Annotated in this window: 95 protein-coding genes and 1 pseudogene (1 of these 96 running past the window's edge); 60 read left to right on the top strand and 36 right to left on the bottom strand. The window is 57.5% G+C overall.

Annotation, left to right across the window (positions count from 1 at the left end; translation table 11 throughout):
- The 3 genes from INF61_RS18255 to paaZ all read right to left on the bottom strand — a co-directional run.
- Window positions 1–568: the start of an alkyl/aryl-sulfatase gene (locus INF61_RS18255; protein WP_023296555.1), read on the bottom strand. It extends 1,406 nt beyond the left edge of the window; 568 of the gene's 1,974 nt are visible here — the first part of the coding sequence; it begins with the start codon at window positions 566–568; its stop codon lies off the left edge, out of view.
- Window positions 569–787: 219 nt separating this feature from the next.
- Window positions 788–3,010, bottom strand: a complete 2,223-nt coding sequence (tynA, locus tag INF61_RS18250) for a primary-amine oxidase (protein WP_193547981.1) — start codon at window positions 3,008–3,010, stop codon at window positions 788–790.
- Between the two features lie 196 nt (window positions 3,011–3,206).
- On the bottom strand, window positions 3,207–5,246 hold the full coding sequence (paaZ, locus tag INF61_RS18245; RefSeq protein ID WP_063659949.1) for a phenylacetic acid degradation bifunctional protein PaaZ: 2,040 nt from the start codon (window positions 5,244–5,246) through the stop codon (window positions 3,207–3,209).
- A 285-nt stretch (window positions 5,247–5,531) separates the two neighbouring features.
- Between paaZ and paaA the strand changes: the two genes are divergently transcribed.
- The 13 genes from paaA to paaY all read left to right on the top strand — a co-directional run bounded on the left by paaA (window position 5,532) and on the right by paaY (window position 16,725).
- Complete coding sequence (paaA, locus tag INF61_RS18240; protein ID WP_193547980.1) at window positions 5,532–6,461, top strand: 1,2-phenylacetyl-CoA epoxidase subunit PaaA; 930 nt, start codon at window positions 5,532–5,534, stop codon at window positions 6,459–6,461.
- A 12-nt stretch (window positions 6,462–6,473) separates the two neighbouring features.
- A complete protein-coding gene (paaB, locus tag INF61_RS18235; RefSeq protein ID WP_003857353.1) occupies window positions 6,474–6,761 on the top strand; it encodes a 1,2-phenylacetyl-CoA epoxidase subunit PaaB in 288 nt (95 codons plus the stop codon).
- An 8-nt stretch (window positions 6,762–6,769) separates the two neighbouring features.
- Window positions 6,770–7,516, top strand: a complete 747-nt coding sequence (paaC, locus tag INF61_RS18230) for a 1,2-phenylacetyl-CoA epoxidase subunit PaaC (RefSeq protein ID WP_193547979.1) — start codon at window positions 6,770–6,772, stop codon at window positions 7,514–7,516.
- A gap of 11 nt (window positions 7,517–7,527) precedes the next feature.
- Window positions 7,528–8,025, top strand: a complete 498-nt coding sequence (paaD, locus tag INF61_RS18225; protein ID WP_003857347.1) for a 1,2-phenylacetyl-CoA epoxidase subunit PaaD — start codon at window positions 7,528–7,530, stop codon at window positions 8,023–8,025.
- Window positions 8,026–8,032: 7 nt separating this feature from the next.
- The gene (gene paaE / locus INF61_RS18220) at window positions 8,033–9,103 is read left to right on the top strand and encodes a 1,2-phenylacetyl-CoA epoxidase subunit PaaE (RefSeq protein WP_033486769.1); all 1,071 of its coding nucleotides are present in this window, start codon (window positions 8,033–8,035) and stop codon (window positions 9,101–9,103) included.
- Window positions 9,100–9,867: a 2,3-dehydroadipyl-CoA hydratase PaaF gene (gene paaF / locus INF61_RS18215; protein ID WP_033486770.1), complete on the top strand. Its 768-nt coding sequence runs from the start codon at window positions 9,100–9,102 to the stop codon at window positions 9,865–9,867. Before paaE ends, paaF begins: the two co-directional genes overlap by 4 nt.
- Window positions 9,867–10,655: a 2-(1,2-epoxy-1,2-dihydrophenyl)acetyl-CoA isomerase PaaG gene (gene paaG / locus INF61_RS18210; protein WP_094058368.1), complete on the top strand. Its 789-nt coding sequence runs from the start codon at window positions 9,867–9,869 to the stop codon at window positions 10,653–10,655. The genes paaF and paaG overlap by 1 nt, the downstream gene beginning before the upstream one ends.
- 1 nt (window position 10,656) lies before the next feature.
- Complete coding sequence (paaH, locus tag INF61_RS18205; protein WP_033486772.1) at window positions 10,657–12,081, top strand: 3-hydroxyacyl-CoA dehydrogenase PaaH; 1,425 nt, start codon at window positions 10,657–10,659, stop codon at window positions 12,079–12,081.
- Window positions 12,071–12,493 (top strand): hydroxyphenylacetyl-CoA thioesterase PaaI, encoded by a 423-nt coding sequence (gene paaI, locus INF61_RS18200; protein WP_033486773.1) that lies wholly within the window; start codon window positions 12,071–12,073, stop codon window positions 12,491–12,493. Before paaH ends, paaI begins: the two co-directional genes overlap by 11 nt.
- A complete protein-coding gene (gene pcaF, locus INF61_RS18195; protein ID WP_033486775.1) occupies window positions 12,493–13,698 on the top strand; it encodes a 3-oxoadipyl-CoA thiolase in 1,206 nt (401 codons plus the stop codon). The genes paaI and pcaF overlap by 1 nt, the downstream gene beginning before the upstream one ends.
- Window positions 13,699–13,724: 26 nt before the next feature.
- On the top strand, window positions 13,725–15,041 hold the full coding sequence (paaK, locus tag INF61_RS18190; RefSeq protein WP_017384511.1) for a phenylacetate--CoA ligase PaaK: 1,317 nt from the start codon (window positions 13,725–13,727) through the stop codon (window positions 15,039–15,041).
- 133 nt (window positions 15,042–15,174) lie between these two features.
- Window positions 15,175–16,110 carry a phenylacetic acid degradation operon negative regulatory protein PaaX gene (gene paaX / locus INF61_RS18185; RefSeq protein WP_032103751.1) on the top strand — a complete coding sequence of 312 codons (936 nt, stop codon included), beginning with the start codon at window positions 15,175–15,177 and terminating at the stop codon, window positions 16,108–16,110.
- A 9-nt stretch (window positions 16,111–16,119) separates the two neighbouring features.
- Window positions 16,120–16,725 (top strand): phenylacetic acid degradation protein PaaY, encoded by a 606-nt coding sequence (gene paaY, locus INF61_RS18180; RefSeq protein WP_006810541.1) that lies wholly within the window; start codon window positions 16,120–16,122, stop codon window positions 16,723–16,725.
- A gap of 42 nt (window positions 16,726–16,767) precedes the next feature.
- Here the strand turns inward: paaY and INF61_RS18175 are convergent, their stop codons facing one another.
- Window positions 16,768–17,403 (bottom strand): helix-turn-helix domain-containing protein, encoded by a 636-nt coding sequence (locus INF61_RS18175; protein WP_023296565.1) that lies wholly within the window; start codon window positions 17,401–17,403, stop codon window positions 16,768–16,770.
- A gap of 202 nt (window positions 17,404–17,605) precedes the next feature.
- On the opposite strand from INF61_RS18175, the gene INF61_RS18170 reads away from it, so the two are divergent.
- Window positions 17,606–19,582, top strand: a complete 1,977-nt coding sequence (locus INF61_RS18170; RefSeq protein WP_193547978.1) for an alkyl sulfatase dimerization domain-containing protein — start codon at window positions 17,606–17,608, stop codon at window positions 19,580–19,582.
- A 57-nt stretch (window positions 19,583–19,639) separates the two neighbouring features.
- On the opposite strand, the gene INF61_RS18165 is transcribed toward INF61_RS18170, so the two are convergent.
- Both INF61_RS18165 and INF61_RS18160 read right to left on the bottom strand, forming a co-directional pair.
- Complete coding sequence (locus INF61_RS18165; RefSeq protein WP_017384508.1) at window positions 19,640–20,392, bottom strand: hypothetical protein; 753 nt, start codon at window positions 20,390–20,392, stop codon at window positions 19,640–19,642.
- Between the two features lies 1 nt (window position 20,393).
- Window positions 20,394–20,591 carry a hypothetical protein gene (locus INF61_RS18160; protein WP_003857318.1) on the bottom strand — a complete coding sequence of 66 codons (198 nt, stop codon included), beginning with the start codon at window positions 20,589–20,591 and terminating at the stop codon, window positions 20,394–20,396.
- Window positions 20,592–20,849: 258 nt separating this feature from the next.
- Between INF61_RS18160 and INF61_RS18155 the strand changes: the two genes are divergently transcribed.
- The 8 genes and pseudogenes from INF61_RS18155 (at window position 20,850) to INF61_RS18125 (ending at window position 26,213) form a co-directional block, all read left to right on the top strand.
- Window positions 20,850–21,284, top strand: a complete 435-nt coding sequence (locus INF61_RS18155) for a nuclear transport factor 2 family protein (RefSeq protein WP_017384507.1) — start codon at window positions 20,850–20,852, stop codon at window positions 21,282–21,284.
- The gene (locus INF61_RS18150; protein ID WP_045348300.1) at window positions 21,281–22,000 is read left to right on the top strand and encodes an SDR family NAD(P)-dependent oxidoreductase; all 720 of its coding nucleotides are present in this window, start codon (window positions 21,281–21,283) and stop codon (window positions 21,998–22,000) included. The genes INF61_RS18155 and INF61_RS18150 overlap by 4 nt, the downstream gene beginning before the upstream one ends.
- Complete coding sequence (locus INF61_RS18145) at window positions 21,997–23,256, top strand: NAD(P)/FAD-dependent oxidoreductase (protein ID WP_017693469.1); 1,260 nt, start codon at window positions 21,997–21,999, stop codon at window positions 23,254–23,256. Before INF61_RS18150 ends, INF61_RS18145 begins: the two co-directional genes overlap by 4 nt.
- Window position 23,257: 1 nt before the next feature.
- Window positions 23,258–23,980, top strand: coding sequence for a DUF1365 domain-containing protein (locus tag INF61_RS18140; RefSeq protein ID WP_023296566.1), 723 nt, complete (start codon window positions 23,258–23,260; stop codon window positions 23,978–23,980).
- Window positions 23,977–25,197, top strand: a complete 1,221-nt coding sequence (locus tag INF61_RS18135) for a cyclopropane-fatty-acyl-phospholipid synthase family protein (RefSeq protein ID WP_045141532.1) — start codon at window positions 23,977–23,979, stop codon at window positions 25,195–25,197. Before INF61_RS18140 ends, INF61_RS18135 begins: the two co-directional genes overlap by 4 nt.
- On the top strand, window positions 25,194–25,502 hold the full coding sequence (locus INF61_RS18130) for a DUF2878 family protein (RefSeq protein WP_032103746.1): 309 nt from the start codon (window positions 25,194–25,196) through the stop codon (window positions 25,500–25,502). Before INF61_RS18135 ends, INF61_RS18130 begins: the two co-directional genes overlap by 4 nt.
- A pseudogene (locus tag INF61_RS23135) lies at window positions 25,429–25,641 on the top strand (hypothetical protein); the annotation flags it as partial. The gene INF61_RS18130 and the pseudogene INF61_RS23135, both read left to right, overlap by 74 nt.
- Before the next feature lie 23 nt (window positions 25,642–25,664).
- Window positions 25,665–26,213 (top strand): DUF3833 domain-containing protein, encoded by a 549-nt coding sequence (locus INF61_RS18125; protein ID WP_017384502.1) that lies wholly within the window; start codon window positions 25,665–25,667, stop codon window positions 26,211–26,213.
- Here the strand turns inward: INF61_RS18125 and INF61_RS18120 are convergent.
- Complete coding sequence (locus INF61_RS18120) at window positions 26,195–26,653, bottom strand: DMT family transporter (protein ID WP_003857305.1); 459 nt, start codon at window positions 26,651–26,653, stop codon at window positions 26,195–26,197. The two genes, INF61_RS18125 and INF61_RS18120, sit on opposite strands and share 19 nt — an antisense overlap.
- 4 nt (window positions 26,654–26,657) lie before the next feature.
- Complete coding sequence (locus INF61_RS18115) at window positions 26,658–27,092, bottom strand: DMT family transporter (protein ID WP_003857304.1); 435 nt, start codon at window positions 27,090–27,092, stop codon at window positions 26,658–26,660.
- Between the two features lie 98 nt (window positions 27,093–27,190).
- Between INF61_RS18115 and INF61_RS18110 the strand changes: the two genes are divergently transcribed.
- Window positions 27,191–28,123 carry a LysR family transcriptional regulator gene (locus INF61_RS18110; protein WP_023303693.1) on the top strand — a complete coding sequence of 311 codons (933 nt, stop codon included), beginning with the start codon at window positions 27,191–27,193 and terminating at the stop codon, window positions 28,121–28,123.
- A gap of 3 nt (window positions 28,124–28,126) precedes the next feature.
- Here INF61_RS18110 and INF61_RS18105 read toward each other — a convergent pair whose 3' ends face one another.
- Both INF61_RS18105 and INF61_RS18100 read right to left on the bottom strand, forming a co-directional pair.
- Window positions 28,127–29,155, bottom strand: a complete 1,029-nt coding sequence (locus INF61_RS18105; RefSeq protein WP_003857302.1) for a methionine synthase — start codon at window positions 29,153–29,155, stop codon at window positions 28,127–28,129.
- Between the two features lie 25 nt (window positions 29,156–29,180).
- Window positions 29,181–30,155 (bottom strand): DUF1852 domain-containing protein, encoded by a 975-nt coding sequence (locus INF61_RS18100; protein ID WP_023296571.1) that lies wholly within the window; start codon window positions 30,153–30,155, stop codon window positions 29,181–29,183.
- A 168-nt stretch (window positions 30,156–30,323) separates the two neighbouring features.
- Between INF61_RS18100 and INF61_RS18095 the strand changes: the two genes are divergently transcribed.
- Entirely contained in the window at window positions 30,324–30,863 is a 540-nt protein-coding gene (locus INF61_RS18095; RefSeq protein WP_017384500.1) for a DUF2058 domain-containing protein, read from the top strand.
- A 7-nt stretch (window positions 30,864–30,870) separates the two neighbouring features.
- Here INF61_RS18095 and INF61_RS18090 read toward each other — a convergent pair whose 3' ends face one another.
- A complete protein-coding gene (locus INF61_RS18090) occupies window positions 30,871–31,557 on the bottom strand; it encodes an RluA family pseudouridine synthase (protein ID WP_163297087.1) in 687 nt (228 codons plus the stop codon).
- 90 nt (window positions 31,558–31,647) lie between these two features.
- Window positions 31,648–32,253, bottom strand: a complete 606-nt coding sequence (azoR, locus tag INF61_RS18085; RefSeq protein ID WP_015570577.1) for an FMN-dependent NADH-azoreductase — start codon at window positions 32,251–32,253, stop codon at window positions 31,648–31,650.
- A 203-nt stretch (window positions 32,254–32,456) separates the two neighbouring features.
- On the opposite strand from azoR, the gene hrpA reads away from it, so the two are divergent.
- A complete protein-coding gene (gene hrpA, locus INF61_RS18080; RefSeq protein ID WP_193547977.1) occupies window positions 32,457–36,359 on the top strand; it encodes an ATP-dependent RNA helicase HrpA in 3,903 nt (1,300 codons plus the stop codon).
- A 424-nt stretch (window positions 36,360–36,783) separates the two neighbouring features.
- On the opposite strand, the gene INF61_RS18075 is transcribed toward hrpA, so the two are convergent.
- From INF61_RS18075 to INF61_RS18065, 3 genes are read right to left on the bottom strand one after another with little or no spacing between them, the layout of a single operon-like run.
- Window positions 36,784–38,163 carry an efflux transporter outer membrane subunit gene (locus INF61_RS18075; RefSeq protein WP_032103742.1) on the bottom strand — a complete coding sequence of 460 codons (1,380 nt, stop codon included), beginning with the start codon at window positions 38,161–38,163 and terminating at the stop codon, window positions 36,784–36,786.
- Window positions 38,160–39,242 (bottom strand): HlyD family secretion protein, encoded by a 1,083-nt coding sequence (locus INF61_RS18070; protein ID WP_017693458.1) that lies wholly within the window; start codon window positions 39,240–39,242, stop codon window positions 38,160–38,162. Before INF61_RS18070 ends, INF61_RS18075 begins: the two co-directional genes overlap by 4 nt.
- A gap of 22 nt (window positions 39,243–39,264) precedes the next feature.
- Entirely contained in the window at window positions 39,265–40,917 is a 1,653-nt protein-coding gene (locus INF61_RS18065; RefSeq protein WP_045141529.1) for an MFS transporter, read from the bottom strand.
- Between the two features lie 215 nt (window positions 40,918–41,132).
- On the opposite strand from INF61_RS18065, the gene INF61_RS18060 reads away from it, so the two are divergent.
- The 3 genes from INF61_RS18060 to cybB all read left to right on the top strand — a co-directional run bounded on the left by INF61_RS18060 (window position 41,133) and on the right by cybB (window position 44,183).
- Window positions 41,133–41,927 carry a YdcF family protein gene (locus INF61_RS18060; protein WP_017384495.1) on the top strand — a complete coding sequence of 265 codons (795 nt, stop codon included), beginning with the start codon at window positions 41,133–41,135 and terminating at the stop codon, window positions 41,925–41,927.
- Between the two features lie 198 nt (window positions 41,928–42,125).
- Complete coding sequence (gene aldA / locus INF61_RS18055; protein WP_193547976.1) at window positions 42,126–43,565, top strand: aldehyde dehydrogenase; 1,440 nt, start codon at window positions 42,126–42,128, stop codon at window positions 43,563–43,565.
- Window positions 43,566–43,652: 87 nt separating this feature from the next.
- The gene (gene cybB / locus INF61_RS18050; RefSeq protein ID WP_015570570.1) at window positions 43,653–44,183 is read left to right on the top strand and encodes a cytochrome b561; all 531 of its coding nucleotides are present in this window, start codon (window positions 43,653–43,655) and stop codon (window positions 44,181–44,183) included.
- A gap of 41 nt (window positions 44,184–44,224) precedes the next feature.
- Here the strand turns inward: cybB and INF61_RS18045 are convergent, their stop codons facing one another.
- Together INF61_RS18045 and INF61_RS18040 are read right to left on the bottom strand one after the other, a co-directional pair.
- Window positions 44,225–45,292 carry an oxidoreductase gene (locus INF61_RS18045; RefSeq protein ID WP_032669925.1) on the bottom strand — a complete coding sequence of 356 codons (1,068 nt, stop codon included), beginning with the start codon at window positions 45,290–45,292 and terminating at the stop codon, window positions 44,225–44,227.
- Window positions 45,293–45,305: 13 nt separating this feature from the next.
- Window positions 45,306–46,049 (bottom strand): DeoR/GlpR family DNA-binding transcription regulator, encoded by a 744-nt coding sequence (locus INF61_RS18040; protein WP_015570569.1) that lies wholly within the window; start codon window positions 46,047–46,049, stop codon window positions 45,306–45,308.
- A 732-nt stretch (window positions 46,050–46,781) separates the two neighbouring features.
- Between INF61_RS18040 and INF61_RS18035 the strand changes: the two genes are divergently transcribed.
- The 4 genes from INF61_RS18035 to INF61_RS18020 all read left to right on the top strand — a co-directional run bounded on the left by INF61_RS18035 (window position 46,782) and on the right by INF61_RS18020 (window position 69,760).
- The gene (locus INF61_RS18035; RefSeq protein ID WP_023303703.1) at window positions 46,782–48,119 is read left to right on the top strand and encodes a TolC family outer membrane protein; all 1,338 of its coding nucleotides are present in this window, start codon (window positions 46,782–46,784) and stop codon (window positions 48,117–48,119) included.
- Window positions 48,120–48,240: 121 nt separating this feature from the next.
- Window positions 48,241–66,246 carry an Ig-like domain-containing protein gene (locus INF61_RS18030; protein WP_193547975.1) on the top strand — a complete coding sequence of 6,002 codons (18,006 nt, stop codon included), beginning with the start codon at window positions 48,241–48,243 and terminating at the stop codon, window positions 66,244–66,246.
- 176 nt (window positions 66,247–66,422) lie between these two features.
- Window positions 66,423–68,588 (top strand): type I secretion system permease/ATPase, encoded by a 2,166-nt coding sequence (locus INF61_RS18025; protein ID WP_193547974.1) that lies wholly within the window; start codon window positions 66,423–66,425, stop codon window positions 68,586–68,588.
- The gene (locus tag INF61_RS18020) at window positions 68,585–69,760 is read left to right on the top strand and encodes an HlyD family type I secretion periplasmic adaptor subunit (RefSeq protein ID WP_032104109.1); all 1,176 of its coding nucleotides are present in this window, start codon (window positions 68,585–68,587) and stop codon (window positions 69,758–69,760) included. Before INF61_RS18025 ends, INF61_RS18020 begins: the two co-directional genes overlap by 4 nt.
- Before the next feature lie 33 nt (window positions 69,761–69,793).
- Here INF61_RS18020 and INF61_RS18015 read toward each other — a convergent pair whose 3' ends face one another.
- A complete protein-coding gene (locus INF61_RS18015; RefSeq protein ID WP_193547986.1) occupies window positions 69,794–70,678 on the bottom strand; it encodes a MarR family transcriptional regulator in 885 nt (294 codons plus the stop codon).
- A 285-nt stretch (window positions 70,679–70,963) separates the two neighbouring features.
- Here INF61_RS18015 and INF61_RS18010 point away from each other — a divergent pair, with 285 nt between their 5' ends.
- Window positions 70,964–72,421: an EAL domain-containing protein gene (locus INF61_RS18010; protein WP_032671122.1), complete on the top strand. Its 1,458-nt coding sequence runs from the start codon at window positions 70,964–70,966 to the stop codon at window positions 72,419–72,421.
- Between the two features lie 84 nt (window positions 72,422–72,505).
- Here the strand turns inward: INF61_RS18010 and INF61_RS18005 are convergent, their stop codons facing one another.
- The 6 genes from INF61_RS18005 to INF61_RS17980 all read right to left on the bottom strand — a co-directional run bounded on the left by INF61_RS18005 (window position 72,506) and on the right by INF61_RS17980 (window position 75,344).
- Window positions 72,506–72,784: a biofilm development regulator YmgB/AriR family protein gene (locus INF61_RS18005; RefSeq protein ID WP_044596271.1), complete on the bottom strand. Its 279-nt coding sequence runs from the start codon at window positions 72,782–72,784 to the stop codon at window positions 72,506–72,508.
- A gap of 23 nt (window positions 72,785–72,807) precedes the next feature.
- Complete coding sequence (locus INF61_RS18000; protein WP_032669919.1) at window positions 72,808–73,107, bottom strand: hypothetical protein; 300 nt, start codon at window positions 73,105–73,107, stop codon at window positions 72,808–72,810.
- A gap of 119 nt (window positions 73,108–73,226) precedes the next feature.
- On the bottom strand, window positions 73,227–73,466 hold the full coding sequence (ycgZ, locus tag INF61_RS17995; protein ID WP_003857265.1) for a regulatory protein YcgZ: 240 nt from the start codon (window positions 73,464–73,466) through the stop codon (window positions 73,227–73,229).
- A gap of 187 nt (window positions 73,467–73,653) precedes the next feature.
- The gene (locus INF61_RS17990) at window positions 73,654–73,926 is read right to left on the bottom strand and encodes a YqjD family protein (RefSeq protein ID WP_003857263.1); all 273 of its coding nucleotides are present in this window, start codon (window positions 73,924–73,926) and stop codon (window positions 73,654–73,656) included.
- 143 nt (window positions 73,927–74,069) lie between these two features.
- The gene (locus tag INF61_RS17985) at window positions 74,070–74,693 is read right to left on the bottom strand and encodes a hypothetical protein (RefSeq protein ID WP_032104107.1); all 624 of its coding nucleotides are present in this window, start codon (window positions 74,691–74,693) and stop codon (window positions 74,070–74,072) included.
- A gap of 339 nt (window positions 74,694–75,032) precedes the next feature.
- The gene (locus INF61_RS17980; RefSeq protein WP_128771642.1) at window positions 75,033–75,344 is read right to left on the bottom strand and encodes a hypothetical protein; all 312 of its coding nucleotides are present in this window, start codon (window positions 75,342–75,344) and stop codon (window positions 75,033–75,035) included.
- 605 nt (window positions 75,345–75,949) lie between these two features.
- Here INF61_RS17980 and INF61_RS17975 point away from each other — a divergent pair.
- The 3 genes from INF61_RS17975 (at window position 75,950) to INF61_RS17965 (ending at window position 79,227) form a co-directional block, all read left to right on the top strand.
- On the top strand, window positions 75,950–76,225 hold the full coding sequence (locus INF61_RS17975) for a metal/formaldehyde-sensitive transcriptional repressor (RefSeq protein ID WP_032104106.1): 276 nt from the start codon (window positions 75,950–75,952) through the stop codon (window positions 76,223–76,225).
- Between the two features lie 32 nt (window positions 76,226–76,257).
- Window positions 76,258–77,376, top strand: coding sequence for an S-(hydroxymethyl)glutathione dehydrogenase/class III alcohol dehydrogenase (locus INF61_RS17970; protein WP_017693450.1), 1,119 nt, complete (start codon window positions 76,258–76,260; stop codon window positions 77,374–77,376).
- A 159-nt stretch (window positions 77,377–77,535) separates the two neighbouring features.
- A complete protein-coding gene (locus INF61_RS17965) occupies window positions 77,536–79,227 on the top strand; it encodes a methyl-accepting chemotaxis protein (RefSeq protein WP_032648265.1) in 1,692 nt (563 codons plus the stop codon).
- Window positions 79,228–79,268: 41 nt separating this feature from the next.
- Here INF61_RS17965 and INF61_RS17960 read toward each other — a convergent pair whose 3' ends face one another.
- Window positions 79,269–80,192, bottom strand: coding sequence for a LysR substrate-binding domain-containing protein (locus INF61_RS17960; protein WP_045329778.1), 924 nt, complete (start codon window positions 80,190–80,192; stop codon window positions 79,269–79,271).
- 227 nt (window positions 80,193–80,419) lie between these two features.
- Between INF61_RS17960 and INF61_RS17955 the strand changes: the two genes are divergently transcribed.
- Window positions 80,420–81,763 (top strand): VOC family protein, encoded by a 1,344-nt coding sequence (locus INF61_RS17955; protein WP_193547973.1) that lies wholly within the window; start codon window positions 80,420–80,422, stop codon window positions 81,761–81,763.
- Between the two features lie 42 nt (window positions 81,764–81,805).
- The gene (locus INF61_RS17950; RefSeq protein ID WP_193547972.1) at window positions 81,806–83,311 is read left to right on the top strand and encodes a carboxylesterase/lipase family protein; all 1,506 of its coding nucleotides are present in this window, start codon (window positions 81,806–81,808) and stop codon (window positions 83,309–83,311) included.
- On the opposite strand, the gene INF61_RS17945 is transcribed toward INF61_RS17950, so the two are convergent.
- Window positions 83,298–84,140, bottom strand: coding sequence for a LysR family transcriptional regulator (locus tag INF61_RS17945; protein WP_015570561.1), 843 nt, complete (start codon window positions 84,138–84,140; stop codon window positions 83,298–83,300). The two genes, INF61_RS17950 and INF61_RS17945, sit on opposite strands and share 14 nt — an antisense overlap.
- Window positions 84,141–84,253: 113 nt before the next feature.
- Here INF61_RS17945 and INF61_RS17940 point away from each other — a divergent pair, with 113 nt between their 5' ends.
- The 4 genes from INF61_RS17940 (at window position 84,254) to rimL (ending at window position 88,728) form a co-directional block, all read left to right on the top strand.
- A complete protein-coding gene (locus tag INF61_RS17940; RefSeq protein ID WP_033487935.1) occupies window positions 84,254–85,423 on the top strand; it encodes a pyridoxal phosphate-dependent aminotransferase in 1,170 nt (389 codons plus the stop codon).
- A gap of 10 nt (window positions 85,424–85,433) precedes the next feature.
- On the top strand, window positions 85,434–86,207 hold the full coding sequence (locus INF61_RS17935; RefSeq protein WP_003857237.1) for an ABC transporter substrate-binding protein: 774 nt from the start codon (window positions 85,434–85,436) through the stop codon (window positions 86,205–86,207).
- Between the two features lie 230 nt (window positions 86,208–86,437).
- Window positions 86,438–88,093, top strand: coding sequence for a glucan biosynthesis protein D (locus tag INF61_RS17930; protein WP_017384001.1), 1,656 nt, complete (start codon window positions 86,438–86,440; stop codon window positions 88,091–88,093).
- A 95-nt stretch (window positions 88,094–88,188) separates the two neighbouring features.
- Window positions 88,189–88,728, top strand: a complete 540-nt coding sequence (gene rimL, locus INF61_RS17925) for a 50S ribosomal protein L7/L12-serine acetyltransferase (protein WP_032653529.1) — start codon at window positions 88,189–88,191, stop codon at window positions 88,726–88,728.
- Here rimL and ydcK read toward each other — a convergent pair.
- Window positions 88,723–89,703, bottom strand: coding sequence for a YdcK family protein (gene ydcK / locus INF61_RS17920; protein ID WP_047741293.1), 981 nt, complete (start codon window positions 89,701–89,703; stop codon window positions 88,723–88,725). The two genes, rimL and ydcK, sit on opposite strands and share 6 nt — an antisense overlap.
- 121 nt (window positions 89,704–89,824) lie before the next feature.
- Between ydcK and tehA the strand changes: the two genes are divergently transcribed.
- On the top strand, window positions 89,825–90,820 hold the full coding sequence (tehA, locus tag INF61_RS17915; RefSeq protein WP_047733368.1) for a dicarboxylate transporter/tellurite-resistance protein TehA: 996 nt from the start codon (window positions 89,825–89,827) through the stop codon (window positions 90,818–90,820).
- On the top strand, window positions 90,820–91,413 hold the full coding sequence (tehB, locus tag INF61_RS17910; protein ID WP_015570555.1) for a tellurite resistance methyltransferase TehB: 594 nt from the start codon (window positions 90,820–90,822) through the stop codon (window positions 91,411–91,413). The genes tehA and tehB overlap by 1 nt, the downstream gene beginning before the upstream one ends.
- Here the strand turns inward: tehB and pepT are convergent.
- Window positions 91,410–92,639, bottom strand: a complete 1,230-nt coding sequence (pepT, locus tag INF61_RS17905) for a peptidase T (RefSeq protein WP_015570554.1) — start codon at window positions 92,637–92,639, stop codon at window positions 91,410–91,412. The two genes, tehB and pepT, sit on opposite strands and share 4 nt — an antisense overlap.
- A 111-nt stretch (window positions 92,640–92,750) precedes the next feature.
- On the opposite strand from pepT, the gene INF61_RS17900 reads away from it, so the two are divergent.
- On the top strand, window positions 92,751–94,346 hold the full coding sequence (locus INF61_RS17900) for an ABC transporter substrate-binding protein (RefSeq protein ID WP_193547971.1): 1,596 nt from the start codon (window positions 92,751–92,753) through the stop codon (window positions 94,344–94,346).
- Window positions 94,347–94,480: 134 nt separating this feature from the next.
- Complete coding sequence (locus INF61_RS17895; protein WP_003857221.1) at window positions 94,481–95,155, top strand: DUF3313 domain-containing protein; 675 nt, start codon at window positions 94,481–94,483, stop codon at window positions 95,153–95,155.
- 34 nt (window positions 95,156–95,189) lie between these two features.
- Here INF61_RS17895 and INF61_RS17890 read toward each other — a convergent pair whose 3' ends face one another.
- On the bottom strand, window positions 95,190–96,086 hold the full coding sequence (locus INF61_RS17890; RefSeq protein WP_023303719.1) for a DMT family transporter: 897 nt from the start codon (window positions 96,084–96,086) through the stop codon (window positions 95,190–95,192).
- A 174-nt stretch (window positions 96,087–96,260) separates the two neighbouring features.
- Here INF61_RS17890 and INF61_RS17885 point away from each other — a divergent pair, with 174 nt between their 5' ends.
- Window positions 96,261–97,133, top strand: coding sequence for a helix-turn-helix domain-containing protein (locus tag INF61_RS17885; RefSeq protein WP_047733365.1), 873 nt, complete (start codon window positions 96,261–96,263; stop codon window positions 97,131–97,133).
- Here the strand turns inward: INF61_RS17885 and INF61_RS17880 are convergent.
- Window positions 97,113–98,300: a benzoate/H(+) symporter BenE family transporter gene (locus INF61_RS17880; RefSeq protein ID WP_370553141.1), complete on the bottom strand. Its 1,188-nt coding sequence runs from the start codon at window positions 98,298–98,300 to the stop codon at window positions 97,113–97,115. The genes INF61_RS17885 and INF61_RS17880 overlap by 21 nt on opposite strands.
- Window positions 98,301–98,371: 71 nt before the next feature.
- Between INF61_RS17880 and INF61_RS17875 the strand changes: the two genes are divergently transcribed.
- Window positions 98,372–98,899 carry a helix-turn-helix domain-containing protein gene (locus INF61_RS17875; RefSeq protein ID WP_015570550.1) on the top strand — a complete coding sequence of 176 codons (528 nt, stop codon included), beginning with the start codon at window positions 98,372–98,374 and terminating at the stop codon, window positions 98,897–98,899.
- 80 nt (window positions 98,900–98,979) lie between these two features.
- Window positions 98,980–100,944, top strand: a complete 1,965-nt coding sequence (locus tag INF61_RS17870) for a U32 family peptidase (RefSeq protein WP_163278409.1) — start codon at window positions 98,980–98,982, stop codon at window positions 100,942–100,944.
- On the opposite strand, the gene INF61_RS17865 is transcribed toward INF61_RS17870, so the two are convergent.
- Window positions 100,941–101,174, bottom strand: a complete 234-nt coding sequence (locus INF61_RS17865; protein ID WP_015570548.1) for a DUF2554 family protein — start codon at window positions 101,172–101,174, stop codon at window positions 100,941–100,943. The genes INF61_RS17870 and INF61_RS17865 overlap by 4 nt on opposite strands.
- A gap of 243 nt (window positions 101,175–101,417) precedes the next feature.
- On the opposite strand from INF61_RS17865, the gene INF61_RS17860 reads away from it, so the two are divergent.
- Window positions 101,418–101,780: a hypothetical protein gene (locus INF61_RS17860; RefSeq protein ID WP_015570547.1), complete on the top strand. Its 363-nt coding sequence runs from the start codon at window positions 101,418–101,420 to the stop codon at window positions 101,778–101,780.
- A gap of 148 nt (window positions 101,781–101,928) precedes the next feature.
- Here the strand turns inward: INF61_RS17860 and ftrA are convergent, their stop codons facing one another.
- Window positions 101,929–102,927, bottom strand: a complete 999-nt coding sequence (gene ftrA / locus INF61_RS17855) for a transcriptional regulator FtrA (protein ID WP_045345224.1) — start codon at window positions 102,925–102,927, stop codon at window positions 101,929–101,931.
- 73 nt (window positions 102,928–103,000) lie between these two features.
- Here ftrA and INF61_RS17850 point away from each other — a divergent pair, with 73 nt between their 5' ends.
- From INF61_RS17850 to zinT, 8 genes are all read left to right on the top strand, one after another.
- Entirely contained in the window at window positions 103,001–103,411 is a 411-nt protein-coding gene (locus tag INF61_RS17850; protein ID WP_017383989.1) for a rhodanese-like domain-containing protein, read from the top strand.
- A gap of 156 nt (window positions 103,412–103,567) precedes the next feature.
- The gene (locus INF61_RS17845; RefSeq protein ID WP_015570545.1) at window positions 103,568–104,671 is read left to right on the top strand and encodes a cobalamin-independent methionine synthase II family protein; all 1,104 of its coding nucleotides are present in this window, start codon (window positions 103,568–103,570) and stop codon (window positions 104,669–104,671) included.
- 200 nt (window positions 104,672–104,871) lie between these two features.
- Window positions 104,872–106,143 (top strand): urea ABC transporter substrate-binding protein, encoded by a 1,272-nt coding sequence (gene urtA, locus INF61_RS17840; RefSeq protein ID WP_193547970.1) that lies wholly within the window; start codon window positions 104,872–104,874, stop codon window positions 106,141–106,143.
- Window positions 106,144–106,165: 22 nt separating this feature from the next.
- A complete protein-coding gene (urtB, locus tag INF61_RS17835; protein ID WP_015570543.1) occupies window positions 106,166–107,740 on the top strand; it encodes an urea ABC transporter permease subunit UrtB in 1,575 nt (524 codons plus the stop codon).
- Entirely contained in the window at window positions 107,740–108,813 is a 1,074-nt protein-coding gene (gene urtC / locus INF61_RS17830; RefSeq protein ID WP_015570542.1) for an urea ABC transporter permease subunit UrtC, read from the top strand. Before urtB ends, urtC begins: the two co-directional genes overlap by 1 nt.
- Entirely contained in the window at window positions 108,813–109,610 is a 798-nt protein-coding gene (gene urtD, locus INF61_RS17825) for an urea ABC transporter ATP-binding protein UrtD (RefSeq protein WP_015570541.1), read from the top strand. The genes urtC and urtD overlap by 1 nt, the downstream gene beginning before the upstream one ends.
- A 9-nt stretch (window positions 109,611–109,619) precedes the next feature.
- The gene (gene urtE / locus INF61_RS17820; protein ID WP_015570540.1) at window positions 109,620–110,318 is read left to right on the top strand and encodes an urea ABC transporter ATP-binding subunit UrtE; all 699 of its coding nucleotides are present in this window, start codon (window positions 109,620–109,622) and stop codon (window positions 110,316–110,318) included.
- 52 nt (window positions 110,319–110,370) lie between these two features.
- The gene (gene zinT / locus INF61_RS17815; protein WP_193547969.1) at window positions 110,371–111,009 is read left to right on the top strand and encodes a metal-binding protein ZinT; all 639 of its coding nucleotides are present in this window, start codon (window positions 110,371–110,373) and stop codon (window positions 111,007–111,009) included.
- Between the two features lie 46 nt (window positions 111,010–111,055).
- Here zinT and ydeE read toward each other — a convergent pair whose 3' ends face one another.
- Window positions 111,056–112,273: an efflux MFS transporter YdeE gene (gene ydeE, locus INF61_RS17810; protein ID WP_193547968.1), complete on the bottom strand. Its 1,218-nt coding sequence runs from the start codon at window positions 112,271–112,273 to the stop codon at window positions 111,056–111,058.
- A gap of 193 nt (window positions 112,274–112,466) precedes the next feature.
- On the opposite strand from ydeE, the gene eamA reads away from it, so the two are divergent.
- On the top strand, window positions 112,467–113,366 hold the full coding sequence (gene eamA, locus INF61_RS17805; RefSeq protein WP_017383984.1) for an O-acetylserine/cysteine exporter: 900 nt from the start codon (window positions 112,467–112,469) through the stop codon (window positions 113,364–113,366).
- 38 nt (window positions 113,367–113,404) lie between these two features.
- Here eamA and marB read toward each other — a convergent pair whose 3' ends face one another.
- The 3 genes from marB to marR are packed head-to-tail and all read right to left on the bottom strand — an operon-like array spanning window position 113,405 to window position 114,488.
- Window positions 113,405–113,620 (bottom strand): multiple antibiotic resistance protein MarB, encoded by a 216-nt coding sequence (marB, locus tag INF61_RS17800; protein WP_015570538.1) that lies wholly within the window; start codon window positions 113,618–113,620, stop codon window positions 113,405–113,407.
- 32 nt (window positions 113,621–113,652) lie between these two features.
- Entirely contained in the window at window positions 113,653–114,033 is a 381-nt protein-coding gene (gene marA, locus INF61_RS17795) for an MDR efflux pump AcrAB transcriptional activator MarA (RefSeq protein ID WP_001303241.1), read from the bottom strand.
- Between the two features lie 20 nt (window positions 114,034–114,053).
- Window positions 114,054–114,488, bottom strand: coding sequence for a multiple antibiotic resistance transcriptional regulator MarR (marR, locus tag INF61_RS17790; RefSeq protein ID WP_017383983.1), 435 nt, complete (start codon window positions 114,486–114,488; stop codon window positions 114,054–114,056).
- A gap of 255 nt (window positions 114,489–114,743) precedes the next feature.
- Between marR and INF61_RS17785 the strand changes: the two genes are divergently transcribed.
- Window positions 114,744–115,343: MarC family NAAT transporter (locus INF61_RS17785; RefSeq protein ID WP_193547967.1), on the top strand; the 600-nt coding region annotated here is incomplete at its 3' end.

Below are 115,343 nucleotides of genomic sequence, written 5' to 3'. Positions count from 1 at the left end.
CATCCACCACGCCGCGCACGCCGCCATAGTGGTCAACGTGGCTGTGGGTGTAAATAACGGCGACCACAGGCTTATTACCGCGATTTTTATAGTAAAGATCCATCCCGACTTTGGCCGTTTCCGCCGACACCAGCGGGTCGACCACGGTAATGCCTTCTTTACCTTCAATAATGGTCATGTTTGACAGGTCGAGGTTACGGATCTGGTAGACGCCTTCGGTCACTTCAAACAGACCGCTGATGTTAATCAGCTGGGACTGACGCCATAAGCTCGGGTTAACCGAGTCGGGCGCCTTATCGCCTTCTTTGATAAAAGCGTACTGCTGCGGATCCCAGACGGTGTTGCCTTGCTCACCTTTGATAATGTCCTGAGGCAGCGGGGCAATAAACCCTTTGTGGGCGTTGGTAAAATCGGTGTTATCGGAGAAAGGAAGCTGGTTGAAGAGTGCGTTGTTGGCCTGTTGCGTTGCTGCGGTGGCATCCTTAGGTGCTTCTGCGGCCCAGGCGGAACTGGCAGAAATAAAACATCCCGCCAGCGCGAGACTCCTGACGATCTCATTGATTCTCATCCTAAAACCTCTCAGTAAACTGTGACGTTGTTTGTGGGGACTTCGAATCCTGGTGAAAGTGTGTCAAGAAATGCAAAAGGATTAAGCGAGGTAACAATAACTATAATCGGGGAGAGTAATTCAGCAAGTAAGCGGATGAAAAACCGGGCATTACGCCCGGTCGGTGGGTTATTTCTGCTCTTTTTTCTTGCCGAGCGTTGGCGTCTCGTCAAAGAAATTTCACGGCTTGAGTAACGTGTGCACCCATTCCGTCGGCATTATCGGCCACTCCTCGGCGCGGGCGACATGGGTGGTGCCGGTGGTCATCCAGATGACGTTATCCTGGTCGTTCAGCGATTCGTTATCTTTGCTGTACTGGCCGAGGCCGGTATCGTGCGTGGAACGGTTCGGGTATTTTCCCTCCGGGTACATCTCGTCGGGATGGTAACGCGTCACCCACAGCTGTTTATCCATAAAGCTCAGGCGGTGATAAATCCACTCGTCCGGGGCAAACTTCGCGCCGGACGCTACCGGGTGTGTGCCGCCCGCGTAAGGGATGATCTGATACGAGACCGGGTTGCCCATGCGGTTCTCTTTGCTGGTATTGCTCAGCAGGCGGATGGTGCCCGGGTCAAACTTCTGCGCCGCCTGCTGTTCGGTATCAATATCATACTGATTAACCTGCATGGTGCTGGTGCGCGGTCCGCCAGCGGTGTTCGGTTTGACGTCCGGATCCATGGCCACCAGCTTATTGTTGATGCCGTCCACGTCCATATCCAGACGGAAGTTGTAGATGTGCTGGTGGGTGGTACCGACAATATTATGGTCGATCAGCGTTCCGTATCGGGTGTCATCCTTCGCGGTGGCATCATGCATGGTTTTCGTCTGCACGCCTTTCACCGCTTCAATGCCCGTAGCCCCTGCATCAATGCCGATGGTGCCGTTTTCGTGGAATACCCAGTCGAAGATGTAATCGTAGTTACCCACGGTGCTGACCCAGCGCACCACCAGCTCGCGGCGTTCGGTGCTGACGTTGGGTTTACCTAACTCCTGATGCTTATATTCCGGCCCGGCGTAACGCTCGAAAATGGCGATCGCCCGGGGGATCTCCATTGGCGCGCCGGTGTAATCCGGGATGGTTTCGTTGAGCATCACGGCGTTAGACGGAACATCCTTGCCGCGCACCAGCGGGGAGGTCAGGGTACCCATGCCGTAATCGCCGGAGTCCAGGTAGGCTTTAAAGTACCAGCCGATATCCGGGTCGCCGTACGGCACAATCATGCCGCCGAGCGATCCCTGATACATCACCTGTCGCTTTTTGCCGTTGTCGTTATAGGTCACGGTGGAGATTATCGGGCCGACGCGTGAGTCCAGGCTCAGATGAAAATCCCAGTTCTGCCAGTGCACCCTATCCCCGGTGATGGTGTAGTTCTTGCCTTCCGGCTCGATAATTTCCAGCGGTTTTTTCACCGTTTCAACGCGGTCGCGGCCATCATAAGGGCGCGACGTGAGCGGAACCGGCACGACCGGGCCTTCCTCAATCTTCTGGATTTTCTTCTGCTCGAGATCCACCACCGCAACCAGGTTTTCGATCGGGTGCGCCCAGTAGTTACCGTCGCCCACGTCGAGATAGCTGATCACTTTCAGCAGGCGGTCTTCCTGTTTCAGCCCATCCTTGCCGTCAAAAAAGCCGACGGTAAGCGGAGTGGTGATCACTTTCTTCGGGTCGGTAATGCCGCGCTTTTTCAGCACGGCGGCAAACTCCGGGCTTTCATTGATGATCTGCTGCACGGTATTGAAGTCATCCAGCAGCACCATGCCGTGCGCGTCTTTGATCGGCTCCCAGCGGAGGATCTTTTTCTCCTTCAGATCCACCCGGCTTTCGATGATGTGTTTACCATCAAGCATGATGATATTGGCCTGGCGGGGCGCATCCACCGCCGTGCCGTTAAGCACAAAGTCCCAGACTTTGGCCTTTTCTGGCTCCGCCAGCGCAATCTGGGTAAAGCGGGTATTGGGTTTAAAATCCGCAGAGGCTTTCACAATGGCTACGGCCTGGTTGATTTCATCAGCCGTCAGCGCGTTTAACGGGTGGGGGCTTTTTTCAACCTGGAATGTCTGATCAAGACCGGACTGAAAAACATCGTTGATAAAGGTCTCCGGGATAAACGCCTTATTGTTCTTCATCACCACGGGCACCTGGAGCGTCAGCGGTTTGCCGTTAACGATGGCGGTGTTTGCGCCGGGTTTGACCTTCACAAAGGCACCGTCTTTGACGATGGTGAACATCTGGGCGTAATCATCCCACTGCACGTCCGCGCCAAACGCCTGAAGCGTTTTGTCCATCGGGACCATATGCGCCTCGCTGCCGTGAGCGTAAACAGGGGATTGCCAGGCGCAACAGAGCGCAACGGCCATGGCCAGTGCCGTTCTACGGGCAGAAAAAGAAGAATTGCTTCCCATCGCAGACCTCATCTTGTTGTGTTTATTGTGTTGTGTCAGCCTTATCCTGACAGGGGCGCACGAAAAGCGTTTGCCTGCATCTGCCAGGTTGTTTGTCAGTCTTGCCAGGTTAAAAAAAGAGCGGGGGTGCATCACACCCCGGTCAGGTAGTTGTAGGCCGGGTAAGCGGAGCGACACCCGGCAAGAAAGAGGTGCGTCAGAAGTCACCCTGCTGGCGCGCCACCAGCGTCAGGATGGAGTAGAGCGCCACGGCCTGCTGGTGCTGGTTGAAGATCTCCACCGCCCATTCCACCACGCCGGTGGGTTTTTCCTCGGCATTGCGCTGTTTCTTCAGCGTTTTACGTTTACAGGTCAGGCGCACCTGAATGGTATCACCCGGCTTGACCGGCTCAATAAAGCGCAGGTTTTCCATGCCGTAGTTGGCAATAACCGGCCCAACCCCGGCATCGACAAACAGCCCCGCCGCGGCGGAAATCAGGAAATAACCGTGTACCACGCGCTCACCAAAAATCGACTCCGCCGCGCCAATTTTGTCCATATGGGCGTAGAAATGATCCCCGCTCAGGCAGGCAAAATTCACGATATCCGCTTCCGTCAGGGTACGACGCGGGGTCAGCAGGCTGTCGCCCGGCTGTAACTCCTCGAAGTATTTACGGAAGGGATGAACGCGATCTTCCTGCACCTCCGCGCCACGGACCCACTGTTTACCGATCGCGGCGAGCATGGACGGGCTGCCCTGAATGGCCGTGCGCTGAAGATAGTGCTTCACCGCGCGCAGGCCGCCCAGCTCTTCGCCGCCGCCCGCACGTCCCGGACCACCGTGCACCAGCTGCGGCAGCGGTGAACCGTGGCCGGTGGATTCTTTCGAGGATTCCTGGTTGAGGATCTGAATGCGTCCGTGGGCGCGCGCGGCACCGGCAATAAACTGCCGCGCCACGCGGGTATCTGCCGTAACCAGCGTTCCCACCAGGCTGCCGCCACCCGCCCGCGCCAGCTGCATGGCGTGTTCGGTGTTACGGCAGGGCATCAGGGTTGCGACGGGGCCAAAGGCTTCGGTGGCGTGGACGGCCGGGGTTTCGTCCGGCTGCGGGCAGAACAGCAGGGTGGGCGGGAAGAATGCGCCAGCCGCCTGCAAATCGGCTTTACCACCCAGACGGATCTGGCAGCCCGCGGCAAGGAGATGATCGACTTTTTCCTGCACGTCAGCACGTTGCTCACCGTTGACGAGGGCCCCCATCTTCACCCCTTCCTGGGCCGGATCGCCGACGACCACTTTCTCCAGCCGCGCAATCAGCGCCTGGCTGACGGCGTCAACCTGCGCTTCCGGCACGATGATGCGGCGGATGGCGGTACATTTTTGTCCGGCTTTGGCGGTCATCTCGCGCACCACTTCTCGGATAAACAGCGCAAACTCCGGGTGTTCCGGCGTCACGTCCTCACCCAGCACGCAGCAGTTGAGAGAATCTGCTTCCATGGTAAACGGAATGGAATGCGCGACGATATTCGGGTGGACGCGCAGACTCTGCCCGGTGCTGGCCGATCCGGTAAACGTCACCACGTCCTGGCTGTCGAGCTGGTTCAGCAGATCGCCCGCGCCACCGCAGATCAGGCTGATGGCGCCGTCGGGCACCAGTCCGCTCTCGACGATCGCTTTCACCATCGCCTGAGTCACCTGCGCGGTGGCGGTGGCGGGCTTGATGATGGCGGGCATCCCGGCAAGCCAGGTGGGCGCGAGCTTTTCCAGCATCCCCCAGCACGGGAAGTTGAACGCGTTGATATGCACCGCCACGCCGGATTTCGACGTTAACACGTGACGTGCCGCAAAGCCGCCTTCCTTCGACAGCGGGATCAGCTCATCCTCCGGCCACAGGGTATCGTCCGGCAGCTCACGGCTGCCGAGGCTTGCGTAGGTGAAGAGGGTGCCGATACCGCCTTCAATATCCACCCAGCTGTCGGCCTTCGTCGCGCCGGTCTGAGCTGACAGGGCATAAAAGCGATCCTTCTGGCTCAGCAGATGTTTGGCCACCGCCTTCAGCATGGCGGCGCGCTCGATAAAGCTCATTGCGTGGAGCGCTTCTCCGCCGTGTTCAATGGCGTAACGGCGCGCGGCCGCCATATCCAGCCCTTCGCTGGTGACTTCAAATAGCGTTTCCCCGCTGATGGCGTGGGTGATGGTGCGCTCGCGGCCCCGGCCTGATTGCCAGGTGCCGGACAAGAAGCTGGCTAACTGCTGCATTTCTTCTCTCCAGATGTTTCGTGATTTCACTGTAAATAGTTTGATCGCGAATCATAAAAATCAAGCTAAGTTTTAATGAATTGTTAACGCTGTGATCTGTATTGCTTAACCTGACCACCCAGAAGCCTTGCGTCATCGGCCTTTAATCAAAAGGCTTGCGAGCGTCGTCACAAAATAAACAAACGCTTCTTGGGGTTATATTTAACCTTTGTGTAACTTTTAAGGAAACAAATGATTCACCATTTTGCTATTTGTGGTGATTTAACGAATCATAAAGGTGGTTATGTGACGCAAGAACAACGCTTTGAGCAACGCATCGCACAGGAGACGGCCATCGAGCCGCAGGACTGGATGCCGGATGCCTACCGCAAGACGCTGATCCGCCAGATTGGACAGCACGCCCATTCTGAGATTGTCGGCATGCTGCCGGAAGGAAACTGGATCACCCGCGCGCCGACGCTGCGCCGGAAAGCCATTCTGCTGGCGAAGGTGCAGGACGAAGCCGGACACGGCCTGTACCTCTACAGCGCGGCGGAAACGCTGGGCTGCGCCCGGGAGGACATCTATCAAAAGATGCTCGACGGCAAGATGAAATACTCCTCCATCTTCAACTATCCGACCCTGAGCTGGGCCGATATCGGGGTCATTGGCTGGCTGGTGGACGGGGCGGCCATTGTGAACCAGGTGGCGCTGTGCCGTACCTCTTACGGCCCGTATGCCCGGGCGATGGTGAAAATCTGTAAAGAAGAGAGCTTCCATCAGCGTCAGGGTTTTGAGGCCTGCATGGCGCTGGCGCAGGGCAGCGAAGCCCAGCGGCAGATGTTGCAGGACGCCATCAACCGTTTCTGGTGGCCCGCGCTGATGATGTTCGGACCCAACGACGACAACTCCCCAAACAGCGCCCGCAGCCTGGCCTGGAAGATCAAACGCTTTGGCAACGATGAGCTTCGCCAGCGCTTCGTGGACAACACGGTGCCTCAGGTGGAGATGCTCGGTATGACCGTGCCGGACCCCGACCTGCGTTTCGATGAAGCGAGCGGCCACTACCGCTTCGGCGAAATCGACTGGCAGGAATTTGACGAGGTGATCACCGGGCGCGGGATCTGCAACCACGAACGTCTGGCCGCAAAACGTAAAGCCTGGGGCGACGGCGCATGGGTGCGTGAAGCCGCTCTGGCCCACGCGGAAAAACAACGCGCCCGCCAGGCCGCATAAGAGGAATCAACCATGAGCAATGTTTACTGGCCGTTATACGAAGTTTTTGTCCGTTCGAAGCAGGGGCTGTCGCACCGGCATGTGGGCAGCCTTCACGCTGCCGACGACCGCATGGCGCTGGAAAACGCGCGCGATGCCTATACCCGCCGCAGCGAAGGCTGTTCCATCTGGGTGGTGAAGGCGAGTGAAATCGTCGCTTCCCAGCCGGAAGAGAGCGGGGAGTTTTTCGATCCGGCGGAAAGCAAGGTCTACCGCCATCCGACGTTTTACACCATCCCTGATGGCATCGAGCATATGTGAGGTTGGGGATGAACAACGTATCTGCTTATGCCCTGCGTCTGGGCGACAACGGTCTGGTGCTCTCACAGCGTCTGGGCGCCTGGTGCGGCCACGCGCCAGAGCTGGAAATTGACCTGGCGCTCGCCAATATCGGCCTTGATCTGCTCGGGCAGGCGCGCAATTTCCTGACCTACGCCGCTGAACAGGAGGGTAAGGGCGATGAAGACACCCTGGCCTATGGCCGCGATGAGCGTCAGTTCCGCAATCTGCTGCTGGTGGAACAACCAAACGGCAGCTTCGCTGACACCATTGCCCGTCAGTATCTGATGGATGCGTGGAACGTGGCGCTCTACGAGCGGCTGATCCATAGCAGCGACAGTCAGCTTGTCGCCATCGCGGCAAAAGCCATTAAGGAGGCACGCTATCACCTGCGCTTTAGCCGCGGCTGGCTGGTGCGGCTGGGGGACGGAACAGAGACCTCCGCACAAAAAATGCAGCAGGCGGTGGATAGCCTGTGGCGCTTTACGGCTGAACTGTTCGACGCCGACGACGTCGAGCTGGCGCTAATTGATGACGGCGTGGCGGTTGATCCGCGCGACCTGCGGGACCCGTGGGAGCGCGAAGTGTTTGCTGGCCTGGCGGAAGCCACCCTCCGCGTGCCCGAAGAGGTGGCGTATCGCACGGGCGGCAAGAAGGGGCTACATACTGAACACCTCGGGCCGATGCTGGCAGAGATGCAGTATCTCCAGCGCGTTTACCCCGGCCAGCAGTGGTAAAGGAGGACGCCATGCAACGCCTCGTCGACATCGCGCCTGCACAAATCCCGCAGATTTGGGCGCTGTTAAGCCAGATCCCCGACCCGGAAGTGCCGGTGCTGACCATCACCGACTTAGGCATGGTGCGCAGCGTGAAGGCGCAGGGGGAAGGCTGGGTCATCGGCTTCACGCCAACCTATTCGGGCTGTCCGGCAACGGAGCATCTGCTGGGGGCGATCCGCGAAACCCTGACCGGAAACGGCTTTAGCCCGGTACATATTGTGCTGCAACTGGAGCCCGCCTGGACCACCGACTGGATGACCGACGATGCCCGCAGGCGCCTGCGTGAATATGGCATCAGCCCGCCTGTCGGCCATAGCTGCCATGCCCACGTTCCCGCAGAGGTGAGCTGCCCGCGCTGTGCGAGCACCGATACCTCGCTTATCAGTGAATTTGGTTCTACGGCCTGCAAAGCGCTCTACCGCTGCAATACCTGCCGTGAGCCCTTCGACTATTTCAAATGTATTTGAGGCTGCCATGACAACGTTTCATTCATTAACAGTGGCAAAAGTAGAACCCGAAACCCGCGACGCGGTGACCATTACCTTCGCGGTGCCGCAGGCGTTACAGGAGGCGTACCGCTTCCGTCCCGGTCAGCATCTGACCCTGAAAGCCAGTCCTGGCGGGGATGAACTGCGCCGCTGCTACTCCATCTGCCGGAGCACCGCGTGCGGTGAGATCAGCGTGGCGGTCAAAGCCATCGAGGGCGGACGTTTTTCCCGCTATGCCCGGGACGAGATCAAACCGGGCATGGCGCTGGAGGTGATGGTGCCCCAGGGGCAGTTTGGCTATCAGCCGCAGGCCGAACGCGAAGGCCACTATCTGGCGATTGCCGCCGGGTCCGGGATCACCCCGATGCTGGCGATTATGTCCGCTACGCTGGCCACTGAAGCCCACAGCCACTTCACCCTGATTTACGGCAACCGCAGTAGCCAGAGCATGATGTTCCGCCGGGCGCTGGCGGACCTGAAAGATAAATACCCGCAGCGTTTGCAGCTGATCGCCATCTTCAGCCAGGAGACGCTCGACAGCGATCTGCTCCATGGCCGCATTGACGGGGAAAAGCTCCAGGCGCTGGCAAAAACGCTGGTGAATTTCCGTCAGTACGATGAAGCCTTCATTTGCGGCCCGTCGGCGATGATGGATGAGGCCGAAGCGGCGCTGCAAGCGCTGGGTATGCCGGAAAAAGCGATCCATCTTGAGCGCTTTAACACGCCGGGTACCGCCGTTAAACGGACAGCCAGCGTGCAGGCCGACGGGCAGAAGGTCACCGTCCGTCAGGACGGGCGCGACAGGGAGATCACCCTGACGGCGGACGACGAGAGCATTCTTGACGCGGCCCTCCGTCAGGGGGCGGATCTGCCTTACGCCTGCAAGGGCGGCGTATGCGCCACCTGCAAATGCAAAGTGCTGCGCGGAAAAGTCGATATGGCGACCAACTACAGCCTGGAGCCGGACGAGCTGGCCGCAGGCTATGTGCTGAGCTGTCAGGCGCTGCCGTTAACCGCCGATGTTATCGTCGATTTTGATGCGAAGGGGATGGCATGAGTGAACTGATTGTCACCCGTCATGGCCGCGTGTTGCAGCTGACGCTAAACCGTCCGGCGGCGCGCAACGCGCTCAACAATGCGCTGCTCCTGCAAATCGCGGAGCAGCTTGAGGCCGCCGCCGCGGATGCTGAGATCGCCGTCTGCGTGATTTCCGGCAACGAACGCTGCTTTGCCGCCGGGGCCGATCTCAACGAAATGGCGGAGAAAGACCTGCCCGCCACCCTGAACGATATCCGCCCGCAGCTGTGGGCGCGGATCAACGCCTTCACCAAACCGCTGATTGCCGCCGTGAACGGCTTCGCGCTGGGGGCAGGCTGTGAGCTGGCGCTGCTCTGCGATGTCGTGATTGCCGGCGATAACGCCCGTTTTGGCCTGCCGGAAATCACCCTCGGGATCATGCCGGGCGCAGGGGGCACCCAGCGGCTGATCCGCAGCGTGGGCAAATCGTTGGCCAGCAAAATGGTGCTGACGGGCGAAAGCATCACGGCGGTTCAGGCGCACAGCGCCGGGCTGGCCAGCGACGTCTACCCGGCCTCGCTGACGCTGGAGTACGCCCTGAAGCAGGCGGCGCTGATGGCGCGCCACTCGCCGCTGGCGCTACAGGCGGCGAAGCAGGCGCTTCGCCAGTCGCAGGAAGTCCCGCTTCAGGCCGGGCTGGCGCAGGAGCGTCAGCTGTTTGCGCTGCTCGCAGCCACCGACGATCGCCGGGAAGGTATCAACGCCTTTTTACAAAAACGCACCCCAGACTTTAAAGGACGCTAATTGTGGAATCTATTCTGAGCCATGTTGAGCAGGGCGTAATGACCATTACGCTGAACCGCCCGGAGCGCCTGAACAGCTTTAACGACTTCATGCACCAGCAGCTTTCCGAATGCCTGAAGCAGGCCGAGCGCGATGACGCCATCCGCTGCCTGCTGATCACCGGGGCAGGACGCGGTTTCTGCGCCGGGCAGGATCTTAACGACCGTAACGTCGACCCGAACGGCCCCGCGCCCGATCTGGGCATGTCCGTTGAGACTTTTTACAACCCGCTGGTGCGCCGCCTGGCAAAACTGCCGAAGCCGGTGATTTGCGCGGTTAACGGCGTGGCGGCGGGCGCGGGGGCCACGCTGGCCCTCGGCTGCGACATGGTGATTGCGGCCCGTTCAGCCAGCTTTGTGATGGCCTTCAGCAAGCTCGGGCTGGTACCGGACTGCGGCGGAACCTGGCTGCTGCCGCGCGTGACCGGACGCGCCCGCGCCATGGGGCTGGCATTGCTGGGCGATAAGCTCAGCGCCGAGCAGGCACAGGCCTGGGGAATGATCTGGCAGGTGGTGGACGACGACCAGCTCTCCGCCACCGCACAGCAGATGGCGCTGCATTTTGCCTCGCAGCCGACCTTTGGCCTGGGCTTGATCAAGCAGGCGATCAACGCCGCCGAAACCAATACCCTCGACGCCCAGCTTGATCTGGAGCGCGACTATCAACGTCTGGCCGGACGCAGCGACGACTACCGGGAAGGCGTCAGCGCGTTCCTGGCAAAACGCGCGCCGAACTTTATGGGGAAATAAGATGGTGAATATCCATACGGTCGCCGTCATTGGCAGCGGCACCATGGGCGCCGGTATTGCCGAAGTGGCAGCCAGCCACGGTCATCCGGTTCTGGTGTACGACATTGATGCAGCGGCGATTTCCCGCGCCATCGACGGCATTCGTCAGCGGCTCTCCTCTCGCGTTGCGCGCGGAAAACTCTCTGCCGACGCCGGGGAACAGATCCTCGCCCGCCTGACGCCGGTGACGACTATCAGTGCTCTGGCGAAAGCCGATCTGGTGATCGAGGCGGCCTCTGAGCGGCTTGAGGTAAAAAAAGCGCTGTTTACCCAGCTGGCAGAGATCTGCCCGCCGCAGACGCTGCTTGCCAGCAATACCTCGTCCATTTCCGTTACCGCGATTGCAGCGGAGATAAACCACCCTGAACGCGTCGCCGGGCTGCACTTCTTCAATCCTGCCCCGGTGATGAAGCTGGTGGAAGTGGTCAGCGGGCTGGCGACCTCTCCCGAAGTGGCCGATGCACTGTGCGAGCTGGCGTTGAGCTGGGGAAAGCAGCCGGTACGCTGCCAGTCCACGCCGGGGTTTATCGTCAACCGCGTGGCGCGCCCGTTCTACTCGGAAGCCTGGCGTGCGCTGGAAGAGCAGGTGGCAACGCCCGAGGTGATCGACGCTGCCCTGCGAGACGGCGGAGGCTTCCCGATGGGGCCGCTTGAGCTGACGGACATGATTGGTCAGGACGTCAACTTTGCCGTGACCTGCTCCGTGTTTAACGCCTTCTGGCAGGAGCGTCGTTTTCTGCCGTCGCTGGTGCAGCAGGAGCTAGTGCTGGCGGGGCGTCTGGGTAAGAAAAGCGGGCAGGGCGTTTACCGCTGGCTGGAGGAGAAACCCGCCGTCAGCTGGCTCGCCCCGGTCAGCGACAGCTTCAGCCCGATGCGCGCACAGCGAAGAAGTGACGGTGTCACGGAAATTGACGATCTGTTGCTAATCGAAACGCAGGGTGAAACCGCGCAGTCGCTGGCGCTGCGCCACGGCTGCCCGGTGGTGGTGGTCGACCGCATCGAGCGGGATGTGGCCGTGATAGCCGCCGCACCGGGCAACCCGCACGCCGCCACGCAGAAAGCCATTTACTGGTTGCAGCATCAGGAGAAACGGGTGGTACAGATTGCCGATTACCCCGGCCTGCTGGTCTGGCGCACGGTAGCGATGATTGCCAACGAAGCGCTGGACGCTTTGCAAAAAGGGGTCGCCAGCGAGCAAGACATTGATACCGCCATGCGCTTAGGGGTCAACTATCCCTGCGGGCCCATCGCCTGGGGCGAGCGCCTTGGCTGGCAGCGTCTGTTAACGCTGCTGGAGAATCTGCAACGTCACTACGGCGAGGAACGCTATCGCCCCTGTTCACTGCTGCGCCAGCGTGCGCTTCTGGAGAGTAGCTATGAGTCATAACGCCTGGCATAACGCCCGCGCGATGTACGAACGGGACGCCTGCGCGCAGGCGATGGGGATGGACATTATCGACATGGGCGAGGGCTACGCGGTGGTGACCATGACCATCACCCCGCAGATGCTCAACGGGCATAAAACCTGTCACGGCGGACAGCTGTTCTCGCTGGCCGATACGGCCTTTGCCTACGCCTGCAACAGTCAGGGGCTGGCGGCGGTGGCCTCAGGCTGCGCCATCGATTTTCTGCGTCCAGGCTTTGCCGGAGATAAGCTCACCGCCACCGCGCGGGTGAAGCATCAGGGCAAACTGACCGGCGTCTACGACATTGAAATTCAGAACCAACAACACAAAACCGTCGCTCTTTTTCGCGGGAAATCGCACCGCACTGGCGGCAGTGTGACAGGAGAAGCCTGATGTGTGACGCATTTATTTGTGAGGGTGTGCGTACCCCGGTTGGTCGCTACGGCGGAGGATTATCCAGCGTGCGCGCCGATGACTTAGGTGCCGTGCCGCTGCGTGCGCTGCTGTCGCGTTACCCGCAGCTCGATCTGGAGCGCATAGATGACGTGATCTTCGGCTGCGCGAATCAGGCCGGAGAGGATAACCGCAACGTGGCGCGCATGTCGGCGCTGCTGGCCGGGCTGCCGCAGACGGTATCCGGCACCACCATTAACCGCCTGTGCGGCTCCGGTCTGGATGCCATTGGCTTTGCGGCGCGCGCCATCAGGGCCGGGGATGGCGATCTGCTGATCGCCGGTGGCGTCGAATCCATGTCCCGTGCGCCGTTCGTGATGGGCAAAGCCACGGCGGCGTTTCAGCGTCAGGCGGAGATCTTCGACACCACCATCGGCTGGCGATTTGTGAATCCGCTCATGCATCAGCAATACGGAACTGACAGCATGCCGGAAACGGCAGAGAATGTAGCGGAATTGTTAAATATAAGCCGTGCCGATCAGGACGCATTTGCCCTGCGCAGCCAGCAGCGCACCGCGCGGGCGCAGCAGAATGGCGTTCTGGCGCAGGAGATTATCCCGGTACAGGTGGCGGGCAAAAAAGGTGCGGTAACGGAAGTGAGCGTGGACGAGCATCCGCGCGCCGAAACCACCCTGGAACAGCTTGCCGCGCTGAAAGCCCCGTTCCGTAAGAACGGTGTGGTGACGGCGGGGAACGCCTCTGGCGTCAACGACGGGGCGGCGGCGCTGATTATCGCCAGCGAGCCGATGGCGCTTGCCCAGGGGTTAACCCCGCGCACCCGCATTGTGGCCATGGCGACAGCGGGCGTCGAGCCGCGCCTGATGGGATTAGGCCCGGTGCCCGCCACCCGCAAGGTGCTGGAGCGTGCCGGACTCAGTATCACCGATATGGACGTCATTGAGCTTAATGAAGCCTTCGCCGCACAGGCGCTGGGAGTGCTGCGTCAGCTGGGCTTGCCGGATGACGCGGAGCATGTCAACCCGAACGGCGGGGCGATCGCGCTAGGTCATCCGCTGGGAATGAGCGGTGCCAGACTGGCGCTAGCCGCAAGCAATGAATTGCACCGACGCGGCGGGCGCTACGCGCTGTGTACGATGTGCATCGGTGTGGGTCAGGGCATTGCCATGATCCTTGAGCGTGTTTGAGCGAACAATAATGTGAGTACCCTGCGATGATAAATACAACAAAGCTTGATCCGATCGAAACCGCGTCCATTGATGAATTGCAGGCGTTGCAGACCGCGCGCCTGAAGTGGACGCTGCACCACGCCTACAACAATGTTCCGATGTACAAACGCAAGTTTGATGCCGCGGGCGTTCACCCTGACGATTTCACCGAGCTGGCGGACCTGCAAAAATTCCCGTGCACCACCAAGCAGGATCTGCGCGACAACTACCCGTTTGATACCTTTGCGGTGCCGATGGAGCAGGTGGTGCGTATCCACGCTTCGTCGGGCACCACCGGAAAGCCGACCGTGGTGGGGTATACCCAGAATGATATCGACAACTGGGCCAATATCGTCGCCCGTTCCCTGCGCGCCGCCGGGGGCAGCGCGAAGGATAAAATTCACGTCGCTTACGGTTACGGGCTCTTCACCGGCGGGCTGGGGGCGCACTACGGTGCCGAGCGTCTGGGAGCGACGGTGATCCCGATGTCCGGCGGCCAGACGGAGAAGCAGGCGCAGCTGATCCGCGATTTCCAGCCGGATATGATCATGGTGACGCCGTCGTACTGCCTGAACCTGATTGAAGAGCTGGAGCGTCAGATGGGCGGCGATGCCAGCGCCTGTTCCCTGCGCGTCGGCGTGTTTGGCGCCGAGCCGTGGACGCAGGCGATGCGCCGCGAAATTGAAAAACGGCTGGGCATTACCGCGCTGGATATCTATGGTCTCTCCGAGGTGATGGGGCCGGGCGTGGCGATGGAGTGTCTTGAAACCGCCGACGGCCCGACCATCTGGGAAGATCACTTCTACCCGGAGATCGTCAACCCGAATGACGGCACGCCGCTGGCCGACGGCGAGCAGGGCGAGCTGCTGTTCACCACGCTGACCAAAGAGGCGCTGCCGGTGATCCGCTACCGCACCCGCGACCTGACGCGCCTGCTGCCGGGCACCGCACGCACCATGCGCCGGATGGATCGCATCAGCGGGCGCAGCGACGACATGCTCATCATTCGCGGGGTTAACGTCTTCCCGTCACAGCTGGAAGAAGAGATCGTCAAGTTCGAACACCTTTCGCCGCACTATCAGCTGGAGGTGAACCGCCGCGGGCATCTTGATTCACTTTCGGTGAAGGTCGAGCTGAAACAGAGCAGCTTAACGCTGACCCATGAACAGCGCTGTCAGGTCTGCCATCAGCTGCGTCATCGGATTAAATCGATGGTGGGGATCTCGACCGACGTGATGATCGTGAACTGCGGCAGTATACCGCGCTCCGAGGGTAAAGCCTGCCGGGTGTTTGATTTGCGTAAAGTGGCAGCCAACGGTTGAATTTCCCTCACCCCAGCCCTCTCCCAAAGGGAGAGGGTGTATTAAGTTCCCTCTCCCTTTGGGAGAGGGTTAGGGTGAGGGTACACCCCAGATTCGTATGCTATGATTCATCCACGAAAAAAATAACAACAGAATGAATCACATGAATAAACTTGATGCCTTTATCCAGCACGCAGTCAGCTCTGTTCCCGTCAGCGGAACGTCGCTTATCTCCTCGCTGTATGGCGATGCGCTTTCCCATCGCGGCGGAGAGATCTGGCTCGGCAGCCTGGCGGCCCTGCTGGAAGGGATGGGTTTCGGGGAGCGCTTTGTGCGCACCGCGCTGTTTCGCCTCAACAAAGAGGGCTGGCTGGACGTGTCCCGCATTGGCCGTCGCAGCTTTTACCGTCTCAGCGACAAGGGGCTGCGTTTGACCCGCCGCGCGGAAAATAAAATCTACCGTGCGGAACTGCCGGCGTGGGATGGTAAATGGCTGCTGCTGCTTTCCGAGGGGCTGGATAAAACCACGCTCGCGGACGTGAAAAAACAGCTCATCTGGCAAGGGTTCGGCACGCTTGCGCCGAGCCTGATGGCCTCGCCGTCGCAGAACCTGGCGGACGTGCAGTCTCTGCTGCATGACGCGGGCGTGGCGGAAAACGTCATTTTCTTTGAAGCCCATTCGCCGCTGGCCTTGTCACGCGCGGCGCTACGATCCCGCGTGGAAGAGTGCTGGCAGCTGACCGAACAAAACGCGATGTACGAAACGTTTATCAACTCGTTCCGTCCGCTGCTGCCGCTGCTGAAAGAGGCGCCGCCTGAGGATTTGACTCCGGAACGCTGCTTCCAGATCCAGCTGTTACTCATTCATTTTTATCGTCGCGTGGTGCTGAAAGATCCGCTGTTGCCGGAGGAGTTACTTCCTGCGCACTGGGCGGGACAGAGCGCGCGACAGCTGTGTATTAACATCTACCAGCGCGTGGCGGCGGGAGCCCTGGCGTTTGTCAGTGAGAAGGGGGAAACCTCCGTGGGCGAGCTGCCCGCTCCCGGCACGCTTTATCACCAGCGTTTTGGTGGTCTGAATATCACATAAGGAGAGGGTATGCCTGTTTATCAAATTGATGGTCTGACGCCGGTCGTGCCTGAAGAGAGCTATGTTCACCCGACCGCGGTGCTGATTGGCGACGTGATCCTCGGAAAAGGTGTTTACGTGGGCCCTAACGCCAGCCTGCGCGGTGATTTTGGCCGGATCGTGGTGAAAGACGGCGCGAATATCCAGGATAACTGCGTGATGCACGGTTTTCCGGAGCAGGACACGGTGGTGGAAGAGGACGGGCATATCGGCCATAGCGCGATCCTGCACGGCTGCATTATCCGCCGTAATGCGCTGGTGGGGATGAATGCGGTCGTGATGGACGGGGCGACGATCGGCGAAAACAGCATCGTCGGGGCGGCGGCTTTTGTGAAGGCCAAAGCGGAGATGCCTGCGAATCACTTAATTCTTGGCAGTCCGGCGAAAGCGATTCGTGAGTTAAGCGCGCAGGAAATAGAGTGGAAAAAGCAGGGCACGCGGGAGTATCAGGTACTGGTGGATCGCTGTAAGCAGACGCTGCATCAGGTGGAGCCGCTGCGGGAAGAAGAGCCCGGACGCAAACGGCTGGTCTTCGATGAGAATTTACGGCCCAAGTCGGCTGGCCGGGATAAATAAGGCCGTTCGTTCCCGCATGTTGCTCAAGGCGTGAAGATGAGCTCAATACGCTTCCGGCAGGGGGCGGTCAATCGACACCAGCTTTCCGCGCTTCATGGTGATATAGCCCCCGGCTTTGAGATCTGCCAGCACGCGAAAGACATGCGTGCGTGACAGGTTAGTGCGCTTAATGATAAACAGCGCCAGGCCCTCATTCTCTCCCGTGTGGGTCTCCTGCCGATAGAGATAGCGGTACAGCATCGGTTTTATGGTCTGGTAGCTGGTGACCTGCCTGCGTTCATTGTGCAGGTCGATGGTGAAAATGGACATGTAGGTCAGTATGGTGGCCAGCGCCTGCATGCGCTCAGACCCGCCCTCGAAAAATAGCTGGTCGAAGTCGGCCCAGGCTATTCTCACCAGCTTCACCTTTGCACTGCTGCGATATTCATACTTCGCCAGTGGACAATACCTTTCCATTAACCCTATCGGCATATACTCGATAGTATTGCCAATATTTAGGCCATCATCAGGCATTAATATTGTCAGCGATCCTTCAGTGCAAAAATAGATATAGCCAGGCTCGACGGTGAATTTTTTATTTGCGGCAACGGTTAAGGCCTCGCCTTTACAAAGCATGTGCGGAAAGAATTGCCCAATATTGAGTTGCTGATAATAGGTATGGATATCCTGAAAATTCACGCTAAGCCTCTCCCCGCAACGTCTGCCGTGGTAACGAGTATAGCAGCAATAGCCCCCGGATTACGAACCGATAAATAACCAGTCCCATATGGGACTATGATGAGAAAGTATTCTGATTAGAATGGTCGTCAATGAGTTCGCATTAAAATTATCCGCCAACAGTAAATATCCAGGCGGCGCAATTAATCTACGAGGCCATTCAATGAAATTAACCCTAATTGCTAAACATCTGGCGCTTGCCGGTGTGTTGACGTCGCTGTCGCTTTCCGCGTTTGCGGAAGTGAAGCCGCAGGATGCCACTGCCACAACCCGGCAGGCAAATAACGCCCTGTATAAAAAATTACCGTTTGCCGATAAAACCGACTTTGAGAACGCCCATAAAGGTTTTATCGCCCCGCTGCCACAAAACATGATTAAAGGCGAGCAGGGGAACGTTATCTGGAACCCGGCGAAATATGATTTCGTGAAAGAGGGTGAAAAAGCCCCGGATACGGTAAACCCGAGCCTGTGGCGTCAGTCACAGCTGATCAACATTGGCGGGCTGTTTAAGGTCACCGACGGCGTGTATCAGATCCGCAATCTCGATCTCTCCAACATGACCATCATTGAAGGCGAGAAGGGCATCACCGTTATCGACCCGCTGTTAAGCGCTGAACCGGCGAAAGAAGCGCTGGATCTCTACTATGCAAACCGCGGCAAGAAACCGGTCGTCGCTGTGGTGATCACCCACAGTCACGTCGACCACTACGGCGGCCTGCGCGGTGTGGTTGACGAAGCCGACGTGAAGTCCGGCAAAGTGAAGATCTACGCCCCGGAAGGCTTTATGAAAGAAGCGGTTTCCGAAAACATTATGGCCGGGAATGCGATGAGCCGCCGTGCGAGCTATATGTACGGCAACCTGCTGAAGCCGGATGCAAAAGGCCAGGTGGGGGCGGGTCTTGGCACCACCACCTCTGCGGGTACGGTGACCCTGATCCCGCCGACCAACTACATTACCCATACCGGCCAGCAGGAAGTGATTGACGGGCTGACCTACGACTTTATGATGGCGCCGGGTTCAGAAGCCCCGTCCGAAATGCTGTGGTATGTCAAAGAGAAGAAAATGATCGAAGCCGCAGAGGACGTGACCCATACCCTGCACAACACCTACTCCCTGCGCGGCGCGAAAATCCGCGATCCGCTGGCCTGGTCTAAGTACATCAACGCCGCCATTGAGCGCTGGGGCGCGGACGCGGAAGTGATTATTGCGCAGCACCACTGGCCGACCTGGGGCAACGAGAATATCGTCAAGCTGATGAAAGGCCAGCGCGATATGTATCGCTACATCAACGACCAGACCCTGCGTATGGCAAACAAGGGGCTGACCCGCGACGAGATCGCCGCTGAATTTACACTGCCGGAATCGCTGGAAAAACAGTGGGCGAGCCGCGGCTATTACGGTTCCGTCAGCCACGACGTCAAAGCCACCTACGTGTTTTATCTCGGCTGGTTCGACGGCAACCCGGCTACCCTCGACGAACTGCCGCCTGAACAGGCTGCGAAGAAGTTTGTGGAATACATGGGAGGGGCCGATGCCATCATGCAGAAAGCCAAAGCTGACTATCAGCGGGGCAACTACCGCTGGGTGGCGCAGGTGACCAGCAAAATCGTCTTCGCCGATCCGCAGAACGCTGCGGCACGTAATCTGGAAGCCGACGCGCTGGAGCAGTTAGGTTACCAGGCGGAAGCGGGCACCTGGCGTAACTTCTACCTGACCGGCGCGCAGGAACTGCGTAATGGCGTGAAGAAGCTGCCGACGCCGAACACCGCCAGCCCGGATACCGTGCGGGCGATGACCCCGGAAATGTTCTTCGACTACCTGGGCGTGCACATCAACGGGGTGCGGGCCGGTAACGCGAAAGCGGTCTTTAACATCGATCTCGGTAAGGATGGCGGCAAATACAAGCTGGAGCTGGAAAACGGCGTGCTGAACCATACCGCCAACGCGCAGGCGAAGGATGCTGACGCAACCATCACCCTGGACCGCACCACGCTGAACGACATCATCCTTAAGAAAGAGACGCTCAAGCAGGCGATGGACAAGGGTGACGTCAAGATGAGCGGAGACGGAGCGAAGCTGGAAGAGATGCTGAGCTACATGGACACATTTGACTTCTGGTTCAATATTGTCACGCCATAAGTTTAGCGTTCATCCTGGTTAATCCTGGCGCCTTATTACGATAAGGCGCCATTTTTTTTATTCACGCATCGCCAGCGCGCTGGCGCTTGCCGGATCGAACAGCGAAATACTCTCGATCTGATCCAGCATGATCACTTTGCGAAAATCCATGGCGCTTTTGGGCTCCGAATCGAGCGTAATGTCATGCTCGGCATACCATTTGCTGTAGTTATGTTCGATACAGAGCTGCATGTTCTTCCCGTCACGGTAGCCGCTCAGCATCGGAATAAGCACGATATTGGCCGTTTTTTCATACTCCAGCGTGGCGGTATGGATCATGCCAATATAGATCCGCCGCGATTTCAGCGTGACGTGCGCCAGTTCACCTTCCTCCATGCACTGATAGAGCAGTTGTTCAATCCCGCTCGACTGCGCCAGCCGCTTGTACAATTTTTTCCGGCCATCGCCGTCCAGCCGCGCGCTTCCGGCCCAGTTCGATCGGTAAAGACAAAACAGGATCGCGAAGGTCAGCATCACCACCACCGGGGCCTGAATCCCCAGGAAGCTCCAGTTCATAAAATCAATTTGCCAGTCGGCATATTTTGCTGACGTGAAATGGAACGTGTTATCGGCGGCGGAGAGGGCGAACAACAGCAGCCACAGCAGGCCGGTGGCGATCACCCCCTGAAGAACAAAAATACAGCCATACAGTGCAACAAGAAAATAGACGTCCCAGCCAAAGGATCGCTTGATTTTAAACCGTGTTGAGAGGTCGCGGCTGGTGTACCAGTACCCGCATACCATCAATACCATGAATATTGCCGTTCCCATTTCAGGCCCTCTTCAGCGCGTTGACATGGCGCAGAAAGTCCTGCCGTACTTCGTGGCTTTTGTAGTTAACCGAGGCGTTTCCATCCTGATCGATGATGATGCGGTCGCCATCCTCTACGGCTTCGATAATTTCCTGGTGACTCATGACCTGCAACAAGGATTCCGGGCTGGAAAAGAGCGTCATCAGTAAATGTTTCATCGCGTGACATCCTTATGAATTAAAAGGATAAGTCTGGAAGATAAATGGCACCTTTGCCTTAAGGTTATCCCTAAAAAATCGGCAGCCTGGCGGCGAAATTCATATTTTTCACAAAATGGTTGTGCGTGGTGATATTCCATGTAACTGAAAAATAATAAGAATAAAAAATATAGCTGCGCAAACTTGGACAAATAAAGTTAATCGTGTAAGTTTAAATTATGCGATTCCGCTACGTTGTTTACACCCAGGATGTGACCCATGAGCACGTTGCCGTCCGTCATCAGTCGGTTCGTTGATTACTACGCCACGCTGGATACCCAGCCACCTTCGGCGCTGGCGGGGATTTATCGCGCCGATGCCACGCTTATCGATCCCTTTGGCGAACACAGCGGGGTGTTCGCGATTCAGCGCTATTTCACCCATCTGCTGGCTAACGTCCAGCACTGTCGCTTTACCGTCGATGCACCGTTGCAGCAGGGCGATCGCTTTGTTGTCACCTGGATGATGCACTGGTCGCACCCACGTATCGCCGGGGGGGCAATGCGCCAGCTGCCGGGCTGCTCCGTGGTAGACATGCGCGACGATCGCATTGTTCGCCAGCGGGATTACTACGATGCCGGAGAGATGATTTACGAACATCTCCCGATACTCGGCTGGGCCGTGCGCGGCGTGAAGCGAAGAGTGAAATCATGAAAACGGTTCTGATCACCGGCGCAAGCTCGGGCATCGGGGCGGGGCTGGCGAAATCTTTTGCCGACGATGGTTACCGGGTGATTGCCTGCGGGCGCGATGCGCAACGTCTGGCAGCCGTCCATCAGTACAGCCCCAACATTACGGTGCGCCTGTTCGATATGACAGACAGGGACGCCTGTCGCCAGGCGCTGGCGGACTGTACTGCCGACACGGTGATTCTCTGCGCCGGAACCTGCGAGTATCTCGACCGCGGCGAGGTGGATGCCGAGCTGGTGGCGCGGGTCATGACCACCAATTTCATCGGGCCGGTAAACTGCCTTGCGGCGTTGCAGCCGCAGCTGGTATCCGGCAACCGCGTGGTGCTGGTCAGTTCAATGGCGCACTGGCTTCACTTCCCGCGAGCCGAAGCGTATGGCGCCTCCAAGGCGGCGTTAACCTGGTTCGCCGATACGCTGCGCCTCGACTGGGAACCGAAAGGGATTGCCGTCACGGTCGTTTCACCCGGTTTTGTCGACACGCCGCTGACCCGCAAAAACGATTTCCCGATGCCGGGCCGGGTCAGCGTGGGGGACGCCGTCCACGCCATTCGTCGCGGTCTGGCAAAAGGGAAGGATCACATCGCGTTTCCCGCCGGGTTCAGCCTGGCGCTGCGCGTGCTTTCCGGCCTGCCCGATGTACTTCAGCGCGCACTGCTGCGCAGGATGGTGCGACCATGAAAATCGCAATTATCGGCAGCGGCATCGCCGGGTTAACCTGTGCCTGGCGGCTCGCCGGACATCATCAGGTCACGCTGTTTGAGGCGCAGGCCACGCCGGGCGGCCATACCGCAACGGTGGATGTCGATACGCCGCAGGGCAGCTTTGCCATCGATACCGGTTTTATCGTCTACAACGACCGCACCTATCCGCGCTTCATGGGGTTGCTCAGCGAACTGGGCATCTGCGGGCAAAAAACGCAGATGAGCTTTTCGGTGCACAACCCGCAGAGCGGGCTGGAGTACAACGGGCACACGCTGACGTCGCTGTTCGCCCAGCGACGTAATCTGCTCAACCCGGCTTTCTGGACGCTGCTGAAGGAGATCGTGCGCTTTAACCGGCTGGCGAAACAGACGCTCCGGGGCGAAGTCGATGGTTCCGCCACGCTGGAAACGTTCCTGCGCCAGCACCGTTTTACGCCCTTTTTTGCGCGCCACTACATCCTGCCCATGGGGGCGGCTATCTGGTCGTCGTCGCTACAGGAGATGAAACGCTTTCCGCTGCCGCTCTTTTTACGCTTTTTTGAAAACCACGGTCTGCTGGACATTACCCATCGTCCGCAGTGGTACGTGGTGCCAGGCGGCTCCAGGGAGTATATCCGCGCGATGCTGGATACGCTCGGCGATCGCCTGACGCTGCACCTTAACGCGCCGGTGCAGCAGGTTATTCGCCACGATCGTGGGGTTGATATTGCGCGTGAGGGCGTAACAGACACTTTTGATCAGGTGATCTTCGCCTGCCACTCCGCTCAGGCGCTGGCGATGCTCGCCAGCCCAACGCAGGCTGAACGCGAGGTGCTGGGGGATATCGGCTGGCAGCGTAACGAGGTGGTGCTTCACCGCGATCCGCGCTGGCTGCCGGTGCGCGAACGCGCGTGGGCGAGCTGGAACTACCGCCTCAGCGAGCAGGATCAGGCCAGCGCCTGCGTCACCTACAACATGAATATCTTGCAGGGACTGCCGCCGGGTTGCCCGCTGTTTTGCGTCACCCTCAACCCGGAAACGCCGGTGGAGGAACGGTTTGTGCTGCGCCGCTTTGTCTATGAGCATCCGCTTTTTAACCCGCAAAGCTGGCAAGCTCAGGCCCGGCGCGGCGAAATAAACGGTCGCCAGCGGAGCTGGTTCTGCGGCGCGTACTGGTACAACGGCTTCCACGAAGATGGCGTGCGCAGTGCGCTGGACGTGGTCAACGCTATCGCGACCGGGGAGGGCAACTGAGATGAACAGCTGCCTTTACCACGGTACATTGCGCCATCGTCGGCTTGCGCCGAAAGCGCACCACTTTACCTACAGCGTGTTTATGGCCTGGCTCGATCTGGATGAGCTGGACGCGCTGCCCTCTGTCGGCGTGCGTCGTAACCGCGTTGCGCCCGCGGCATTTTATGATGCGGATTACCCGCTGGGCACGCCGCTCAAAGCGCGTGTCCTTGAGCGTCTGGAAAATCTGACCGGCGAACGTCCGGCGGGGCGGGTCATGCTTCTGACTCAGCTGCGCTATTTCGGTTTTCATTTCAACCCGGTCAATTTCTACTACTGCTATGACGGGGAAGACACCCTGCGCTGGGTTCTCGCCGAAGTCCGTAACACGCCGTGGAATGAACGACATTACTACGCGGTAGCGGGGCGGGACGCCCCGCCGACGGAGAAAGCGTTTCACGTCTCGCCCTTTAATCCGATGGACATGATCTACCACTGGCGCTTCAACAGCCCGGACAGCACGCTGCGCATGCATATCGAAAACCATCAGGAGACGAAGGTGTTTGATGCCACCCTGACGCTGCGCCGGGTCCCGCTGACGCGCACGGCGCTGCGTTCGCTGCTGGCGCGGATCCCGTTGATGACCCTCAAAACCGTTTTCGCCATTTACTGGCAGGCGCTCAGGCTGTGGCTGAAGCGCGTACCGCTGCATAACCATCCCCTCAGCAGGAGTGAACGCTCATGACCAATCCCGTCTTTGCGCTTGAACCCGATATCCCGCGCAACGTCCGCGTCGCGCGATGGTTGCTCTTCCGCCTGCTGAATGGCCTGCACGGTGGCTCGCTGACGCTGCGTGAAGGCGCGCAGACGTTCCAGTTCGGCGACGCTTCCGCCGCGCTTCACGCTGAGGTGCAGGTACTTGCTCCGGGCGTCTACTGGCGCATTTTAACCGGGGGCAGCCTCGCCGCGGCACAAGCGTGGATGGATGGCGACTGGGAGACGCCCCACCTGACGCCGCTGCTGGAGCTGATTGCGCGCAATAGCCAAATCCTCGGAAAGCTGGAAAAAGGGTTTCGCCTGCTCGGGAAACCGGTGGAGCGGCTGCGGCACTGGATGCGGCGCAACTCCCGCGCGCAGGCGCGGGAAAATATTGCCGCCCATTACGATCTGGGCAACGCCTTTTACGCCCATTTCCTTGATGAACATCTCCTGTACTCCAGCGCGCTGTTTAGCGGGGACGAGCAGGATCTGACCGCGGCTCAGCAGGCGAAAATGGCGAGGCTGTGTGACCAGCTGGCGCTCACGGCAAACGATCATCTGCTGGAGATTGGCACCGGCTGGGGGGCGATGGCGGAATATGCCGCCCGTCATTACGGCTGCCGGGTGACCACCACCACGCTGTCGCAGGAGCAGTACCACTGGGCCACCGCGCGCATCGCCCGGGCAGGGTTGCAGGATCGTGTTGAGGTGCTGCTCTGCGACTACCGCGATCTGACCGGGGTCTACGACAAGCTGGTGTCGGTTGAGATGATTGAGGCCGTCGGTCAACGCTACCTGCCAACATTTTTCCGCACCTGCCAGGCGCGTCTGCGTCCAGGCGGGCGGATGGCGATTCAGGCCATCACCATTCAGGATCAACGCTATCGCGACTACAGCAAAAGCGTCGATTTTATTCAGCGCTACATCTTCCCCGGCGGCTTTTTGCCCAGCATCACCGCCATGAATGAACTCATGACCCGCCATACCGATTTTGTGGTGCGTAACCTCTTCGATATGGGACCGGACTACGCCCGCACGCTGGCGCACTGGCGTCAGCGGTTCGTTCACGCCTGGCAGGAGATTGAAAAGCTCGGGTTTGATGACCGTTTCCGCCGGATGTGGCTGTACTACCTCGGCTACTGTGAAGCCGGGTTTAATGCCCGCACCATCAGCGTGGTGCAGCTGACTGCGGAACGCGTGTGAAGCGCTACGGGCAGGTATTTCTGCTGGCCATCGGGTTTGATCTCTACTGGACGCTGACGGGGCTGATTGCGTTCACGGGCGCGTCCCTGATGCCGCTATGGATGGTGGCGCTGTGGCTAATGTTTGCCACCGTCTGGACGCAACTGACCCGCACGACCACCTTGCCGGGCTGGTTGCTGACGGTACTGGCGACCCTGGGCGGGCCGGTGGCCTACCTGATCGGCGAGCGTCTGGGGGCCGTTTACCGTTTATACCTCTCAGCTTCTGACGCACGACGGCAGCTATACAGGGTTAGACGGCGATAATGCGCTGATTATCACCTATGCCCGGGACATCGATGGTGACGACCTGGTTGAGGCGACCCGCGACCAGTGGCAGGCGCAGGGCATTTTGCAGCAGGAGCCGCAGAGTGAAGCCTGGCTGAGCGAGTATCCTGAACTGCGTCAGCAGTTAATCGGAGGACCACAATGAAACGTTTCCTGTTAATGGCGCTTGCCCTGACGATGCTGGTGGCCGGATGTAGCACCGAGGTGACAGAGTATCGTCAGCAGCAGCCACGGCTTGATATTTTTACTTACTTCCAGGGGAAAACCGAGGCGTGGGGGATGGTGCAGGATCGCAGCGGTAAGCAGATCCGTCGTTTTCACGTCGAGATCGCCGGGGATGTTATCGGCGATACGCTGACCCTGAATGAACATTTTGTCTACGATGACGGCGAGAAGCAGCAGCGCGTCTGGCATATCCGCCGCGTAGGGCAGAATCGCTATGAAGGCACGGCGGGTGACATAGAAGGTGGCGCGACAGGCCAGGCGGCGGGCAATGCCCTTAACTGGCGCTACAGCATGAACGTGAAGGCGGACGGCAAAACCTGGCTGCTGCACTTTGATGACTGGATGTATTTGCAGGACAGCACCCGTCTGTTTAATAAAACCGAGATGAAGAAATTTGGCGTCACCGTCGCCACGGTGACGCTGTTCTTTACCCGCAAAGAGGGCGGTCAATCCTCTTCGGGCTGAGGTTTACTGCTTGAGTAGATGAAGAAGAGCGCAATACTCAGGCAGACGACGGCCCCGAAACGGCTCACTGAAAACGGAATGGCTTCATTGTTCAGCCAGCCAAAGTTATCAATCAGCATGCTCATGGCCAGCTGGCCCAGGATAACCGCTACCGTGGCAACGGCGGTCCCGATGCGCTGCACTGCGAGCACCATAATCACGATATAGGGCACGCCGCAGAGGGCGCCCAGAAGCTGCCATTTGGGTACATCCATCAGGCTGACCGCCTGTTTCGGCTCAAAAAAGAAGATCAGCAGGGCGGTCACCAGCGCGCCGACGGAAAACGTCAGAAACGCGCTTTTAAATACCCCCACGCTGCTGCCTAATTGCCCGTTAATAGCAGCCTGAATGCTCAGCGTAGCGCCGCCAATCACCGCCAGAATAATCATAATTACTGTCATAACGTTACCCCTGCGCCACGAGAATGAGCGCGGCGATGATAAATCCCAGCGCAATAATGCGTTTTGTATCGATCCTGCGGTGCGGCGTACCCAGCAGGCCATAGTGGTCAATAATTAGGCTTTTAAAAACCTGGCCTGCCAGAATGCCGATCATCGTCATGGCAATGCCGATCGCAGGCGTGGCAATGGTGAGAATGATGACGTAAACCGGGCCGAGCACGCCGCCCAACAGGTGCCATGAAGGCTGCGCAAAAAATGAGGGACTGTTGCGCGGGCTGAAAAACAGCATCAGCAGAAACGTCAGCCCCGTTCCCACGCTGAATATGCTGAACGCCGCCCACAGGTCGCCCACCTCTGCGCCCAGCGGCCCCAGCAGCCCGGCTTCCACGGACAGCCCCATGCCGCCGGCAATCACCAGTAAAATTAAAATAATGTGCATAACGCTTTTTCTCCTTTTTCCAGGCGGAGAAGATTACGTCTGAACATCAATGAGAAAAATGCCATAATGCAGGAAACACCTTTGCAGGAAATGCATTAATGATGGATGCCGGACATATCAGCATTCGCGCGCTGCTGATCTTCATCGACGTTTATGAAACGCAGAATTTTTCCGTGGTGGCGAGGCGGGAAGGGATTTCTGCGTCGCAGGTCTCACGCGTGATCCACCAGCTTGAGGACGCCCTCGGGCAACAGCTTTTCTACCGCAACACGCGGGCGATTATGCCCACAGAGAGCGGGCATCTTTTTGTGCGCTATGCCCGGGCGATGGCCGGGAATATGGAGGACGCGCGACGCGAGCTGGATGAACGCGCCCGCGAGCCGTCGGGCACGCTGCGTATCAATGGCCCGGTCTTTTTCGGACAAAGGCACATCGCGCCGGGCCTGCCGGGGCTTCTGGCGCGTTACCCTCGTCTCTCCATTGAACTGACCCTCACCGACGATTTTATCGATCCGCACCGTGACGCCGCGGACGTTATCTTCCGCATCGGCGCGCTGACGGACTCCTCGTTTCACGCCCGGGTGTTCGGGCAGCAGTTCTACCATCTGGCGGCCTCGCCGGACTATCTGCAAAAACATGGCGCGCCCGAGGGGCCGGACGATCTCAGCCGTCACCACTGTCTGGTTTACCGCGGCTCGTCCGGGCCTAACCGCTGGCTGATCCGGCAGCCGGGCGAGGCGTGGGTTCACTATCCCATTGTACCGCTGATGACTTCCAATAACGCGGAAACGCTCCTGATTGCGGCGCTGGGCGGCATGGGCGTTGTGCTTTTCCCGGACTGGATGGTGAGCGAACGGCTCAAAAGCGGTGAGCTGGTGGCACTGCTGCCGGAAATGGAGTGTTCAATTAATACGGAGCCACTGACGATTGCGGCGATTTACCCGAACGCGCGTCATCCGCCCCTGAACGTCAGGGCGGTGATTGATTACTATATTGAGCGATTCGGTACGCCACTGTACTGGCAAACCTGAAGGTTAGCGGGCAAGCTCGCGACGGATAATGTCAGCCCCGGCGCTTAACGCCTTCAGCTTACCGTTGGCGACCTGGCGGGAAAGGGGGGCCATACCGCAGTTGGTGGACGGATAGAGCTTGTCTGCATCAACAAACTGCAACGCCTTGCGCAGCGTATCGGCCACCTCTTCCGGCGTTTCGATGGTCTGGGTGGCGACGTCAATTGCCCCGACCATCACTTTTTTACCGCGGATAAGCTCCAGCAGATCCATCGGCACGCGCGAGTTGTGGCACTCCAGCGAGATGATATCGATCTTCGAGGTCTGTAACTTTGGAAATGCCTCTTCATACTGGCGCCACTCGGAGCCGAGCGTCTTTTTCCAGTCCGTATTGGCTTTGATGCCGTACCCGTAACAGATATGTACCGCGGTTTCGCATTTCAGCCCTTCAATGGCGCGCTCCAGTGCGGCGATACCCCAGTCATTCACCTCGTCGAAAAAGACGTTAAAGGCAGGTTCGTCGAACTGAATAATGTCGACGCCGGCCGCTTCCAGCTCGCGGGCCTCCTGATTGAGAATTTTAGCGAACTCCCAGGCCAGCTTTTCGCGGCTTTTATAGTGGGCATCGTATAGCGTGTCGATCATGGTCATCGGGCCGGGCAGCGCCCACTTGATCGGCTTGTCAGTCAGCTGGCGCAGGTATTTAGCGTCGTCAACAAACACCGGCTTCTGTCGCGCCACCGCGTCTACCACGGTCGGCACGCTCGCATCGTAGCGGTTACGGATGCGCACCGTCTGACGGTTCTCAAAATCCACGCCGCTGAGATGTTCAATAAAGGTGGTGACAAAATGCTGGCGGGTTTGTTCCCCGTCGCTGACGATATCAATCCCGGCGCGAATCTGTTCATCCAGAGACAAACGCAGCGCATCCTGTTTCCCTGCCAGTAATTCCTCGTCCTGGAGTTTCCACGGCGACCAGAGCGTTTCCGGCTGCGCAAGCCAGGTGGGTTTCGGCAGGCTGCCAGCCGTTGATGTCGGGAGCAATGTTTTCATAAAAGAACCTTTTATCCGTATTAAATTAAAGCGTGAAGTGTTGAGACCACTGCTCAAGAAGGGTTTTATAGGGTTTGATAAACCGCTCTTCGGTATATTTACCCTGTTCAATGGCCAGCCGGCTGCGCTCTTCACGGTCATAGACGATTTTGGTTAATGAGTGATCCTGCTGATTCAGGTCGGGCTGATAGCACTGTCCCGCAGCGGAATTGGCATTGTAAATTTCTGGTCGATAGATCTTCTGGAACGTCTCCATGGTGCTGATGGTGCCGATCAGTTCCAGATTGGTGTAATCACGCAGTAAATCGCCGGTGAAGAAGAAGGCAAAAGGCGCGACGCTGTTTTCCGGCATGAAATAGCGAACCTTCAGGCCCATCTTCGCGAAGTACTGTTCCGTTAGCGACTCGCCGTCCGGCTGGTACTCATAGCCCAGCACCGGGTGGTGGTTACCGGTACGACGATAGGTGTCTTTGCTGGAGACGCTCAGGCAGATCACCGGCGCTTTTTTAAAGTTCGCCTGATATTCCGCAGAATGAACGAAGCTTTTAAAGATATTGCCGTGCAGCTCGCCAAAATTCTCGGGGAGAGAGAAACGGGCCCGGTCTTTATTATGCTCCAGCAGCAGGACGCTGAAATCATAGTCACGAACATACGATGAGAAGTTATTTCCGACGATGCCTTCGATGCGCTCGTGGGTTTTTTTATCCACGATCGTCGTTTGCAGAATTTCGATGGCCGGGAAAGTAAAATCGCCGCCGATATTCATATCGACTGAAATAATCTCCAGCTCGACGGCATAGCGGTCAGCTTTCGGGTTATCCCAGCTCGCCAGCGCGTTAAAGCGGTTGTTGATCATCACCAGCGTATTGCGCAGGTTCTCCTGACGCTTCTCGCCACGCGCCAGGTTGGCGAAGTTGGTGGTGGTACGCGTGTTTTCTGACGGGTTATAATTTTCATCAAAGCAACTGCGCTTAAGGGTAAATGTGAAAGCCTGACTCATTTGGTTATGCATCCTAAGTTCATGTTGCCGGAACGTTATCAATGCATAATTTATGCCTGAGCCACTGGCGCAGGGGAAGTGACTTAATTTCACTGCAACATGAGGGTTCTTCATGAACTGCGCGATTCAGGTATAATCCCCCGACATTTCCAACCGGTTTAAACGAACATGACAAAACTCACCCTACAAGAGCAGATGCTGAAAGCGGGCTTAGTCAGCAGTAAAAAGATGGCGAAGGTCCAGCGCACGGCGAAAAAATCCCGCGTCCAGGCTCGCGAGGCGAGAGAGGCTGTTGAAGAGAACAAGAAAGCCCAGCTGGAGCGTGATAAACAGCTGAGCGAACAGCAAAAACAGGCGGTGCTGGCAAAAGAGTTCAGGGCGCAGGTGAAGCAGCTGATTGAGATGAACCGCATCACCGTGGCGAAGGGCAACATTACCTTTAACTTTACCGACGGCAACCTTATCAAAAAAATCGAGGTCGATAAGCAGACGCAAACCCAGCTGATCAACGGCCGTCTGGCGATTGCCCGACTGGTGATTAACGCGAATGGCGACTGTGATTACGCGATTATCCCGGCGGTAGTGGCGGATAAAATTGCCCAGCGCGATGCGGACAGCATTGTGCTAAACAGCGCCCTGAGTCAGGAAGAGCAGGACGAAGACGATCCGTACGCAGACTTCAAAATCCCTGACGATTTAATGTGGTAATCCCCGCTCAGAACGGCGCGGCGTGACGGGCGTTTATCGTCTCGCCGCTCAGCGGATGAATAAAATTCAGAGCGCTTGCATGCAGCATCAGCCGGGGCGTTTCTTCCGCCCCCGGCCATTCCAGACCACCATACAGATCGCACCCCAGAATAGGGTGGCCTAACTGCTGGCAGTGAATGCGCAGCTGGTGGGTGCGCCCGGTCTCCGGGGTAAGCTCAACCCGCGTCAGCGGCATTGTCGTATCCTGGTAAATACGTTCCACCACCCGATAGCGGGAGCGAGCGGGCTTACCGGTGCGGGCACAGATCGTCATCAGCGGAAACAGCGCCGGATCTTTGGCAATCGGCGCATCCACGGTCCCTTCGTCCTGTTCCACATGTCCGCACAGCAGGGCGGTGTAAACCTTGTTCACGGCGCGCTGACTGAACTGGTGGCAAAGCGCGGCGTTGATCGCTTTGTTACGCGCAATGACCATCAGACCCGAAGTGCCAAAATCAAGACGATGCACCAGCGTGCAGCCGGGAAAGGTTTGAACAAGACGGTGGTGGACGGAATCGAGGTTTTGCGGATTTTTCCCCGACAGGCTGAGCAGACCGGAAGGTTTATTGATCAGCAGCAGATGCTCGTCCTGCCAGAGGATCTCAATGTCGTCGTGACAGTGTGGTGCAATAAACGTATCGATAATGACAGACATCAGGCCGCCGGGCTGGAGAGTGGGTGCGGATGATAACGAAATACGGGGGAAAAGAAAAACCCTCCCACCGGGCGGTGAGAGGGGGAAAACTTAGGCAGCGACCAGGCTGTCGATAGCGGCTTTCGCGTCGGTCTGCGCTTTGGTGGCCACTTCCGGGCCGTAAGCGATACCTTCAGCGAACACGAAGTTCACGTCGGTAATGCCGATGAAGCCCAGGAACAGCGTCAGGTACGGTGCGACCAGGTCGGTAGGGGTATCTTTGTGAATACCGCCGCGGCTGGTCAGTACAACCGCACGCTTGCCTTTCACCAGACCTTCCGGGCCGTTCTCGGTGTAACGGAAGGTTACGCCAGCACGCGCCACCAGGTCGAAGTAGTTCTTCAGCTGGGTAGGAATGTTGAAGTTGTACATTGGGGCGTTGATCACGATAACGTCGTGCGCCTGCAACTCAGCAATCAGCTCGTCGGAGAGCGCCAGGGCTTCCTGCTGACGCGGGGTAAGAGGCGCATCGCTCGGACGCAGCGCGCCAACCAGCTCGCCGTCCAGCACAGGAATTGGGTTTGCCGCCAGGTCACGCACGGTGATTTCATCCGCGCTGTGCTGTTCACGCCACTGTTCAACGAAATAGTCAGACAGCTGACCAGACTGTGAATACCCTGCCAGAATACTGGATTTCAACACTAATACTTTGCTCATGGGAAATTCCTGTTTTGTATTTGATTGAGGGGGTTGCCCCGTTGCTTGTTGACACTTTATTCACAATCCTGCCACAGGGATAGCGCAATATATCGAAGCCTATGTTCGAATTTTTTGAATAAGGCGCGAAAAGCGCTGATGTGGTACTCTATACCAATCATTAAAAAGAGATTTTATCCGGCAGTGCACTGCCCGTTAACGCTATGACAGAACACCAAAAATTGACCTTCCCGATGCTGATGCAAAAGCTTGATTCGCTGATGCTGCGCGATAAACAGCGGTTTGCGCGCCGTCTGCACGGCGTTAAGAAGGTTAAAAATCCTGATGCACAACAGGCCATTTACCAGGAGATGGCCAACGAGATTGAACAGGCGGCAGGGAAAGTTGTGCTGCGTGAAGCCGCACGTCCGGAGATTACCTATCCGGAAAATCTGCCCGTCAGCCAGAAGAAACAGGACATTCTTGAGGCCGTACGCGACCACCAGGTGGTGATCGTCGCGGGGGAAACCGGTTCAGGTAAAACCACTCAGCTGCCGAAAATCTGCATGGAGCTGGGCCGCGGGGTGAAAGGGTTGATCGGTCACACCCAGCCGCGTCGTCTGGCGGCGCGCACCGTGGCGAACCGTATTGCGGAAGAGCTGCAAACGGAGCCGGGTGGCTGCATCGGCTACAAGGTGCGATTCAGCGACCACGTCAGCGATAACACCATGGTTAAGCTGATGACCGACGGTATCCTGCTGGCGGAAATCCAGCAGGATCGTCTGCTGATGCAGTACGACACCATCATCATCGATGAAGCGCACGAGCGCAGCCTGAACATCGACTTCCTGCTCGGCTACCTCAAAGAGCTGCTGCCCCGGCGTCCGGATCTGAAAATCATCATCACCTCCGCGACCATCGACCCGGAGCGCTTCTCAAAACATTTCAACAATGCGCCGATTATCGAGGTGTCAGGACGCACGTATCCGGTGGAAGTGCGCTATCGCCCGATTGTGGAAGAGGCGGACGATACCGAGCGCGACCAGCTTCAGGCCATCTTTGATGCCGTCGACGAGCTGGGCAACGAGAGTTCTGGCGACATTCTGATCTTCATGAGCGGCGAGCGCGAGATCCGCGATACCGCCGATGCGCTCAGCAAGCGCGATCTGCGCCATACCGAGATCCTGCCGCTGTACGCGCGACTGTCGAACAGCGAGCAGAACCGCGTGTTCCAGCCGCACAGCGGGCGCCGCATCGTGCTGGCGACCAACGTGGCCGAAACTTCGCTGACCGTACCGGGCATTAAATACGTGATCGACCCGGGTACGGCGCGCATCAGCCGCTACAGCTACCGCACCAAAGTTCAGCGCCTGCCGATTGAGCCGGTTTCGCAGGCGTCGGCTAATCAGCGTAAGGGCCGCTGCGGCCGCGTGTCGGAAGGGATCTGTATTCGTCTCTATTCGGAAGACGATTTCCTGTCGCGCCCGGAGTTTACCGATCCGGAGATCCTGCGGACCAACCTGGCATCCGTTATCCTGCAAATGACCGCGCTGGGGCTGGGCGATATCGCCGCCTTCCCGTTTGTGGAAGCGCCGGATAAGCGCAATATTCAGGACGGGGTGCGGTTGCTGGAAGAGCTGGGGGCCATCACCACCGACGAACAGGCGACGGCCTACAAGCTAACGCCATTGGGCCGCCAGCTTAGCCAGTTGCCGGTCGACCCGCGTCTGGCGCGCATGGTGCTGGAGGCGCAAAAACACGGCTGCGTGCGCGAGGCGATGATCATCACCTCGGCGCTCTCCATTCAGGATCCGCGCGAGCGTCCGATGGACAAGCAGCAGGCGTCGGATGAAAAACACCGTCGCTTCCACGATAAAGAGTCCGATTTCCTCGCCTTTGTGAACCTGTGGAACTACCTTGGCGAGCAGCAAAAAGCGCTCTCCTCGAACCAGTTCCGCCGTCAGTGCCGGGTGGATTTCCTCAATTATCTGCGCGTACGCGAGTGGCAGGATATCTACACCCAGCTGCGCCAGGTGGTGAAAGAGCTGGGTATACCGGTGAACAGTGAACCGGCGGAGTACCGCGAAATCCATATCGCCCTGTTGACCGGCCTGTTGTCTCATATCGGGATGAAGGATGCGGATAAGCAGGAATATACCGGCGCACGCAACGCGCGTTTCTCCATCTTCCCGGGCTCCGGTTTGTTTAAGAAGCCGCCGAAGTGGACCATGGTCGCCGAGCTGGTGGAAACCAGCCGTCTGTGGGGGCGTATTGCCGCGCGTATCGATCCGGAGTGGGTTGAACCAGTGGCGCAGCACCTGCTGAAACGCTCATACAGCGAGCCGCACTGGGAGCGCGGGCAGGGCGCGGTGATGGCGACGGAAAAAGTCACCGTCTACGGCCTGCCGGTGGTGGCCGCGCGTAAGGTTAACTACAGCCAGATCGATCCGGCGTTGAGTCGCGAGCTGTTTATCCGCCACGCGCTGGTGGAAGGCGACTGGCAGACGCGTCATGCCTTCTTCCGCGAAAACCTGAAGCTGCGCGCCGAGGTGGAAGAGCTTGAGCACAAGTCCCGCCGTCGCGACATTCTGGTGGACGACGAGACGCTGTTTGAGTTTTACGATCAGCGCATCAGTCACGATGTGATCTCGGCGCGCCATTTCGACAGCTGGTGGAAGAAAGCCAGCAAAGAGGCCCCGGACCTGCTCAACTTCGAAAAGAGCATGCTGATCAAAGAGGGCGCGGAGTCGGTCAGCAAACTCGATTACCCGAACTTCTGGCATCAGGGCAACCTCAAGCTGCGTCTGACCTATCAGTTTGAGCCGGGCGCGGATGCCGATGGTGTGACGGTGCACATTCCGCTGCCGCTGTTAAACCAGGTGGAAGAGAGCGGGTTTGAGTGGCAGATCCCCGGCCTGCGCCGCGAGCTGGTCATTGCGTTAATCAAATCCCTGCCTAAACCGGTGCGGCGTAACTTTGTGCCGGCGCCGAACTACGCCGAAGCGTTTTTAGGCCGCGTCACGCCGCTGGAGCTGCCGCTGCTGGACGCCCTGGAGCGTGAGTTCCGCCGCATGACCGGGACCACCATCGACCGCGACGACTGGAACTGGGATCAGGTGCCCGATCACCTGAAAATCACATTCCGCGTGGTGGACGATAAAAACAAAAAGCTGCTCGAAGGCCGTTCTCTGACGGAGCTGAAAGAGGCGCTGAAAGGTAAAGTCCAGGAGACGCTCTCTGCGGTGGCCGATGACGGCATTGAGCAGAGCGGGCTGCACATCTGGAGCTTTGGTCAGCTCCCGGAAAGCTACGAGCAGAAGCGCGGGAACTACAGGGTGAAAGCCTGGCCCGCGCTGGTGGATGAGCGCGACAGCGTGGCGATTAAGCTCTTTGACAATCCGCAGGAGCAACAGCAGATGATGTGGCGCGGGCTGCGTCGACTGCTTCTGCTTAACATCCCGTCGCCGATTAAGTATCTGCACGAGAAGCTGCCGAACAAAGCCAAGCTGGGGCTCTACTTTAACCCGTACGGTAAGGTGCTGGACCTGATCGACGACTGCATCTCCTGCGGTGTGGATAAGCTGATCCACGAGGCCGGCGGTCCGGTCTGGACGGAAGAGGGCTTTGCTCAGCTTCATGAAAAGGTGCGCGCGGAGCTGAACGACACCGTGGTCGAGATTGCCAAACAGGTCGAGCAGATCCTTACCGCCGTGTTCAATATCAACAAGCGCCTGAAGGGGCGGGTGGATATGACCATGGCCCTGGGGCTGTCGGACATCAAGGCGCAGATGGCGGGGCTAGTGTATCGCGGCTTTGTCACCGGCAATGGCTTTAAGCGTCTGGGCGATACGCTGCGTTATTTGCAGGCGATAGAGAAGCGTCTGGAGAAAATGGCGGTCGATCCGCATCGCGATCGTGCGCAGATGCTGAAAGTCGAAAACGTGCAGCAGGCGTGGCAGCAGTGGCTCAACAAACTGCCGCCGGCGCGTCGCGATGACGACGACGTGCGGGAGATCCGCTGGATGATCGAGGAGCTGCGCGTCAGCTTCTTCGCTCAGCAGCTGGGAACGCCGTATCCCATTTCGGATAAGCGTATCTTGCAGGCGATGGAGCAGATTTCCGGCTAAAACCGTTGCCCGGTGGCGCTGCGCTTACCGGGCCTACGGGAGAATATGTAGAGCATGTAGGCCGGGTAAGGCGTAGCCGCCACCCGGCTTTTTATCGTTTCTCCGGGTATAATCCTTGCCCGGTGGCGCTGCGCTTACCGGGCCTACAGGAGAATATGTAGAGCATGTAGGCCGGGTAAGGCGTAGCCGCCACCCGGCTTTTTATCATTTCTCCGGGTATAACCCTTGCCCGGTGGCGCTGCGCTTACCGGGCCTACGGGAGAATATGTAGAGCATGTAGGCCGGGTAAGGCGTAGCCGCCACCCGGCTTTTTATCGTTTCTCCGGGTATAACCCTTGCCCGGTGGCGCTGCGCTTACCGGGCCTACGGGAGAGCATGTAGAGCACGTAGGCCGGGTAAGGCGTAGCCGCCACCCGGCATGTCTTCAGGCACTGACCCAACCGCCGCCCAGCGCTTTATACAAATCAATTTGCGCCAGCAGCAGGTTGTTTTTCACCTGTACCACGCTGGTCTGCACCGAGAACAGCGTGCGCTGCGCATCGAGCTCATCCAGATAAGAAGAGTATCCGTTGCGGTAGCGGTTTTGCGCAATCCGCAGCGTCTCCTGCGCGACCGTCTGCTGTGCCAGCAGCTCGGTAAGCTGTTCCTGATAGCGGGTGATGGCATCAAGGCTGTCATTCACCTCAGCAAACGCGTTACGCACGGTTTTTTCGTAGCTATACAGCGCCTGATTCCGCTGGGACTGAGAGATATCTACCTGCGCATTCAGCGCCTGACGGTTCAGCAGCGGCGCAAGAATACTGCCGCCCACGCTCCAGAGCTGTAGCGGGTTATCCAGCAATCCCGACAGCGTGCGATCCTGCACCGATCCCGTGGCCGTGAGGTTGATCGACGGCAGCAGGCTGGCGCGCGATGCCGCCAGCGTCGCGTCCGCCGCAATCAGCTGACGTTCAGCCTGGACGATATCCGGGCGCCGGTTCAGTAGCGTCGACGGCAGCTGGAAGGGCAGTTTCAGCGGCGTCAGGGCATCAAAGCTTTCACCGCGCGCAACGTCACCCGGGTTGCTGCCCAGCAGCAGGCTAAGCGCATTTTCCTGCTGCGCAATCTGGTGCTGAAGCAGTGGAACCTGGGCGCGGGTGGCGCGCAGCTCAGAATCCGATTGCATCAGCTCAAGGCGAGAGCTGTATCCCGTCTCAAACTGTCGCTTGGCGAGGTTGAACGCCTCTTCACGCGACTTCAGCGTGGACCGGGTAACGCGCAGCTGTTCGTCCAGCGACAGCAGGGTGACGTACCCGGAGGCCACCGAGGATGCGACGGTCAGATCAGCCGCCGCAGCCGCCGCCTTTTGTGCCTCCAGCGACGCTTCAGCGGCACGGGAGGTGCTGCGGTTTACGCCCCAGATATCCACGTCGTAGCTGGCGGTCAGGCTGCCTTTGTACAACGTACCGTATACCGGAAGCCCCGTGGCGGCGGACTGCGAGCGCGCGCGCGTCCCGGTCACGCCCGCGTCAAGCGACGGGAACAGGCTGCCGTCAGCGGCGTACACCCGGGCCTGGTACTCGTTAATCCGCTCGCGGGCAATCAGCACGTCGCTGTTATTCTTCAGCGCCTGATCCACATAGCGATTCAGATTGCTGTCGTGAAAATTTCGCCACCAGAGCTGCTCTGTCGGGCTGGCTGGCCCCGACGTCGCGCGCCACTGGGCCGGTATGTGCAGGGACGATTTGGCGGGCTCAACGTCTACCGACTGGCATCCCGCCAGGATAGTCATTATCAGCAGGCCGGCTATCGGGCGAAGCGTCATTGTTTCGCCTCCCGCGTGTCGATGGTCACCTGCACCGACATGCCAGGACGCAGCAGCCGGTACGCCTCCGGCTCACCGAGTACCTCAATGCGTACCGGGATGCGCTGGGCGATTTTAACAAAGTTGCCCGTGGCGTTGTCCGGGGTGATAGCGCTGAACTCGACCCCTGTGGCCGGGGATATGCTCTCCACGCGGCCCTGATAGGCTTTATCGTTTAAGGCATCGACGGTAAATTTCACCGGCTGTCCGACGCGTAAATTCGCCAGCTGCGTCTCTTTGATATTGGCGATCACCCAGTGCTGCGGCGGGACCAGCGTGGTAAGGTGCGTCCCGGCGGTGACGTACGCCCCCAGACGCACTGCAATCTGCCCAAGCTGACCGTCACGCGGCGCGACAATGCGGGTGTTTTGCAGATCGATCTGCGCCAGCTCCAGCGCGGCTTTCGCATTCTCAACGTCCGCTTCCAGCGAACCGCGATTGACGATGACCGTTTGTAGATCCTGACGCGACATCTCAAGCGTTGCTTTTGCCTGGTCGATATCGGCGCTCCCCTGGGCGGCACTGGCCAGCGCCGAATCGCGCTCGCGAATGGAGAGGGAACCGTCCGCGGTCAGCTCTTTCACGCGTTTCAAATCCGCCTGGGTTTTCAGACTTTGGGCACGGGCGTTTTTCAGCGCCGCCTCGTTTTTGGCAATCACCGCTTCCGCGCTTTTGCGCTGTTGCAGGTTGTTATTCAGGGCTGCAATTTTCATTGCCAGCTGCGCCTCGGCCTGATGGACGCGCTGGCGATAGATGCGGTCATCTATCTGCAACAGCAGCTCGCCTTTTTTAACCTGCGCGAAATCCTGAACATGGACCTCGGTAATGTAGCCGTTTACCTGCGGACTGATGAACGTGGTCTGGCCGCGCACGTAGGCGTTATCGGTAAACTGGGCATGACGCGTGAACGGGGGCAGTTGCCAGGCATAAAGGATCACCAGTACCCCGACAATGCCGATAGCCGCGGCGGTGAAAATGGAAACGACGCGCACATTTTTGCGGGTGTTGGCCTGCTCTTTGGCGGCATCCTGCTGACTCATAACTTCTCCAGAAAAATAATCATTACTTGTTGCCAGTGGCGTTCTTAAGGGCCATACGGGCGGTGATGCGCAGACGCAGCAAGCGCCATAAAATCCAGACCAGCGTGGCAGTGGCAATGCTCGCCGTCAGGAGATAAGTATCGTTGTAAGCCAGAATATTCGCCTCAAGCGTCGTCACCGACTGAAGCTGAGTTATGGCCTGGGTTCCCAGCAGGGAACTGTCGCCAACCAGGCTTTTGTACATCTGGGTGTAAAGCTGTATGCGTTCGTTCACCAGCGGGTTAAGGGTGGTGAGCTGGTCAGCCAGCAGGCTGGAATGGTACTTCTCGCGCCAGGTCTGGAAGGTGCCGAGGATCGCGGAACCCAGCAGGCCCCCAAGGTTCTGACTCATGCCAAACATCACGGAAAAGCTGACCAGATTGCGCGGATCGGCGATCACCCCGCCAATGGCGGCCAGCATCGCAGGCGCAAGGAAGAACGCGCTGCCGAAGCCCAGCAGGAACTGGCTGAATATAAGCTGATCCGGCCGGGTCAGGTTGTTGGACTGGCTGTCCAGCAGCGAGGCAACGATCATCAGCGCCAGCGAGGTGATAATCGGCCAGGCCAGTTTAGTGGGCTTAATCGTCAGACAGCTGGTGACGATACCGCAGACGATCCCGGCGAAAATAGCCCACGCCAGATGGGTCATCTGTTCATTCTGTAAGCCTACATATTGCAGCCAGCCGATGACGCCCGTGTTCTGCTCCGCCAGTACGATGCGAATCAGCAGCATGATCAGCCCCAGGCGTACGATGCTGCCGCTGGAGAGCCAACGGGTATTAAGCAGCGGGTTGTTGCGGTTATGTTCAAACACGATCGCGGAGACAATCAGCACCAGCGAGAGAGCCAGCGCCCGGCCGATCCACGGCGCTTCAAACCACCAGTCCAGACGCCCTAACGACAGAACCGCGCACAGCAGCGCCATGCCGGGCGCAAGCAAAAAGAAGGTGATGAAATCTTTCTTCTCGAAGACCTTGCGCCGATCGCCCGGCGGCAGCTTGAGCGCCATCACGCAGGCCAGGGAGATCAGAGCCAGACCCAGCTCGAAGAAGTACAGCCCGCGCCACTCGTCAAGCTGTAACAGCTCGGTGGAGAACAGCCGCGCCAGCGGGATCGCCAGCGACGACCCGGTTATGCCGATGGTCAGCGCCTTCAGTCGGTGCTTCGCGGGCCAGGCCTGGATCTGGTAATAAATGCCGAGCGAGCTGAGCGCGGCGGCGACCATCCCGTGTGCCGCACGTACCATCAGCGCCGAGCTGAGATCGTTCACAAACAGGTGGAAAAAGGTGACCAGCACATACAGCACCAGGAAGCCTTCCGTAAAGGCGCGCAAACCGTACTGCTGGCGAAACTTTACCAGCAGCAGGTTGATGGAGACGTTGGTCATGACATAGACGGCAGGCAACCAGGCGATTTCAGTCGACCAGGCGCCAAAGGTGCCTTGCAGATTTTGCAGATTGGCGGTGACGACCGCGTTACCCAGCGCCCCGGTCAGACACACCAGCAGGCCGACCACGCCATAGGCGATTCGTTTCGACGTTGGATGTTCCGGGGTGGAAGGGGAACCCAGCAGGGCGGGTTTCTCGTGTGGCTGCCACTCGCGAGGAGCATAAGGGTCGCGTTGGGGCAGGCGCATAACGGGGTTTACCTTTCAAAAAGTTGAATTGTGAGCGGGCTAATGATTCTAAGGCTGACGCAAATCATAATTCAAGTGAATACGATTTTCTCATGTTAATCAAATGTGAGTGCTTTTTGAGCACATCCCGGCCCCTTTTTTTCAGCATTCATGCCATAGCATGACGCGAAGAAAGGGGGATAATCGAAGGCTCTGTATGCTGTAAGGAGGTAACGATGACAATGGCACTTTTTCCCTGTCTGCCTGGCACAACCCTCGACGCCGTGAATACCGTTGGGGCGTGGCTTGCTCAGGACGACTATCAGGACAACCAGCCCGTTGATCTGGTGATTCTGGCGGGTAATGCGGTGATCCCCGCGATTGATGCTGCCTGTAAAATCGCGGCTGAACAGGGTGTTCCTCTGATCATCAGCGGCGGGATCGGTCACTCGACGACCTTCCTCTACGCCGCGATTGCGAAACACCCCCGTTATAACAGGATACCCACCACCGGACGTGCTGAGGCGGCTATTCTGGCCGACATCGCCCGTGAGTTCTGGAACATTCCGGCCGAGCATCTTCACGTTGAGGATCAGTCGACCAACTGTGGCGAAAACGCCCGCTTCAGCCGGGCGTTGATGAAACAATCCGGACTGAACGCCGCCCGGGTGCTGGTGGTGCAGGACCCGACAATGCAGCGTCGCACAATGGCTACGTTTGCCCGCGTTTGCCGCGACGAGGCCGCATCGCCCGCATGGGTGAGTCATCCCGGCCTGACGCCCGTGCTGCAAAACAGCGACGACGGTCTGGTGTTTAGCGGCCCGGTCGAGGGGTTATGGCCGGTAGAGCGCTACTTGTCGCTGGTGCTGGGTGAATTTCCGCGACTCAGGGATGACATCAACGGCTACGGTCCGGCGGGACGTGATTTCATTGCCCATGTCGATATCCCTGCCGATGTGGACGCCGCGTGGCAGATCTTGCGAAACGACGTCATTCTCACCGACGCGCTGGTGAGCCGTTCCCTGCTGTGATGCTCTGCCCGTTTGCGCCATCTTTTACGCAAACGGGCATCCTGTGTTGCCGATTTGTGATTTTGGAAACGGGCTGACCCGTTTCTTTTATGAGATATCTCACAAAAACAGACTCATAGAGTAGGCAATTGCCCCGGTAATTATAGTTTTTAACATTAAGTTTACTTGTTAAAAACAGTGTGATTACAGGAGCAGGTTATGACAGTACCCGTACAACATCCTATGTATATTGATGGACAGTTTGTTGCCTGGCAGGGTGATGCATGGATTGACGTGATCAATCCGGCCACGGAAGAGGTCATTTCCCGTATTCCCGATGGCAGCGCCGAGGACGCCCGCAAGGCCATTGACGCGGCAGATCGCGCGCAGGCTGGCTGGGAGGCGCTGCCTGCTATTGAACGCGCCAGCTGGCTACGCAAAATTTCCGCCGGGATCCGCGAGCGCGTCAGTGAAATCAGCGCGCTGATTGTGGCCGAAGGCGGCAAGATCCAGCAGCTGGCGGAAGTGGAAGTGAACTTTACCGCTGACTATATCGACTATATGGCCGAGTGGGCGCGCCGTTATGAAGGGGAAATCATTCAGAGCGACCGTCCGGGCGAAAATATTCTGGTGTTTAAGCGTGCCCTGGGCGTCACCACCGGCATTCTGCCGTGGAACTTCCCCTTCTTCCTGATTGCCCGTAAGCTCGCTCCCGCGCTGCTCACCGGTAACACCATCGTTATCAAGCCGAGCGAATTTACCCCAAACAACGCCATTGCGTTTGCCAAAATCGTCGATGAGATTGGCCTGCCGAAAGGCGTCTTTAACCTGGTGCTGGGCCGGGGTGAAACCGTCGGACAGGAGCTGGCCGGGAACCCGAAAGTGGCGATGGTCAGCATGACCGGCAGCGTCGGGGCAGGTGAAAAGATCATGGCTGCGGCGGCGAAAAACATCACCAAAGTGGGGCTGGAGCTGGGCGGTAAAGCCCCGGCCATCGTGATGGACGATGCCGACCTCGAGCTGGCCGTGAAGGCCATTGTGGATTCACGCGTCATCAATACCGGACAGGTGTGTAACTGTGCGGAACGTGTCTATGTCCAGAAGGGGATCTACGACCGCTTTGTGAATCGTCTGGGCGAGGCAATGAAAGCCGTCCAGTTTGGCAATCCGGCTGAGCGAACGGATATTGCCATGGGGCCGCTGATCAACGCCGCCGCGCTGGAGCGCGTGGAGCAGAAGGTGGCGCGCGCGGTGCAGGAGGGGGCTAAAGTGGTCCTTGGCGGTAAAGCGGCAGAAGGCAAAGGGTATTTTTATCCCCCAACGCTGCTGCTGGACGTACGTCAGGATATGACCATCATGCACGAAGAGACCTTTGGCCCGGTGCTGCCAGTGGTGGCATTCGACACTCTGGAAGAGGCGCTGAAAATGGCCAACGACAGCGACTACGGTTTAACCTCGTCTGTTTATACGCAGGACCTGAACGTCGCCATGAAAGCCATTAAGGGGCTTAAGTTCGGCGAGACCTACATTAACCGCGAAAACTTTGAAGCGATGCAGGGCTTCCATGCAGGCTGGCGTAAATCCGGTATCGGCGGGGCGGATGGCAAACACGGTCTGAATGAGTATTTGCAGACGCAGGTGGTCTATTTGCAGTCGTAATCAGGAGCCCCCTCCATGCGAGGGGGTTCACATTTTCAGGAAAGGTGGTTATGTTGGCGCGATAATGATTCTTTATCGGGAAACAACATGCGCACAAAATATACGGGTCTGCAAATCAGCATTCACTGGCTGGTTTTTCTGTTAGTCATTATGGCCTATTGCGCCATGGAGTTCAGAGGGTGGTTCCCAAGAACCGATCGTCCGCTTATTAATATGATCCACGTTTCCTGCGGGATCAGCATCCTGGTGCTGATGGTGGCGCGCCTGCTTATCCGCCTCAAATTCCCGGCTCCGCCTATTCAACCGAAACCAAAAGCGATGATCACCGGGCTGTCCCATCTCGGGCATCTGGTAATCTACCTGCTGTTCATTGCGCTGCCGCTGATCGGCATGGTGATGATGTATAACCGGGGAAATGACTGGTTTGCGTTTGGCCTGACGATGCCGCATGCGGCGGAGGGGAATTTTGACCTGGTGGATACCCTAAAGGAGTGGCACGTAACGCTGGCGAATCTGGGGTACTTCGTGATTGGTTTGCACGCCTTTGCCGCGCTGATGCATCACTACTTCTGGAAGGACAACACGCTGCTGCGCATGATGCCGAAAAAGCGTCAGTAACCGATAATGCCCTGCTAACCCGCAGGGCATTTTTTTGCGGCTTATTGCAGTTGCGCGCGCTCCTGCGCCGTTAAGTCCAGTTCCTGAGTTGAACCCGTTTCCGAAGATTTTACCGCCGCTTCCAGCACCGCCATCACCGCCAGGGCTTCCACCGGATGGACCGGGTTGTCAATCTTGCCGTTCAGGGCATCGCGCACGTTTATATAGTACTGCCGCTGGTCGCCTTTTGGCGCAGGGATAGCGCTGGCTTCACCCTGGGCATTAAACAGCACCATAGCGTCGCTGTCTTCACCCCAGCTTTCGCTACCCGGAACGACGCCTGCCAGCAGCTGGGCTTCCTGCTGATCGATGTGCGCTTTCACCACGCTGGCCTTATCGCCGTGGACGGTAAAGCGGGCAACGCCACCCGCCACCAGCATGCTGCAATGGAGGACCACTTTGTGTTCCGGATAATTCAGCACCACGTGCGCCCAGTCGTTAATCTCCGCGCCGTCACGCAGGGTGGCGATGTTGCCCTGTACCGACTGCGGCAGACCAAAAAGCTGTAGCGTCTGGTCAATCATATGCGGGCCTAAGTCGAACCACAGGCCGCTGCCGGGCACGTTTTGCTCTCTCCAGCGCACGCGAACCTCCGGACGGAAACGATCGATATGCGACTCAAAATGTTTCACCTTGCCGATACGGCCTTGCTCAATCACCTGCTTAATGCCGAGAAAATCGCTATCCCAGCGGCGGTTATGGAAGACCGAGAGCAGGCGCTGTTTTTCTTGCGCAAGCGCAATCAGATCTCGCGCTTCCTGCATATCAAGCGTAAACGGCTTATCCACTACCACATGCTTGCCGGCATTGAGCGCCAGGGTGGCCAGCGGCGCATGGGTCGCGTTAGGGGAGGCGATAACCACCAGGTCGATATCCGGATGCTGAATGGCCTCTTCCGGCGTGGCAACAACGAGGACGTCCGGCAGATCGCGTTTCACTTTCTCTTCATCCCGGGATGAGACCACCGCCAGCTTCAGGCCTTCGACGGACTGGATCAGCGGGGCATGGAACGTCTTACCTACAAAACCATACCCGATCAGCGCAATATTCATTGTCTTTACTTTATTCATGACCTTCTCCACGTTAATGCGCGCCAACGGTAACCTGCAAGGCGCTATGGTCCCCGAGCTCTGCCCAGGGACGATCTAAAAACAGTTGATGAATCTCGGATAACCCTGACACCAGATACGGTTCGCACTGGTTGAGTTTTAGATGGTCGGCGACTACCCAGTGCGCCTGGCTTGCGGCCAGCATGGCACGCTTCACTTCTGCATCCGCCTCCTGACTGGCGCTCAATCCGAGTTCGGCATGGATGGCGCATGCGCCAAGGATGGCAATATCCGCCCGGTAGCGAGAGAGCAGGGAAAGGGTGGCGCTTCCGGCAAACAGGCGTTGTTTCTGATCCCACTTTCCACCGAGCAGGATCAGGTCAATATCTTCCCGATCGCTAACCTGCTGGGCGATATCAAGAGAAGGGGTGATGATGGTCAGCGGCCCCTGAAGGAAAGAGGCAACGGCCAGCAGTGTGCTTCCGGCGTCCAGAAAAAGCGTCGAGCCCGCAGGCACGCATTGCGCAACCTGTTTACCCAGCCGCTGCTTAATTTCAGGGAGCAAGCTATTCCTGCTTACTCGGGTCATCGTCGAGAGATTCAGCGCGATGGCGCCGCCATGGTTTTTTTGTGCCAGTCCCTGTTTTTCCAGGTCGGTCAGATCGCGACGGATGGTGTCCGCCGAAACCTGCAATCGCTCTGCCAGCTCGGTAATGCTGGCCTGGCCTTGCTCAGTAATGATATCAAGCACATATTTCTGTCTGGCGGTTTTATGCATGGGGCAGTATCCTGCAAAAGGTCGCAATAAATCGCAGTTTACAGCATTTTGCAGGAAAGGGAATCGCGACAGGTGCGGGATGTTATCCAAAAACAGTTTAATGATGTGATTATTGATATCGCATTAATCAGTCATCAAAAACATGTATGTATCTTTTAGGTATGTTGTTATCGCTATGTTTTACTTGAAAATTTGGCTTAAGCTGCCGGATTATTGGCTCTAACCAGAATGTTTAACTAATTTTTAATTATAAATTAGTGCATATATCTATGAGTTTTTGTTTTTAAAGTAAAATAATTCAATTTTATTCGGTGTATTACTTAAGTTGACATTTCTTTGAAAATCTTTGTGTCTGATTCGGGGTGAAATTAACGCAAAAATGTACACCAGGGCATTTTAGAATTTTCTTTATATTACAGGGGGTTTATTTGTTTCATCTGAAAGGCCTTTTATAACGTTTTGTCCAGAAACCCCATCTTTTTTCTTATTTGTAACACCGCATTAACATTGCGGGTGTGGTTGCTCATATCACATTTTGTTATGCTGCGAATCAATAAATATTTAAGTAAATTCTTAAAAGAAAAAAAGAGATTGAACGGCTCTCATCTCAATTGAAATGGGCTTGGGGAACTATTACCCAAATTAATCGAGAAGAGGTGAGGGATTTCTGAAGAATTATTTGTACCTCTTCCTGGGTATTTATTTGGCTATCACCTGGAGTCGGGGGATATTATGAAGATGAAATGCAATAACAGGTTGCTCAGATTATCTGTCTCCCTGACCTTAATTTCGCTGGTGGTGACTGCGGCTAATGCAAATAACGGCCAGGCGGGGATATCTCCCGTTGCGGCAATGACGATGAAAGAAAGTATTCTTTTCGCTCTCGATCGCGACCCCTCGGTGAGCCAGCAGGCTGCGCAACTGGGGATCGGCCAGGCACAAATAGACGAAGCGCGCAGTGGCTGGATGCCACAAATAGCCCTGAACGGGAGTACGGGTCACAGCCAGACCACCGATTCAAGCGGCTCGTTGCGAAATTCCGCAGCCTGGGGCCTGAGCCTGACGCAGCTGGTGTACGATTTTGGCAAGACCAATAACAGCATCAGCCAGTCTTCAGCTCAGCGTGACAGCTATCGCTACCAGCTGATGAGCACGATGTCTGCCGTCGCGGAAAAAACGGCCCTCAGCTATGTGGAAGTAAAACGCTACAGCGATCTGTTGCAGGCGGCAAAAGAGAACGTGCAGGCGCTTAAAAACGTTGAGCAGCTGGCAAAACTCCGCGCCGATGCTGGCGTAAGCTCCACCTCTGATGAGCTTCAGACCCGCACCCGTATCGCCGGGATGCAGGCGACGGTAGAGCAGTATAATGCGTCTCTGAACAGCGCCCGCGCGCGGCTGGCGGTATTAACTGGCATACAGGCTGAACGCTATTCACCGGTTCCGGGAGGTCTGGCCGTGGAGCCGGATTCTCTCAACCGGATTGATTATTCACTGATCCCAACGGTGATGGCCGCGCAGAACATGGAGCGTTCAGCCCAGTACGGCGTAGAAACCGCCAGATCTCAGCACTGGCCGACCTTAAGCCTGAAAGGGGGCCGCACCCGCTATGAGTCTGATAATCGCGCGTACTGGGATGATCAGATCCAGCTCAATATTGACGCACCGCTTTATCAGGGCGGCGCGGTCTCGGCGCGCGTCCGTCAGGCCGAGGGCGCAAGGGCAATGGCATCGTCCCAGGTCGATCAGGCCCGTTTTGATGTCCTGCAAAAAGCCTCCGTCGCACAGGCCGACTGGACCGGGGCGCGTGGACGAATGGAAGCCGGGAAGCGTCAGCTGGAAAATGCGTTGCGCGCCCGCGATGTCTACAAAAATGAATATACCCTGAGCAAGCGCAGCATTAACGATCTGCTCAGCGTGGAGCAGGATGTCTGGTCTGCCACCTCAGCGAAAATAATGGCTGAATACGATGGCTGGAGTGCGGCGATTAATTACGCCTCTGCGGTGGATAATCTCTTGCCGCTTATCGGAATAGAGAAAAACGCTGCCGCGAAATTACCTGATTTAAGTTAAAAAAAGGCGCGCCTTTCTGCGCGAAATAAGTCAGACAATAATGGGTGATTTTTCCCAAGGATAGCTACATCCCTCTGGTGGACATATCCACAGGAATACGCGCACCTGCAAGGAGAAGAATATGAGTACCGCAAAAGTTGTTGATGTCATCATTCGCAAAACGGCAGAGAAGACGAAATTAACCGGAGAGGGGAATCTCTCGGTCTCTATTTCCTCACCGAGCGTGATTGAAATTCAGGGTTCTGCTCAGGACGTGGTGCGTTATGTCCGCCAGGGGAATGACCTCCTCATTTATATGAAAGATGGCAGCGTGATCCGCTGCAATAATTATTTTGTCGAAGACACGGAAACCCATAATCATTCCGAGCTGGTATTTAACGATAACCAGGCGTTGACGCATATTTCATTTGCCGATGCCGGGGAAGCATCAGGCGTTGCCGCCACCGAATTAACCGCCCAGGCTGCACCCATTAGCAGCATTGAACCTTTCCTGGAGCAGGGAAGCGTCTTAAGCGATGCGCCGTGGGGCTGGATTGCCGGTGCGGCGTTAGGGGGCGGTGCGATCGGCGCACTGCTGGCTCACGGCGGCGATGGCGAAACCAAAACCAGGGTTATTGATAATACTAAAGAAGTCGAAAGCGCCACGCCGACATTTTTGCTGACGGACAACGCGGGTGACAAGCAGGGCGTGCTGAGTGCAAAAGAAGTCACGGATGACAACACCCCAACCTTTAGCGGTACCGGGCAGCCGGGCGCGACCATTCAGGTTAAAGACGGCAACGGCAGCACCATCGCCAGCACCATGGTTGCGAAGGACGGCACCTGGACGGTAACACTCCCGACCCAGGCGGACGGGGAACATACCTGGTCCGTCGTACAGATCGACGGCAGTAAAACGACCTCTGCGGGCAGTATTACCGTAACCGTTTCTACAGCGGATACCAGTGTGACGCTCGCCACCACGGCGGGCGATAACGTGATCAACGCCAGCGAGCAGGCCGCTGGCTTTACACTGTCCGGCACCAGCAAAAACCTGGCCCAGGGAACGGCGCTTACCGTCACGCTCAACGGTAAAACCTATACCGCAGAAGTGGGGGCAAACGGCGCATGGAGCGTGAAGGTCCCTGCTGCCGACGCACAGGCGCTGGGCGATGGTACCTGGACGGTCAACGTCAGCGGAAAAGACGCGGCGGGCAACACCGTGTCCGGCAGCCAGACGATTGGCGTGGATACCGCCTCGCCAGTGATCTCTGTCGACACGATCGCCCAGGACAACATCATCAACGCGGCTGAACATAATCAGCCGCTGACGCTGACCGGGAAAACCGATGCGGAAGCGGGCCAGATTGTGACGGTCACGCTAAACGGCAAAAATCACACGGCGACCGTGGGCAGCGACGGCAGCTGGTCCGTTACGCTTCCGGCCAGTGAAGTACAGGCGCTGGCTAACGGCGAGCACACCCTGACGGTAAACGTCAGCGACAAAGCGGGTAACGGGTCATCCACCACCGCCGATTTCACGGTCGATACCGCAGCGCCAGTGGTCACTATCAACACCGTCGCGGGCGACGACATTCTGAACACCAGCGAGCAGGGGCTGGCGCAGATTATTTCCGGCCAGGCGAACGGCGCGGCAGCGGGCGACGTTGTCACCGTGACCGTTGGTGGCAAGACCTTTACCGGTGCCGTCCAGGCGGACGGCAGCTGGAGCGTCGGCGTGCCTGCCTCCGTCATTGGCGCGCTGGGGGAAGGTAGCCACAGCATTTCGGTCTCCGTGACCGATGCGGCGGGCAACACCGGCAGCGCGACGCACGGTATTACGCTCAGCGGCAACCCGCCGGAATTTACCCTTGACCCCATCAGCCAGGATAACGTCCTGAATGCGCAGGAGGCCATGCAGCCCCTGAGCCTGAGAGGGACCAGTAATCTGCCGAACGGCAGCGCTGTCACCGTGACGCTGAACAACGTTAACTATCAGGCCACCGTTGAGAACGGTCGCTGGTCCGTTCAGGTGCCGGTTTCCGACGTGCTGGATCTGGCGAATACCCTTTACACCGTCAGCGTCAGCGGCACCGACAGCGTGGGTAACAGCGGCTCCGCCGAGGCGAATCTGCTGGTAGACACCGTGCTGCCGCAGGTGATCGTCAACACCTTTGCCGGGGATAACCTGGTCAATAACGCCGAAGCGGCGGTTGACCAAACCCTCAGTGGACGCGTCACCGGCGCGGCGGCGGGCGATACCGTCTCTGTCACCGTGGGCGGCAAGAGCTACACCGCGACGGTTGGCAGCGACCTCAAATGGAGCGTGACGATCCCATCGGCCGACCTCCAGGCGTTTGGTGACGGCGATTTAACCTTCAGCGCCTCTGTCACCAATGCGCACGGCAATACCGGCACCGGCGAACGTGATATCAACATCAACGCCGAACTGCCGGGCCTGCGCGTGAACACGATCTCTGGCGATGACGTGATTAACGCCATCGAGCAGCAGCAGGATCTGGCCGTAACCGGCTCCAGCACTCATCTGGCCGAAGGCACACAGATCACCGTTACCATCAATAATGTCGAATACGTCACCACGGTTAACGCCAGCGGCAACTGGCAGATTGGCGTGCCGGCGGCGGACCTTCAGGCATGGACGGCGGGAGGCATGACCGTCAGCGTCAGCGCGGAAGATGCCTGGGGCAACACTGTGGCGGCTGAACACCCGATCGAGCTTGACCTGAATGCGGTGGCCGTCACCATCGATACCGTAACCACTGACGATATGCTCAACGCGGCGGAAAAAGGTGCGGATGTCACGCTTTCTGGTCAGACGCAGGGCGTGGAGGCCGGGCAGACCGTGGTGGTGAAATTCGCGGATCAAACCTTTACTGCACAGGTGCAGCAGGACGGCTCCTGGCACCTGACCGTTCCGGCGAGCGCGATGGAAACGCTGAACGACGGGCGTGCGCAGGTGAGCGTCAGCGTGACTAACGTCAACGGCAACAGCGCGGACGCCTCACGCGTGGTGATCGTCGATACGCAGCCGCCAGCCATTACGCTTGATAACCTGACCGACGACAACATCATTAATGCGGCAGAAGCGCAGCAGGATCTGGTGCTCAGCGGCAGCACAACCGCTGAAGCGGGCCAGACGGTCACCGTGACGCTGAACGGTAAATCTTACCAGACCACGGTACAGGCGGACGGTCGCTGGCAGCTGAACGTGCCTGCCGCCGACGTAGGCGCGCTGACCGATGGCAATGTCACCGTGACGGCCACCGTCAGTGACGTGGCGGGCAACAGCAGCAGCGCGGACCGCGTTGGGCTGGTGGATGCCACCGTGCCGCAGGTGACCATCAACGATTTCGTCACCGACACCAACACCGTTAACCAGCTGGCCCATGCTCAGGCGCAGATCCTGAGCGGCTCCGTCACCGGCGCGGCGGCGGGCGATTTGGTCACCATCACCATCAATAACGTGGACTACACCACCGTGGTGGATGCGGCAGGCAACTGGAGCCTCGGCCTGCCTGCGTCCGTCGTTCAGGGGCTGACGGACGGCACCTGGACCATTAACGTCTCCGTGACCGACCAATCCGGCAACACCGGCAGCAGTTCAGTGGATGTGGTGGTCAATACTGTGACGCCCGTTATCGGTATTAACACGCTGGCCGCGGATGACGTGATCAATGCGGCAGAGAAGGGCGCAGATCTGCTGCTTTCCGGTACCAGCAACCAGCCGGAAGGAACCACCATCACCGTTAATCTGAACGGTATCAACTACACCGCCACCACCGACGCCAGCGGCAACTGGAGCGTTACCGTCCCCGCCTCTGCGGTGAGCGCGCTGGGTGAAGCCAATTACACCGTGACGGCGAGCGTCACCGATAATGTGGGCAACAGCGCCGCTGCCACGCACGATGTGCTGGTGGATAGCTCGCTGCCGGTGGTCACCATCAACACCCTCGCGGGCGACAATATCGTCAACGCGGCGGAAGTGGCCGCAGGGCAAACCCTGACCGGAAAGGTTTCTAACGCGGCATCGGGCGATACCGTCACGATTATCCTCGGCGGGCAGACATACACGGCCACCGTACAGGACGATCTCACCTGGAGCCTGCCGTTAACCCAGAGTCAGTTAACCGCGCTCGGCAACGGCGACCTGACCGTATCGGCCAGCGTAACGAACGCGCACGGCAATACCGGATCGTCTTCCCTGGATGTCACCATTGACGCCCAGCTGCCCGGCCTGCGCATTGATACCGTCGCCGGTGACGACGTCATTAACGTTATTGAACACGCGCAGAACCTGGTTATCTCCGGCACCAGCACCGACCTGGCGGCGGGTAGCACCGTCACCGTGACCATCAACGGCAAGAGTTATTCCGCCTCGGTTATGGCGGATGGCACCTGGCAGGCTGCGGTTCCGGCTGCCGACGTCTCCCGGTGGGCGGACGGGTCGCTCACCATCAGCGCCAGCGCGCAGGATACCTCCGGCAACCCGGTGAATATCGGTACCGTTGTGGATGTCGATCTCGCCCCGGTGGCGATAAGCATCAACAGCGTGACGGACGACAACGTGCTTAACGCGGCAGAAAAAGGCCAGGATCTGGTGCTGTCCGGCTCCTCCTCGAACGTTGAAGCGGGCCAGACCGTTACCATTATCTTTGCGGGTAAAACCTGGACCACGACGGTCGATGCCAACGGCGACTGGACCTGCACCGTACCGGCTGCCGATCTGAGCGGCCTGAAGGACGGCGACGCCAGCGTACAGGTCAGCGTCACCAACGTGAACGGCAACGCGGCCTCTTCCTCGCAGGCATTCAGCGTCGATACCGCCGCGCCAGCGGTCACCATCAACACCATCAGCGGCGACAACATGCTGAATGCGGCAGAGGCGGCGCAGGATCTGACCCTGAGCGGGACGTCTACTGCCGAAGCAGGCCAGACGGTCAACGTGACCTTCAACGGCAATCAGTACACCGCCCAGGTGCAGGCGAACGGCAGCTGGACGCTGGACGTTCCGGCGGCGGATCTGGCGGGGATCGCCGACGGCAGCGCGGCGGTCACGGTGACCGTGTCCGATAAAGCGGGCAACCCGGCCAGCGCGGGGGCGTCCGTGCTGGTCGACACTACCGTGCCGCAGATTATCTTCAACATGGTGGCGGGCGACGACATTGTTAATATTGCCGAGCACGGCCAGGCGCTGATTGTCACCGGCAAGGTGACGGGCGCGCAGGCGGGCGATGTGATTACCCTGACCCTGAACGGCAAAGACTACACCGCGATGCTGGACGGTGCCGGTAACTGGAGCGTGGGCGTTCCGGCGGCGGACGTGGGCGCGCTGGCTAACGGCGACCAGACGATTTCCGCCACACTCACCGATAAAGCGGGCAACAGCACCAGCACGACGCACGCGTTTGACGTCTCCCTGACCGCGCCGGTGATTGCCATCAATACCCTGGCGGTTGACGACGTGATCAACGCGACCGAAAAAGGCCAGGACCTGTTGATCTCCGGCACCAGCAACCAGCCGGACGGGACCCGCATCACCGTAACCCTGAACGGTATCAGTTACGCCGCCACCACCGATGCCAGCGGTAACTGGAGCGTCACCGTTCCGGCGGCAAACGTCTCGGTACTGGGCGAAGCGAGCTACAGCGTGACGGCCAGCGTGACCGATACCGCGGGTAATAGCGCGAACACCAGCCATAGCGTGCTGGTCGACAGCGCGCTGCCGCAGGTCACCATTAATGCGGTTGCCACCGACGACGTGATTAACGCGGCGGAAGTGGCTTCCGGTCAAACCCTGAGCGGGAAAGTGAGCGGCGCGGCGAGCGGTGACACTGTCACGATCGGTATCGGGGGCAACACCTATACCGCGACGGTTCAGGACGACCTGAGCTGGTCGGTTAACGTGGCGTCTGACGTCTTAACCGCTATCGGTAACGGCGATCTCACCGTAACTGCGAGCGTGACCAATGGCCACGGCAACACCGGCACCGGCGAACGCGACATCACGATTGATGCCAGCCTGCCGGGCCTGCGCGTGGATACCGTAGCAGGCGACGATGTGATCAACAGCATCGAACATGGTCAAAACCTGATTATCACCGGCTCCAGCGACGGGCTGGCGAGCGGATCGGCGCTGACGGTCACCGTCAACGGCAAAACCTACGCGGCAACCGTGCTGGCGGACGGCACCTGGACGGCGGCTATTCCGGCGGCGGACGTCGGCGCGCTGAGCGCAGGCACGATCACCGTGACCGTTGACGGCCAGAGCGCGGCGGGTAACCCGGTTTCCATCAGCCACGACGTGAAAGTGGATCTGGCGGCAGTCGCCATCAGCATTAATCCGATTGCCTCGGACGACGTAATTAACGCGGCTGAGAAAGGCGCGGACCTGGTGCTGTCTGGCTCGACCACCAACGTGGAAGAAAACCAGACCGTTACCATCACCTTCGGCGGCAAGTTGTACACTGCGACGGTGGATGCCAGCGGCAACTGGACGGCGACCGTACCGTCTGCCGATTTGGGCGGACTGAAAGACGGCGACGCCAGCGTGCAGGTCAGCGTCACCAACGTGAACGGCAACAGCGCCTCGGCGGGCCGCGAATACAGCGTGGACGCCACCGCGCCGACGGTGTCCATCGAGATCGTCAGCGACAACAACATCATCAACGCGGCCGAAGCGCAGCAGGATCTGGTCGTTAACGGTGTCTCCAACGCCGAAGCGGGCCAGACCGTGACCGTGACGCTGAACGGCGTGGACTACACCACCACCGTACAGGCGAACGGCAGCTGGAGCGTCACCGTACCGTCTGCGGATATCGGCGCGATTACCGACGGCGATTACACCATCACGGCAGCCGTCGCGGATAAGGCGGGTAACCCGGCCTCGGCGGACCGCGATGTGCTGGTGGATACCACGGTGCCACAGCTGACCATTAACACCGTTTCCGACGACGACGTGATCAACAGCGCCGAGCACGCGCAGGCGCTGATTGTCACCGGTTCCGTGACCGGTGCGGCGGCGGGCGACGTGGTGACCGTCACCATCAATAACAAAGATTACACCGCGACCCTGGACACTTCCGGCAGGTGGAGCGTGGGCGTGCCTGCGGCGGACGTGAGTGCCCTGGCCGCCGGGGATTACACCATCACCGCGGCGCTGACCGATAAAGCCGGAAACAGCAACAGCACAACGCACGAGGTTGAAGTCAACCTCACCGCGCCGGTGCTGACCATTGACACCGTGTCCGGTGACGATGTGATCAACAGCAGCGAGAAAACGCAGGATCTGACCATCACAGGTACGGCTTCCGGGCTGGCAGCGGGCGCGGTGGTCACCGTGATGCTCAACGGCAAAGCGTACAGCGCCACGGTGGACACCAATGGCCAATGGACCACAACCGTTCCGGCGAGCGAGGTGGGGCAACTGGGTGAAGCGCTTTACACCGTGTCGGCCTCCGCGACGGACAGCGTCGGCAACAGCTCCAGCACCTCGCACACCGTGAACGTGGAATCCGTGCTGCCTGGCGTCATCATCAACACCGTGGCGGGCGACGACGTGATCAACGCAGCGGAGCTGGCAACCGGCCAGACCATTAGCGGCACAGTGGTGAATGCCGAAGCGGGCAACACCGTGACTGTGTCTGTTGGCGGCCACAGCTACACCGCAACGGTACAGGACAATCTCACCTGGTCCGTCAGCGTACCGGAGTCTGTGCTCACCGCGCTGGGCAATGGCGATCTGACCGTGACCGCCAGCGTCACGAACGGCGTGGGCAACAGCGGCAGCGGCGAGCGCGATATCACTATCGACGCGAATCTGCCGGGCCTGCGCGTGGACACCGTTGCGGGCGATGACGTGATTAACAGCATCGAACACGGGCAGAATCTGATTATCACGGGTTCAAGCGACGGCCTGACGGCGGGTACGGCGCTGACCGTCACCGTAAACGGTAAAACCTATCCGGCTACCGTGCTGGCAGACGGCACCTGGAGCGCGGCGATCCCTTCTGCGGACGTGAGTGCCCTTGCCGCAGGCACGGTCACCGTGAACGTTGAAGGCCAGAGCAGCGCGGGCAATCCGGTGACTATCAACCATGATGTGACGGTGGATCTGGCAAACGTCGCCATCAGCATTGACGCCATCGCTTCCGATGACGTGATCAACGCCGCCGAGAGGGGTGCGGATCTGGTGCTCTCCGGCACCACCTCGAACGTCGAAGAAAACCAGAACGTCACCATCACCTTCGGCGGCAAGAACTACACCGCCACGGTGGACGCTGAGGGTAAATGGACCGCCACGGTGCCGTCTGCGGATCTGACCGGTCTGAAAGACGGCGACGCCAGCGTGCAGGTCAGCGTCACCAACGTGAACGGCAACAGCGCGTCTGCGGGACGCGAGTACAGCGTGGATGCTACCGCGCCGTCCGTGACCATCAACACGATTGCCACCGACGATATCCTGAACGCCTCAGAAGCGCAGTCCGACCTGGCAATCTCTGGCACCAGCACCGCCGAAGCAGGCCAGACGGTGACCGTATCGCTGAACGGCAAAGATTACACCACAACCGTCAGCGCGAACGGCAGCTGGACGCTGAACGTGCCGGCAGCTGACCTTGCAGGATTAACCGACGGCAGCGTCACCGTGACCGCGGCCGTCAGCGACAAGGCGGGTAACCCGGCGTCGGTGGACCACACCCTGACGGTGGACGTCACCGTTCCGGCAGTGACCATCCACACCGTGGCAGGCGACGACGTGATTAACGTGGCTGAACACAATCAGGCGCAGATTATCAGCGGCTCCGCCACCGGCGCGGCGGCGGGCGATAAGGTCACCGTCACGATCGGCGGCCAGACTTATACCACCGTGCTGGATGCGGCGGGTAACTGGAGCGTGGGCGTTCCGGCCAGCGTCATTTCCGGCCTCAGCGACGGCAGCGTGACCGTCACTGCGTCAGTCACCGACGCGGCGGGCAATACTGGCAGCGGCACGCATAATGTGACCGTCGATACCGGTCTGCCGTCGGTCAGCTTCAACGCCATCAGCGATGACAACGTCCTGAACGCCGTTGAAAAAGGCCAGGATCTGAGCGTCAGCGGCACCAGCGCCAACCTGGCGGAAGGCACCGTGGTCACCGTGACCCTGAACGGTAAAAACTACACGGCGACAACTGCGGCAGACGGCACCTGGAGCCTGACGGTTCCGGCTGCGGATCTGGCCGGTCTCGGTCAGGCCAGTTACACCCTGAACGCGACGGCCACCAACGGCGTTGGCAACAGCGTGAGCAGTTCTGCGAACCTGCTTGTCGATACCGCGCTGCCAACCGTTACCATCAACACCGTGGCGGGGGACAACGTCATCAACGCGGCGGAAGTGGCGGCAGGTCAGACACTGAGCGGCACCGTGGCGAATGCCGAAGCGGGCAACACCGTGACCGTGACTATCGGCGGCCACAGCTACACCGCAACGGTGCAGAATAATCTGTCCTGGTCCGTCAACGTGCCGTCTGACGTGCTGACCGCACTCGGCAACGGCAGCCTGAGCGTGACGGCGACCGTCACCAACGGCCACGGCAACACCGGCACCGGCGAACGCGAGATCGCTATCGACGCTAACCTGCCGGGCCTGCGCGTGAATACCGTGGCGGGTGACGACGTGGTCAACACCATCGAGCACGCGCAGAACCTGATTGTTTCAGGCTCCAGCGACGGGCTGGCGCCGGGCACGGCGCTGACGGTTACCGTCAACGGTAAAGATTACGCGGCAACGGTACTGGCAGACGGCACCTGGAGCGCGGCGATCCCGTCCACCGACGTGAGCGCGTGGCCGGAAGGCACCGTGAAAATCAGCGTTACCGGTGACAGCGCGGCGGGTAATCCGATCACCATCAGCCACGACGTGACCGTGGATCTGGCTACCGTTGCCATCAGCATCAATGCGCTTGCCACCGACGACGTGATTAACGCGGCGGAGAAGGGCGCGGATCTGGTGCTGTCCGGTGTGACCACCAACGTGGAAGCCGGGCAGACCGTGACCATCAGTCTGAACGGCAGGATCTACACCACCACCGTGGACGACAGCGGCAACTGGACTTACACCGTGCCGTCAGCGGATCTGGCTGGCCTGAAGGATGGCGACGCCAGCGTGCAGGTGAGCGTCACCAACGTGAACGGCAACAGCGCCTCGGCGGGCCGTGAGTACAGCGTGGATGCTACCGCGCCGTCCGTGACCATCAACACGATTGCCACCGACGATATCCTGAACGCCACGGAAGCTCAGTCAGACCTGGCAATCTCCGGCACCAGTACCGCCGAAGCAGGCCAGACGCTGACCGTATCGCTGAACGGCAAAGATTACACCACAACCGTCAGCGCGAACGGCAGCTGGACGCTGAACGTTCCGGCGGCGGATCTGGCAGGATTAACCGACGGCAGCGTGACGGTCACCGCCTCAGTCAGCGACAAGGCGGGTAACCCGGCGTCGGTTGACCACACCCTGACGGTGGACGTCACCGTACCTGCGGTGACCATCCACACCGTTGCAGGTGACGATGTGATTAACGTGGCTGAACACAATCAGGCGCAGATCGTCAGCGGCTCCGCGACCGGCGCGGCGGCGGGCGACACCGTCACCGTCACCATCGGCGGCCAGTCGTACACCACCGTGCTGGATGCGGCGGGTAACTGGAGCGTGGGCGTTCCGGCGAATGTGATTTCAGGCCTCAGCGACGGCAGCGTGACCGTCACTGCGTCAGTCACCGACGCGGCGGGCAATACCGGCAGCGGCACGCATAATGTGACCGTCGATACCGGTCTGCCGTCGGTCAGCTTCAACGCCATCAGCGATGACAACGTCCTGAACGCGGTAGAAAAAGGGCAGGATCTGAGCGTCAGCGGCACCAGCGCCAACCTGGCGGAAGGCACTGTGGTCACCATGACCCTGAACGGTAAAAACTACACGGCCACGACGGCGTCGGACGGTACCTGGAGCCTGACCGTTCCGGCAGCGGATCTGGCGGGTCTGGGCGAAGCGAACTATACCCTGAGCGCCGCCGCCACCAACGGCGTGGGCAATAGCGTCAGCAATACGGCGAACCTGCTGGTCGACACCGCGCTGCCGACCGTCACCATCAACACCGTGGCGGGCGACAACGTCATCAACGCGGCGGAAGTGGCCGCAGGCCAGACCATCAGCGGCAAAGTGGCGAACGCGGAAGCGGGCAACACGGTAACCGTGACTATCGGCGGCCACAGCTACACCGCAACGGTGCAGAGCGATCTCACATGGTCCGTGAACGTGCCGGAAACGGTCCTCACCGCGCTGGGCAACGGCGAGTTGACCGTGTCGGCGACCGTCACCAACGGCCACGGCAACACCGGCGCGGGCGAGCGCGAAATCGTTATAGACGCCAGCCTGCCGGGCCTGCGCGTGGATACCGTCGCGGGCGACGATGTGATTAACAGCATCGAGCATGGACAGAACCTGATTGTCACCGGCTCCAGCGACGGACTGGCGGCAGGCACTACGCTCACCGTGACCGTCAATGGCAAAACCTATGCGGCCTCCGTGCTGGCAGACGGTACCTGGAGCGCGGCGATCCCGGCAGCAGACGTCGGGGACCTGGCTGCGGGCACGGTTACCGTGACCGTTGCAGGCCAGAGCGCGGCGGGCAATCCGGTCTCTATCAGCCACGACGTCACCGTCGATCTGGCAGCCGTGGCGATCAGCATTGATGCCATCGCCACCGACGACGTGATTAACGCGGCGGAGAAAGGTGCGGATCTGGTGCTTTCCGGCAGCACCTCCAATGTGGAAGAGAACCAGACCGTGACCATCACCTTTGGCGGCAAGACGTACACCGTCAAAGTCGATGCCGACGGCAACTGGACGGCCACCGTGCCTTCCTCGGATCTTGCGGGTCTGAAAGACGGCGACGCCAGCGTGCAGGTGAGCGTGACCAATGTGAACGGCAACAGCGCGTCTGCGGGCCGGGAGTACAGCGTCGATGCCACGGCGCCAACCGTGACCATTGACACGGTAGCCGGCGACAACGTGATCAACGGCAGCGAAGCGGCTGCGGGCGTGGCCATTTCCGGCACCACCACGGCTGAAGTCGGTCAGACGGTAACCGTTAACCTCGGTGGAAACAGCTATACCGCACAGGTTCAGCAGGGCGGCGTCTGGAGCATTAACGTGCCGGCCGCCGATCTGTCCACTCTGGCGGATAACGGCTACACCGTGCAGGTGAGCGTGAGTGACGCCGCGGGTAACCCGGGCAGCGCGGGCAAAGCGATTACGCTCGATACCACGCCGCCGACCGTCAGCTTTAACGTCGTGGCGGGCGATGACGTCATCAACAGCGTTGAGCACGGGCAGGCGCAGGTCGTCAGCGGCACCGCAACCGGCGCCAGCGTCGGCGATAAGCTGGTCATCACGATAGGTTCGAACCAGTACACCACCACCGTTGACGCCAGTGGCAAATGGAGCGTGGGCGTTCCTGCCAGCGACATTTCTGCCCTGACCGACGGCACCGTGACCCTCAGCGCGACAATCACCGACAGCGCGGGCAACAGCAGCACCCAGACCCATGACGTGGTGGTAAATACCGCATCGGTCGCGCTGACCGTCAACACCCTCAGCGGCGATGACGTGATCAATGCGGCAGAAGCGGGGGCGTCGCTGGTCATCAACGGCTCCAGCGCGCAGTTCGCCAGCGGTACGCAGGTCACTATCACCCTGAATGGTAAGAGCTATACGGCCACTATCCAGAGCGATGGCTCCTGGACAACCACCGTACCGGCCGCCGACGTGGGCACCCTGGCCGACGGCGCGAGCTACCAGGTTTCTGTTTCGGCGCAGGACAGCGCCGGGAACAGCGCCTCGGCGACGCACACCATCAGCGTGGACACCACCGCGCCGGTGATTAGCGTGAACACGTTGTCGGGCGACGATGTGCTGAATGCGGCGGAAGCCCAACAGCCGCTCACCGTACACGGCTCTTCCAGCGCGGAAGCAGGCCAGACGGTGACCGTCACGCTGGGAGGGAAAACCTACACTGCGCTTGTGGCAAACGACGGCACCTGGACGCTCGACGTCCCGGCCGCCGATCTTGCCAACCTGAGCGAAGGCGCGCTGACGGTCACCGCGTCGGTGAACGACAAGGCGGGTAATAACGGCCAGACGACGCATACCTTAACGGTCGATACCGTCGCGCCAGCCGTGACCATCAGCACCGTGGCCGATGACGATATCGTCAACGACGCCGAGCAGCTGGCGGGACAGACCATCAGCGGGACCACCACCGCGGAGCAGGGCCAGACGGTGACCGTCTCCTTCAACGGCCACAGCTATCAGGCGACCGTGGCGGCGAATGGCTCCTGGTCCGTCTTCGTGCCGGGACGCGACTTCCTCGGACTGAGCGACGGGGAATACACCATTACGGCTACGGTGAGCGATAAGGCAGGTAACCCGGGCAGCGCAACGCACGACGTGACGCTGAACGGTGACGTGCCGACCATCGCCATTAACACCTTTGCGCAGGATGATATCGTCAACGCCGCCGAGCACGGCACGCCGCTGGTTATCAGCGGCACCACCGATGCGCCAACGGGCCAGACGGTGACCATTACGCTTAACGGTAAAACCTACACGGCTACCGTTCAAAATGACGGCACCTGGAGCTATACGGTCGGCAGCGCAGACGTGACCGCGCTGGCGGACGGCGGTTCGTACGTGATTAACGCGCAGGTGAGCAACGCCATCGGCAACAGCGCCAGCGATAACCATACCGTTACCGTGGATCTCACCGCACCGTCGATGGGGATCAGCATTGATTCCCTGCAAAACGATACCGGCCTCAGCGCGAATGACTTCATCACCAACGACAGCCAGGTGGTGGTGAATGGTTCCCTGACCGCGCAGCTCGGCAATAACGAGAAGGCGCAGATCAGCCTTGACGGCGGTACCACCTGGATTGACCTGACCGTCACCGGCACCACCTGGCGCTACACCGATGGCCGTACCCTGACCGACGGTACGTACCAGTACCAGGTGCGCGTGATCGACAATGCAGGCAACGTTGGGGCAACGGACAGCCAGGACGTGGTAATCGATCTGACGAAGCCTGCGGCGGCGACTATTACCGTGGATTCCGTCTCGCAGGATACCGGCCTGTCCGACAGCGACTTTATTACCAGCGACAACCAGATCAGCCTGAAAGGGACGCTCGGCGCGGCCCTGGGCAGCGGCGACCACGCTCAGATCAGCCTCGACGGTGGCGCAACCTGGACTGACGTGAGCGTCAGCGGCCTGAGCTGGACCTACGTTGACGGCCGCACGCTGGCCGACGGAGACTACAACTATCAGCTGCGGGTGATTGACGACGCGGGGAATATCAGCGCCACTACCAGCCAGGTGGTGACCATTGATACCGTCGCGCCGGACGCCAGCAAAACGATCGCTATCGACAGCATCAGCGACGATACCGGCCTGAGCAGCAGCGACTTTATCACCAATGATACCTCCCTGACGCTGCACGGCTCGCTCGGCGCAACGCTGGCCGACGGCGAATATGCCCAGATCAGCATCGACGGCGGGGTCACCTGGCAGAACGTGATCGTCACTGGCAACAGCTGGTACTACGTGGACAGCCGCACGCTGGGTAACCAGACCTATGACTACTACGTTCGCGTAGTGGATGCGGCAGGCAACGTGGGTGCCAGCGCTCATCAGCAGGTGACGGTCGATACGGTCGCGCCGGATGCGGCGATTACGGTTACCGTGGATAACATCACCGTCGATACCGGCTTCGACAATAACGACTTCCTGACCAGTTCGACCTCGTACACGCTCAACGGGACGCTCGGGGCCGAACTCGGGGCGGGTGAGTATGTGCAGGTGAGCATGGATGGCGGCACCACCTGGGTTTACGCCACGGTAAGCGGCACCCGGTGGAGTTATAACGACACCCGCACCCTGGCCGACGGCGACTACCGCTATCAGGTGCGGGTTGTCGATCAGGCGGGCAACGTTGGGGCCACCACCACGCAGGACGTGACGGTGGATACCCAGGCGCCGCAGTACGGCATCACCATTGACAGCATCAGCGAAGATACCGGGCAGTCCGGGAGTGATTTCATCACCATGGACACCTCGCTGACGATCAACGGCTCGTTGGGCAGCGCGCTGGCCAGCGACGAGCGCGTACAGATCAGCCTCGACGGCGGTAATACCTGGATTGACACTACCGTCACTAACCAGCGCTGGAGCTATACGGATACCCGCGATCTGGCTGACGGGGATTACACCTACCAGGTGCGGATCATCGACCAGGCGGGCAACGTCGGCTCAACCTCTTCGCAGGTGGTAACGGTTGATACCACGCCGCCTGACACGGTGGGAACGGTGGTCAGCTATACCGACGGGGAAGGTGAACGTACAGGCACGTACGGCGCATCAGTCGCGACGGACGATACCTCGCCGCTGATCAACGGTACGCTTAACCGCGCTCCGGAAGATGGCGAAATCGTGCAGCTTTACCGGGACGGGATCTTGCTGGGTCAGGTCACGATGAACGGCAGCGCAAGCTGGTCCTATCAGGACAACGGCCTGCTCGACGGGAATCACACCTACATTCTGCGCGTCACCGACAAAGCCGGTAACTACACGGAATCGGATGGCTTTGTGCTGAACGTCGATACCAGCATCCCGACCACCACCGCGGCGATTACTGCCCAGACCACCTCGGATACCACGCCGATTGTCAGCGGTACGGTCTCCGCAGACCTGGTGAACGGTGAATATCTGGTGGTGACGGTGAACGGGAAAACCTACACCTCCCAGACCGGCGGTGCGGTGGTCGTCGACCCGGATCACAATACCTGGTATCTACAGATCCCGGACAGCGATGCCCTGAGTGTGGCGAGTTACGACGTAACCGCGCAGGTGAAGAGTAGCGCGGGCAACGGTAACACCACCGGTACGGCAACCGGTAGCCTGGTGATCGATACCACCTCGGTGAATACCGACTGGGCGACCACTGCGGGGAACAGCAACAACTCAACCATGACTCTCGGCATGAACAGCAGCGGGCTGTGGAATATCATTGCTAATGGACAGTCTTATTCCAGCAGCGATGATTCAACCTATGCCGGGAATACGTTAACTAACACCCGTAGCTACTATGTGGTGAGCCAGACGGCAGCTGACTTTGACCGTAACGGCACGCAGGATATCTTTGCGACGGAGAACACCTACGCGGGCTCTACGCAGGTGATGTGGACCTACGATGGCAGCAGCTACACCGCCAGCCAGCTGGCGATGGGAACCACCATCTGGTACGGCGGCGTAATTGCCTACGACAAAACCGGCGATGGCTATCTTGATCTGGCGTACGGCGATGCCGGTATGGACTCCCTGACCTACCTGGTGAATACCAACGGCGTTCTGTCGCCGGACGGCACCGGCGGGGAAGGTGGATTCTACGGCCAGTTCGATTCCGGGCGTGAAATCTCCGGCGTCGACCTGAACAACGACGGTACCGTGGACATCGTGCAGCACACCAACCGCAGCGGGGCGTACTCGCTCACCGTGATTAACAACAACGGGAACGGTACGCTTTCCATTGGCCAGAACCTGACCAACGTGTTTGTGGCCAACGCCTCGAATACCACCACGGCGGCTTCCATGACGTGGGCGGACTTTAACGGCGATGGCTACATGGATCTGTACCTCGGCAGCAGCTACAACAACAACGGCGGGGTGATTTACTACAACGACGGTACCGGGCAGCTTTCCACGACCAAAAGCGCGGTGGAAGCCTCTAACGCCACGGCGGGCTATCTGTCGGTGGCGGTAGACTGGAACGGTGACGGGCAGATGGACATCATCAAGCTCAGCACCTACGGCAGCTCACAGACGGCGACCCTGTTCACCAACAACGGCTACGGCTCAACCTGGACTTCAAGCCAGCTGGCTTCTGGGCTGGCCAACGTCACCGGCGTCGCCGCGGTGGACTACAACTGGGACGGTGCGCAGGATCTGCTGGTGTCTCAGCAGAACGGTAAGGTGGTGCTGGTGCAGAACAATGCGGAGATCGCTGACGGTACCGCGATGCATCTGCACATTGTCGATAGCGAAGGCATCAACGCGTACTACGGCAATACGGTCAATCTGTATAACGCTGCGGGCGTGCTGGTGGCCTCGCAGATCATCAACGCTCAGTCCGGCATTGGCTCGAACGATACCTCTGCGCTGGTGAGTTTCTACGGGCTGGATCCGAACGAAACCTACTCGGCGGAGATCGTGAAGATCACCAACGGCGTCTCGGATAACGTCACCTGGACCGGCCTGGACGCGGGCAACGGCAAAGAGGGTTATGTTCTCACCGCCGAAGCGGCCACCGGCGGCCACAGCGGAACCATTACCGGTACCGGGTATAACGACACCTTTATCGCAGAGGATGGGACCTATACCTATAACGGCTCCGGCGGCTGGAATACCCATTCCGACTACGACACCTGGAGCAATACCGGCGGCATGGACGTGGTGGATTATCGTAATGCCACCTCTGGGATAACCGTTGATTTGCGCCTCTCAACGGCGCAGGACACCGGATTCGGTACCACGCGGTTGTTGAATATTGAAGGGATTAACGGCTCCAACTATGACGACGTGATCACCGGCAACAGCGGTGATAACCAGTTCGAAGGCCGGGGCGGGAACGACACCTTCAACATCGGCAGCGGCGGTCACGATACGTTGCTCTATAAGCTGATCAACGCGTCTGACGCGACGGGCGGCAACGGTAGCGATGTGGTGAACGGCTTTACCGTCGGCACCTGGGAAGGGACGGCGGATACGGACCGTATCGATCTGCGCGACCTGCTTTCCGACAGCGGCTATACCGGCACCGGCTCGGCGAGCTACGTGAACGGCGTGGCGACGCTGGACAGCAGCGCGGGCAACATCGCCGACTACATCCGCGTTGTGCAAAACGGCAGCAACACCGAGATCCAGGTTGACCTGGACGGGACGGGCGGTCAGTTCACGCCCACCACGCTGGTAACGCTGAACGGCGTGCAGACGGATCTGGCGACGCTGTTGGCCAATCACCAACTGTTAATTGCGTAAAACAACGCCGCGGGGAGCGATCCTCGCGGCCTTTTGCGTTTCTTTACACGAATAGCCATAACCCTATATTTCACAAGATTATTTTGCGGGCTCGTTTAGACAGTGTTCGATTTCTAATCATCCCGGAAAGGTATCATTTCAGTGCGAAATCATCGCCCTGAACAGGACGTAGCATTATGAAGACACATCCACAGTACGAACCCTGGTTGCAGGGCATGCTCATCATCGCGAAATATTATCGGCTGGATTTTTCGGCGGAGCATGTTCGGGTCACGATTAACCATGAAAGCCAGTCTCCACGTCAGCTGGTGCTGGAGGAGATGGCGCGCCAGCTTGGGCTGGGGATGCGTTGGGTGGCGGCGGGAGCCGTAGCGCTCGATCCGTGGCGTTTACCGCTGCTGGCGGAGTTCACCGGCGGGCAAATTGCGGTCATCAACCGTATGGACAACGAAGGGAACGTCAGCGTGCAGTTTAGCGGCGACGGGGGCCTGGAGACGACGCTGACGCGCGACGAACTCGGTTCGCGGTTAAAGGGGCTGATGGTGCTGCGTCCCCTGGAGTCCACGCCGGATGCGCGCGTGGATGATTACATCAAACCCTATGAGAAAAACTGGTTCTGGCAGCTGGCGCTGAAAGACTGGCGTCGTTACAGCGACATAATGCTGGTGGCGCTGGTCGCCAACGTGCTGGCGCTCTCCGGCATGGTCTTTTCCATGCAGGTGTATGACAGGGTGGTGCCGTCCCAGTCGGAGGCCACGCTGTGGGTGCTGTTTGGCGGTGTGATGATCGCCATCGTGTTTGAATTCATCATGCGCATGCTGCGGGTGCATATTTCGGACGTGGTAGGGAAACGCGCCGACCTGCGTATTTCCGAGCGCGTGTTTGCCCACGCCCTGAGGATTAAAAACGGCGCACGGTCGAAATCGACCGGGTCGTTTATCGCCCAGATCCGCGAGCTGGAGTCGGTGCGGGAGCTGATCACTTCCACCACCATTGCCGCTATCTCCGATCTGCCGTTCTTCCTGCTTTTCGTCTTCATTCTGTGGATGATTGGCGGCCCGCTGGTGCTGGTGGTGCTGCTGGCCGTACCGCTGCTGCTCATTCCCGGCCTGCTGGTGCAGCGCCCGCTGGGAAAACTCTCCAGCGAAGGGATGCGTGAATCGGCGATTCGTAACGCCACGCTGGTGGAAGCGGTGCAGGGGCTTGAGGACATCAAGCTAATGCGCGCCGAGCAGCGGTTCCAGAACCAGTGGAATAACACCAATGACGTTGCCGCGAGCGTCGGCATGAAGCAGCGCTGGCTGACGGGGCTGCTGCTGACATGGACCCAGGAGGTGCAGTCTATCGTCTACGCCGTGGTGCTGCTGGTGGGGTGTTATCTGGTCATCAGCGGCGACATGACCACCGGTGCGCTGGTGGGGACCTCGATTCTGGCGTCCCGCACCATCGCGCCCCTGTCGCAGATTTCCGGCGTGCTCTCCCGCTGGCAGTCGGCAAAGGTGGCCCGCAAGGGGCTGGATGACCTGATGCAGCGCCCGATTGACGATCCCCAGCACGGCAAAAAAGTGCATAAAGCCCATCTGCGCGGTGATTATCGGCTGGACGACGTTGGGTTTTATTACGATGAAGAAGAGAAGTTTACCGTGCTGAATATCAGCAAACTGCGCATTCGCGCCGGGGAGCGCGTGGCGGTGCTCGGGCGGAATGGTTCGGGGAAAAGCACCTTGCTGCATCTGCTGGCGGGAATGCAGGAGCCGCAGCAGGGCAGCATTTTGCTGGACGATATTGCTCTCAATCATCTTGACCCGGCCGACGTGCGCCGCGATATGCAGTTGCTCAGCCAGCAGGCGCGGCTGTTCTTCGGCTCCGTACGCGACAACATCCTGATGGGTAATCCGCTGGCGACAGACGAGGAAATCCATCAGGCGCTGGTCAACAGCGGCGCGCTGGAGTTTGTGCGCAAGCAGAAAATGGGGCTGAACACCATCATCAATGAGGGCGGAACGGGGCTTTCCGGCGGGCAACGTCAGGCGCTGCTGCTGGCGCGCGCGTTGATCACCTCGCCGAATATTCTGCTGCTGGATGAACCCACCGCCTGGCTGGATGAGGTCAGCGAGAAGCAGTTTATCCAGCATCTGCACCAGTGGCTCGGTAAGCGCCGGACGCTGGTGGTGGCGACGCATCGTCTGCCGATTCTGGACCTGGTTGACCGCATCATCGTCCTGGAAAACGGCAAAGTGGTGATGGATGGCCCTCGTGATGCCATTTTACGCCAGCACGGAATGGCCCCGCAGCAGGCGCCGCAGCGCACGGTTAAACTGAAAACGGAGGGCGTGGCATGAATGATTTCTCCCGCTTTAACAGCCGGCTGAAGGAGCCCCGCCTGCCGCGTTCGTCGCTGGTGGCATGGTCGCTGTTTGCCCTGCTGGTGGTCTTTATTACCTGGGCCAGCCTGTTCCAGCTGGATGAGGTCACGACGGGTAGCGGCAAGGTGATCCCGTCCTCCCACGAGCAGGTGATCCAGTCCCTGGAAGGGGGGATTATCCACAGTCTGATGGTGCGCGAGGGCGATATCGTCGAGCGTGGTCAACAGCTTGCCCAACTGGACCGGACGAAAACCGAGTCCAGCGTGCTGGAGAGCGAGTCTCGATTAAACGCCGCGATGGCGACGGCCGCGCGTCTGAATGCTGAGGTAAACGACACCGGGCTGACATTCCCGGCAGAGCTGGATGACGACGTTGAGTTGGTCAAACAGGAAACGGCGCTTTATCAGTCACGTCGCGAAAGCCTTGAAAAAGGGCTGGCGGGTTTACGCCAGGGAGCAGATCTCGTGCAGCGTGAACTGGCATTAACGCGCCCGCTGGTGACGCAGGGGGCGGCCAGTAAGGTCGAAGTCTTACGCCTTGAACGTCAAAAAAATGAGCTGGAGAGCAAAATCACCGAAATGAAAAACCAGTACTACGTTCGCGCCCGCGAAGAACTGGCAAAAGCGAACGCGGAAATGGAAGCGCAGCGTTCGGTCATGAAAGGACGCGAAGATTCACTCACCCGCTTAACGTTTAATGCGCCGGTGCGTGGCATCGTGAAGGACATTGACGTGACGACGGTGGGCGGGGTGATCCCGCCGAACGGCAAACTGATGAGCCTGGTACCGCTTGATGACCAGATGGTGATAGAAGCGAAAATCTCGCCGCGCGATGTCGCGTTTATCCATCCCGGGCAAAAAGCGCTGGTGAAAATCACCGCCTATGATTACTCCATCTACGGCGGGCTGGAAGGGGAGGTGACGATGATTTCCCCGGATACCCTTCAGGACGAGGTTAAACGGGATGTTTATTATTATCGCGTTTACATCCGTACGGACAGTAACCATCTGACCAACAGGCAGGGCAAGGAATTCCCGGTGTTCCCGGGCATGATAGCCACGGTTGATATCAAAACCGGCAGTAAATCCGTCATTGATTATCTGCTGAAACCATTGAATAAGGCAAAAGAGGCGCTGCGCGAGCGATAAAAAAGGCGTTCAGCAAACCGAACGCCCGTCAGATCAGAGTGTAGGCGTCATGTTGACAACATGGCGTCGTTCTTTTGGTACCACATTGATGGAATGTGTGACATACGCAAAATATAATCCTGCATAATTTTCGACAAGCTCGATAAAGGCCGGATAAATCGACATCCGGCCATCGCCGCGATCTTTAAGATAACCTGCCTCCTGCGCCGATTTGATAATCCGTTTAACATGAATACGCGAAACGAAAAATTCTTTTGCCAGCGTGCTGGCTGAATACGCTATTATGGCACCATGTGCTGTTTTGTTTTTGATGGCCTGCAAATAGAGATAGAGCATAATCATTCGGCCACCATCCTTATCAATAAATAAACCCACCTCCGGAAGCACTTTCCTGAATGTTAATCCGCGGAAAAGGTACTCTGCGGCGCGCCGGAAAAAGTTGTGCCTCAGAATATCATTGTCCAGAAGGTTAGCATTTATATTGAATGTCGGAAAAAGAATGCTAACAGGCGTAAACGCCCCGGACATATAGCGTTTCAGCTCATCCAGTCCTTTTTCCGTTGGTGCGATTTTTGTTTTTCGGCGATCTTCGGTACAGCGCCAGGTCTTAATTCGCCCGGTGGTCTTAAGTATGGTGATGATCGCGATAACACTGTTAGGGCTGGCGATATTATAGCGGGTACACAGTGCCTTTATCTCTGAAACTGACTCAGCCTGATTACCAAAAACAAAACAACACATGGACAGTATTATGTTGAAGCGTGATTCCTGAAGCATCGTTTTATAGAACAAGGGTTGTTTTTTATAAATGGCATCATTGATTCTGTAGTGCTCTGTTATAGCTTCACCAAATCGCGGGTTGTTTTTAATAACATCCCTTCGATGTAGCAAAGCCCTGGATGAAATGTGATTATCCATAGCATTTTCTCTTTTTGTCTGGGCCGATAAGATGAAGTGTCTGGTCTTCTTTTTCGGAATTTTCATTATACCTTGTGAAGTGCATATTTACTGTCGTTATATGAAAAGAAAGTAATATTTATGCTGCATATGGATGAGTGGGTTGATTAACGCAAAGATGTTCCCGTGCATAACATTGATAACGGTTTATTAACCAAATGGGGTGCGGTAAAATTATTCAATGCGACAAAGAATATTGGCTTTAATCACATTTGGGAATGATATTTACATTCTCAGGAGCAGGTTATGTCTCAAAACTTACCTTTTATGCAAGGTACTTGCTACAAGCAACGATTCGTTATTTCAGCCTGCGGTTTCACCTTCGAGGGGTATAGCCTGCTTCTGAAGTCTCGTGGCGTAAACGCCACGCGGCTCCATTTTGAAGAGGATGAAGTTTGCTCAGGTGATGTGCAAAAAATGATGCAAAATCAACAACCTGAAGTTTCTGTTTTTCTTGGTCGCGACGTGACTGCCTTTCTTGAAAGCCTGAAACGGTTGGTCTCGGTTCTGAATGCACTGCCTGTTATTTGTAGCGTGACCCTGTATGGTGCAATACCAGAAAGGTGGCTTTATGCCACGCTGAAAAGTCTCGTTAATAATACCAGATCGTTGTCGAGGATCAGGGTGGCGAATATTTCAGAGGTAATGAATTGTGTAGAGAATATTTCTGAAGTACATGCCGATTCGTCACGTTTATTGCGTGAAGTACCTGAGAAAGAAGGTAAGGAAAGCCTGCATGGTTTATCAAAACGTGAATTAACCGTATTGCTGAATTTTTATCGAGGTATTTCGATAAAAGAGCAGTCAGCGAGGTTAGGTTTGTCAGATAAAACCATTTATACTCATCGTAAAGTGGGGTTGGGTAAATTATATCTTATCAGAGTGTGGTTTAGCGATGCACGTGTCTTAAGGGATGAGGTCTGTGCAGTAAAGAACAAAGCGCAGGGGTTTTCGGAAGCAGAAATAAATATATTGCAGGCGTTACATAAGCGGGAAATCTTTGCGGCTTATCAAATTATTACCGATAGCGATAAAAAAGGAGTAGGCTTTGAAATTCTGCTACGCTGGCATAAAAACGGTCAGGTCCTGAAACCAGGCCAATTTCTGGATGGGATAAAAAATGGCGAAATTTGGCTCAAGCTGACGGCGTTAGTCATTCACGCGGCCGTATCAGGTATCAATAGATACAATGGAAAATATTATTTTTCGGTTAATATTCCTCCTCAATTGGCTGCCGGGAATGCGCTGCCGGGAATGGCGAAAAAAGCCGTTGAAATGTTACTGAAGCCGCAGTGGGCCAGGAAACTTGTCTTCGAATTAGCTGAAACCATTGATGTAACAAAGGATCCAAATATTCCTGTCACTCTCCAGCGTTTACGCGCCGAGGGGTGTCGGCTGTTTCTGGATGATTGCTTTTCCAGAGATTACGCTATGTTACCCATCCGACAGATTAATGTTGATGGACTGAAGCTTGACCGCGATATAGTTGAGCACTTTGTTGCTAACGACAATGACAATAGCATTATTAAAGCGATACAGATATACAGCGACATGACGGGAAGGGAATGCGTTGCGGAAGGCGTCGATAGCGAAGAAAAATTTGAAAAACTTGTCGCATTAGGGGTTAAGCGCTTCCAGGGATATTATCTTTCCCGGGCGGTTAAAGAAGAAGAGCTGGATCGAATGGTACGGCTATTTAGTTAATGGCTTCACTATACTGGTGGTACGACAGACTTAACTCTTCGACCACCAGCAAAAACAGTCACTCACCAGGGCAATAATCTGTTATCAGATATCATCGCGCGTAAAACCGACAACAATTTCAAGCGTGTTTCGAATGACATCGCAGGCTTCGGGCTCCTCGGTAATTTCGAGGGCGTGAATCAGTTGCAGGATAATCTCTTTATTTGAGAGATTGTCACCGGTCAGCATAATACAGCGTATTGCCGATCCCAACACTTCAACCTCACCACTGAGATGCTTTCCAGCATTAAGAAAATGTTCCGCCAGTCCTTTATCGTGCAGGGCTTCAAAATTATACGTTTGCTGCATAATCGCTTTACTCATGGTGGTCACCGTTTCGGTTAAAATTAGTGTTTCTTGTCTGGGGTCAGAAGCGTGTTGTGAGTAAAGAGAGAGCGCATGCGCCCAATATCATAATCGCCCATCACTCTTCCCCGGTCGTGCGATACGCCGGTTACACGCTGGCGTACTTCATCTTCAGCGGCAATCAATGCATTTTTGCGTTCATCATTTGATTCAACGTTAGCCATCGCCCGCAGGCGACCAGCAAGAGACGCAAAGGTAATAGGTCCGTTCTCTTTCAGTATGGATAATACGGCCTCACCGATAAGGTCATCCTTAAGTCGTTCAAATTTAGTTCTATGCATAGCTTCAATCTCACTCTGCTACACGCAGGAGGCTGTAGCATGGGGTTAGTCATCGCATTCAGGAGCTCTATTCTCACTCAGCATGACTAACTTAGTAAGTTAAAAAAACAGTGTTCAGGTTAACGCTCGAAGAAGAGGGCTATCAGACCGTTATAGTGCGCTTTCTCAACGTCAGACGTTGACTCTTCAATTCTGCGCAACAGCTTTGTACAGATTGTCATTCTGCTCAGTTGTACATTTTCTTTGATGATCTCACTGACGATAGCACCAAGGGTTTCCTGCTGTGTTGGGACGTTATCCTTGTTAAAATACAAGGTGATAGCGCTTTCTGCTGTAGAGGGAGCATGGTTGCGACGCATAATTTTCCACCGTTAACAAACAATTTTGTAACATCAGTGGCATTGAATTTATACTATTCGATCAAATCTGTACATTAAAATTGTACAACTTTTCACGTGGATCGTGTTTTTGTCAGGAAAACTATCAACTATAGGGGGGGAAAGAGCAGGAAAGAGGGGAAAAGGAAAGGCCCCGAAGGGCCTGAAATTATTTACGTCCCAGCAGAAGTCCCAGAACGATACCTACCGCACCCGCAGCGATTAAGCCCGTTAAGGGATTGTTTCTGACGGCTTCAGTGACATCCGAGACGGCATCACTGGCCTGGGCAGCATATTTTTTCGCTGCACCTTTCACCTGGTGTTTAGGGGAATCAACGAATTCACCAAACTGCTGCTGCGCAGAGCCGGATAATTCATCAAGTTTGTTTTTGGCTTTATCGCCAGCGTACTGTGCATTTTTATCAGTGTCGAAATCAGACATTCCAGCCTCCTTTTGTTGGTAGTCTAAGGATAGACGCTGATTGCAGGAGTGAGCGAGAATTCGCTGAAATCGACGGCAGATTGCCCCTTTTTAGGACATGTCTTTCTTACATGATCACCATAACGTCCAAAAAATGTCGTTCTCTACGCAGCGCGAAGAGACTGTTTCTGCCGTGCGTGAGTGCGAAAGGTAACGTAATAGCCAAGGGATGCGGCCAGGCACAGCATATAGCCGAATGATTCCGAACCTTCCTCCACGGCGTTTTTCACAACACGCATATAGCCATGCTCCAGGATGTCGTGCCACAGCACCTGCATTCCAAAGAGGCGGGAGAAGACCAGTACAGCCAGCAGGCCGCTCAACAGAATGCCGTACCAGGGGGATTGGGTATATTTTGCCAGCTGTTCCAGGGTAGCGCGAAAATGCATAACGGGGCGAATTAACGCCAGCAGAGCCGTAATCAGCGCGAACCACACCCAACTCCCATGAGAAATGAGATCAAAAAGCGCGTCCAGTTCACGAATTAGCATTGTCAGGAAAAATCCGCCCACCAGAATATTACAGTAACGCATGGATTCGTCCATTTTCGCCAGACGAAAATGGAGAAAGACAATAGTCGCTAATACCGTTTCCTGCATAATTTCGGTCAGTGATAATTCCGGAATATCATGGCCGACAAACCGCATATCAACCCAAAGACACAGTACGATAAGTGCGCAAGCGGCCGCTGCGCCAACGAAGAATAAAAAGCTCTTTAGTACAATCATTAACACCACCATTTTGTTTGTAGCGAATATGTTAGGTGACGAGAATGTTATTTCTGTTCACATTGTGCCATATAAGTGCGGATTTTTAACATTTTGAGCTAAATAGGGTTGGTCACGACGAGACGAAAGCGTAAATATCGTCAGCCTCGTCTGTGCTGTTTAGGCGGGCGCTGTCATTACGGAGGGTGCCTTCAGGCAACGGGATGTCAGGGTATTGAGGGACCAGCGAGAGGTGGAAAACACAGCTGCGGAACTATCTTGTCGATGTTTTTTTAAGAACGAACTCTGATAGAGAAAGCGTTCAGTTCCACAAAAAATGCTGTTTCTCCACCCTGGGAATTATTTTTCTTCTGTGTACTCACCTTTTGATTTCAGTTTATCTCTAACCAGGTTGGCGCAACTGGTTGCATTCTGTAAACTCAGGTCGTTTACAATAGAAGATCGAGATTTTAAAACTTCGTTGTAAGCTTCTTTAACTTTCGGACTGACTGTTGCAGCAAAACTATCTGGTGGAAAGTTACCCAAAGGTTCTTTGTCACCGCTTAAGGCCTTAGCACAAGCATTATTAATTTGGTCATCAATGCTTAATTGATTAGCGATAGCAGATAACGAAAAAGATAAAATCAAAGAGGCGAGAACAATTCTTTTCATACTTAGTCATTCCTTAATGATGAAGCGTTGTGATCCGAATTCAATATGTAAAACCCAATTGTGATAGTAATATTTATCAGAGTGTATAAAAATTCTTTTGGATAAACCGGATTAGGACCAGTTTCAGCAATGTTTTCTGTCCGAACATGCTGCACCCGACTTATTTTGTTTACTACAGGCTACATGTTATCAAAGATAAATATATCCAACAGTATTAGTCTATTCTTTTTCGTATTCTTATGATACCTACGTTCTTTAGTGGGGGTTAGTGTGATTGCACAAGTCTTTTAAAGTAGGATTTTTAAGAAAGAATGATGATGTATGACTTCATCTGTACCACACTTGCATTACACTTAATAACAAGAACAACCAACACGTTAATTTTAAAGGGACAGTGCATGTCTGCCATGGATTTATCCAATCTACTTTTCGCTCATGAAGCACCTGATTGCCCACTTCTGGTATATCAGCGAGTCACCAATATTAACTCCAGACGCGGATTTTTCACATTATCTACGGCTCTACTTAAAACCCACACTAAACTTCATGTTTACATAAAATCGTATTAACAGATACAATACCCCCCTATAGTATCAGGAGGGCGTATGCCGCATTCACCCGAAGATAAAAAACGGATTATGACCCGCGTCCGCCGCATTCGGGGCCAGGTTGATGCCCTTGAACGCGCCCTGGAATCGGGCGATCCCTGTCTCGCCATTTTGCAGCAAATTGCCGCCGTGCGCGGCGCTGCCAATGGTCTGATGGGGGAAATGGTCGAAATTCACCTCAAAGATGAGCTGGTGACGGGGGAGACCACCCCGGATCAGCGGGCAGTGCGGATGGCGGAAGTCGGCCATTTACTGCGCTCTTATCTAAAATAAACCCACACACCTCACAACAAGGGAAAGACATCATGAAATCTCGCGCAGCTGTCGCGTTCGGCCCAGGCCAGCCGCTGAAAATCGTTGAAATTGATGTTGCTCCGCCGAAGAAAGGCGAAGTGCTGATCAAAATTACCCACACCGGCGTTTGCCATACCGATGCGTTTACCCTGTCCGGTGACGATCCGGAAGGCGTATTCCCGGCGGTGCTCGGCCACGAAGGGGGCGGTGTGGTGGTGGAAGTGGGTGAAGGCGTCACCAGCCTGAAGCCCGGCGACCATGTGATCCCGCTCTACACCGCAGAGTGCGGCGAGTGTAAGTTCTGCAAATCCGGCAAAACTAACCTCTGCCAGGCCGTGCGCGCCACGCAGGGCAAAGGACTTATGCCGGACGGCACCACCCGTTTCTCCTATAACGGCGAGCCCATTTATCACTACATGGGTACCAGCACCTTCAGCGAATACACGGTGTGCGCCGAGATCTCACTGGCGAAAGTGAATCCGCAGGCCCCGCTGGATAAAGTCTGTCTGCTCGGCTGCGGTGTCACCACCGGTATCGGCGCGGTGCATAATACGGCGAAAGTGAAAGAAGGGGACACCGTGGCGGTGTTCGGCCTGGGCGGGATCGGTCTGGCGGTTATCCAGGGCGCGGTACAGGCGAAAGCTGGGCGTATCATTGCTGTGGACACCAACCCGGAGAAATTTAAGCTCGCAGGTGAGATGGGGGCGACCGACTTTATCAACCCGAAAGACTACGACAAACCGGTTCAGGACGTGATCGTTGAGCTGACCGATGGCGGCGTGGACTTTAGCTTCGAATGTATCGGCAACGTCAACGTAATGCGCTCAGCGCTGGAGTGCTGCCACAAAGGCTGGGGCGAGAGCATCATTATCGGTGTGGCCGGCGCGGGTCAGGAGATCAAAACCCGTCCCTTCCAGCTGGTGACAGGGCGCGTATGGCGCGGGTCAGCATTTGGCGGCGTGAAAGGCCGTACTCAGCTGCCGGGCATGGTTGAAGATGCGATGGTCGGTAAAATTCAGCTTGATCCGTTCATTACGCACCGCCTGCCGCTGGAGCAGATCAACGAAGCCTTCGATCTGATGCACGAAGGAAAATCCATTCGCACCGTTATCCATTTCGGCGACAACTGATTATTCTGCCAGCGGTTTTTTCCGCTGGCATTTCTTCCCTGATCTTCTCTAAAGTGTGACCTGTCCGGCGCTTTTAGACGTAATTTAATTCCCTGGCGTGCCGATGACTCTTTTACAGGCGTGTTATTACGCATCTTACCTATAAGAGAGTCGACGGTCATGGACAACACAACATCGATGCAGGCGCAGCCTAAGCTGAGTTTCTTGCATCACATCCGGCTGGTTCCGCTGTTTTCCTCCATTCTCGGTGGCATTATTCTCCTGTTTGCATTGAGCTCAGGTCTGGCAGGCTATTTCCTGCTCCAGGCCGATAACGATCAGCAGGATGTCACGGCAGAAATCCAGGTGCGCACCGGTCTGTCAAACAGTTCCAACCATCTACGCACCGCCCGTATCAACATGATCCACGCGGGTGCGGCCAGCCGTATCGCGGAGATGGAGGCGATGAAACAAAACATCGCTGAGGCTGAGATCCGCATCAGGCAGTCGCAGGATGGATTTGCCGCCTATATGAAGCGCACCGTTCGTACCCCGGCTGATGAAGCGCTGGATGGCGATCTGAAAGCCCGCTATGACGCCTACATCGCCGGTATGCAGCCGATGCTGAAATATGCCAAAAATGGCATGTTTGAAGCCATTATTAACCACGAAAATGAGACCGCGCGTCCGCTGGACGATGCCTATAACGCGGTGCTGCTGAAGGCGATAAAAATCCGCACCGAACGCGCCAACGCGCTGACGGCACAGGCTCACACCCGCACCCGGCTGGGGCTGATGTTTATGTTCGGCGCGTTTGGCCTTGCGCTGGCGCTGGCGGTGATCACCTTTGTGGTGCTGCGCCGTACGGTGATAAACCCGCTCCAGCGAGCCGCTACGCGTATCGAAAATATCGCAAAAGGCGATTTGACCATGCCGGACGAACCGACCGGACGCAGCGAAATTGGCCGCCTGACGCGCGATCTGCAAACGATGCAGCACGCGCTGGTGACAACCGTGGGCACCGTGCGGCAAGGGGCGGAGGAGATCTACCGTGGAACCAGCGAGATCTCCGCGGGTAACACCGATCTCTCTTCCCGTACCGAGCAGCAGGCGGCGGCGATTGAACAGACGGCGGCCAGCATGGAGCAGCTCACCGCGACGGTGAAACAGAACGCCGATAACGCGCATCATGCGAGTAAACTGGCAGAAGATGCCTCCGGTAAGGCCAGCCGCGGGGGGCAGATGGTCTCCGGCGTGGTGAAAACCATGGGTAATATTTCCACCAGCTCGAAGAAGATCTCTGAAATTACCGCCGTGATTAACAGTATCGCGTTCCAGACCAATATTCTGGCGCTCAACGCGGCGGTCGAGGCGGCGCGTGCGGGTGAACAGGGACGCGGCTTTGCGGTCGTGGCGAGTGAAGTCCGCACCCTGGCAAGCCGCAGCGCGAATGCGGCGAAAGAGATTGAAAGCCTGATTAATGAATCTGTGTCGCTTATCGATCAGGGTTCCGGGGAAGTGGTTGCGGCGGGCAATACCATGAATGAGATCGTCGAGGCGGTTAAACGCGTCACCGATATTATGCTGGAGATTGCAGCGGCGTCCGATGAGCAGAGCCGCGGCATTGTTCAGGTGAGCCAGGCGATCTCCGAGATGGATAAGGTGACGCAGCAGAATGCCTCGCTGGTGGAAGAAGCTTCTGCGGCGGCGGCCTCGCTGGAAGAGCAGGGAGCACGTCTGACGGAGGCCGTTGGCGCGTTTCGTCTCATCGGGGCAGGGGCTGGACGGACTACAGCCCCTGCAACCGCAGCGAAATCCGCGCCTTTAACACCGGCGGCGGCCGTCTCAGGTGATAACTGGGAAACGTTCTGAGTAAGACAGACCCGCCTTCGCGGCGGGTTCTGCATTTAGGGTCAGAGAGGCATTGATTTACGAATGGCGCTTAACAGCGTTTGGGCGCCTTCAGAGAGCGGGGCATCTACCCGCGTCAGGATCCCAATCGGTTCTCCCGCGCCGGGCGATGTTACCGGCAGCGCCGTAAGCACGCCGCGTCGCAGATCGTCCTTCACCGCGCCGGACGGCACAAACCACACGTAGTCGTAATCCACCGTAAGCTGGCGCGACAGCGACGCCGAGAGCGTTTCAATACACCCGGAAGGCAGCGTGCAGCCCTGCATTTGCAGCAACGCCTCCGCATTCTGACGCGGAACGGTTCCTGTTGGTGAGACTACCACCGGCCACTCCATCACGCGGCTCAGGGTCACGGTGTCCTGCAACAGGGGATGATTCGGACGCACGACCAGCTTCAGCGATTCCAGGAACAGCAGCTCGTAATTCAGGCCGCTCATCAGTTCCGGATCGGACATCCGCCCAATGCCCAGATCCAGCTCGCCTGACTTCAGGCCCGCCAGCAGCATGGTATTATTCATGGTCGCGACCTGAAGCGTGGCGTGCTTTTGCTGACGGTGGAACTGGCCGATCGCCGCAGGCAGTATACCCAGCGCCGCCGTTGGCAGCGCGCCCACGCGCACGATGTCGCTGGCCGACTCCTCTTTACGGTTGAGCGCCTGACCGGCGGTATTGAGGGCATCGAGAACTTTAACGGCATGCGTCAGGAACTGTTCACCCACGAGAGTAAGCTGAGCGCCCAGACGGCCGCGATCGAACAGGCGGGTTCCGGTAAGCTGTTCCAGTTCGTTCAGCGTTTTGGATAGTGCAGGCTGACTGAGGTTAAGGGTTTCAGCCGCTCGCCCCAGCGTTCCCTGTTGAGCGACGGCCACAAAAGTATGCAAATGGCGCAAGCGTATGCGCTGACTGAACAGACCATTTTTTTCCATAGGCGATGTTAAAAACAGAGCGACGCGGGTGACAAGTTAAGATGTTTGAATTTGATAACCTGATAGCAAAATATTTTTAACATTTGATCTATTTGAGTTACAACCGTTTTTCGAAAATGCCCACGCTTTGACCACTCGTCTGCCTGGATCACAATTCGTAAATTCTTCCCAACGAAAGGAACGGGCTTCTCTACACTCCAGGTAGTATTCACTGGAGGCATGACATCATGGCGAACACCATCACGGCTGATGATATTCGGGAACACTTTTCGCAGGCTATGTCGGCGATGTACCAGCAGGAAGTTCCGCAGTACGGCACCTTGCTGGAACTGGTGGCGGACGTTAACCTGGCGGTTCTGGAAAATAACCCACTTTTACATGAACAACTGGCAAACGCAGACGAACTGGCGCGCCTGAATGTTGAACGTCACGGTGCGATCCGCGTTGGCACCGCGCAGGAGCTTTCCACCCTGCGCCGGATCTTCGCCATTATGGGCATGTACCCGGTCAGCTATTACGATCTCTCCCAGGCGGGCGTGCCCGTCCACTCGACGGCGTTTCGTCCGACAGACGATGCGGCGCTCTGCCGTAATCCGTTTCGCATTTTTACCTCGCTGCTGCGCCTTGAGCTGATTGAAAACATTGCGCTGCGCGAAAGGGCGGCGGAGATCCTCTCCCGGCGCAACATCTTTACGCCGCGCTGCCTGGAACTGATCGACCTGCATGATGCGCAGGGACACTTTACTGAGGCACAGGCGCGCGAATTTGTGCAGGAAGCCCTGGAAACCTTCCGCTGGCATCGCCATGCGACGGTCGATCAGGAAACCTATCTGGCGCTGAGCAACGAACATCGCCTGATTGCCGACGTGGTCTGTTTCCCGGGGTGCCATATCAACCATCTCACGCCGCGCACGCTGGATATCGACCGGGTGCAGGAGCTAATGCCGAAGTACGGCATTGAGCCGAAAATTCTGATTGAAGGCCCGCCGCGCCGCGAGGTGCCGATCCTCCTGCGCCAGACCAGCTTTAAGGCGCTGGAGGAGCCGGTGCTTTTCGCGGGAGAACACAAGGGCACCCATACCGCGCGTTTCGGTGAGATTGAGCAGCGCGGCGTGGCCCTTACGCCGAAAGGGCGCGAGCTGTACGACAGTCTTTTAAATCAGGCCGGGACCGGCAAAGACAACCTGACCCACCAGCTTCACCTGCGCGAGATCTTCAGCGCCTTCCCGGACAGCGAAATGTTCCTGCGCCGTCAGCGGCTGGCTTATTTCCGCTACCGTCTGACCCCGACAGGTGAGGCGCATCGCCACGCATTTCGTCCCGGCGACGATCCGCAGCCGCTGATCGAACGGGGCTGGGTTGTGGCACAGCCCATCACCTACGAGGATTTTCTGCCCGTCAGTGCGGCGGGGATCTTCCAGTCGAATCTTGGCAATGAAACGCAGGCGCGCAGCCACGGCAATGCCAGCCGCAATGCCTTCGAAGCCGCGCTCGGCTGTGCGGTGTACGACGAGTTTTCGCTTTACGAGGAGGCGGAAGCGCGCAGCAAACAGCGTTGCGGTTTGCTCTGAAACCGTTACTCTGCAAGGGTGTGATGGAAAAAGAAGGTTGGTATGGAAAATCCCTCCGCCCCTGTGGTTGAAACGCGCCAGGGCGCACTGATTGGTTTTACTGAAGGCGATACCCACGTGTGGTGCGGCATTCCCTATGCAGCACCGCCCGTAGGCCAGTGGCGCTGGCGCTCCCCGCGTCCCCCCGCGCGCTGGGATGGCGTGCGTCCGGCGACGGCGTTATCCGCCTCCAGCTGGCAGAGCAGCGAAAGCTGTCAGGAGCTGGGTGGCGGCGATCCCGGCCAGTTCTCTGAAGACTGCCTGTACCTTAACGTCTGGTCGCCAGTCGCACGCGCCGATCCGCTTCCGGTGATGGTCTGGCTGCACGGTGGAGGATTTACCCTCGGCGCTGGCGGGCTGCCTCCGTATAACGGCAGGGCGCTGGCGAAGCGCGGCACGATGGTGGTGACGATCAATTACCGTCTCGGACACCTCGGCTTTTTTGCCCATCCGGCGCTGGAGGGGGAAGAAGAGCGCGTGGTGCATAACTTTGCGCTGCTCGATCAGATCCAGGCCCTGGAATGGGTGCGCGATAACATCGCCGCGTTCGGCGGCGATCCTGAGAACATCACCGTATTTGGCGAGTCGGCCGGCGCGCGCAGCGTGCTGTCGCTGATGGCCTCTCCGCTTGCGCGAGGACTGTTCCATAAAGCCATTGTGCAAAGCGGGTACACGCTGCCCGACACCCCACGCGGGCAGGCCATGCATAAAGGCGAAGCGATTGCCGCCCATTTCGGCCTGCAAAATGCCACCGCTGAACAGCTTCGCGCGATCCCGCCTGAGGCGTTCTGGCCGCTGACCTCGCCGCTGAATATCGCCCCTGCGCCCATCGTGGGGGATTGCGTTTTGCCTGAGGCCATGCTCGACGTTTTCTTCGCGGCCCGCCAGCATCCTGTACCGGTGATGATTGGGTCAAACAGCGACGAAGCCAGCGTGATGTCGGTGTTCGGGGTCGATCTGGCCGGGCAGATCCAGAAGCTTCGCCGCGAGCGGCGCTTTGGCCTGGGGCTGATTAAGCTGCTTTATCCTGGCGTGAAGGGCGATGAGGAACTTGGCAGGCAGGTATGCCGCGACATGGCCTTCACCACCATGGGATACGTGGTGATGCAGGCGCAGCAGCGGGCGGGCGGCCTGTGCTGGCGATACTGGTTTGATTATGTGGCCGAAGCGGAGCACGCGACGTACATCAACGGCGCCTGGCACGGCAACGAAGTGCCCTACGTGTTCGATACCCTTGGACAGGTGGAACCCTCGCGGCAGTATGTAAATGAACGCGATCTGGCCTTCGCCGCTCAGGTGGCGGACTACTGGGTGAGCTTCGCCCGGGATGCGGGGGCACGCGATAGCCTGGCAGGGCCCACGCGCTGGCCCGCCTGCCGGAAAGGGTGGGACGTGCTGTTACGTATCGGTGTGAATAAACATGCAGGTTTTCGGCTTGAAAACCGCTTCATGCGTGCCCGTATGAGCCTCTTCAAACGGGTGATGAAACACCACGTCAGCCTCGACTGAGCAGACAGGCGCGAAACGCATCCAGTCCGTTTTCCGGGCCGGGTGCGTCGCGTAATACCAGCCGGTAGCTCGCCCCCGTCTTTATGCTTGTGTCAAAAGGCCGCATCAGCCGTCCGGCGCGCACGTCCTCCTCCACCAGCGTTTCATCCGCGATGGCGATGCCCAGCCCCTGAATGGCGGCGGTAATGGCCAGATCCATGGTTTCGAAGTGTTGATTTTTGAGCATAGCTGGCGGCGGACCCGGCTGTTTCGCCAGCCACAGCGTCCAGTCCGTTTTGTCCCGCGTGGGGTGAAGGAAGGTGAGAGTTTCCAGCGCAGAACCGGCCCGTACCGGGCTCATCACCGGGGTTAAGGCCTCTTCGAACAGCAGATCGCCGGCGCTCATGTGTGTCCCAAACACAATCGCCGCGTCACAGGATTCGGTTTTGAAATTGACGTTATGATCGGTGGTGGTGGTCAGCGCAATCTGGAGTTCCGGCTGTTCGCGCTCCACCTGTAGCAGCCGCGGCACCAGCCAGCGCATCGCGCAGGTAGGCGCTTTCAGACGAATAACGGTCTGGTGCGTTCGTGCCTGTTCAGCAACGTTCAGCAGGTGCTCAAACGCAGATTGCAGCTCCGGCAGCAGGGCGCTTCCCTGAGAGGAGAGACGCAGGCCGCGCGCATGGCGCTCGAACAGCGGGAAGCCGAACCAGCTTTCCAGCGAAGCGATTTTGCGGCTTACCGCCCCCTGCGTCAGACAAAGCTCCCTGGCGGCATGGGTTAGATTCAGGTGACGCGCGGTCACGATAAATGTCTCTACGGCATTGAGCGGAAATGATCGACGCGACATATCTCACCTTAGCTATGCGTTTTTGTCATGGCTATTATGACAACAATTCGATTGTCCCGGCAATGAAGTTGTTGTTTGAATAGTTATGCATTCACCACGAGAAGGGACAGAGGATGACTTTGAAAACGCCGGTGCAGACACGATCCAAATTGCCCGATGTGGGAACCACCATTTTTACCGTTATCGGCCAGCTTTCAGCCCGGCATAACGCCATCAACCTTTCTCAGGGTGCGCCGAATTTTTCCTGCGACCCAAAACTTATCACCGGCGTGACCCGCGCCATGGAGGCAGGGCATAACCAGTACGCCTCCATGACCGGGCTGCAACCGCTCAGGGAGCGCATTGCGGACAAAATTGCCTCGCTCTATGGCACACGCTATGACCCGGCGAGTGAGGTGCTGGTGACCGCCAGCGCCAGCGAAGGGCTTTACTCAGCCATCAGCGGGCTGGTTCATCCTGGGGATGAGGTGATCTATTTCGAGCCCTCCTTTGACAGCTATGCGCCGATTGTGCGTCTGCAAGGGGCGACGCCGATCGCCATTAAGCTGACGGTACCGGATTTTGCCGTGAACTGGGATGAAGTACGGGCGGCTATTACCCCGCGCACGCGGATGATCATCGTCAATACGCCGCACAACCCGAGCGGGCAGGTGTTTTCAGCCGCCGATCTGCACCAGCTGGCAGCGCTGACGCGCCACACCGACATCATCATTTTGTCTGACGAAGTGTACGAGCACGTCGTTTTTGATGGCGAACCGCACCACGGAATGGCGACGCACCCGCAGCTGGCGGAGCGCAGCGTGATTATTTCTTCTTTCGGAAAAACCTATCACGTCACCGGCTGGCGCGTGGGTTATTGTGTGGCGCCCGCGGAGCTGATGGATGAGATATGTAAAGTCCATCAATTTTTAATGTTCTCGGCCGATACGCCGATGCAGTACGCGTTTGCCGAACACATGACCGATCCGCAAACCTGGCTGTCGCTGGCGGCGTTTTATCAGCGCAAGCGCGATCTGCTGCAAAGTTTGCTCGCCGACTCACCGTTCAGGCTGCTACCAAGTGCCGGTTCGTTCTTCCTGCTGGCGGATTACAGCGGCTTTAGCGACGAGCGCGACAGCGAGATGGTGAAAAGGCTGATTGTCGAGTACGGGGTTGCCACCATTCCGCTGTCGGCGTTTTATGCCGATGGCACGGACAATAAGTTAATCCGTCTCTCTTTTGCGAAAGATGAGGCGACGTTACGGGCAGGTGCCCAGGCCCTTTGTCGGGTTACACCACGTTAAGGAATTTGAAATGAAATTACGCGCGTTAGTTGTCGGCATGGGACTGTTGTGTTCATTCTCGTCGTTTGCCGCTACCGAGTTGCGATACGGGCTGGAAGCGGAATATCCGCCGTTTGAAAGCCGCAATGCGTCAGGGGAGCTGGAAGGGTTTGACGTAGAGCTGGGAAATGCCATCTGTAAAGCCGCCGCGCTGAAGTGCAGCTGGGTTGAAACCTCGTTTGATGCGTTGATCCCCGGTCTGGTGGCGAAAAAGTTCGACGCCATAAACTCGGCGATGAACATCACCGAACAGCGTCGCAAAAGCATTGATTTCACCCAGCCCATCTATCGCATTCCCTCCCAGCTGGTGGGCAAAGCCGGTTCTGCGGTAGAGGCTACCCCCGAAGGGCTGAAGGGCAAAACCATCGGCGTTCTTCAGGGTTCAATTCAGGAAACTTACGCCAAAGAGCACTGGGAAAAGCACGGTGTCACCGTGGTGTCTTATAAAGATCAGAATATGGCCTGGGGAGATCTGCTGAATGGCCGCATCGATGCCTCGCTGGTCATGTCAGCGGCCGGGCAGGCAGGTTTCCTCAGTAAGCCGCAGGGTAAAGGGTTTGGCTTTATCGGCAAACCGGTGTCGGACGACACCATCCTCGGCAGTGGGATCGGCTTTGGGCTGCGTAAGGGGGATGAGGCCACCAAAAAGCAGCTTGATGCCGCAATTGATAAAGTACGTGCCGATGGCACGATCGCTAAACTGGCTGATAAGTACTTCCCGGGTATCGATGTCAGCGTAAAATAACCGCCTCGTTGGTCCCGGCTGTTGATGTCCAGCCGGGACTCTTTTATACATAACTTTACCCCTTTTTCAGGCCGTTCTGGTCGACAGAAAATATTTCTCGGTTTGTTCAGATAATCACCCGCCAACAATTGGATTCTTAACCGTTTTTGTTTAGGCTGTGCGTTCTTTCTTGCCGTCATTTCGCTGCGCGCGAAACTCATTCACACGACCATAAGGACGTTTTCTCAGGCATGAATCGCAGACGTTTTCTCAAAGGTTCCCTGGCAATGGCTGCCCTGAGCGGCACTTCTGGCCTTGCTTCTCTGTTTTCCCAGGCGGCGTATGCTGCTGACTCCGACATTGCCGACGGTCAGAGCCGTCGCTTTGACTTCTCTGTTCTGCAATCCATGGCGCACGATCTGGCTAAAACCGCGTGGGGCGGTGCGCCGCGTCCGCTGCCGGAAACGCTGGCCACCATGACGCCGCAGGCGTACAACGCCATCCGTTACGATGAGAAGCAGTCGCTGTGGAATAACATTGAAGGCCGTCAGCTGGACGCCCAGTTCTTCCATATGGGGATGGGGTTCCGCCGCCGCGTGCGCATGTTCTCGCTGGATCAAACCACCTCTCAGGCGCGTGAGATCCACTTCCGGCCTGAGCTGTTCAGCTACGGCGATACGGGCGTGGATACCCGCCAGCTTGAAGGGCAGAGCGACCTCGGCTTCGCCGGATTCCGCGTCTTTAAAGCGCCGGAGCTGGCGCGACGCGATATCGTTTCGTTCCTGGGCGCGAGCTACTTCCGCGCGGTGGATGATACCTACCAGTACGGCCTCTCTGCGCGTGGTCTGGCGGTGGATACCTTTACCGACACCCCGGAAGAGTTCCCGGATTTCACCTCCTTCTGGTTTGAAACCGTGAAGCCGGGTGATACCACCTTTACCGTCTATGCGCTGCTGGACAGCCCGAGCATTACCGGTGCCTATAAGTTTGTGATCCACTGTGAGAAGAGCCAGGTGATCATGGACGTCGAAAACCATCTCTATGCGCGCAAAGACATCAAGCAGCTCGGCATCTCGCCAATGACCAGCATGTTTAGCTGCGGCAACAACGAACGCCGCATGTGCGACACCATTCATCCGCAGATCCACGATTCAGACCGCCTGGCGATGTGGCGCGGTAACGGGGAGTGGATCTGCCGGCCGCTGAACAACCCGCAAAAGCTACAATTTAACGCCTACCTGGATAAAAACCCGAAGGGTTTTGGTTTGTTGCAGCTTGACCGTGACTTCTCTCATTACCAGGACGTCATGGGCTGGTATAACAAGCGACCAAGCCTGTGGGTCGAGCCGCGCAACAACTGGGGGAAAGGTTCCATTGCCCTGATGGAGATCCCGACAACCGGCGAGACGCTCGATAACGTGGTCTGCTTCTGGCAGCCAGAGAAACCGGTGCAGGCGGGTGATGAGCTGGACTTCAAATACCGTCTCTACTGGAGCGCACAGCCGCCGGTGCGTTCCCCGCTGGCAAACGTCTACGCCACCCGTACCGGTATGGGAGGCTTCCCGGAGGGTTGGGCGCCGGGTGAAAATTACCCGAAAGTGTGGGCCCGTCGCTTTGCCATTGACTTCGTCGGAGGCGATCTGAAGGCCGCCGCACCGAAGGGCATTGAGCCGGTGATCACCCTGTCCAGCGGTGAAGCGAAGCAGGTGGAGATCCTCTACGTCGAGCCGTTCGACGGATATCGCATTCTGTTTGACTGGTATCCAACCTCTGACTCCACCGAGCCGGTGGATATGCGCCTGTTCCTGCGCTGTCAGGGCGATGCCATCAGCGAGACCTGGCTGTACCAGTACTTCCCGCCCGCGCCGGACAAACGTAACTACGTTGACGACCGGATCATGCGCTAGTCCTAATGGGTTTGTGCCGGGTGGCGACCCGGCCTGCTCTGGACGCATTTGTAGGCCGGGTAAGCGTTAGCGCCACCCGGCAATTAAGAGGCACCATGTCTTCAGAAATCATCCCCGTTAACCAGGAAATCGAGCTTCGCGCCGTCGAAGAGCGCTATACCACCGATCTGCATAACCTCGTAATCAAAAACAAAACCTGGCTGCAAACCGCCTTTGACTGGGCGCAGCATGTCGGCAGCGAAGAGGACACGCGCCGCAACGTGCAGAGCAACCAGATGTTGCACCAGCGCGGTTACGCCAAAATGTTCCTGATTTTTATGAATGACGAATTGGTGGGCGTGCTCTCCTTCAACGCGATCGAGCCTGCGAATAAGGCCGGGTATATCGGCTACTGGCTTGACGAGGCGCATCAGGGGCAGGGTATTCTTTCTCAGGCGCTCCAGGCGTTTATGCGCTATTACGTTGAGCGCGGCGAGATCCGCCGTTTTGTGATCAAGTGTCGCGTGGATAACCAGAGCAGTAACCGGGTGGCGCAGCGCAACGGTTTCACGCTGGAAGGTTGTTTGCGGGAAGCGGAAATGCTCAACGGTCGCTACGATGACGTGAACCTGTACGCCAGAATCTTCCCGCTATAGCGCCCCCAGCAGCGGCGTCCGGGTGATCCGCGTGTCGCCGTTGATCACTTTGGCTCCCCGGACGTGAATGCTTTCACCCTCCAGCGCCTCGATAACCGCATCGTCCGTTATTTCCACCTGATGCTCAATCAGGACATCGCCGCTGATACGCGCCCGCCCCTGAATGACCACTTTGTCATCAATCAGGATCGGCCCGCCGCGTAACCACGCCTCGCCGCCTATTAATACGTGGTGTTTAATGACGCAGTTGCCTTCGACGAGGGCGTTTTCCGCGACCTGTGAACTGTACCGCACGGTCGGGATGGCATCATCCTCCAGACCGGCCAGCAGACGGGCGTTGCCGTACACTTTGGCGCAGTCGCACACCCAGACGTTATTCAGCCCGTTGCCCTCAATAATGGCGCGATCGAACACCTCGGCGCGGTGCTCAACAAAGGCCCAGGTCACCATGGCATCGCCGTAGATTTGCGCCTGATGCACAATATGCGACTGGCTGACCGTGGCTCGGTCATAAATTTGCAGGATCTGCTCACGGTCGGGTGTCAGCCCTTTGGCTGCAATCACCAGGCTGTTATGCAGCACCCGCGCGTCACCCGCGATACGGCATTCCCCGCGTACGGTGGAGTGCTGAATGGTGACGTTGTCACTTATTACCGCCCCGTGACTCACCTCTGCCGCGTCAAGCCAGCCGTTGCCGCCAACGTGTGCGCGGTGGCTTACGATGCAGGGTTGGGTGAGGCGGGCGTTACCGGATATCCTGGCCCCGGCAAACACCACGCTGTTTTCATCGTAAACCCAGCAATCCCCGTCCTGGGCGAGCGCGTGTTCATCCTCAACCCAACCGCCTTTAGTCCCGCTGGTCACATCGTTAAAATCCTTCACGGCAATAATTTGTCTGAGAGGCGTTGTGCACGGCGTTGATCCGTCCTGCCAGCGCCAGAGACGCGTTTCATTGCTAAGCCGATATTTTGTCATCGTGTTATCCCTGAAAAGCCTTTCAATAAACGTAGCAAAGTTTTGGTTTTTCGAAGTGCTGGCGTCCGCTCAGGAAACCCCTTAAAATGGCATTTAAAATACATTTTAAAGTTTAAAAAAAATGCATAACCAAAACCAACGCGTTCTTAACTTGCCCGCCGGGTATTTCGGTATGGTCCTCGGGACCATAGGCATGGGGTTCGCTTGGCGTTACGCCGGCACCATCTGGCCGGTGACGCGCTGGCCGGGCGAGATCCTGGTGGCGCTGGCGGTGGGGATCTGGTTCCTTCTGAGCGTGGCGTTTCTTACCCGTGCGGTACGGTTTTCACATAGCGTGCTGGCCGAGATGCGGCATCCGGTAATGAGCAGTTTTGTCAGCCTGTTTCCTGCCACAACGCTGCTGGTGGCCATCGGCTTTGTGCCGTGGTATCGCCCGCTGGCGCTGGGGTTGTTTAGCGTGGGCGTGGTGATCCAGCTTGCGTATGCCGCCTGGCAAAGCGCCGGGCTGTGGCGCGGCAAGCATCCGGAAGAAGCCACGACGCCGGGACTGTATCTGCCGACGGTAGCGAACAATTTTATCAGCGCGATGGCCTGCGGTGCGCTAGGCTTCCACGACGCGGGGCTGGTGTTCCTTGGTGCCGGGGTCTTTTCCTGGCTGAGCCTGGAGCCGGTCATTTTGCAACGCCTGCGCAGCGCGGGCGAACTGCCCGCTGCCCTTCGTACCTCGCTCGGTATCCAGCTTGCGCCTGCCCTGGTGGCCTGTAGCGCCTGGTTTAGCGTCAACGGCGGCGAAGCGGACACCTTCGCCAAAATGCTATTCGGCTATGGCCTGTTGCAACTCCTGTTTATGCTACGTCTGATGCCGTGGTATCTGTCGCAGCCGTTTAACGCGTCGTTCTGGAGCTTCTCGTTCGGGGTGTCGGCGCTGGCGACCACCGGTTTACATCTTGGGCAGAGCAGTCCGTCAGGGTTCTTTCATGCCCTCGCGGTTCCCCTGTTTATTTTCACCAACGTCATCATCGCGATGCTGCTGGTCCGTACTTTTATCTTGCTGATGCAGGGCAAACTTCTGGTGCGCGCTGATAAGGCACTGCTTATGCAATCTGAGGAAAAATAATGACTGTCGATGAAAACTACTTTACTGAGAAATATGGGCTGACCCGCACGCACTCAGAGGTGCTGCTCAGCGCGGACATTGTTAAGCCCGGTAAAACGCTCGATCTGGGTTGCGGAAATGGCCGCAACAGCCTCTACCTCGCGGCCAACGGCTATGACGTGACGGCGTGGGATAAAAACCCGATGAGCATCGATAACATCGAGCGCATTAAGGCGGCGGAAGGGATCGCGAATCTGGAAACGGCGATTAAGGATCTGAACAACCTGACCTTTGACGGCGAATACGACTTTATTCTTTCCACCGTCGTGTTGATGTTCCTCGAAGCGAATACCATCCCTGGTCTTATCGCCAATATGCAGCGTTGCACCAGACCAGGCGGCTATAACCTGATCGTTGCTGCCATGGATACGGAGGATTATCCGTGCACAGTCGGCTTCCCGTTTGCCTTCAAAACCGGTGAACTGAGCAACTACTACGAAGGCTGGGAGCTGATCAAGTACAACGAAGAGGTAGGGGAACTCCACCGTACCGATGCCAACGGGAACCGTATCAAGCTGCGCTTCGCTACCATGCTCGCACGCAAGCCCGCTTAACGCGCCGCCAGCAGACAGAGTTGCAGGGCAGTGCGACAGGAGGCCTCGAACGACGACAGCGGTAAAAACTCAAACTTCGAGTGGAAGTTATGGGCGCCGGTGAAGAAGTTCGGGGTGAGCAGGCCTTTGGCTGACAGGGCCGCTCCATCCGTGCCACCGCGCATGGGGATCGGTTTTGGGGTGATGCCGAGCGACTCCATCGCCTCGAACATCAGGTCGATCGCGCGGCGGTCTTCGCCAATCGCATTGCTGATATTGCTGTAGGTATCCTCAATGCGGTATTCCACGTTTGCCGTGGGATGCTGCGCGGCTATTTGCGCCGCCACATCGGCAATGTGCTGCTTGCGGGCGGCGAAACCATCTTTGTCAAAATCACGAATATTGGCTTTCAGTATCGCTTCGTTCTGCCCGGCCTGGATGCCGTTAAACCAGATATAACCTTCGCGCCCCTCGGTGCATTCCGGGGTTTGCCGGCGATCGAAATGGCTGATGAAATCCGTTGCCATCAGCAGCGGATTGACCAGCACCCCTTTGGCGGACATCGGGTGAGCCGTGACGCCGGTAAAGCGAATTTCAGCCGCCGCCGCGTTAAAGTTCTCGTAAACAATCTCCCCCAGCTCGCAGCAGTCGATGGTCCAGGCAAAATCAACGTCGAAGCGCTTCAAATCCAGCGCTTTCGCGCCACACAGGCCAATCTCTTCATCGGGTACAAACGCCACCACAATATCGCCATGCTTATGTTCAGCGGTGAGGTTTTCCAGCACCGTCATGACCACGGTGACGGCCGCTTTATTATCTGCGCCTAATACGCTGGTTCCGTCGCTGAAAATAATCTCCTCATCAGGATAAGCCAGAATTTCCGGGTGCTCATTTACGCGCAGCCAAATATCTTTCTCTTTATTCAGGCAGAGATCATCCCCCGTAAACGTTAATATTTGTGGATGAATATCCGGGGATAAACCGACGTCGACGGTGTCGATATGGGTAATAAAACCAATCCGCGGCGCGCCGGGAACATTGCCTTTTTTCACGGCGGTAACGGTGGCGAACTCATCTATCACAATATCGTCTAACCCCAGCGTTTCCAGCTCCTTCGCCAGCTCCCGCGCCATGTCGTGCTGGCCCGGGGTGGAGGGCAGGGTTTTGACTTTCGGGTCGCTCTGGCTGGTGATGGCGAGATAGCGGAAAAAGCGTTGGGTTAATTGTCTGGAGAGTTCTGAGCCCATAGTGTTTCCTTCTGTATTTATTTTTCATGTGTTTGCGCCATCACTTTAATGTTATTTATGAAATGGCAAAAGAAGTAATTAGCCGTCGAATTAAAAAGACAGGAATAAATGATGAAAAGCACATTCACAATGATAACGCTGGCGCTTGCTGCGCTGACGGTCAGTTCCACCGTCGCGGCAAAAACGCTGGTGTATTGCTCCGAAGGATCGCCGGAAAATTTCAATCCTCAGCTCTATACGTCGGGGACCAGCGTGGACGCCAGCGCCGTACCGGTTTATAACCGTCTGGTCGATTTCAAACCGGGCACTACCGAACTGGTGCCGAGCCTGGCGGAAAGCTGGGAGGTAAGCGAGGATGGCAAGATCTACACCTTCCACCTGCGCAAAGGGGTGAAATTCCACAGTAATAAGCTGTTCACGCCGACGCGCGACTTCAACGCGGACGACGTGATTTTCTCGTTTATGCGCCAGAAAGATGTGAATCATCCCTACCATAACGTCTCCAACGGCAGTTATTCCAACTTCGAAAGTCTGGAGTTCGGCAGTCTGATTACCGCCATTGATAAAGTTGACGATCGCACCGTGCGCTTCACCCTGGCGCATCCGGAAGCGCCGTTTGTCGCTGACCTGGCGTGGTACTTTGCCTCCATTCTGTCGGCGGAGTATGCCGATGCCATGCTGAAAGCGGGCACGCCAGAAAAGGTCGATATGCAGCCGATTGGCACCGGGCCGTTTAAGCTGGCGCAATATCAGAAGGATTCCCGCATCCTCTTCACCGCTTTCCCTGACTACTGGCTGGGAAAATCGAAGCTGGATCGTCTGGTGTTCACCATCACGCCGGACGCCTCGGTGCGTTTTGCCAAAGTCGAGAAGAATGAGTGCCAGGTGATGCCGTTCCCGAACCCGGCGGACCTGCCGCGTATGAAGGCTAACAAAGACATCAACCTGATGAGCAAGGCCGGTCTGAATACCGGTTTCCTGGCGTTTAACACGCAAAAGCCACCGCTGGATAACGTAAAAGTGCGTCAGGCGCTGGCGATGGCGATTAACAAACCCGCCATCATTGAGGCGGTGTTCCACGGCACCGGCACGGCGGCGAAAAACCTGCTGCCGCCTGGCGTCTGGAGTGCCGACAGCGAGCTGAAAGACTACGATTACGATCCAGAAAAAGCGAAAGCACTGCTAAAGGAGGCGGGATTTGCCAACGGCGTAAGCATCGATCTGTGGGCCATGCCCGTGCAGCGGCCGTATAACCCGAACGCGAAGCGTATGGCGGAGATGATCCAGGCGGACTGGGCGAAAGTGGGCGTGCAGACCAAAATCGTGACCTACGAATGGGGCGAATACCTGAAGCGCGTGAAGGGCGGGGAGCATCAGGCCGCACTGATGGGCTGGACAACGGCGACGGGCGATCCGGATAACTTCTTCGGCCCGCTGTTTACCTGTACGTCCGCCAACGGCGGGTCGAACTCGGCCAAATGGTGCTATAAGCCGTTTGATAACCTGATTGCCGAAGCTAAATCGATAACCGATCGCGAAAAACGCGTGGCGCTGTACAAGCAGGCGCAGCAGATGATGCACGATCAAATGCCGGCGGTAATGATTGCCCACTCGACGATTTTTGAGCCAGTCCGTAAAGAGGTCACGGGCTATGAAATCGATCCCTTCGGCAAGCACCTGTTCTGGCAAGTGGACCTTAAGGAGTAATTTTTCACTGCCCGGTTTCGGTCGGGCAGTTTTTTCGCTATTTGTGCTGTCTTCGTCATTTTTTGCCACAACACATCGCCCGGTTTTTTGTTATAACTTCAAGTGCATACTTGCAGATAACATGGAATACCATCATGCGTACTCACACTTTTTTTAAAGTTGCAGTGCTTTCTGGTCTGTTGGCCCTTTCCGGCTGTGCGTCAAAAGTCGCAGCCCCCGATCAATATTCAGGCTTTTTAAAAGATTACTCCGGCTTGCAGGAGATGAAATCTGCAACCGGGAAGCCAACCCTGCGTTGGGTTGACCCGTCCTATAATGAGGCGAATTACGACAGCATTATCTGGACGCCGATAACCTATTATCCGACGCCAAAACCGACCACTCAGCTTGGGCAAAAAACGCTTGATGAGCTGTTGAATTATACCAATACCAAACTGAAAACCGCGATTGGCCAGCGTAAGCCGATTGTGACGACGCCGGGCAAACATAGCCTGATCTTCCGCGGCGCCATCACGGGTGTGAGCTCAGACAAAGAAGGTTTGCAGTTCTATGAAGTGGTGCCTGTGGCGCTGCTGGTTGCGGGTACGCAGATGGCAACGGGCCATCGTACCATGGATACGCATCTGTTCTTCGAAGGTGAGTTAATCGATGCGGCCACGAACAAACCAGTGATTAAGGTTGTTCGTAAGGGTGAAGGGAAAGAGCTGGCGAACGAGAATACGCCAATGGGCTTCGGCACCCTGAAGCAGGTTGTGGATGACATGGCGACGGATGCCACCATGTTTGATGTTCATCAGACAGCAAATTAATAAAAAATGGCCTGCATTTTCGCAGGCCGTTTTTTTATGCCGTCCGCAGGCGGCGGAACCAGGTTTCTGGCTTCGTAAACATCACCATATTCCCGCCCAGTATCAACAGCAGGCCGACGATCCCGTTGAGATGCCACACGTAACCCTCGTACACCGTTGAAATCGACAGCGCCACCAGCGGGAACAGCAGGGTGCTGTACGCGGCTTTACCGGGACCAATGCGGCCTACCAGCGTAAAGTAGGCGCCGAAGGCAATCACCGAGCCAAACAGCGCAAGATAGAGCAGCGCCCCCATATAGCTCACCGTCCATTCCGGCATAAAGCTATCGCCCCTGAAGAGCGCGATAAGGCCCATCACGACGGTGCCGTACAGCATCGCCCAGGCGTTGGTGGTCATAGTTTCCAGCCCGTTTCGCTGATGACGCATGCTGATCATATTCCCCAGCGAGAAGCCGTAGGTGCCGAGGGCGGAAAGCCCGATGCCCGTAAGCAACGACGCGCTCCAGCCGCTGGCGAGCAGATCGTTCCAGAAAAGGGTAATGATCCCGATAAGCCCCAGCGCTGCCGCCGTCCAGAAGCGTGCGGGTGGGCGCTGGCCGAAGAAGATAAAGCTGTTGATGGCGTTATACAGTACGGCCATCGAGAAAATCACCGACTCAAGGCCGGTATTGATATGGGCGGCGGCGGTGTAAAAGCACCAGAAGTTGAAACAGAAAACGCAGCAGCCCTGAAGCATGCAGTAGAGATGATCCCGCAGCGCCAGCCTGCGCAGGCGGCGAAGGGCGACCAGGACGATCATCATCGTGGCGCTGGCCACGGCGAAGCGCCAGAAAATGGAGACCGGCGCTGCAACCGGCCCCTGTTGTAAAAAAATGGCGATCCAGGTCGTGCCCCAGATCACAACGACCAGCCCATAGAGTAATGCGTTCATGGTGTCTCTCTTCTCATACCGCGAAAAACGACAGTGTGGCGAAAGAAGGGGGGGCCGGCTTTCATCGTCTTGCGCCGGACTTGCAAATTCTTGCGCTTTTTTCTCGCACAATGGCTGGTAACAGGCTGCAACACTTCTTAGACTGACAGTCTGATTAATCACCTGTTTACGGCCATGTCTCTCGTTTACGACACCTTTGAAACGTTACGCCAACAAAATGCAGTGCTGCGGGAAACCGTCGCGCTCAATACTGGCATTCAACTGGCGGCGTGGTACAACAAGCACGACACGATCACGGTGAAAAGCAACCATCACACCCTTAGCCTGTACGTGGCGGATGGCTATGAAAGCTATCAAAAAACGCCGGGTGGCTGGAAAAATGGCGGCGGGCCGGACCGTTTTTGTCTGATGCCGGAAGAGAGCGAATCCACGTGGGATATTCGTGACGACCTGTCGTTTGTGCACCTCTACTGCACCGATGAACACCTGCGGGACGTGGGGGAGAAAATCTGGGATAAACGACCGCTATCGCTGACGCTGGAGGAAAAAATCTTCGGCAGCGATCCGAAAATCACCGCCCTTTATCGCCAGTTTTTGCTCGGCTGCGACTGGCAGCAAAACGCCAATCAGCTCACCCTGAGCACCGCGTCGACCTTATTGCTGACGCATTTGGTCCAGCACTATTCCAGCGTACAGTGGAAGCTGCCGATAGTGACCGGCGGGTTATCGCCGTTTGTGCTGCGCAACGTGCTGGCCTTTATCGAGGAAAACCTGGCGCAACCCTTAACCCTGGCGGAACTGGCGGGCCAGGCCGCACTCAGTGAGTATCACTTTGCGCGGATGTTCCGCCAGTCGATGGGGCTGGCGCCACATCAGTACGTTATGCAGCGCCGCATGGAGAAGGCCAAAGCGCTGGTACAGCACACGACCACGCCGCTCACCGACATCGCGCTGGCCTGTGGATTTAACTCCGCCAGCCATTTCAGTAACCGTTTTCGCAGCATGACCGGCATTACGCCGTCACAGCTACGCGCGGCGAAGGCGTGAGAAGACGGCGTAACAGATCCCTCCCAGCACCAGCCCCCAGAAGGCGGAGCCAATTCCCAGGAGCGTGACGCCGCTGGCGGTCATCAGGAAGGTAACGATCGCCGCGTCGCGTTCTGCTTCATGGTTCAGTGCCTGATACAAACTCCCGCTGATAGTGCCGAGCAGGGCCAGCCCGGCCAGCGTCTGGATGCCGCTCAGCGGCAGTGCGGCCATCAGACCGGAAATCGACCCGCCGAACACCCCCGCCAGCAGATAAAACCCGCCTGCCGCCGCCGCGGCCAGCCAGCGTTTACTGGCATCCGGATGGGCGTCCGGGCTCTGGCAGATGGCGGCAGTGATGGCGGCGATGCATATAGAATAAACGCCGAAGGGGGACAACAGCAGTGCCAGCCCGCCGGTGGCAACGATCAGCGGTGAGACCGCCAGCGGATAGCCCGATGCCTGCATGGTGGCGAAGCCGGGCGCATTCTGCGACGCCATGGTCACCAGGAAGAAGGGTAAGCCGATGCTGAGCAGGCTGGTGAAGGTGAACGCAGGGGCGATGAATTCCGGCATGATGACTGATAACGTCATCCTGTTCGTGACAACGTCACCTCCGGCCCATGCCACGAACACGCCCACCAGCAGCGTGGCGACAATGGCGTACCGGGGCGCTACGGCTTTGGTCATCAGCCAGGCGGCCAGCATACTGCCGCAAAGAAAAATGTGTCCCTCAAGATTGCTGAATGCCTTCAGGCCAAACTGTAACAGCACGCCCGCCAGCATAGCGGCGGCAAGCGAGTGCGGGATTAGTTTCATCAACCGGGCAAACAGGCCGGTGACGCCGCACAGCAGAATCAGCGCATTCGCGAATATAAATACCCCGATGGTTTCCGCCAGCGTCACGCCTTGCAGGCTGGTGGCGAGCAGCGCCGCGCCGGGAGTCGACCAGGCGGTCAGCACGGGGGCTTTATACCACCACGACAATGCCAGCGTGCTGATCCCCATCCCGAGCCCCAGCGCGGTCATCCATCCGGCAATTTGCTGTGTACTGGCGCCAGCCGCCGCAGCCGCCTGCCAGATAATGGCGGCAGAGCTGGCATAGCCCACCAGAACGGCAACAAAACCGGCCAGCACGGCAGGAAAGAGAGAGGCAGTCGATCGCATGGATACTCCGTTGTGCGTTATAACGTCCAGGATAAGGTATCACTGTGCGCTATAGCGTACAAGTGGTATGCTTTGCCGCAACGGGAGGAACTATGGATATCACTCAACACCTGGCAACCACACTGAAAGCGCTGCGTCAGGCGCGGGGCTGGAGCCTGTCGAAACTGGCGGAAGAGACGGGCGTGTCGAAAGCGATGCTTGGGCAAATCGAACGCAATGAGTCCAGCCCGACGGTCTCTACTTTGTGGAAAATCGCCACCGGGCTGAACGTACCTTTTTCGGCGTTTATCACTCCAGAAAGCGAACCGCAGGCGGTGTTCGATCCGCAGCAGCAGGCGATGGTGGTGAAACCGCTTTTCCCCTGGGATGAACAGCTTAAGTTCGACCATTTCTCCATCACCCTGTCGCCCGGCGCGCTGAGTGAGTCCACGCCGCACGAAGCCGGGGTGATCGAGCACGTGGTGGTGATAAGCGGTGAGCTGGACATGCAGATTGACGGTGTCTGGCGCACGCTATACGCTGATTCCGGCGTGCGTTTTGCCGGCGATAAACCGCACGCGTACCGCAACAGCAGCGCCCGGACGGTGCATTTTCACTCTCTGATCCATTATCCCCGCTAAAGCGTCGCAAAACGGTTTCACTGGCACAGACTTCTGACTACAATAGCCGCCATTTTGACCATAACGGATAACGACGAAGTATGCGCCTGCACTCCCATCATCTTGAACTGCTAAGCCCGGCCCGCGACGCCGCCATTGCCCGTGAAGCCATTCTTCACGGAGCAGATGCCGTCTACATTGGCGGCCCTGGCTTCGGTGCCCGTCATAACGCCAGCAACAGCCTGCGCGACATTGCCGAGCTGGTCCCGTTCGCCCACCGTTTCGGGGCGAAGGTGTTCGTGACCCTGAACACCATTCTTCATGATGATGAGCTTGAGCCCGCGCAGCGTCTTATTACCGATCTCTACCAGACCGGCGTTGACGCCCTGATCGTTCAGGATATGGGCGTTCTGGAACTGGATATCCCGCCGATTGAGCTGCATGCCAGCACCCAGTGCGATATCCGCACCGTTGAGAAGGCGAAGTTTCTTTCGGACGTCGGGTTTACGCAGATTGTTCTGGCGCGCGAGCTGAACCTGAACCAGATCCGCGATATCCACCAGGCGACCGACGCGACCATTGAATTCTTTATCCACGGTGCGCTGTGTGTGGCGTACTCCGGGCAGTGTAATATCTCTCACGCCCAGACGGGGCGCAGCGCTAACCGGGGCGACTGCTCTCAGGCCTGCCGTCTGCCTTATACCCTGAAAGACGATCAGGGCCGCGTGGTGGCATTCGAAAAACACCTGCTGTCGATGAAAGATAACGATCAGACGGCCAACCTCGGCGCGCTGATCGATGCCGGTGTACGCTCCTTCAAAATTGAAGGGCGCTACAAGGACATGAGCTACGTGAAAAATATCACCGCCCATTATCGTCAGATGCTGGATGCCATCATCGACGATCGCGGTGACCTGGCGCGCGCGTCCGCCGGTCGTACAGAGCATTTCTTTATTCCGTCGACGGACAAGACCTTCCACCGCGGCAGCACGGACTATTTCGTGAATGCCCGTAAAGGGGATATTGGCGCGTTCGATTCACCGAAGTTTATCGGTTTACCGGTGGGTGAAGTGCTGAAAGTGGCGAAAGATCATCTTGACGTTCAGGTTACAGAGCCGCTGGCGAACGGCGATGGTCTCAACGTGATGATCAAACGTGAAGTAGTGGGTTTCCGCGCCAATACGGTGGAGAAAACCGGCGAAAATCGCTATCGCGTCTGGCCGAACGAAATGCCTGCCGATCTCTACAAAGCCCGTCCTAATGCGGCGCTTAACCGTAACCTGGATCACAACTGGCAGCAGGCCTTGCTCAAGACCTCCAGCGAGCGCCGCATTGCGGTGGATATCGCGCTGGGGGGCTGGGAAGAGCAGCTGATCCTGACCATGACCTGCGAAGACGGTATCAGCGTGACGCATACGCTCGACGGCGTGTTCGGGGTGGCGAACAATGCGGAGAAAGCGCTTGGCAACCTCAAGGATGGCGTGGCGAAGCTGGGGCAGACCATTTATTACGCGCGCAATATTGAGGTGAATCTGCCGGACGCGCTGTTCGTGCCGAACAGCCTGCTGAACCAGTTCCGCCGTGAAACGGCAGAGATGCTGGATGAAGCACGGCTGGCAAACTATCCGCGCGGCAGCCGTAAGGCCGAAACGGTGCCTGCGCCGGTCTACCCGGACACGCATCTCTCGTTCCTCGCAAACGTTTACAACCACAAAGCGCGTGCGTTTTACCATCGTCACGGCGTGCAGCTGATTGACGCCGCGTATGAAGCGCATGAAGAGAAGGGCGATGTGCCGGTGATGATCACCAAACACTGCCTGCGGTTTGCCTTTAACCTTTGTCCGAAACAGGCGAAAGGCAATATTAAAAGCTGGAAAGCGACGCCGATGCAGCTGGTGAATGGCGATGAAGTGCTGACGCTGAAGTTTGACTGCCGTCCGTGTGAAATGCACGTTATCGGCAAGATGAAGAATCACATCTTCAAAATGCCGCCGCCGGGAAGCATTGTGGCCTCCGTCAGCCCTGACGATTTGATGAAGACCCTGCCGAAGCGTAAAGGCAGCTAACCCGCAGAGTGGGTATCCGGTTTGCGCGATTTCTGCCAGGCATGGTGCTCGCGCAACCCCTCCGCAGACTCCTCAGCCGCGCTGCGTAACTCGTCGCTGTCAGCTTCATGACGAAGCTGATGGTCGGCGTTTTTCACATACACAAATTCATGCCCTTTGTGCTCCGCCATAATCTGCCCTGAGAACAGGGCGCTAATCACCAGCAGTAGCGAAAATTCTTTTCTGAACATCCTTTATCCCCTGAAAATACGCTACGGTCATCGTAGGGATAATTTCATAGAGTAATTATTCGACTGTTTAAATTTGAGAAAATAGACTGTCAAAAATTGTGGTCGCAATAAAACTCACTTAAGACTATTCTTAAAAGCAATATCGCCGTTGTAAACTCCCATTTCTGGTATGCAAAGAGAAGCTAGATTTATTGGGAAATCATTTACAATAAGATTTTTCTGGCTAAGGATTGGATCGAATAAATGAAAAAAATAATCGTGCTATCACTTCTGGGCGTAGTGGTTGCGGTGGGTGCTGCGGCCAGCATCTATTCAAATGAAGAACCAGAATATATTCAGTCAGCAAAAAGCCGTGTCGGATCGTATTTAACCAGCGATTACGGACGTGTCGAATGTAATAGCACCCAGGTAAGTGAAGATCGCTGGGAGCTGGGCTGTACCAATAAGGCGAGGGGCAAAACCTTCCAGTTCGCCGTTTACCCATCCGAGCAGGCGCCGTATGGGGTCTCTCGTGCGTTTTATCTCGAAGCGATTAATGATGATGCCCGCCAGAGTGCAGAGCAGGGGCTGATGCGTTATCTGCAAATTAATACCAAAGCGGGTTAATCGATTCGTTTATGCTTCGTTGAGGCTCACAGTGGTAGATTGCAGATGATCCACATCCCGGTATGGAATACCGGAGCGTAGATACCAAAATACAAATCTATCCATGCAAGCATTTACCGCCAGATTATGGCGGTTTTTTTTTGCCCGTTTATCGTACCGGCTGTGAAAATTGTTTGCGATATTGCGCGGGCGAAAGCGCAAATTGCTGCCGGAAATGGTGGCGCAGCGTGCCGCTTTGTCCAAAACCGGTTTGTTCCGCGATATTGTCGATGCTGAGCCGACTGTTTTCGAGGTAATCTTTTGCCCGCTGCAATCGCGCAGTTAATAACCAGCGCGCGGGCGTTGTTCCGGTCGCGTCCTGGAAACGGCGCAGAAAAGTGCGCTGACTCATACCCACCCGCAGGGCCAGCGATTCGACGGTATGGGAAACGGCCAGATGCTGGTGAAGATAATCAAACAGCTGGCCCAGGCGCTGGCTCTCCCGCAACTGAGCCACCGGTCGGCTAAGCTGCTGGGTTTGCGAGCCGTCCCGATGGGGCGGGATCACCAGCCGACACGCCACGCAGTTTGCCGCTTCAATACCGTAATTCCGGCGCACCACGTGCAGGCACAGATCAATCCCCGCGGCGCTGCCTGCGGAAGTGAGAATATCGCCTTCGTCCTGGTACAGCACATCCTCAACCACGGTGATAGCGGGATAGCGTGCTTTCAGAGCTTGCGTGTAGCGCCAGTGGGTGGTTGCCTTCCGCCCGTCAAGCAGGCCTGAGGCTGCCAGAACGAAAACGCCAGAGCAGATTGAGAGTAGCTGACAACCCCGGGCATGCGCCGCACGGAGCGCCTGACAGAGCGCGTCGGGTACGGGTTCGTCCAGCCCTCGCCAGCCGGGTACGACAACCAGATCCGCCGTTTCCAGCAGACCCAGATCGCCATCGGCCAGAATACGGATCCCGCCCGTTGCCCGGAGCTCGCCGTCATCCACGCTCGCCACGGCGAACTGATACCAGTCCTCGCCCATCTCCGGGCGCGGCAAGCCAAAGATCTCTACCGCCACGCCAAACTCAAAGGTACATAAACCGTCATATGCCAGCACGACCGCGCGCGGCGAGGGATGTCTTAAGTTTGTCATCTTTTTGCTGTTTTCTGGCATAGGCGGACGCATTCATGGGCTGAAGTAAGGGATAGAGTAGTGTTAACACAAACACCACAAATGAGGAAGATTCATGAGCTATGTTACTGAATTTCCGGCTGCTGAGCCGCAGGAAGCCGTGGGGCATTTTCTGCGTCGTCTGAGCGTCGAGACGGACTGCGCCGATGTCCATCACGCGGTATCCAGCGGTGAGCAGGACTTTGTTCTGCTGCACGTTGTCGGAAAACCTGAACATTTTGCCCGGCGGCATCTGCCCGGCGCGCTGCATTTACCCTGGAGCCAGATCACCGCCGAGCGGATGAAAGCGTGGCCAGAGGGCACGCTGTTTGTCGTCTATTGTGCAGGCCCGCACTGCAACGGGGCGGACAGGGCGGCGCTGAAGCTGGCGCGTCTGGGTCTGCCGGTCAAGATTATGCTCGGGGGCATCACCGGCTGGGAAGATGAGCGGTTCGCGTTTGCAGGATCTTCATCACCCGCCCTGTGAACATGAATTTATTTCAACACAGATGAAATTTTCTCGTTTGTCGGCGGCGAGCCGGTATGACATCTTTTCAGGACGTTTAGACATCCAGAAGTCTAAAGATTCAAGAGATGAATTATCACTGTGGGCAATTAACGCCGACAGACAGAGGAGATTTCCATGCAGCGACACCACGCCCCGTACCGCGCCGATGTAGTCGGCAGTTTTTTACGCCCGGATTCTGTTAAACAGGCCCGTCTGCAATTTGCCAGCGGTGAGATCGATGCCGGTCAGCTTCGCGCGGTTGAGGACGAGGCCATTCGCCATGTTGTCGAGCAGCAGTGCGCCTGCGGTCTGCATGTGGTAACGGACGGTGAATTCCGCCGCGCCTGGTGGCACTTTGACTTCTTTGACGGGCTACAGGGCGTAGAGCGTTATGATTCGCAGCAGGGCATTCAGTTCAACGGGGTGCAGACCAAAGCCCATGGCGTGCGCGTAACGGGCAAACTGGGCTTCGGCGATCATCCTATGCTGGAAGATTTCCGCTACCTCAAAAGCATCAGCGGTAACGCACAGCCGAAGATGACTATTCCGAGCCCGAGCGTGCTGCACTTCCGCGGTGGCCGCAAGGATATTGATGCCACGGTATACCCGGATCTGAAAGATTACTTTGACGATCTGGCGACCACCTGGCGCGATGCCATTCGGGCCTTTTACGATGCAGGCTGCCGCTATCTGCAACTGGATGATACCGTCTGGGCCTACCTTTGTTCAGAAGACCAGCGCCGGCAGATCCGCGAGCGCGGTGATGATGCAGACGAACTTGCCCGAACCTATGCCCGGGTGCTGAATAAGGCGCTGGAGGGCAAACCGGACGATCTGACCATCGGGCTACACGTCTGCCGCGGCAACTTCCGCTCAACCTGGATTTCCGAAGGCGGCTATGAGCCGGTGGCGGAGGTGCTGTTCGGTACGGTGAACGTCGACGCGTTCTTCCTGGAGTACGACAACGACCGTAGCGGCGACTTTGCGCCACTGCGTTTTGTGCGCCCGGGTAAACAGCAGGTGGTTCTGGGGCTAATCACCACCAAGCACGGTGAACTGGAGAACCCGGAAGGGGTGAAAGCGCGTCTGGAAGAGGCCGCGCGCTACGTGGCGAAAGAGCAGATTTGCCTCAGCCCACAGTGCGGATTTGCCTCCACGGAAGAGGGTAACAGCCTGAGCGAAGCCCAGCAGTGGGATAAAGTTCGCCTGGTGACGCAAATCGCCAGCGACGTCTGGTAACATCGTTCACAGCGCTGCATTATTACAGTGCAGCGCTGTACCATTCTGAGTCGTTTCCCGTAGATCCTCTCTTCGAACCCGTTTAAATCCTGCCTCTGCAACCTGGCACCCTTTTTGCTCTCCTGAAACTGACGTTACTTTTTCTGCGTCCGGGCGGTAACGGACGTCTTCGCACAGCTTTCTTTTTCAGGAGTGAAAATATGCACCGTCGTACCTTTATAAAAGCGTTCGCCTTGTCCGCCTCCGTGGTCGCCATGGGCGTCAGTTTTGGCGTCCAGGCCGCAGAGACTATTAAAGTCGGGATCATGCACTCACTCTCCGGCACGATGGCCATTTCAGAAACGCCCCTGAAAGATGTCGCCCTGATGACCATCGATGAAATTAACGCCAAAGGCGGCGTGCTCGGGAAAAAGCTGGAGCCGGTGGTGGTTGACCCGGCCTCCAACTGGCCGCTGTTTGCCGAAAAGGCCCGCCAGCTTCTGAGCCAGGATAAGGTCGCCGTAGTGTTTGGCTGCTGGACCTCCGTATCGCGTAAATCAGTTCTGCCCGTTTTTGAAGAGCTGAACGGTTTGCTGTTCTATCCGGTGCAGTACGAAGGTGAAGAGATGTCACCAAACGTCTTTTATACCGGTGCGGCGCCTAACCAGCAGGCGATCCCGGCGGTGGAGTACCTGATGAGCGAGGACGGCGGCAGCGCGAAACGCTTCTTCCTGCTGGGAACGGACTACGTTTACCCGCGTACCACGAACAAGATCCTGCGCGCCTTCCTGCACTCGAAAGGCGTGGAAGATAAAGATATTGAAGAGGTCTACACCCCGTTTGGTCATAGCGATTACCAGACCATCGTCGCCAGTATCAAGAAATTCTCTGCGGGGGGTAAAACGGCGGTGGTCTCCACCATCAACGGTGATTCCAACGTGCCTTTCTATAAAGAGCTGGCGAACCAGGGGCTGAAAGCCACGGACGTGCCGGTGGTGGCGTTCTCGGTGGGCGAGGAAGAACTGCGCGGCATTGATACCAAACCGCTGGTGGGTAACCTGGCGGCGTGGAACTACTTTGAATCCGTCGATAACCCGACCAACCAGACTTTTGTCGCGGCCTACAAAGCCTACGCGAAAGCCTATAAGCTGCCGAATGCCGATACCGTCGTCACCAACGATCCGATGGAAGCGACCTATGTCGGCCTGCATATGTGGGCGCAGGCGGTTGAAAAAGCGGGGACAACCGACGTGGACAAAGTGCGCGCGGCAATGGCGGGCCAGTCGTTCAACGCGCCATCCGGCTTTACGCTGACCATGGATGCCACCAACCACCACCTGCATAAGCCCGTCATGATTGGTGAAATCGAAGGCAACGGCCAGTTCAACGTCGTCTGGCAAACCGAACAGCCGGTACGCGCTCAGCCGTGGAGCCCGTTTATCGCCGGGAATGACAAAAAACCTGACCAGCCGATGAAAACCGCCAGCAACTAAGCCACCACCAGGGAGAGACGTCATGAACGCCATGCGCATAATTATTGCGATTGTGTGGCTTACCGGACTGCTGCCAGGGATGGTGCAGGCATCGGATGCCGATGATTTCGTTGCCGCTAGCCGCAGCCAGCAGACCGCCATGCTGACCCGCTGGGCAGCCACGCCGGAACCTGCACGTTTGCCGCTGCTTAAAGCGCTGCAACAGGAGAACCTCTACACCGACAGCCAGAAGAAGGCTTTTACCCGCATCGACGGCGAAATGGTTGCCCTGGGCGCGGCAAAGAGCGCCGAAGGAACGACCAAAGCCGTGCGGCTGACCAACCGGCTGCGCGTGTTAACCGTCACGGCGCTGGCGACGCATCAGCTTGTCAGTGACAGTGTCACCGAAAGGCGTCATGCCGCGCGGCAACTTCAGCGTGACGCCCAGCCGGATATGCTCGGGTTTCTGCAACAGCGGGCTAACCGCGAAACGGACGACGTCACCCGACAGTCGCTGAGGCTGGCGCTGGCAAATCTTCAGCTGGCGAGTCCGCAGGCGGAAACGCGCCTCAACGCGGTTGAACTGTTGGGACAGTCTGACGATCCGGACGTTCAGGCCACGCTGACGCCGTTCACCCGGGCGCAAACCGAGCCGGACGCACGGGTACGTGCCGCCGCCGCTGAGAGCCTGGACCGTATTCAGCACCGGCTGATGTGGGGCGAACTGCTGGGGCAGGCCTTCATGGGCCTGTCGTTGGGATCGGTACTCTTGCTGGCCGCGCTCGGGCTGGCTATCACCTATGGTCTGCTGGGGGTGATTAACATGGCCCACGGCGAAATGCTGATGCTCGGGGCGTATGCCACCTGGATGGTGCAGCAGGTTATGGCGCAGTGGATGCCTCAGTGGCTGGCGCTTTATCCGGTGGTGGCGCTGCCGGTGGCGTTTTGCCTGACGGCAGGTATCGGGATGGTGCTGGAGCGCACGGTGATCCGCCATCTGTATGGCCGCCCGCTGGAAACCCTGCTCGCCACCTGGGGGATCAGCCTGATGCTTATCCAGCTGGTGCGCATGACCTTTGGCGCCCAGAACCTTGAGGTCGCAAACCCGGCCTGGCTGTCCGGCGGGGTGCAGGTTTTCGCCAACCTGACGCTGCCGTGGAACCGTATTGTGGTACTCGGGTTTGTGCTGATGGTGCTGTTCTTCACCTGGCTCATTCTGAATAAAACGCGTCTGGGGCTGAACGTGCGGGCGGTGACGCAAAACCGCAGCATGGCGGCCTGCTGCGGCGTCCCCACCGGACGGGTAGATATGCTGGCGTTTGGCCTCGGGTCCGGCATTGCCGGGCTGGGCGGCGTGGCATTGTCCCAACTGGGGAACGTGGGACCGGAGCTGGGCCAGGGATACATCATTGATTCGTTCCTGGTGGTGGTGCTCGGCGGCGTCGGCCAGCTGGCCGGTAGCGTCGCGGCGGCCTTTGGTCTGGGGATCTTCAATAAAATTCTTGAACCGCAGATGGGCGCCGTGCTGGGCAAAATCCTGATTCTGGTGGCGATCATTCTGTTTATTCAGAAACGTCCGCAGGGGTTATTCGCACTTAAAGGGAGGGTGACAGACTGATGAGCCAGCCATTGACTTTAACACTGGCGCGCAGGGCACCGCGCTCCACGCAAATCTTCGGCAGTCTGCTGGTTGCGGCGCTGCTGGTGCTGCCTTTTCTCGCGCTGTTGCCCGCAACGCATCCGCTGGCCGTTTCTACGTGGATGTTGACGCTCATCGGCAAGATCCTCTGCTACGCAGTTGTCGCCGTGGCCCTCGATCTGGTCTGGGGCTATGCCGGTATGCTCTCACTGGGGCACGGCATATTCTTCGCCCTGGGCGGCTATGCGATGGGCATGTACCTGATGCGCCAGGCGGCCGGGGACGGGCTGCCCGCGTTTATGTCGTTTCTCTCGTGGAGCGAGCTGCCCTGGTTCTGGTGGGGAACGCAGCATTTTGCATGGGCTCTGGTGTTAATTGTGACGATCCCCGGCCTGCTGGCGCTGGTCTTCGGCTGGTTTGCTTTTCGCTCGAAGATCAAAGGGGTCTATTTCTCCATCATGACCCAGGCGCTGACCTACGCGGGCATGCTGCTGTTCTTTCGCAACGAAACCGGCTTTGGCGGCAATAACGGCTTTACCGGCTTTACCACGCTGCTCGGGTTTTCCGTCACGGCGACCACCACGCGGATCGCGCTGTTTCTCGCAACGGTCGTGCTGCTGCTTCTGGCCCTGGGCACAGGCTACGCGCTGGCGAAGAGTAAATTTGGCCGCATTTTAACGGCGGTGCGCGATGCGGAAAACCGTCTCACGTTCTGCGGCTACGATCCGCGCGGTTTCAAGCTGCTGGTCTGGACGCTTTCCGCCGTGCTGTGTGGCCTGGCGGGAGCGCTGTACGTTCCGCAGGTGGGCATTATCAACCCGGGTGAAATGTCGCCGACCAACTCGATTGAAGCGGCCATCTGGGTAGCGCTGGGTGGACGCGGCACTCTGGTGGGCCCGGTGATTGGCGCGGCGCTGGTCAACGGTGCGAAGAGCTTTTTCACCGTGGCGATGCCGGAGTACTGGCAGCTGTTTCTGGGGCTGATTTTCATCGCCGTGACGCTGTTTTTACCGCGCGGCGTGTTCGGTCTGTTTCGTAAGGGAGAGAATTAATGCAGCCCTCTGAAGGACTCTTTACCCGCCAGCTACCGGGCGACCGTTACCGCGAGCAGACCGATCCGGTGTTGCAGCTCGAGGCCATTAACGTCAGTTTCGACGGTTTTCAGGCGTTGACCGATCTCTCGCTGAACATCGGCGTCGGAGAATTGCGCTGCATCATTGGCCCTAATGGCGCCGGTAAAACCACGCTGATGGACGTGATTACCGGCAAAACCCGGCCAAAAAGCGGGAAAGCTATTTACGATCAGTCCATCGATCTGACTGCCCTGGAACCGGCGGCCATCGCCCGTCAGGGCATTGGCCGTAAGTTCCAGAAGCCGACCGTGTTTGAAGCGCTGACCGTAGGGGAAAACCTCGAAATCGCCATGAAAGCCGACAGGTCCGTCTGGGCGAGCCTGCGGGCCACGCTCAGCGGCGAGCAGCGCGACCGCATTGATGAGATGCTGGTTTTGCTGCGGCTTGGCAGCGAGCGCGATCGCCGTGCCGGACTGCTTTCCCACGGACAGAAGCAGTTTCTGGAGATCGGCATGCTGCTGGTGCAGGACCCGCATCTGTTACTGCTGGACGAACCCGCTGCCGGTATGACCGACGCAGAGACGGAATACACTGCCGAGCTGTTCCGCACCCTGGCAGGCAAGCATTCGCTGATGGTGGTTGAGCACGATATGGGTTTCGTCGAGACCATCGCCGACCACGTCACGGTGCTGCATCAGGGGCGGGTACTGGCGGAAGGTTCGCTTCGCGAGGTACAGGCCAATGAACAGGTAATTGACGTCTATCTGGGACGTTAAGGAGAGGTGATGTTACAGGTTAGCGAACTGAATCAGTACTACGGCGGAAGTCATATTCTGCGCGGGGTGAGCTTTGAGGCGGTCGTCGGGGAAGTTACCTGCCTGCTGGGGCGCAACGGGGTGGGCAAAACCACGCTGCTGAGGTGCCTGATGGGGCTGATCCCGGTGAAAGCCGGGGAGGTCGTCTGGCAGGGAAAGAGCATCACTCACAGTAAACCGCACCAGCGGGTGCAGTCCGGCGTGGCCTATGTTCCGCAGGGGCGGGAGATTTTTCCGCGTCTGACCGTAGAAGAAAACCTGCTGATGGGGCTGTCACGCTTCTCCGCGGGAAACGCAAGGAGCGTACCGGAGGAGATTTGGCAGCTTTTCCCGGTGCTGAAGGAGATGAAGCACCGACGCGGAGGCGATCTTTCCGGTGGTCAGCAGCAGCAGCTGGCGATAGGTCGCGCGCTGGCGAGCCGTCCACGGTTACTGATTCTGGATGAACCCACGGAAGGTATTCAGCCGTCGGTGATTAAAGAGATTGGGCAGGTGATCCGCAGCCTGGCGAACCGGGGGGATATGGCCATCCTGCTGGTGGAGCAGTTTTATGATTTTGCGGCAGAGCTGGCCGACAGCTATCTGGTGATGTCGCGCGGCAGCATCGTCCAGCAGGGGCGCGGGGAGAACATGGAGCAGGAGGGCGTTCGCGGGCTGGTTGCGATCTGAAATGTTATAATATAACATCCTCATTCTTATAAAACGGAATGAGGATTTTGCTGTGGCTGCACAACTTGCAAAAATTGCGCTGACTCTGGGAACGCTGCTGGTAAGCGGATCGCTTTTTGCCCATTCGCACGGTCATCAGATGACAGAGGCGGAACAGAAGGCGGCGAACGGCGTCTTTGAGGATAAAGACGTCAGGGACAGGAAGCTGTCTGACTGGGACGGGATCTGGCAGTCCGTTTATCCGTTCCTGCTTGATGGTTCGCTGGATCCGGTTTTCGAAAAGAAAGCGCAGAAGGGAGAAAAATCCGCTGCCGAGGTGAAGGCCTACTACCGCAAGGGGTACGCGACGGACGTGGACGCCATCGGCATTGAAAACAACGTGATGGAATTCCACCGCGGCAAAACGGTGAGTAGCTGCCGCTACGACTACAGCGGCTACAAAATTCTGACCTATGCGTCGGGAAAAAAAGGCGTGCGCTACCTGTTTGAGTGCAAGGATAACGCGAGCCAGGCGCCTAAGTTTGTGCAGTTCAGCGACCATATCATCGGGCCGAAAGCCTCTTCACACTTCCATATCTTTATGGGCAACACCTCCCACGAGGCGCTGCTGAAAGAGATGGATAACTGGCCGACCTACTACCCGAATGAGATGTACAAAGAGCAGGTGGTGGAGGAGATGTTGCACCACTAGGGTGTTGGTTTTGCCGGGTGACGGCTTCGCCTTACCCGGCTTACGATTAGGGTTTTGTCGGTCGGGTAAGCGCAGCGCCACCCGACACGCTATCTTCACTTTTCACGCGCATCCCGCGCAATATCATCAGCCAGGCCGCAATGATGGCGGCCATCATAATGATAAATAATGACCAGTGCGGCAGATGGGTCAGGATGAGCCCGGTGATCATCGGGTTCGCCGCCGCGCCGAGCCAGCCCAGCGCCTGGGCGGAGAAATAGCTCGCCTTCATGCCCGGCGGGGCGATATTGTCGATCAGCATGTATTCACCCGGTGCATAAATAATTTCACCCAGGGTGAAAATCGCCGCCGCGATCCCCCAGTAAATCAGGTTCTCGCCGGAAAGCATAAACCCGCCCAGCCCGAGGATGAAAAAAAGCGTCGCGGCGGTCATTAGCGGACGGATATTGCTGGCGGTGATCTTACGTCCAAGCGCGTATTGCAGGGTGACGACCACCGCCGCGTTGACGGGCAGCACAACGGCCACCACCTTTTCTGCGAAATCACTGTCCGCATGTGCGGCGAGGACATACTGGGAAATGCAGGTGGCGAACGATCCACCCACATACGACGCCAGCAGGCCGGAGAGCGTGTACCAGAACAGCGCCCGGTCTTTCAGCAGCACCGAGGGCTGCCACGGCATTTTCTCCTCAGGGCTGTCTGAGGCTATGCTTTTCTGCACAAAGAAATGGATAAACCCGAGCGGCAGTGCGGCGCAGAAGGCGGCCAGCCAGAACGGCAGTTGCAGGCTGTACATCACCAGCAGGGTGCCGATCGGCGGCCCGATCGTCCAGCCAATGTTCAGGAAACTGTAGTTGAGTGAGAAAACGCGCGCCTTTTCGCTGGAGGTCAGCACGTCGGCAAACCATGCTTTCAGCACCGTTGAGAAGACGGAATAGGCGCAGTTAATCAGGGCAAAGAACAGCACCACCAGCGTCACGTTATTCACCAGCGGAATCGCCACAAACCCGGCGATAAAGGCCACGATGGCGATCAGCATATAGCGTTTTTTGTCGAACTTATCCGCCAGGATGCCAAACCCAAGGCTAAACACCACGCCAATGGTCAACGCCACGGTAAGGGCATAGCCAATATTCTCCACGCTCATATCGTACACGCGTGTGAGATATATGGTTATAAAGGGCAGCGTTGCCCCGCGGCCAATTGTTAATAACAATGACGATGCCAGCAGCGCTGCGGTTGAGCGCCTGATTGATGGTTTCATTTTCCTGCCCGACAAATGCTTATGCTTTTTTTGTTGTGTTATTACAGGATTATCATGGGATCGGCAGCTTGTATAGCACCCAATTTATCCGCAGGTGCTTCTCTCCAGTACCAGAATTAATGATCTTCTCGCGGGGCTATTTTTTCTGTTACCTTGAAGTGTTTACAAAATTTTAATAATTCAGGGGCGGAAAATGACGCGGAAAGACGGGCTGTTAGCGTTGCTGGTTGTCGTGGTGTGGGGACTCAATTTTGTGGTCATCAAAATGGGGTTGCACAACATGCCTCCACTGATGCTGGCGGGGCTGCGCTTCCTGCTGGTGGCCTTCCCGGCGCTGCTGTTCGTTGCCCGCCCGAAAATTCCCCTTAAGCTGCTGCTGGGCTACGGCCTTACCATCAGCTTTGGTCAGTTTGCGTTTCTTTTTTGCGCCATCAAATTCGGTATGCCTGCGGGCCTGGCTTCGCTGGTGCTTCAGGTGCAGGCGTTCTTTACCATCATTCTCGGCGCATTTGTCTTCGGCGAACGCTTGCAGGGCAAGCAGCTGGCGGGCATTAGCCTTGCGGTCTTTGGCGTGCTGGTGCTGATTGAAGGCAGCCTCAACGGTCAGCATGTCGCGCTGCTAGGCTTTATGCTCACCCTGGCGGCGGGGCTGAGCTGGGCGTGCGGCAATATCTTTAACAAACTGATAATGCAGCACGAGACGCGTCCGCCGGTCTTATCGCTGGTGGTCTGGAGCGCATTGATCCCAATCGTGCCGTTTATGGCCGCGTCGTTTATTCTGGATGGTCCGCAGGCGATGTTGAAAAGCCTGGTGGAGATCGACCTGACGACGATTTTGTCGCTGATCTACCTGGCGTTAGTCGCCTCAATCATTGGCTATGGTATCTGGGGATCGCTGCTCGGACGCTATGAAACCTGGCGTGTGGCGCCATTATCGCTGCTGGTACCGGTGGTCGGGCTTGCCAGCGCCGCACTGTTGCTGGATGAAACGCTCAGCGTGCTGCAACTGTGTGGCGCAGGGCTGATTATGGCCGGGCTGTATATCAACGTCTTTGGCTTGCGGGTGCGTCGGGCAACGCAGGTGCGGGGTTAAGGCAGAAAAAAGCCCCGCATTAGCGGGGCAAAAACGAATTACAGGTCGTGGTTGTAATACGGCACGCCTAATTCGTCGGATTTGTCGCTGCCAGCGCCCATGTGATTGAAGTCCCAGGGCGACTGGTTTTGCGTGGACGGCATAATCATGGTGTCACGATTATTTTGCTGCCCCGCATTGGGGGTTTGCTCCGCGAAGCTCTGGCCGGAAACCAGCACCAGCAAGGTGAGGGCGGCGGAGGCGATAAATTTCATGATTTCCTCGGTTACGTCTTAACAGGCGATGATTAACTGCAATGTTTTAGCGGATACAGATAACGGGATTCACCCGGCATACTGGTAATACGGTACTTATGAGGCGGCACGTCAAAGTAGTTCTTGAACGTACGCGTCAGGGTCTGTTGCGATTCAAATCCGTAGCGTTCCGCCAGATAGAGGATCGGCTCATTGCTTTCTTTCAGTTTTTGGGCAATCTCCGTCAGCTTGCGGCTGCGAATATATTGTCCTAATGAATGGCCGGTCTCTTTTTTAAACATCCGTTGCAGGTGCCATTTTGAGTAACCTGAACGCTCAGACACTTTCTCAAGAGAGAGTGGAGATTCCAGGTTATCTTCGATCCAGTCCAAAATGCTATGAATGGTGATAGCGTCAGTATTGCGTCTGGACATCGTCATACCTCTTTTTCTGTTTACGGCAGGATTTTCTTGAGTAAGAGCTCAAGCGTTGCCACTTCATCTGCCGATAAGTTTTTTGTCAGTTCCTGGTGCAGTGTTTGTCCTACTAATTGATGACATTGCTCACACATGGCCGCGCCATCGCTGGTCAGTTTCACCAGTACGCCACGTTTGTCATTCGGGTTAGGGCTTCGTTCTATCCATCCTTTACAGACGAGACGATCCAGCATGCGGGTTAACGCACCCAGATCGACAGAGAGCACCTTTTTCAGCTCAACCGGCGTGATACACACTTCGCAGCGAATGGAACACAGCACTTTGAACTGTGTTGCGGTGATATCCAGCGGTGACAGATAGTCATTGAGCAGGCGATCTTTTTTCTGGTTAACCATATGAATAAGACGACCCAGTGGGATTATGTCGTTAAAGAGGTCACTGGTGCTTTTCACAATGGTTGCCCTGGCAAGTAGTTTAGTCACGGCAGATATTATTGCTCAGGCAAGTATAAGTCAACTGAATGAATCGGCCGATGCCACGAAATGCTAAAACGCTTCAGGAACTTATTCTGTACGCTTTTAAATCATACAGATAATCTGGGGTTATGAATTACGCGAGACAATTATGGTTACGCTGTCGGATGGCTCCGGACGAGGATTTGCCCCTATAATTGCGATGTTGAATAAGGATAAGGACTGCGGTGCATTATGTTGGATTTGATTAAAGCAGTGGGGCTTGGACTGGTGGTGTTGCTGCCGCTGGCGAACCCGTTAACGACGGTGGCGCTTTTTCTGGGGCTGGAGGGGAACATGAACAGCGCAGAGCGCAATCAGCAGTCGATGATGGCCTCTGTCTATGTCTTTGCCATAATGATGGTGGCTTATTACGCCGGGCAACTGGTGATGAATACCTTTGGTATTTCGATTCCCGGTCTGCGTATTGCTGGCGGGCTGATTGTGGCCTTTATTGGTTTCCGGATGCTGTTCCCGGCGCATAAAGCGCACGAATCCCCGGAAGCCAAAAGCAAATCGGAGGAGCTTGAAAGCGAACCGAGCGCCAACATCGCGTTTGTGCCGTTAGCCATGCCGAGCACGGCGGGGCCGGGGACGATTGCGATGATCATCAGTTCCGCCTCAACGGTGCGTGATGGGACGACATTCCCGCACTGGGTTATCACCGTTGCGCCGCCGATCATTTTTGCGCTTATCGCTATTATCGTCTGGGGGTCATTGCGCAGCTCCGGGGCGATTATGCGCTGGGTGGGTAAGGGGGGGATTGAAGCTATCTCCCGACTGATGGGTTTTCTG

This window comes from Enterobacter cloacae complex sp. P18RS (assembly GCF_014982105.1).
In the GTDB taxonomy this organism is placed as follows: domain Bacteria; phylum Pseudomonadota; class Gammaproteobacteria; order Enterobacterales; family Enterobacteriaceae; genus Enterobacter; species Enterobacter hormaechei_C.
The sequence above is the reverse complement of the archived record's forward strand: the minus strand, read 5'-3'. Positions and strand labels throughout refer to the sequence as shown.

What these genes read in the sequence shown, in the direction of transcription:
- paaY (WP_006810541.1), top strand. Translation starts at nt 16,120, where the DNA reads ATGCCTGTTTATCAAATTGATGGTCTGACGCCGGTCGTGCCTGAAGAG.
- INF61_RS18120 (WP_003857305.1), bottom strand. Translation starts at nt 26,653, where the DNA reads ATGACAGTAATTATGATTATTCTGGCGGTGATTGGCGGCGCTACGCTG.
- INF61_RS18160 (WP_003857318.1), bottom strand. Translation starts at nt 20,591, where the DNA reads ATGAAACATTTACTGATGACGCTCTTTTCCAGCCCGGAATCCTTGTTG.
- INF61_RS17985 (WP_032104107.1), bottom strand. Translation starts at nt 74,693, where the DNA reads ATGATTGTACTAAAGAGCTTTTTATTCTTCGTTGGCGCAGCGGCCGCT.
- pepT (WP_015570554.1), bottom strand. Translation starts at nt 92,639, where the DNA reads ATGGGCTCAGAACTCTCCAGACAATTAACCCAACGCTTTTTCCGCTAT.
- paaZ (WP_063659949.1), bottom strand. Translation starts at nt 5,246, where the DNA reads ATGCAGCAGTTAGCCAGCTTCTTGTCCGGCACCTGGCAATCAGGCCGG.
- INF61_RS18060 (WP_017384495.1), top strand. Translation starts at nt 41,133, where the DNA reads ATGACAATGGCACTTTTTCCCTGTCTGCCTGGCACAACCCTCGACGCC.
- paaE (WP_033486769.1), top strand. Translation starts at nt 8,033, where the DNA reads ATGACAACGTTTCATTCATTAACAGTGGCAAAAGTAGAACCCGAAACC.
- INF61_RS17955 (WP_193547973.1), top strand. Translation starts at nt 80,420, where the DNA reads ATGGCGAACACCATCACGGCTGATGATATTCGGGAACACTTTTCGCAG.
- INF61_RS18035 (WP_023303703.1), top strand. Translation starts at nt 46,782, where the DNA reads ATGAAGATGAAATGCAATAACAGGTTGCTCAGATTATCTGTCTCCCTG.
- INF61_RS18005 (WP_044596271.1), bottom strand. Translation starts at nt 72,784, where the DNA reads ATGAGTAAAGCGATTATGCAGCAAACGTATAATTTTGAAGCCCTGCAC.
- tynA (WP_193547981.1), bottom strand. Translation starts at nt 3,010, where the DNA reads ATGGGAAGCAATTCTTCTTTTTCTGCCCGTAGAACGGCACTGGCCATG.
- hrpA (WP_193547977.1), top strand. Translation starts at nt 32,457, where the DNA reads ATGACAGAACACCAAAAATTGACCTTCCCGATGCTGATGCAAAAGCTT.
- INF61_RS18070 (WP_017693458.1), bottom strand. Translation starts at nt 39,242, where the DNA reads ATGAGTCAGCAGGATGCCGCCAAAGAGCAGGCCAACACCCGCAAAAAT.
- INF61_RS18100 (WP_023296571.1), bottom strand. Translation starts at nt 30,155, where the DNA reads ATGAGTCAGGCTTTCACATTTACCCTTAAGCGCAGTTGCTTTGATGAA.
- azoR (WP_015570577.1), bottom strand. Translation starts at nt 32,253, where the DNA reads ATGAGCAAAGTATTAGTGTTGAAATCCAGTATTCTGGCAGGGTATTCA.
- eamA (WP_017383984.1), top strand. Translation starts at nt 112,467, where the DNA reads ATGACGCGGAAAGACGGGCTGTTAGCGTTGCTGGTTGTCGTGGTGTGG.
- urtD (WP_015570541.1), top strand. Translation starts at nt 108,813, where the DNA reads ATGCAGCCCTCTGAAGGACTCTTTACCCGCCAGCTACCGGGCGACCGT.
- INF61_RS17850 (WP_017383989.1), top strand. Translation starts at nt 103,001, where the DNA reads ATGAGCTATGTTACTGAATTTCCGGCTGCTGAGCCGCAGGAAGCCGTG.
- INF61_RS18105 (WP_003857302.1), bottom strand. Translation starts at nt 29,155, where the DNA reads ATGAAAACATTGCTCCCGACATCAACGGCTGGCAGCCTGCCGAAACCC.
- INF61_RS18145 (WP_017693469.1), top strand. Translation starts at nt 21,997, where the DNA reads ATGAAAATCGCAATTATCGGCAGCGGCATCGCCGGGTTAACCTGTGCC.
- paaI (WP_033486773.1), top strand. Translation starts at nt 12,071, where the DNA reads ATGAGTCATAACGCCTGGCATAACGCCCGCGCGATGTACGAACGGGAC.
- INF61_RS17975 (WP_032104106.1), top strand. Translation starts at nt 75,950, where the DNA reads ATGCCGCATTCACCCGAAGATAAAAAACGGATTATGACCCGCGTCCGC.
- INF61_RS17885 (WP_047733365.1), top strand. Translation starts at nt 96,261, where the DNA reads ATGTCTCTCGTTTACGACACCTTTGAAACGTTACGCCAACAAAATGCA.
- paaX (WP_032103751.1), top strand. Translation starts at nt 15,175, where the DNA reads ATGAATCACATGAATAAACTTGATGCCTTTATCCAGCACGCAGTCAGC.
- paaD (WP_003857347.1), top strand. Translation starts at nt 7,528, where the DNA reads ATGCAACGCCTCGTCGACATCGCGCCTGCACAAATCCCGCAGATTTGG.
- INF61_RS18135 (WP_045141532.1), top strand. Translation starts at nt 23,977, where the DNA reads ATGACCAATCCCGTCTTTGCGCTTGAACCCGATATCCCGCGCAACGTC.
- INF61_RS18025 (WP_193547974.1), top strand. Translation starts at nt 66,423, where the DNA reads ATGAAGACACATCCACAGTACGAACCCTGGTTGCAGGGCATGCTCATC.
- paaK (WP_017384511.1), top strand. Translation starts at nt 13,725, where the DNA reads ATGATAAATACAACAAAGCTTGATCCGATCGAAACCGCGTCCATTGAT.
- INF61_RS17960 (WP_045329778.1), bottom strand. Translation starts at nt 80,192, where the DNA reads ATGGAAAAAAATGGTCTGTTCAGTCAGCGCATACGCTTGCGCCATTTG.
- INF61_RS18110 (WP_023303693.1), top strand. Translation starts at nt 27,191, where the DNA reads ATGATGGATGCCGGACATATCAGCATTCGCGCGCTGCTGATCTTCATC.
- INF61_RS17845 (WP_015570545.1), top strand. Translation starts at nt 103,568, where the DNA reads ATGCAGCGACACCACGCCCCGTACCGCGCCGATGTAGTCGGCAGTTTT.
- paaH (WP_033486772.1), top strand. Translation starts at nt 10,657, where the DNA reads ATGGTGAATATCCATACGGTCGCCGTCATTGGCAGCGGCACCATGGGC.
- urtB (WP_015570543.1), top strand. Translation starts at nt 106,166, where the DNA reads ATGAACGCCATGCGCATAATTATTGCGATTGTGTGGCTTACCGGACTG.
- INF61_RS18165 (WP_017384508.1), bottom strand. Translation starts at nt 20,392, where the DNA reads ATGGGAACGGCAATATTCATGGTATTGATGGTATGCGGGTACTGGTAC.
- INF61_RS17900 (WP_193547971.1), top strand. Translation starts at nt 92,751, where the DNA reads ATGAAAAGCACATTCACAATGATAACGCTGGCGCTTGCTGCGCTGACG.
- ydeE (WP_193547968.1), bottom strand. Translation starts at nt 112,273, where the DNA reads ATGAAACCATCAATCAGGCGCTCAACCGCAGCGCTGCTGGCATCGTCA.
- INF61_RS17890 (WP_023303719.1), bottom strand. Translation starts at nt 96,086, where the DNA reads ATGAACGCATTACTCTATGGGCTGGTCGTTGTGATCTGGGGCACGACC.
- tehB (WP_015570555.1), top strand. Translation starts at nt 90,820, where the DNA reads ATGACTGTCGATGAAAACTACTTTACTGAGAAATATGGGCTGACCCGC.
- marB (WP_015570538.1), bottom strand. Translation starts at nt 113,620, where the DNA reads ATGAAATTTATCGCCTCCGCCGCCCTCACCTTGCTGGTGCTGGTTTCC.
- INF61_RS17945 (WP_015570561.1), bottom strand. Translation starts at nt 84,140, where the DNA reads ATGTCGCGTCGATCATTTCCGCTCAATGCCGTAGAGACATTTATCGTG.
- aldA (WP_193547976.1), top strand. Translation starts at nt 42,126, where the DNA reads ATGACAGTACCCGTACAACATCCTATGTATATTGATGGACAGTTTGTT.
- INF61_RS18020 (WP_032104109.1), top strand. Translation starts at nt 68,585, where the DNA reads ATGAATGATTTCTCCCGCTTTAACAGCCGGCTGAAGGAGCCCCGCCTG.
- INF61_RS18000 (WP_032669919.1), bottom strand. Translation starts at nt 73,107, where the DNA reads ATGCATAGAACTAAATTTGAACGACTTAAGGATGACCTTATCGGTGAG.
- INF61_RS18040 (WP_015570569.1), bottom strand. Translation starts at nt 46,049, where the DNA reads ATGCATAAAACCGCCAGACAGAAATATGTGCTTGATATCATTACTGAG.
- paaC (WP_193547979.1), top strand. Translation starts at nt 6,770, where the DNA reads ATGAACAACGTATCTGCTTATGCCCTGCGTCTGGGCGACAACGGTCTG.
- INF61_RS18155 (WP_017384507.1), top strand. Translation starts at nt 20,850, where the DNA reads ATGAGCACGTTGCCGTCCGTCATCAGTCGGTTCGTTGATTACTACGCC.
- INF61_RS17950 (WP_193547972.1), top strand. Translation starts at nt 81,806, where the DNA reads ATGGAAAATCCCTCCGCCCCTGTGGTTGAAACGCGCCAGGGCGCACTG.
- INF61_RS17860 (WP_015570547.1), top strand. Translation starts at nt 101,418, where the DNA reads ATGAAAAAAATAATCGTGCTATCACTTCTGGGCGTAGTGGTTGCGGTG.
- INF61_RS17940 (WP_033487935.1), top strand. Translation starts at nt 84,254, where the DNA reads ATGACTTTGAAAACGCCGGTGCAGACACGATCCAAATTGCCCGATGTG.
- INF61_RS17875 (WP_015570550.1), top strand. Translation starts at nt 98,372, where the DNA reads ATGGATATCACTCAACACCTGGCAACCACACTGAAAGCGCTGCGTCAG.
- rimL (WP_032653529.1), top strand. Translation starts at nt 88,189, where the DNA reads ATGTCTTCAGAAATCATCCCCGTTAACCAGGAAATCGAGCTTCGCGCC.
- ydcK (WP_047741293.1), bottom strand. Translation starts at nt 89,703, where the DNA reads ATGACAAAATATCGGCTTAGCAATGAAACGCGTCTCTGGCGCTGGCAG.
- INF61_RS18045 (WP_032669925.1), bottom strand. Translation starts at nt 45,292, where the DNA reads ATGAATAAAGTAAAGACAATGAATATTGCGCTGATCGGGTATGGTTTT.
- urtC (WP_015570542.1), top strand. Translation starts at nt 107,740, where the DNA reads ATGAGCCAGCCATTGACTTTAACACTGGCGCGCAGGGCACCGCGCTCC.
- urtE (WP_015570540.1), top strand. Translation starts at nt 109,620, where the DNA reads ATGTTACAGGTTAGCGAACTGAATCAGTACTACGGCGGAAGTCATATT.
- tehA (WP_047733368.1), top strand. Translation starts at nt 89,825, where the DNA reads ATGCATAACCAAAACCAACGCGTTCTTAACTTGCCCGCCGGGTATTTC.
- INF61_RS18125 (WP_017384502.1), top strand. Translation starts at nt 25,665, where the DNA reads ATGAAACGTTTCCTGTTAATGGCGCTTGCCCTGACGATGCTGGTGGCC.
- INF61_RS17930 (WP_017384001.1), top strand. Translation starts at nt 86,438, where the DNA reads ATGAATCGCAGACGTTTTCTCAAAGGTTCCCTGGCAATGGCTGCCCTG.
- INF61_RS18090 (WP_163297087.1), bottom strand. Translation starts at nt 31,557, where the DNA reads ATGTCTGTCATTATCGATACGTTTATTGCACCACACTGTCACGACGAC.
- INF61_RS18115 (WP_003857304.1), bottom strand. Translation starts at nt 27,092, where the DNA reads ATGCACATTATTTTAATTTTACTGGTGATTGCCGGCGGCATGGGGCTG.
- INF61_RS18150 (WP_045348300.1), top strand. Translation starts at nt 21,281, where the DNA reads ATGAAAACGGTTCTGATCACCGGCGCAAGCTCGGGCATCGGGGCGGGG.
- urtA (WP_193547970.1), top strand. Translation starts at nt 104,872, where the DNA reads ATGCACCGTCGTACCTTTATAAAAGCGTTCGCCTTGTCCGCCTCCGTG.
- INF61_RS18065 (WP_045141529.1), bottom strand. Translation starts at nt 40,917, where the DNA reads ATGCGCCTGCCCCAACGCGACCCTTATGCTCCTCGCGAGTGGCAGCCA.
- ycgZ (WP_003857265.1), bottom strand. Translation starts at nt 73,466, where the DNA reads ATGCGTCGCAACCATGCTCCCTCTACAGCAGAAAGCGCTATCACCTTG.
- INF61_RS18010 (WP_032671122.1), top strand. Translation starts at nt 70,964, where the DNA reads ATGTCTCAAAACTTACCTTTTATGCAAGGTACTTGCTACAAGCAACGA.
- INF61_RS17990 (WP_003857263.1), bottom strand. Translation starts at nt 73,926, where the DNA reads ATGTCTGATTTCGACACTGATAAAAATGCACAGTACGCTGGCGATAAA.
- INF61_RS18075 (WP_032103742.1), bottom strand. Translation starts at nt 38,163, where the DNA reads ATGACGCTTCGCCCGATAGCCGGCCTGCTGATAATGACTATCCTGGCG.
- INF61_RS17970 (WP_017693450.1), top strand. Translation starts at nt 76,258, where the DNA reads ATGAAATCTCGCGCAGCTGTCGCGTTCGGCCCAGGCCAGCCGCTGAAA.
- pcaF (WP_033486775.1), top strand. Translation starts at nt 12,493, where the DNA reads ATGTGTGACGCATTTATTTGTGAGGGTGTGCGTACCCCGGTTGGTCGC.
- marA (WP_001303241.1), bottom strand. Translation starts at nt 114,033, where the DNA reads ATGTCCAGACGCAATACTGACGCTATCACCATTCATAGCATTTTGGAC.
- INF61_RS18095 (WP_017384500.1), top strand. Translation starts at nt 30,324, where the DNA reads ATGACAAAACTCACCCTACAAGAGCAGATGCTGAAAGCGGGCTTAGTC.
- INF61_RS18170 (WP_193547978.1), top strand. Translation starts at nt 17,606, where the DNA reads ATGAAATTAACCCTAATTGCTAAACATCTGGCGCTTGCCGGTGTGTTG.
- paaF (WP_033486770.1), top strand. Translation starts at nt 9,100, where the DNA reads ATGAGTGAACTGATTGTCACCCGTCATGGCCGCGTGTTGCAGCTGACG.
- INF61_RS17870 (WP_163278409.1), top strand. Translation starts at nt 98,980, where the DNA reads ATGCGCCTGCACTCCCATCATCTTGAACTGCTAAGCCCGGCCCGCGAC.
- INF61_RS18015 (WP_193547986.1), bottom strand. Translation starts at nt 70,678, where the DNA reads ATGGATAATCACATTTCATCCAGGGCTTTGCTACATCGAAGGGATGTT.
- INF61_RS18030 (WP_193547975.1), top strand. Translation starts at nt 48,241, where the DNA reads ATGAGTACCGCAAAAGTTGTTGATGTCATCATTCGCAAAACGGCAGAG.
- INF61_RS17895 (WP_003857221.1), top strand. Translation starts at nt 94,481, where the DNA reads ATGCGTACTCACACTTTTTTTAAAGTTGCAGTGCTTTCTGGTCTGTTG.
- INF61_RS17965 (WP_032648265.1), top strand. Translation starts at nt 77,536, where the DNA reads ATGGACAACACAACATCGATGCAGGCGCAGCCTAAGCTGAGTTTCTTG.
- ftrA (WP_045345224.1), bottom strand. Translation starts at nt 102,927, where the DNA reads ATGCCAGAAAACAGCAAAAAGATGACAAACTTAAGACATCCCTCGCCG.
- INF61_RS17980 (WP_128771642.1), bottom strand. Translation starts at nt 75,344, where the DNA reads ATGAAAAGAATTGTTCTCGCCTCTTTGATTTTATCTTTTTCGTTATCT.
- INF61_RS17935 (WP_003857237.1), top strand. Translation starts at nt 85,434, where the DNA reads ATGAAATTACGCGCGTTAGTTGTCGGCATGGGACTGTTGTGTTCATTC.
- INF61_RS17865 (WP_015570548.1), bottom strand. Translation starts at nt 101,174, where the DNA reads ATGTTCAGAAAAGAATTTTCGCTACTGCTGGTGATTAGCGCCCTGTTC.
- cybB (WP_015570570.1), top strand. Translation starts at nt 43,653, where the DNA reads ATGCGCACAAAATATACGGGTCTGCAAATCAGCATTCACTGGCTGGTT.
- paaB (WP_003857353.1), top strand. Translation starts at nt 6,474, where the DNA reads ATGAGCAATGTTTACTGGCCGTTATACGAAGTTTTTGTCCGTTCGAAG.
- INF61_RS18140 (WP_023296566.1), top strand. Translation starts at nt 23,258, where the DNA reads ATGAACAGCTGCCTTTACCACGGTACATTGCGCCATCGTCGGCTTGCG.